Consider the following 112,711-nt stretch of genomic DNA (forward strand, 5'->3'; position numbering starts at 1 on the left):
TGAAGGCCCCGCGCCACCGCGAACAGCCAGCCCATCGCCGGGTTCAGTCCGTGGAACGCGCCGAGCGCGGCGAGCGTCACCAGGGTCCCGACGGTCACGGGAAGCAGTACGAGTCGGAGGACGCGTCCCCGCCCTGTAGGCGCGTCTGGTGCACGCGCAGCCCCCGGAACTCGTCGCCGTGCGGAAAGAACCGCTCGTCGGGGGTGAGCCCGCCGGCTTCGACGTCCACGTCGAGCTTGGCGAGCCACGCGCCCACCCCGTCGGGGTAGAACTGGTCGTCCCACGCGCCGTAGAGGGAGTTGCTGACGTAGACCCGCCGGCCGTCCCGGCTCACCTCCACCATCTGCGGGCCGCCCGCGAGGGCCTCGTCCGGGGCGGACGGGTGAGCGGTACGACGGACGATGCCGCCGAGGTGCACCGAGCCGGTCTGCACCGGGTGCAGCGGGTCGCTGACGTCGTACTGGCGTAGCTCGCCGGTGCCCCAGCACGACACGTAGAGGAACCGGTCGTCGACGGACAGGTCGATGTCGGTCACCAGTGGCGGCACCGCGCCGAACGGCTTGAGCAGGTCGGGCAGGTCCGCCGGGTCGGCCGGCTCGGCCGGGATGTCGATCACCTTGGTGACCGCCCAGGCGTCCCCGTCGCGGTGCCACAGCCACACCGAGGCGGACAGGTCCTCGACGCTGATCACCACCCCCACGAACCCGTACGACTTCGTCGGATCGTGCGCCGGGCGCAGCTCCAGCGGCATCTGGTACTGATCGCCCAGGTCGACCCGCTGCACGTGCCGGCGCTTGGCGAGATCCCAGAAGTGGATGGCGTGACCGTAGCGGCGGCCCAGCAGCAGCTCCCCGATGATGCCGTCCTCGATCATCGACGGGGTGCCCCACTCGCTGGTGACCAGCACGTCCTGGTTGAGGTGCCACCACACGTCGTACGCGAGGAACTGCGGCCCCCGGTCGGCCTCCCACGCCCCGCGTACCTCGAAGGTGGTGTGGTCGAGGATCGCGACGCCACCCGGACCCTCCTCGCCGTCCGCGCCGCCGAGCGCGGACAGGTAGATGCCGTCCGGGCCACAGTGCACCGTGTGCGGCCGGGAGTAGCCGGCCCGTTTCGCCAGCTCCTCCGGGCCGATCACCTTGACCACCTGCGGCTGGCGGGGATCGGGTTGGGTGTCGATCACGTGGATACGCGAGGAGCGCAGGCCCGGCACGATCAGGTAGCGCCGCTCCACGTGCGGGTGCGGGGCGGTCGGGCAGAGCGCGCTGCTGCACGCGTTCCAGCCGAAGTGGTGCAGCTCGTCGCCGAGGTGCGGCAGGTCGGTCCAGCCGACCACCCGGCCGTAGTCGGGGGAGTCCGGGTCCGTGTCGAGCACCACGATGGCGTCCGGGCGGCTCGCCGTACGGTCGAAGGCCGCCACGTAGGCGAGCTTCTCGGCCGGCGCGGTGGCCGCCTCGCGGGGTGACGGGTAGAAGGTGGGGTCGGGCGTCCAGCGGGTCATCGCATCTCCGCTTCGTCAGGTGGTGGGCCTCAGGTGGTGGGAACGCCGAGCCGGTCGAGCAGGAGACGGCGCAGCGCGCCGAAGCCCGGGTCGTCCGGCGTGCGGGTGGGGGCCAGGTCGACGGGCAGGTCCGCGGCGATGCGTCCCTCGTCGAGGAGTAGGATCCGATCGGCGAGCAGCAGCGCCTCCTCCACGTCGTGGGTGACCAGCAGGGCGGCGAAGCCGTGTTCGGCGCGCAGCCGGCGCAGCAGCACCTGCATCCGCAGCCGGGTGAGCGCGTCGAGAGCGCCGAACGGCTCGTCGAGCAGCAGCAGGTCCGGTTCGCGGACCAGCGCCCGGGCGACGGCGACCCGCTGTGCCTGCCCGCCGGACAGCTCGGCCGGCCAGGCCCGGTGCCGCTCGGCCAACCCGACCTCGGTCAACGCCCGCTCGATGCGGCCGGCGGTGTCCGGGCCGGTCAGGCCGAGCCCGACGTTGGCCGCCACCCGCTTCCAGGGCAGGAGCCGGTGCTCCTGGAAGACCACGGCGGCGGTGCCGTGCACGGCGGTCTCACCTGTCGCCTCACCGTCCAGGCCGGCGAGGATGCGCAGGAGAGTGCTCTTGCCCGAACCGCTGCCGCCGAGCAGGGCCACGACTTCGCCCCGGGCGATGCGCAGGTCGACCCCGGCCAGCACGACCGTCGGCCCGAAGGACCGGCGGATCGCAGTCGCGGTCAGCACCGGGGTCGCGCCGATCAGGTGGCTCGCAGTCCGCGTCGCCATGTCAACATCCTCCTCTCCGCCACGCGTAGGGCAAGGTCGGATATCAGCCCGAGCAGCGCGTAGACGAGCAGGCCGAGGAGCACCACGTCGGTCTGGCTGAACTCGCGGGCCTCCATCATCAGGAAGCCGATGCCGGTCTGGGCGTTGACCTGTTCGCCGACCACGAGGCTGAGCCAGGCCGCGCCGATCGCGAGGCGCAGGCCGAGAAAGAGCGACGGCAGCGCCCCGGGCAGCACCACGTGACGCAGCCGGGCGGCCGGCCCGAGCCCGCAGGCCCGGGCGGCCTCCACCAGCCGCTCGTCGATGTCCCGAATGCCGGCGTACGTGTTGAAGTAGACGGGGAAGAACGCGCCGAGCGCCACCAGGCTGATCTTCAGCGACTCGCCGATGCCGACCCAGATGATCAGCAGGGGCACCAGGCCCAGGTGCGGCAACATGCGGGCCATCTGCACCGGCGGGTCGACGAGATCGTCGCCGAGGCGCAACAACCCGGCCACCGTGCCCAGGAGGAGTGCCAGCACGCCGCCGATGAGCAGCCCCGCGCCGGCCCGGGTGAGGGAGTCCACCAGGTGCACGGCGAGCGTGCCGTCGCGGGACAGTCGCCAGCCGGTCGCGAGGATGTCGCTGGGAGCGGGCAGCTTCTCCGGCGCCAGCACGCCGGTCCGGGCCGCCAGCTCCCAGCCCAGCACCAGCGCGACCGGGCTGAGCAGCCGCCGCCACCGCCGGGTCCGCCGGGGGCGCGCTTCGGGCGTCGCCTCGGCCGCCACCTCCGGCGGCGTCTCCAGCAGAGGGGTACGACTCACTGGAACACCGCGCTGAACCGGTCGTCCACCCGGCTCCTGATGTCGACCGGTCCCGGGATGAGGTCCAGCGCGATGAAGCTGTCGGTGATCGCCTGGAGTTCGTCGCCGATGGCCGGGCTGACCGGGGCGAGCGGCCTGGCGCTGCGGGCCAGGGCGCGGCTGGTCACGTCCTCCGGAATCTTCAACTCCGGCGCGAGGGTGCGGGCCCGCTCCTGCGGGTTGGCGATGCCCCAGTCGGTCACCTCGCGGTACTTCTGCAGGAACGCCCGGACGTCGTCCGTGCGCCTGGTGACCGCGTCGGGGGCGGCCAGCACGTACTCGCGGTTGCTGGCCAGGCCGGTCGCGTCGGCGAGCACCCGTACGCCCGGCTGCTCGGCCAGGGCGAAGTACGGGTCCCAGATCACCCACGCGTCGACCTGCCCGCTGTCGAAGGCGGGCCGTCCCTCGGCCGGCTTGAGGTACTTCACGTTGATGTCGCGCAGCGTCATCCTGTTGGCCTCCAGCAGCCGGACCAGCAGCCAGTGCACGTTGGAGCCCTTGTTGAGGGCGACCGTCCGGCCCTTGAGGTCGGCGAAGCTGCGGTAGCCGCTGTCGGCCTTGACCAGCACGGCCTCACCCTGCGGGATCGGCGCGGAGGTGCCGATGATGGAGAACGGGATCTTGCCGGCGGCGGCGAAGACCGGCGGGGCCTCGCCCACCTGTCCGATGTCGATCGACCCGGCCTTGAGCGCCTCGGTGAGCGCCGGCCCGCTCTCGAACAGCGACCACTCGACGTCGGCGGCCGCGCCGCGCGCCTTGACCAGGCTGAGCCCGCCGAAGCGCTGGTAGCCGATCCGCAGCTTGCCCCCGTCGTCACCGGCGTCGGCGGACCCGCCGCAGGCGCTCACGCCGCCCGCAGCGAGCAGGACGAGGGCGGTGAACGCCGCTGTGAGCAGGGGACGAACAGGTGAGGGGGTACGCATGGCGGCTCCTTGACATGAGCGGATGAGCCGGGCCGCGTCGACCGGCGTGGGCGGTAGCCTACTAACCCGATAGGTTTTATGGGTAGGCTGTCGGCGGGTTCGTCCCACCCCTCAGGAGCGCCGCGCGCACACACGGAAAGAGTCCCGATGACCCTCACCTTCCACTGGTTCCTGCCCACCAACGGCGACAGCCGGGACGTCGTCGGCGGTGGACACGGCGTACCCACCGGCACGGCCGGGGGCGCCCGCCCGCCGAGCGTGGCCTACCTGGGTCAGATCGCCCGCACCGCCGAGCAACTCGGCTTCGTCGGCGCGCTCACCCCGACCGGCGCGTGGTGCGAGGACGCCTGGCTCAGCACCGCGATGCTCACCGAGGTCACCGAACGCCTCAAGTTCCTGGTGGCGTTCCGGCCCGGCCTGACCTCACCCACCCTGGCCGCGCAGATGGCCTCCACCTTCCAGCGGCTGTCCCGGGGCCGACTGCTGCTCAACGTGGTCACCGGCGGCGAGTCGACCGAGCAGCGGGCGTACGGCGACTTCCTGGACAAGGACGCCCGGTACGCGCGCACGGACGAGTTCCTGCACGTCGTCCGCGCGCTGTGGCGGGGGGAGACCGTCGACCACGCGGGCGACCACCTGCGTGTCGAGCAGGCGCGACTGCACCGGCTGCCCGACCCCACGCCGCCGGTCTACTTCGGTGGCTCGTCCGCCGCCGCCCTGCCCGTGGCCGTGCGGAACAGCGACGTCTACCTCACCTGGGGCGAGCCGCCGGCCCAGGTCGCCGACAAAATCGACCGGGTACGGGCCCTGGCCGCCCAGGCCGGTCGGGAGCTGCGCTTCGGCATCCGGCTGCACGTCATCGCCCGCGACACCGCCGACGAGGCGTGGGCACAGGCCCGCCGGCTGCTCAACGGCATCGCCGAGGCCGACATCAAGGCGGTGCAGGAAGGGCTGCGTCGCAGCGAGTCGGAGGGGCAGCGCCGGATGCTCGACCTGCACGGCGGCTCTCGCGACAGCCTCGAGGTCGCACCCAACCTGTGGGCCGGCGTCGGCCTGGTACGCGGTGGGGCCGGCACCGCCCTGGTGGGCAGCCACCGCGAGATCGCCGACCGGATCGCCGAGTACCACGCGCTCGGCATCGACGAGTTCATCCTCTCCGGCTACCCCCACCTCGAGGAGGCGTACTGGTTCGGCGAGGGGGTGCTACCGATCCTGCGCCAGCGCGGCCTGTGGCAACACCCCGACGCCCAGCCCTCGGCGGCGGACCTCCCGGACATCCCCTTCGCCGGCACGACGACACCCCGCCCGACGCCGGAGCCCGCGATCGTTGGTCGTTGAGTAGGCGGCGCGCCAGCGCCCAGCGACGCCCCGCCGCCTACCTCCCGTTCCGTCCGTGCCGGTAGTCTCGCCGCGTGAATCCGAAGGTGATCGAGGGCCGGTTGACCGAGACGCAGGCCGGCTCGGGTGTGGAACGGCGCGCTTTCGGTGAGTTCGTCGGGCCCCACGGCGAACTCGCCTCGTACGCGTTCGGCTGGACGACCAACTCCGAGCAGCACGTCGCCCGGCTCACGGTAGGGATCGGGGCCGGAAACCCCGGCGGCGCCAGCTTCCACGCGATCATCTTCGACAGCGAGAACAGCTACGCCTGCTCGCTCGTCGACGAGCCGTTCGAGCGAGTCCCCGAGGGCGGCCCGGACCTCACCGCGACCGAGGCCCGCGCACACGAGGATCTGCCGTTCATCTGGTGGGTGGTGGACCTCGTCATGGAGCGTGACCGACGCGCGCGGTGGATGAAGCACTGGCTGCTGGGGACCAACAGCATCCAGACCAGCGAGGTTTTCGACCAGAAAGAGCCGATCCTGTACGTCAGCCACGACGCCGACGACGGACTCTGGCAACTCATCGGCGCGAGCGACGCCGACCCCGCGACGGGCAAGCTCAGCCACCTTCACCACGCCGTGGAACACGACCTCACGCTGCTCGACGTCCTCGACCTCGGCCCCGGCGAGAGCGCCTACCGAACCGGGCCGGACGCGCCCTGGACCGCCGGGCCGTCCTGAGACGAGCGGGGGCTTGATTAGTGCCGAGGCATCCCGCCATGAGGACTGTTGACTATGAGCGGCACGCTGTCTGGTGCCAGAAAATAGTGGTCCTCGAAGTACTCGAGGTGAACGTGGCCGCCGTCGTCCATGCTGGCTACCTGGCGTAGCAGGTCGGCGAGGAGCGACCGGCTTTCCGCGCCACCGTGGATGCTGAGATAGTGGCGATCGTCGACACCAATGACGACGGGCCCCTGTGTCGCTTCGATGAGAACACCCCGTAGGTGCCGAGAGTGAGCCGACGGCGCAAGGCTCAACTCGCCTCCGCTTGCTACCAGTTCAGCGAGGTGACAAAGCTCAGCACGGGCACCCGCGATGTCGACACCTTCGGCCGCTGAGTAGTAGTCAAGGTTCACCCCGCAACCCTAGGCTCCCGCGTCTATCCAGCAACTTTCAGCTCTGATCGCCGAGGGTCTTGTCGTTCATCCGGCAGACCGCCAACCCGTGGCGCGATCGGCGATCCCGTCGGCTCACGGCTCAGCGCAAGTCGATCTCAACCTGGTGCTCGGTGAGCATGCCCAGCAGATACTCCAACGTCGTCGCCGGACGCAGCAAACGCCGGTCGTAGCCGGCGACGAGGTGTTCGCGGGCGATGGCAGAGTTGTGCCACACCAGCCGAAATGGTGTATGCGCGCCGAACCCTCCGGCGAGGCAGTCGTCGAGGGCGTCGAGATTCCAACCGAAGTATCCGCCCGGCCCGTTGATCGCCTCGCCGATCGCGCAGTAGAACCCTTCAACGTCGGTGACGAACCGGCCGTCGAGTTCGTACGTGCTGCCGGCCGGCCGGTCCGGCACGCCGGATTGGTGGGCGAGTGCTGCTCCTGCCCAGCGGTGGCGCAGCTCCCGGTCGTAGCCGGCCCACAGGTTCTTCTCGACGGGCCGTCCGGCCCACCAGTGCCTGAGGATGCCCAGGACGCCGGTCGGCATCGGTTCCTGCGGGTCGCTGTCGACGGTCACGTCGAGGAGTCCGGGACCGAGGCGCGATGGCTCGCCGGCCTGGACGGTTCCGGACACCACGGCGGCGATGACCGGGCTGATCGAACCGTCGGCGGCGACCAGGTAGACCTCGGAGCGGATCCGGCGGCGGCGCAGGCAGCCCTTGGTCGACTGCCCGACCGCGTCCAGCGCATCCAGCAACAGTGGTTCCGGTCGGCAGCCGAGCAGCCGGACCTGCGGCACCGGCGGTTCGGCTTGCTCGCGGAACACGCCGATGACGTCCCGACAGGTGCCGTAGGGTGCCTCGTCCGGGCTCAGGAGTACGAATTCGGTGACGTCGTCGCTAGGACGTTCGACAGCGTCCGTGCGGTCGTAGACGTGGACGAACCCGTCGAGGTCGATGTCCACGGTCTCCGGCATCGTCGCGTTTGGCCGTTGCGCGAGGACGACGACGTCGGCGAGGTCCTCGCCCCACCAGGACGGCGGCGTGCCTGGTAGTGGGGGAGGCGCCGTTACGGAGACGTTCCCCAGCCAGGCACTTTCGGTTCCGAGTGCCTCGGCGGGCAGCCGGTCGAGCAGGTCGGCGAGGGCGCCGGCCGGGGCGCAACCGACGAGCGTGAACCGCTCCCGTGGCCGTGGCGGCAGGTCGACGAACACTCCTTCGATCTCCGCGCACAGCGCCAGCGGGATGTCGATCTCGTAGGAGCACTCGAAGCCGACGTCGCCGAGGAGCAGCCAGCGCGGGCTGACCGGATGCTCCCACTTCCACCGCCGCAGCTCCGGCGGAACGCCAGCCTCAAGGCCCGCGCTCGTCGTCACGCCGCGACCCTACCAACTGGAAACGCCGCGGCGGAGAGCGCGTTCGCGGACGACGAAGCACGGCATCCGTAACCTCAATGCGTCCGCTCCTCGGCAGCAGCGGGCTCCGCGACGCGATGCGGCGCAGCGTCAGCCGCCCGTTGCGTCCCAGACCACGACGCGCACGACGAACGCCTTGTCCGCGCGGCTGTCGTTGGTGATGGTGGCGAACCCGAGGCGTCCCTCCGAGGTGCGGAAGCACCAGTCGGCGCCGGGCGTGAACAAGGCCCGCGCCGAGCCGGTGGCGGATGCGACGCACCCCGCGTACGCCTGGCCGGGGTTGCCGCCGGAGTACTGGTACACGCTCGGGGCGTTGGCGACCTGGATGTTGTCCGAACGCAGATCGCCCCAATCGTGGTAGAGGTCGAGCCCGTCCGTGGCCCCGTCGGAGTGGTGCGGCACGACCGGCTGATCCCGCTTGTCGACGTCGACGGCGGCCTCCCGGGGCAGCACCACGGTCTGCTCGACGAGGGTGCGGGGCGCGTCGGGGTCCGTCGTACCCCCGGGGGTCGGGGTGGTCTGGCCGGCGGGCGGCGCGGCCGTGCTGGCGCTCGGCGTCGCGGCCGCCGTCGGCCCTCCGGCGGCGGGCGGTGACGTCGACGAGGAGCCGGCGGTGGGTGGCGGCGTCGACGAATCGCGGAGCTGGCTCGCCAGGACACCGCCGAGCAGCAGGCAACCCAGTGCCAGCAACGCGATCGCGACGCGGGTCCGCCGCCGCCAGAGCCAGAACGCCCCGAGCACCAGGACCGCCGTCAGGGTGAGGGCGAACAACAGCACGTCCTGTTTGAGCCAGCTCTCCACCGCGGTCACCACGCCGAGGACGTTCGCCGCCACGCCGATCACGGCGAGGGTCCTGATCCGGCGGTCGTCGCTGTTGCCGCCGGCCGGTGCGGGGGGCGGGGACTCACCCAACGGTTACCTCCACTGTGGATAGCCGTGCCGGAGCGGACACTACCGCCCCCGTCATGATCCCATCAGCGCGCTCGTCGGCGGACCGCCTTGCGGCGCGGATCGAGTCAACTGTCCGACGTCCCAGCGTGATCTCTCATCCCGGGCACACTGTTGCCGCCGCCGGTGACGATCCTCTACGGTCTGCTGAAGCGGTGGGCGGTGCGGTCCGCATCCGACCGACACCGCCGGGTGCCCGTCGTGCGGGCCGGGATGGTGGAGTCCCGGGCCACCCCGTCGACGGTCGTCACGGCGGTCGTGTGATCCCAGCTCGTACCCCGGGTGGTGCTGTCCGGGCGTGGCTCAGCGCGGAGCCGACGGCGAGCCGACCACGCCGAACCCCACCGGAGAATCTCGTGTTCCTCAGCCCGCACGAGCAGGACCGCCTGCTCGTCCACGTCGCGGCCGATGTCGCCCGCCGCCGCCGCGAGCGCGGCCTGCGACTCAACTATCCCGAAGCCGTCGCGATCATCACCGCCTTCCTGCTCGAAGGGGCCCGGGACGGGCGTTCGGTGGTCGACCTCATGTCGGCCGGCCGGACCGTGCTCGGCCGCGACGACGTCCAGGACGGCATCCCCGAGCTGCTGAGGGAGGTGCAGGTGGAGGCCACGTTCCCGGACGGCACCAAGCTCGTGACGGTGCACCACCCGATCCCGTGATCCCCGGGGAGATCCTGCCGGCGGACGGCCCGGTGGAGATCAACGTGGGTCGGCCGGTCACCACGCTGGTCGTGGTCAACACCGCCGACCGTCCGGTGCAGGTCGGTTCGCACTACCACTTCGCCGAGGCCAACCCGGCCCTGGCGTTCGACCGGGACGTCGCCTGGGGGCAGCGTCTCGCCGTCCCGGCGGGTACCTCGGTCCGGTTCGAACCGGGCGTGAGCCGCAGCGTCGACCTGGTGCCGCTCGGCGGCGCGCGCGTCGTGCCGGGCCTGCGCGGCGAGTGCGCCGGGCCCCTGGACACCGCGTCACCAGCCAGACCGACGACCGACGGGCCGGCGCGGTGAGCGCCGTGCGGCGGGACCGCTACATCGATTTGTACGGGCCCACCACCGGCGACCGCATCCGGCTGGCCGACACGAGCCTGTTGATCGAGGTCGAGACCGACCACTGCGTGGGCGGCGACGAGGCGGTCTTCGGCGGTGGCAAGGTGATCCGCGAGTCGATGGGCCAGTCACGGGCCACCCGTGCCGAGGGCGCCCTCGACACCGTCATCACCGGCGCGGTGGTGCTCGACCACTGGGGGATCGTCAAGGCCGATGTGGGCCTGCGGGACGGGCGGATCGTCGCCCTCGGCCGGGCCGGCAACCCGGACACCATGCCCGGCGTCCACCCCGACCTGGTCATCGGCCCGGCCACCGAGGTGATCGCCGGCAACGGCCGGATCCTCACCGCCGGCGCCGTCGACACCCACGTGCACTTCATCTGCCCGGAGATCGTCACCGAGGCGCTCGCCAGCGGCGTCACCACGCTCGTCGGCGGCGGCACCGGCCCCGCCGAGGGCACCCGGGCCACCACCGTCACCCCGAACGCCTGGCACCTGGCCCGCATGCACGAGGCGCTGGACACGCTGCCGGTCAACGTCCTGCTGCTCGGCAAGGGCAACACCGTCTCGCCAGAGGCGCTGTGGGAGCAGTTGCGCGCCGGCGCGGGCGGGTTCAAGCTGCACGAGGACTGGGGCACCACCCCGGCGGCGATCGACGCCTGCCTGCGGGTGGCGGACGCCTCCGGCGTGCAGGTGTCGATCCACACCGACACCCTCAACGAGGCCGGGTTCGTGGCCGACACGCTGCGGGCGATCGGCGGCCGGGCCATCCACTCGTACCACACCGAGGGCGCGGGCGGCGGGCACGCGCCGGACATCATCACGGTGGCCAGCGAGCCCAACGTGCTGCCGTCGTCGACCAACCCGACCCGGCCGTACACCGCCAACACCCTCGCCGAGCACCTGGACATGCTGATGGTCTGCCACCATCTCAACCCGTCCGTGCCCGAGGACCTGGCCTTCGCCGAAAGCCGCATCCGACCGTCCACGATGGCCGCCGAGGACCTGCTGCACGACCTCGGCGCGATCTCCATCATCGGCTCCGACGCGCAGGCGATGGGCCGGGTGGGCGAGGTGATCCTGCGGACCTGGCAGAGCGCGCACGTCATGAAGGAGCGGGTGGGCGCGCTGCCCGGCGACGGGGCCGCCGACAACCACCGGGCCCGGCGGTACGTGGCGAAGTACACCATCTGCGCGGCGATGGCGAACGGGCTGGACGGCGAGGTCGGCTCGGTCGAGCCGGGCAAGCTGGCCGACCTGGTGCTGTGGGACCCGGCGTTCTTCGGCGTACGACCACACCTGGTGATCAAGGGCGGCATGATCGCGTACGCCCAGATGGGTGACGCCAACGCGTCCATCCCGACGCCGCAGCCGATGCTGCCGCGACCGATGTTCGGGGCGTACGGCGTCGCGGCGGCGGCCACCAGCCTGGCGTTCGTCGCGCCGGCCGCCCTCGACGCCGGGCTGCGCCTGGACGTGCGGCGACGGGTGGTGCCGGTCGCCGATGTGCGCTCGCGGGGCAAGGCCGACCTGCCGGAGAACAACGCGATGCCCCGAATCGAGGTGGACCCGGACACCTTCACCGTGCGGATCGACGGGGAGGTGGTGGAACCGGACCCGGTGCCCCGCCTGCCGATGACCCAGCGGTACTTCCTGTTCTGATGCCGACGTCGAGCCTGCTCCTGTTGCTCGCCGACGGTCGCTTCCCGGCCGGCGCGCACGCGCACTCCGGTGGTCTGGAGGCCGCCGTCGCCGCCGGCCGGGTCACCGACCTGGCCTCGTTGGAGGCGTTCCTCGTCGGCCGGCTGGCCACCGCCGGTCTGGTCGGCGCGGCGTTCGCGGCGGCGGCGCACCGGGCGGCGGTCACGCCGGCCAGCGTCGGCCCCGGCGCGCGCCCGGCCGGCCTCGGCCATCCCGCGCGGCGGGCGAACACGCCGACCGATCCCGGCGTCCGCCCGGCGGTGGCGGCTGATTCGGCCGTACGCGGGGAGGCGCCGGCCGACGCCAGCCCGTGCCGGAACGCGCTGGCGCGGCTCGACGCGGAGTTGGACGCCCGTACCGCGTCACCGGCGCTGCGGGGGGTGTCCCGCCGCCAGGGCCGGGCCCTGCTGCGTGCCGGACGGGCCATCTGGTCGGCTGGCCCGTTCGACGATCTGCCCGCGACACCGCAGGGAGCGCACCAGCCGTTGGTGCTCGGGCTGCTCTGCGCCGCCGCCGGCCTGAACCGCGCCGAGACCGCGACGGTCGCCGCCTACGGGACGGTGACCGGCGCGGCCAGTGCCGGCGTACGCCTGCTCGGTCTCGATCCGTACCAGGTGCAGGCCCTGCTGGTCGGTCTCACCGACCTCTGCGACGGCACCGCCGCCGACGCGGCGCGGGCCGCCGACGATCCACCCGAGCGGCTGCCCGCGGCGGCCGCGCCCCTTGCCGACATCTACGCCGAAGCTCATGCCACCTGGGAGGTGCGTCTCTTTGCGTCCTGACACCGTTTCGCCGATCGCTGCGCCCACTGCCGACCCGCACGACGAGACTGTTCCGCACACCCACCCCGAGCCGGGGGTGGACCCGCATCCGCCGCTCGCGCGGGCCGGCCGGGCGCTGCGCGTCGGCATCGGCGGGCCGGTCGGGTCCGGCAAGACCGCCCTGGTGGCGGCGCTGTGCCGGGCGTTCGCCGACGAGCTGCGCCTCGGTGTGGTCACCAACGACATCTACACGACCGAGGACGCGGACTTCCTCAAGCGGGCCGGCGTGCTGGACCCGAGCAGGATCCGCGCGGTGGAGACCGGGTGCTGCCCGCACACCGCCATCCGCGACGACATCGGGGCCAACCTCGACGCCGTGGACGAGCTGGCCGAGGCGGTTGGCCCGTTGGACCTGGTGCTGGTCGAGAGCGGCGGGGACAACCTGACCGCCACGTTCAGCCGGGGCCTGGTGGACCGGCAGATCTTCGTGGTCGACGTGGCCGGCGGGGACAAGGTGCCCCGCAAGGGCGGCCCCGGGGTCACCTCCGCCGACCTGCTCGTGATCAACAAGACCGACCTGGCGCCCATGGTCGGCGCGGACCTGGCCGTCATGGACCGGGACGCGCGGGCCCGGCGCGGCGACCTGCCGACCGTGTTCCTGTCGATCGTCGGGGACCCGACGGCCGGTCGGGTCGCCGACTGGATCCGCCACGAGCTGGCCCACCACGCGGCCCTGCACCCGATCGCCGCGCAGGCCGGCCCGGTCTGATGCGCGCGTTCGCCCGGGTGGTGGCCCGCGCCGACGGCCGGGGCGGCACGACCCTGACGGAGCTGCGCGGCGAGACGCCGCTGCTGCTGCGCCAGACGCCCGGGGACGGTCGCGTCGTGACCGTGTACGTGGTGGGCGGGGCGGCCGGCCCGCTCGCCGGCGACGACCTGCGGCTGGAGATCGACGTGGGGCCGGGCGCGGCGGTGCGGGTGCACAGCGTCGCCGCCTCGGTGGCCCTGCCCGGCCGGCCCGGCGCCGTGTCGCGGATGGCGGTACGCGCCGTGGTGCACGACGGCGGCGCACTGCACTGGCTGCCCGAGCAACTGGTCGCGGCGGCCGGCTGCGCGCACCTCGCCGAGTCCCGCATCGAGCTGGCCGCGGGCGCGCGGCTGACCTGGCGGGACGAGGTGATCTGCGGCCGGTACGGCGAAACGCCGGGCGCCGCCGTCGTGCACACCCGGGTCGACTACGACGGCCGGCCGCTGCTGCGCCAGTCCCTGGCGGTGGGGCCGGGTGCGCCCGGCTGGGCCGGCCCGGCGGTGCTCGGCGGCGCGTCGGCCACCGGGTCGCTGCTGGTGGTGGACCCGTCGCGCCCCGCCGAGCCCGCGATGGTCGAGGGCACGCTCGCGCGGCTGCCCCTGGCCGGTGGTCCGGCGACGCTGTGGAGCGCCACCGCGCCCGACGCACACACCCTGCGCGCCCACCTCGACGCGGGGGTGGGCGCGAGCGTCCAGGGCTGATCCCGTTAGGAAGGGCCCCTTCTTCTACACCAGGCGTTAGGAGGGGGCCCTTCCTTGAACCCTCTGGTCATGGCCTGAACCCCGACGCCGTTATGCGGCATCTCGGCCCCGCCGGATCGGAATGCTCCTAGTCTCCGAAGGTGCGATCGTCGGTCGCCGGAGGGCTCACAGGAGGCCGTGATGAGTGGAAATGCTCGACCCGAGGGCATCAGTCCGACAGCCGTGGAGGGCGCTCCCGGGCTGTGGCGCGTCGACCTTCAGCGGCACGATCTCAGCATCGAGGGCCGGGAGGTCGTGCAGAGCCGGGTGGAGTTCACGCCGGACTCGCCGCCGTTCAAGCACTTCCACCCCGGCGAGGAGATCATCTGTGTGCTCCAGGGGTCGCTGGAGTACACCCTCGACGGTCAGCCGCCGGTGGTGTGCAACGTCGGTGACGCCCTGACCGTGCCGTACGGGGTCCACCACCAGGCCCGCAACGTCGGCGACGGGGTGGCCGTCGAGTTGGCCACGTACGTCGTCGAGAAGGGCAAGCCGCTGCTCACCAAGGTGGAGTGAGCCCGACGTCAGCGGCGCGGCCCGGCCGCCTCGGCGTGGTCGCGGCGACCGGCCGGGTCGAGGCGGGCGATCAGCTCGGCGAGGTCGTCGAGCAGGGCGCTGTCGGCCGGTACGCCCACCTCGGCGAGGCTGGCCCGGACCCGCTCGTCGAGGCGGGCGTGCTCGCGGCGGCCGCGGGCAGTCAGGTAGGCCCGGATCCGTCGGCGGTCCAGCACGTCGATCCGCCGGAACACGAGGTTACGGTCGACGAGTTGGTCGACCAGCTTGGTGAGCGTGCCCGGCGGCAGCGAGGCTTCGGCGGACACCTCGCTCATCGGGTGGCCCTGACCGTCGGCGAGCAGGCAGAGCACCCGCCACGCCTCGGTGGTCAGCTCGTCGTCGGCCAGGACGGCGGCCAACCGGCGGGAGAGCAGCCGTTCGGCGCGGGTGAGCGAGCGCAGCAGGTCGGCTGGCGCCCCGGGCACGTCTGACATGGAACTCCCTGGGCCGGTGGGCCCTGTCATGGTAGCGAGTCGTCCCGGTCCGTGGTGAACTCTGGTCTTCCGACCTGGGCCGGGCAATCATGTGCTCATGTCCGCGCCGGCACCGCCGTGGCTCACCGTCGATCGGGCCGTGGTCAGCATCGCGCTGGTGTACCCGATGCGCGGGCCGGCGGGAATGTTCGGCCCGACCTGCGAACTCTGCGCCCAGCTCGCGGTCGAGGAGATCAACGCCTGCGGCGGGGTGCTGGGCCGGGAGGTACGGCTGGTGCCGGTCGACGGTGGCGCCCCGCCCGCCGAGGTGGCCGCCGAGGTCGAGGCGCTGGTGTCGGTGGGGGCCGTGCAGGGCGTGACCGGTTGGCACATCTCCTCGGTACGGCAGGCGCTCGCGCCCCGGGTCGCCCACCGCGTGCCGTACGTCTACACCGCGCTGTACGAGGGCGGTGAGCGTACCGAGGGGGTCTATCTGACCAGCGAGACGCCGGACGCCCAGTTGTGGCCCGCCATGCGGCTGCTCGCGGGCGAGCAGGGCGTGCGCCGTTGGTTCGTGGTCGGCAACGACTACGTGTGGCCGCGGCGTACCGCGCGGGCGGCCCAGCGGTACGCGTTGCGCGGCGGCGGTCGGGTGGTGGGGCAGGCGTTCCTGCCGTTGGAGACGCACGACTTCGACGAGGTGCTGCGCCAGATCGAGCGCAGCGAGGCCGACGCGGTGGTGATGCTGCTCGTCGGCGCGGACGCGGTGCGGTTCAACCGGGCGTTCGGGCGGGCCGGGATGGACCAGCGTTGCCTGCGCCTGAGCACGTTGATGGACGAGAACATGCTGCTGGCCAGTGGCGTGGGCGCGACGCGGCGGCTCTACAGCACGGCGGGCTTCTTCGCCGGTCTGGTGACGCAGGAGAACCTGGACTTCCATGGCGAGTTCGCCCGCCGGTTCGGGGTGGAGGCACCGCCGCTGGGCAGTCTGGGGGAGTCCTGCTACGAGGGTGTGATGCTGCTCGCCGCCCTGATCGCGCAGGCCCGCACCCTCGACGTACGGGCGATCGAGACGGCTGCCGACTCGGTGGCGTACCACGGGCCGCGCGGTCGGCTGCGGCTGCGTCGGCGGCACGTGCGCCAGCGGATCTACCTCGCCGAGGCCGACGGTCTCGACTTCACCGTGCTCGCCCAGCTCTGACCGACCGTCCGGACCCTTGACAGGTCCACCCGGCCCGACCCTAAGATACTTCCTGCGTGAAGGATCTGGCTCGGGGCCGGATACCGCGATTGTGTCCACCGTCGGCGGAAATCTGTCCGCCGACCATTGTGGTGGCCCTTTCCTCAGCCGAATTAATCAGTGCCGGCATCGTCTGTGAAGGCGATGTCGGCCATTGTGGCGTGCGCCCTCTCCAGGTGCCGGGGAAACAGTCAATTAAGGACTGGGAAACACTCACGCAATCATGCCGGTCGACGCTTTGCGTGCCCGTACCCGATGCGATGACCACCGGCGACGTCCACCCGTCGACCTCGGCATCGCCAAGTTCAGCTCCACCGGACCGCACCGACCGTCCTTTCGCTACTTGAGTGCACCGCAGGGAGATTAGATGTCACTTCTTTGGGGCCGCCGCATCCTGGCGGGTGCCATGACCCTCGTCGCCGCGGCCGCCATGACCGCGTGCGGCAGCAAGACCAATGACGAGGGCGGCACGGCCGGCGTCACCGCCGACGTCTCCGGCGACACCGTCAAGGTGGGCCTGCTCAACTCGCTCTCCGGCACCATGGCGATCAGCGAGGTCACCGTCCGCGACTCGATCATGCTCGCCGTCGAGGAGATCAACGCGGCCGGTGGGGTCCTCGGCAAGAAGATCCAGCCGGTCGGCGAGGACGGCGCGTCGGACTGGCCCACCTTCGCCGAGAAGGCCGAGAAGCTCATCTCCGAGGACCGGGTCGCCGCCGTCTTCGGCTGCTGGACGTCGGCCAGCCGCAAGGCGGTCAAGCCGGTGTTCGAGAAGAACAAGGCGCTGCTGTTCTATCCGGTGCAGTACGAGGGCCTGGAACAGTCGCCCTACATCTTCTACACGGGCGCGACGACCAACCAGCAGATCGTCCCCGGGCTCGACTACCTCAAGTCCCAGGGAACGAAGTCGGTCTACCTGGTCGGCAGCGACTACGTGTTCCCGCGAACGGCCAACAAAATCATCAAGGCGTACGCGGCGGCGAACGGGATGACCGTGGTCGGCGAGGATTACGCGCCGCTCGGGTCCACCGAATTCGGCACGATCGTCAACAAGGTCAAGTCGTCCGGCGCGAAGGCGGTCTTCAACACCCTCAACGGTGACAGCAACGTGGCCTTCTTCAAGGAGTACAAGTCGGCCGGGCTGACCGCCGCCGCCATGCCGGTGGTGTCGGTGTCCATCGCCGAGGAGGAGGTCAAGGGCATCGGCACCCAGTACCTGGAGGGTCAGCTGACCGCCTGGAACTACTACCAGACCACGCCCGGCGCGGCGAACAGCAAGTTCGTGGCCGCGTACAAGGCGAAGTACGGCGCGGACAAGCCGACGAGCGACCCGATGGAAGCCGCCTACGTCAGCGTCTACCTGTGGAAGGCGATGGTCGAGAAGGCCGGCGCGTTCGACGTCGAGAAGGTCCGCGGCGCGTCCGACGGGATCACCTTCGACGCGCCGGAGGGCCTGGTCACCGTCGACGGCAAGACCCAGCACATCGCCAAGACCGCCCGCATCGGCAAGATCGGCGCGGACGGCCTGATCACCGAGGTGTGGAACTCCGGCAAGCCGGTCGCGCCGGACCCGTACCTCAAGACCTACCCGTGGGCGAGCGGCCTGAGCTGACGACGCCGGCCCGGGCGGGTGGCGCGACGACGCGCCCCCGCCCGGGCCCCCCGACCAGCAGTACGGAGTACCCACCGTGACAGTCCTCTTCGGTCAACTCTTCACCGGCATCAGCATCGGCGCGGTGCTGCTGCTCATCGCGCTCGGGCTGGCGCTGACCTTCGGCCAGATGAACGTGATCAACATGGCCCACGGCGAGTTCATCATGGCCGGCGCCTACACCACGTACGTGTTGCAACAGAGCATCAGCGGGGCCGGTGTCTCCCTGCTGGTGGCGTTGCCGGTGGCGTTCGTGGTCGCCGGCACGATGGGTGTGCTGCTGGAGATCCTGCTGATCCGTCGGCTCTACGCCCGCCCGCTGGACACCCTGCTGGTCACCTGGGGCGTGTCCCTGATGCTGCAGCAACTCGCGCGGGACGTCTTCGGCAGCCCGAACGTGCAGACCCGCGCGCCGGACCTGCTCACCGGCAACGTGGCGTTGCCCGGCGGGCTGACCGTCGCCAACAACCGGCTGTTCATCCTGGCCCTGGCGCTGGCCGCCGTCGCCGCGCTCACCCTGGCGCTGCGGCTCACCCCGTTGGGGCGTCGGATCCGCGCGGTGGTGCAGAACCGCGACCTCGCCGCGGTGTCCGGTATCCCCACCGCCCGGGTCGACCGGACGACGTTCTTCGTCGGCTCCGGCCTGGCCGGGCTCGCCGGGGTGGCGCTCACCCTCCTCGGCCCGATCGGCCCGACCATGGGCACCAACCTGATCATCGACGCCTTCCTGGTCGTCGTGGTCGGCGGGATCGGCCAGCTCAAGGGCAGCGTGATCGTCGCCTTCGCCCTCGGCGTGCTCCAGGCCACCGGGGAGTACCTCACCACCCTCAGCGTCGCCAAGGTGATCGTCTTCGTGGCGATCGTCGCGTTCCTCCAGTGGCGGCCACAGGGCCTGTTCACCCTGCGGACCAGGAGCCTCGCATGACCGCCGTGACACCCGCGCCGCCGAGCACCGTCGGCACACCGGCCCCGGCCGACGCCGTGCCACCGAGACGGCCCGGTGGCCGCTCGCGGCTGCGCACGCTGGCCGGGTTCGCGTTCGGCGCGGCGCTGCTGTTCGCCGTCGCGCCGCTGGCGCTGTCGGACTTCCGGCTGGCCCTGCTCGCCAAGTACCTCTGCGTCGCCATGGTGGCCGTCGGCATCGGCATCGCCTGGGGTCGGGGCGGCATGCTCACCCTCGGCCAGGGCGTCTTCTTCGGCCTCGGCGGCTACGCGATGGCCATGCACCTCAAGCTCGCCGACGCGGGTCCCGGTGGGATGCCCGACTTCATGCAGCTGTACGGGCAGCTCGACGAACTGCCCGTGTGGTGGCGGCCGTTCGCCAGCCCGTGGTTCGCGTTGCCCGCCACGGTGCTGCTGCCGATGGCCGTCGCCTTCGGGCTCGGCTCGCTGGTGTTCCGTCGCCGCGTGCGGGGCGCGTACTTCGCCATCCTCAGCCAGGCCCTCGCCGCCGCCATGGTGATCCTGCTGATCGGTCAGCAGGGGACCACGGGCGGCACCAACGGGCTCACCGACATCCAGGGCTTCTTCGGTTACGACCTCGACGACCCGGTCAACCAGCGGATGGTCTACTTCATCATCGCCGGCATTCTGTTGGCGCTGCTCGCCCTGGCCCGCCAGCTCATGCACAGCCGCTACGGCGAACTGCTGGTGGCGGTGCGCGACGGCGAGGAGCGGGTCCGCTTCCTCGGCTACGACCCGGCGTCGGTCAAACTCGTCGCCTACGTGGTGGCGGCCGGCATGGCAGGCCTCGCCGGCGCGCTGTTCGTGCCGGCGGTGGGCATCATCTCGCCCGCCCTGATCGGCATCGTCCCGTCGATCGAGTTCGTCATCGGGGTCGCGGTGGGCGGTCGCGCCACGCTGCTCGGGCCGGTGCTCGGCGCGGTCGCGGTGGCCTGGGCGCGTACCGCCCTCTCCGAACGGTTCCCGGGCACCTGGACGTACCTTCAGGGTCTGCTCTTCGTGGTGGTGGTGGCGTTCCTTCCCGGCGGCCTGGCGTCGCTGTGGGCGCTGGCCCGTCGCCGCGACGCGGACCCCGCGTCGAGCCGGCGCGGGTGGTTCCCGCTGGCCCGGCGACGCGCCGACCGGGCGGAGGTGGAAGTGGCATGAGCGACGACCGACTGGACGGGTTGTCCGTCCGTGACGTGCGGGTCAGCTTCGACGGTTTCACCGCGGTCGACGGCGTCTCGCTGGAGGTGCCCGCCGGGGACATCCGGTTCCTGATCGGGCCGAACGGCGCGGGCAAGACCACCCTCGTGGACGCGATCACCGGCCTGGTGCGGGCCACCGGATCGGTGTGCTTCGGGGATCAGGAGCTGCTGGGTCGGCCCGTGCACCGGATCAGCCGCCTCGGTGTCGGACGGACGTTCCAGACGTCGACGATCTTCGAGGAGCTGTCGGTCGTGCAGAACCTCGACATCGCGGCCGGCGCGCGCCGGAGCTGGGCCACCCTGGCCCGGCGACGGCGGGGCATCCCCGACGAGGTGGCCGCCGCGCTGGACACCATCGGGCTGACCGGCCGGGCCGACCAGCTCGCCGGCACGCTCGCGCACGGCCAGAAGCAGTGGTTGGAGATCGGCATGCTGCTGGTGCAGGACGCCCGGCTGCTGCTGCTCGACGAGCCGGTCGCCGGGATGAGCCACGAGGAGCGCGACGCCACCGGCGCCCTGTTGGAGACGGTGAGCCGCGACCGCACGGTCGTGGTGATTGAGCACGACATGGACTTCCTGCGGCGCTTCGCGCGCAGCGTGACCGTGCTGCACGCGGGCAAGGTGCTCAGTGAGGGCACGGTGGCGCAGGTCCAGGCGGACCCGCGCGTGCAGGAGGTCTACCTTGGCCACTCGGTCGACGCCGGGTCGGTCCCCAGTCCTTCGGAGGCATGATGCTGACCCTGCGTGGGGTGCACGCCGGTTACGGACGTTCCCGGGTGCTGCACGGGGTGGACCTCGCCGTCCCGCCGGACGGGGTGGCCGCGGTGCTCGGGCACAACGGCGCCGGCAAGAGCACCCTGCTGCGGGTCGCGGCGGGCCTGCTGCGCCCGACCGCCGGGGTGGTCGAGCTGGACGGCGAGGACGTCACCCGGCTCGCGCCGCACGAGCGGGTGGCGCGCGGGATGGCGTACGTGCCGCAGGGCCAGCAGTGCTTCCCGCACCTCACGGCGGCGGAGAACCTGCGCCTGGTCGCCGACGGCCGGCGCGACGGCGCGGTGGCCACGGCGGAGGTGCTGGACCTCTTCCCGGCGCTGCGCCCGTTGCTGCGGCGGCGGGCGGGGCTGCTCTCCGGCGGACAGCGTCAGCAGCTCGCCATCGCCCGCGCGTTGATCACCCGGCCGCGGCTGCTCATGCTCGACGAGCCGACCGAGGGCATCCAGCCGTCGGTGGTCGCCGAGATCCAGGAGCGGATCGTCGAGCTGACCCGGCAGACCGGCTTCAGTGTGCTGCTCGTCGAGCAGCACCTCGGCTTCGCGCTGCGGGTGGCGAACCGCTACCACGTCCTCGAATCCGGCCGGGTCACCTCGCACGGCGATGGGGGAGTCACGGCGGAGCGGGAGGTACGCGCGGCCCTGGCGGTCTGAGCCGGCTCGGGCCGGAGCGTGCCCCGGCGGCACCCTCCGGTTCGTAGAATCCCTGCCATGGCGCAGATCGTCGAGTTACTGGCCTCGCCCGTGCACCGCTTCCTGGGCCGGCCCAGCGACGGTCCGGCACCCGCGCCCCCCGGCGAGCTGGTCGACGCCGTCCAGATCCGGGCCGGCCTCGGCATCGTCGGCGACCGCTACTTCGGCAAAGCGGCACACCGCGACGCCAGCGTCACGGTGATCGCCCAGGAGTCGCTGCCGGCCGGCATCGGGCTGGCGCAGGTCCGCCGCAACATCCTCACCGCCGGCCTCGCCGTGGACGAGCTGATCGGCCGGGTGCTGGTGCTCGACTCCGGCGACGGCCCAGTCGGCCTGCGGGTGAACCGGGCCGCGCGCCCCTGCGCCTGGATGGACGTCACGGTCGGCCCGGGGGCCTGGAAGGCGCTGCGCACCACGGGCGGCGTCCGCTGCACCCCCCTGCACGACGGCGTGCTGCGGATCGGCCCGGTCACCGCCACCGTTAGCTGACCGGCGCTCAGACCTGGCTGATGTGCGCGGCGAGCACCCGCCACCCGTGCGGGTCGTCGTGCACCCAGGTGCGGGTGTAGCGCAGGCGCGCGCTGAACGGCGCGCCGTCGAACATCCCGGCGACCCGGGCCAGGCAGAACGTCACCCCGGTCGACCCGACGACGAGCAGGTCCAACTCCTCCTCGGTCAGCTCCTCGACGACCGAGGTCCGGTCCCGGTACGCGGCGAGATCTTCCGCCTTGGTGTGCTTTCGGCCGTCGGGGCCGATCGCGATCAGTTGGTCGACCAGCAACTGGTCGAGGGCGGCGGCGTCACCGGCCCGCTGCGCGGCCTGCAGGGTGCGTTCAGCGTCGAGTAGCTCCGCCTCGCGTGCGCTGTCCGGCATGGCGCCGTCCTCCCGGTCTCCCACTCCCGGCGTCACCGTCCGGACTGACCGCATTGTGGCAGGCCGACCCGTCGGGACGTGGGGCATCGGCGCGGCGGCGCGCCCGCCCGTGTCGGGGAATCGCCGACAGCAGCCTGATTCATCCCGAATACTGGCTTTATGCCACGGAAGGTGATGCCGCATGAGTGCCTCTGACACGTCCGGTCAGCAGGCGGGGCTGCCCACCATCGTGCTCGTGCACGGGGCCTTCGCCGACTCGTCGAGCTGGAACGGGGTGATCGCCAACCTCAAGCGCCGGGGCTATCCGGCCATCGCCGTCGCCAACCCGCTGCGCGATGTGCAGGGGGACGCGGCGTACGCCCGCTCCGTCGTGGACAACGTCGACGGTCCGGTCGTGATGGTCGCGCACTCGTACGGCGGACTGGTGATCACCGAGGCCGCGGACGGCGCGGCCAACGTGAAAGCCCTGGTGTACGTCGCCAGCATCAGCCCGGACGTCGGCGAGAGCGTGGTCGACCTGGTCATGAAGTACCCCGGCAGTCAGCTCGTCACGTCCATCGAGATGGTGCCCTACCCCCTGCCCGACGGTGGGACGGCCATGGACCAGTACATCAAGCAGGACGTGTTCCCGGAGGTGTTCGCCGCCGACGTCGACCCCGAGCTCGCCGAGCTGATGGCGGTCACCCAGCGGCCGGCCTCCGCGATGGCCCAGACCGGGTCCGTGAAAAAGGCGGCCTGGAAGACCATCCCGTCGTGGACCCTGATCAGCACGCAGGACCAGGGCATCCCGCCGGACCTGCAACGCTTCCTGGCCCAGCGGGCCGGGTCCACCGTGGTCGAGGTCGACGGGTCGCACGCCGTGGCGGTCTCGCAACCAGGCCCGGTCGCCGACTTCATCGACACCGCCGCCCGCGCCACCATGGGCTAGCTCGGACGGCGGTGCGTACTAGGCTTCGTGCCATGGCGGACCAGGACCGTCCGGGCGCGCACGCCACCGGAGCGACGCGACCGGTCGAGACGGTCGTCCGGGAGATCCTCGCGGTGGTCCCGGCCGGGTGCACCTGGCTGGTGCCGGTGCCCGACGCCCACCGAGCCGTCGCCGACTGGCGGATCGCGGCCACCAGTGGGCAGAGCCAGGACATCTACGGTCGGGGCGTCGACCGCGTCGGCGCCTGCCTCAGCGAGTTGTACCCCACCATGGTCGGCGGGCCGCTCTGGCAGCTCTACGAACGGGTGTTCAGCACCGGGCCGTCGGGCCGCCTGGCCGACTTCCGGTACGTCCAGAGTCGTACCGGGGTCGTCGCCGACTCGCTGTTCGACGTCGAGGTGCACCGGGTCCTCGGCGGCCTGCTGGTGTCCTGGCAGCGGCTCGACGAGGACCGTCGTCGCCTGGACCGCACCGAGCTGCTGGGCAGCCTCGGCTGGGCCGAGTACGACCTGGCCAGCGGGATCAGTCAATGGTCACCCGGCATGTACCGCGTCTTCGACCGGGATCCCGCGCTCGGGCCGCTGTCGCGCGCCGAGCAGGCAGCCGCCCTGTTACCCGACGACTACCTGCTGCGCGAGGCGGCGTGGCAGACGTTGGACGGCGGGGAGTCCTCCGACGTGACGGTCCGGTTCCAGACGACCGGCGGGGTGCGGCACCTGCGGATCCTCTCCGACGTGTCCCGGGACGCGGACGGCGTACCGCTGAAGATCCACGCCGTGGTGCAGGACGTGACCGCCCGGGTGAACTCGCGTACCGCCATCGAACGGCTCAACGACCAGTTGCGGACGCGGGAGCTGACCGCGCTGGCCGAGCACCGGCTCGCCGGGCAGTTGCAGAACCTCATCCAGCCGGTGCCCCGCGAGACGTTCGCCCTGCCCGGCATCGAGGCGGTGGTCAACTACCTGCCGGCCGAGAGCACCGCGCAGGTCGGCGGTGACTGGTACCACGCGCAGGCCCAGCCGGACGGCACGGTCGTGCTCGCCGTCGGCGACGTCGCCGGTCACGGCCTGGACGCGGCGAGCGGAATGGCGCACCTGCGCTTCGCCCTGGTTTCCTGGCTGTCGATCGGCATCGGGGACCCGTCGGTGCTGCTCGGGCACCTCAACCGGCTCTGCGGTCAGCTCTCGATCACCGCCACCGCGGTGGTCGCCGTGTACGACCCGGCCACCCGGGCGCTCTGCTGGGGCCGGGCCGGGCACCTGGCGCCGCTGCTGTCCCGAGCCGGTCGGACCGACCCGCTCGAAAGCCCGCCGGGTCTGCTGCTGGGCGCCATGGTCGACTCGACGTACCCGGTGCTCACCGCGCGACTGCGCCCCGACGACCTCGTGCTGTTCTACACCGACGGCCTGGTCGAGCGCCGGGAGCCCGGGCAGGACCGGTTGCGGCAGGTGAGCGCCACCCTGTCCGCGCTCAGCGCGACGCCGGGGGAGCAGACCCTCGCCCGGCTGCGGAATCTGCTGCACCACCCCAGCCCGGACGACGACACGTGCACCCTGGCCGTCCGCGTGCTGCCCTGATCCGCGCCCGGCTCACCGCGACAGCCGGATCCGGACCACGGTGCCCGCACCGGCGGTGAACACCCGTACCTCGTCGCAGATCCGCTCGACGATGGCCAGCCCGCGACCGCGTACCGCGTTGGCGGCGGGCATCTCCCGGCCGAGCGTCCGCGCCGGGCCCTGGTCGACGACGTCGCAGAACACCTGGTCGCCCTCGGCCCAGAGCCGGACCCGGCCGCCACCGGTGGTGTGCTGCAACGTGTTGGTCGCCAGCTCGCTGACCGCGAGCGCCAGCAACTCCACCCGCTCGGCCGACAGGCCCCGCGCCGTGGCGCCCTGGCAGACGAACGTGCGCAGCGCCCGCAGGTCGGCCGCCACCTCGTACGCCATCGTGTCGGTGCGCGGGGCCGACGGCGGCTCCTCGGCCACCGCGTGCGCGTTGGGTCGGTCGGCCGCCATCAGCCCGCCAGCCGCGGGTCGTCGGCGGGCGGACGCAGCAGGTTGCCCACGCCGGTGATGTCGAGGACCGCCGCGACCGGACCGGAGGCGTTGACCGCGTACAGGTGCCGGCCGTCGGCGCGCGCCGCCTGGTGGGCGGTCACCAGGCCGTGCAGGCCGGTGGAGTCGAGGAACCGCAGCCCGCCGACGTCGACCACCACCACCGCGGCGGCGCGTACCGCCGCGGACAGCACGGTCGTCAGCTCGGGCTGGGCCGCCAGGTCGCACTCACCGGTCAGCGTGACCACGATTCGCCCGGCTGCCGTGGACGTGCGGGCCTCGAAGTGCGCCATCGGACAGCAGCACCCTTTCTCGTCGCGTCGGCCGTTGTCGGGACATCATGTCATCCGATGGCCGGTCGGCCGTGTCCTCCGTTCGGCGGTTGATCAAGAAGGTGCGGCCACTGTGCGACGGCGGACGGGTCAGGACCCCGAGTCGTCCGCGACGGACCCGCTCAGCTCGCGTCACCGCGCGTCCCGCTACGGGCGGATGTCCAGTGCGCCGATCAGGTCGTCGCGCAGGGTGAACCGGTACCGCAGCTCGACCGGGCTGCCCGGGAAGTCGCCCGACAGCCGTGTGAGAACCAGGTAGGAGTCGCCCGCCTGGGGCGTGACCCGCACCGGTTCGGCGGTGTACGAGTACTGCGCCATCGAGCGCTCCCGCCAGGAGCGGATGGACGGACGGCCGTCGTACAGCCGGTCCTCGTCGGCCACGCTCGCCGTGTCCGCGAAGCAGGCGACGAAGGCGTCCACGTCCCCGTCGCCGACGGCCCGGAAGTACCTGTCGATCACGTCGGGCAGGTCGACCGCCATCTGCTCCTCCTGCGGCCCGGGCCGCCCGTCGGGGCGGCCGCCGTGGTCCCGGTCCGACCTCACGGTACGAGACACGGCGGGTGGGGCGCGGCGCAACCGGCAGAACCGCCGGGCCAGCGCCTCCCGGGGTTTGTCGCCGTCCGGCCCGGGTAGCCACGCGTTCCGGCGACGGAAGGGGCGGGTCCATGGCCGAACTGGCGTTCGTCGACAAGGTGGCGGCACGGGCGGGTATTCCGCCGGCCGAGGCACGCCCGCTGACCGAGGCCGTGCTGCGCACGCTCACCGAGCGTCTCAGCGGGGGCGAGGCCACCGCGCTCGCCCCGCACGTGGCCGACGAGCTGAGTCCGCTGCTGGTCAAGGCCGCCGAACCGCCCGAGACATTCGGGTACGACGAGTTCCTGCGCCGCGTCGCCGATCGCGCCGGCACGGACCGGGCCGGGGCCGAGCGGGGCGTACGGGCGGTCTTCGAGACGATGCACCGGGTGGTCGGGCACCGGGAGTTCTCCGATGCCCTGTCCCAGCTCCCGGCGGAACTGCGGGCACTGGCGCAGCCGCTGCCGCACGGCCCCTGACCGACGCGCGCCTGATGCGTCGGTGACCGTTCGGTCCCTGGCGTGTCGCCACGACACCGGATCTACTGTGCGTAACCGATCGAACGCGCAGTGGCGGTTGTCCCCGCGCCCGTCCGCCGGGTCGTCGCCGCTCCGATCCGAGGAGCGTCCCCTTGGCGTCCATGGTGTCCCCGCGTCCCCTGCTGACCGCAGTGACGACAGTCGTCGCGCTGATCACCCTCGCTCCCGCTCCCGCCGTGGCGTCCCCGCACAGCTATCGGGTCGTCGACCTCGGCACCCTGAGCGGGGGTGACGGCGCTGCGACGGCGATGAACGATCGCGGCGACATCGTCGGCTGGAGCACCGTCGCCGGCGGCGCCCGGCACGCCGTGCTGTGGCGACACGGCGTCATCACCGACCTGGGCGTGCTGCCCGGTGACACCGATTCCAGCGCCGTGGACGTCAACGAGTTCGGTGACGTGGCGATCACCTCGTTCGGCTCGGACTACCTGACCCGCGCGGTGCTCTGGCGCGACGGCCACCTCCGTGACCTGGGCACCCTGGGCGGGGAGAACAGCGTGGCGATCGGCGTCAACGACCGGCGGCAGGTGCTCGGCACCAGCGAACCGGCCGGCGACATGCCGCACCGTTTCCTGTGGCGCGACGGCGTCTTCACCGACCTGGGTCGGGAGTACTTCTACGAGTTCACCGCCGACTTCAACAACGCGGGCGACGTGGTGGGCGGGTTCAACGTGCCGCCGCAGGACTACCCGTGCACCTGCGTCGGTGGCCGGCTGCGCGACGGCGTCTTCACCCAGATCGGCAGCGAGGCGCTCGGGGTCAACAACCGGGGTCAGGTGGTGGGGGCGGCGAACGGGCGGGCGTTCCGCTGGCAGAACGGGACACTCACCGACCTCGGCACGCTCGGCGGCGACTGGAGCCGCGCCACCGCGATAAACGACCGCGGTGAGGTGGTGGGCCAGAGCGCCACCACCACCGCCGCGTGGCACCCGTTCCTCTGGCGCAACGGGTTGATGACCGACCTGACCACCCGGGGCGTGGGGGAGACCGACTGGATCGAGGACATCAACATCCGGGGCCAGCTCGTCGGCGCCCGGGGGAACCGGCCGGTGCTGTTCCGCTGAGCGGAGATCTTCGCGCTGTGGACGTGTGGGCGTGGCCTGACTACCCGGGCGTCAGCGGCGGCCGCGACGAGCCGGCCGGCGGTTGGCTCCGCCGCGTTGCCGCGGGGCGCCGCCGCCGTGTGGACGTGCGGCGCCGCCGCGCGGGCGGGCCGCTCCGCCGGTCGGCCGTGCCGCCGGGCGACGGCGGGCCGCCACGACGATGAGCGTGCCCACCACGGCGACGATGACGACGGGGATCACCCAGGACGGGAGCCCGCGCTCCTTCGAGGACGACGGCGGCGCGGCGGCGGGCGTCACGGCCGGGTCGAGGGTCGCGGCCGGCACGGCGGACGCCGACGCGGTGCCCTCGGCCTGGGCCAACAGGGCGGGATCGGGGCCGTTCGTCGGCGCCGCCCAACCGGCCGGGGCCGCCGTGCTCGGCCCCTGGTAGTCGAAGGTGACGGTGCCCTTCACGGCCTCACCGTCGGACGCGACCGTGAGGTAACTGGCGGTGTAGCGGCCCTTCGCCGGCCAGTGCGCGACGGTCACCATCGCGGGAAAGCCGGTGTGGTACAGCCGGGGCTCGAAGGTGCCGTTGACCATGAAGTACTCCTGGACCGGCTTGTCCAACCGCTTCGGCTCGCCGTACGACCAGCCGCTGTCCACCCGTGACCCGTTCGGGCCGGTGAGGGTGAAGTGCGCGTTGGCGGCCGGCTTCTCCGTGAAGTACAGCCCGACCCTCTCGAGGGGCTGGCGCACCACGGTGCCGGTCAGCGGCGTGGAGGTCGCCAACTGGCCGTGCGCGGACGCCGGGGCGGCGGGCAGCGCCAGCGACGCGACCACGAGCACGGCCAGCACCGCCAGGGCGCGACGTACGACATTACCGACAGTGACCAGCCTCGATCGCATTCGTTCATCATGGTCATTTCCCCGCCGCCGAACAAGACGTAGAGTTCACCCTCCGACGATCACCTCGACACCCCGTCCCCCTCGCGTCGTTCGGAGTTCACCCGTGTCCGTCCCCGGTTCGCGCCCCACCGCCCGCCTCACCGCCCGCCCCGCCGCCCTGCTGGTCACCGGTCTGCTCACCGCCGTGCTCGCCGCGGGCTGTGGCCAGAACGGCGACCCGTCCGTGGCCGCCCCCTCGACGGCCCCGACAACCGCCGTCGCGCCGACCCCCTCCGTCGCGCCGACCATGGCGGGCAGCCCCACTCCCACCCCCGCGGCCAGTACCCCCGCCGCCGTCGACCGGGAGATCACCGTGACCATCGCCAAGCGACGGATCACCCCGCCGACGGGCCGGGTGACCGTGAACAAGGGCCAGTCGGTCCGGATCACGGTCACCTCGGACGTCGCCGACGAGCTGCACGTGCACGGCTACGACCTGGGCGCCCGCCTCCCGGCCGGCACACCGGGCTCGGTGGAGTTCCGGGCCGACAAGACCGGGTTGTTCGAGGTCGAGACGCACGAGACCGAGCTGGTGCTGTTCCAGCTCGTCGTCCGCTGATCTCCGATGTCCGCCGCACCCACGCTGCTGGCGCACGGCGTCGGCGGCCGTCAGGACCTCCCGATCACGCTGCCCGAGCTCGTCGTTGCCGCCGCTCTGACCCTGGTCGTCACGTTCGTCGCGCTGGGCGTGCTCTGGCGGGAGCCACGCCTGGACCGTGATGCCTCAGGTGGTCGGCCGGTGCCGGACCGGCTGGCCCGCCTCGTCGACGCCCCCACGTTCCGGTGGGCGCTGCGCGTACTGGGCCTGCTCGGCGCCGGCTGGTTCGGTGTCGGCCTGCTCGCCGGGCCGGACACCCCGGAGAACCCGACGGCCGGAGTGCTCTACGTGCTCCTCTGGGTCGGTCTGGTGCCCGTCTCGCTGCTGTTCGGTCCGGTGTGGCGGGCGGTTAACCCGCTGCGTACCGTGCATCTGCTCGGCGCGCTGGCGGCCCGGCGCGACCCGGCGCGCGGCGTCCGTGAACTGCCGGCCGGTCTGGGCCTCTGGCCCGCCGCGCTCACCCTCTTCGGGTTCGTCTGGCTCGAACTGGTCGCGCCGGACCGGGCCACGCTGCCGGTCATCACCGCGTGGCTGGCCGGGTACGCCGTGGTGATGCTGGCCGGCGCCGTGGTGTTCGGCGCGGCGTGGTTCGACCGGGCCGACCCGTTCGAGGTCTACAGCGCGCTCGTCGGCCAGCTCGCTCCGATCGGCCGGGCCGCCGACGGTGTGCTGGTGTGGCGCAACCCGCTCGACGGGATCGCCGGGCTGCGGCCCCGCCCCGGGCTGGTCGCCGTGGTGATCGTGCTGCTCGGCTCGACGATGTTCGACAGCCTCTCCAACGCGCCGGTCTGGCTGCGCTTCGCCCAGGAGAACGGGCTGCCTCCGGTGGTCACCGGCAGCGCGGGACTGGTCCTGGTGATCGGGGCGGTCGCCGTGGCGTACCTCGCCGCCACGGGCGTCGCGGCCCGCGTCGGCCGCACCGAGCCGGCGGACGCCGGCGCGGTCGGGGCGCGGCGCGTACCGGGCGAGATCGCGCACTCGATCGTCCCCATCGCGGTGGGTTACGTGGTGGCGCACTACTACTCGCTGTTGATCCTGGAGGGTCAGCGCACCCTCGCCCTGCTCTCCGACCCCCGCCACACCGGCGCGGACGTCTTCGGCACCGCCGGCTGGGAACCGCACACCGCGTTGGTGACCCCGTCCGGGGTGGCCAATCTTCAGATCACCGTCATCGTCGTCGGGCACCTGCTCGGCACGCTGCTCGCCCACGACCGCGCCCTGTACCTGTTCCCCCGGGCGCGGGCGGTCGCCGGTCAGCTTCCGCTGCTCGCGCTGATGGTCGCCTACACCGTCGCCGGCCTGCTGCTGCTCTACGCCGGTTAGGCCGAGGGTCAAAGCCCCTGGCCGGCCTGCCGAGGGTCCGGACGGCGACCGGCCGCTTCGGCCGCTGGTGGCGCGTCGCTCGCGGGCCCGTGGTCCGGCCGGATCGGAGCCACCCGCTCCAATGAGCGTGATGCCGGTGAGTCATCTTGATGACTCACCGGCATCACGCTCAATGTGGTGTCCGCCGTCGGCCGCGCCGTCGGCCGTCGGCCGCGCCGTCCGCGCCGTCCGCCGTCGACCCGCAGGGGCGCGGCCCACCGCCGGCCCACCGCCTGGACTCCGCCTCGGCTCGACCGAGGACCTTGACCACCCGGCCTGGGCGCGTCCGCGCCCGCAGACGAGGATGGGCGCGTGGACTCCGCTCTGACGCGCTACCTCGACGATCTCGTGGCCACCGCCCGGGAGGTCCTCGGCGACGATCTCGTCGGCGCGTACGCGGCCGGTTCGGTGGGGCTCGGCGCGTACGAGCCCGGCCGCAGCGACGTGGACGTGGCGCTGGTCTGCGCCGGCCCGCTCACCGACACCGTCAAGCGGACGCTGGTGGCGCGGCTTCGTCACGAGTCCCTGCCCTGTCCGGCGCGCGGGCTGGAACTGGTCGTGTACCGGCGGGCGGTGGCGGCGGCCGGCAGCCCCGAACCCGGCTTCGAGGTCGAGCTGAACACCGGACGCGCCATGCCGTTCCGCCGCACCCTCGACCCGGCCGACCGGCCGAGCGCCGACGGCCGCTTCTGGTACGGGCTGGACCGCAGCATCCTGCGCCAGAGCGGACTGGCGTTGCTCGGTCCGCCGGCGGCCGAGGTCTTCGCCGACCTCGCCCCGGCCGACCTGCGTCGCCTGTTGATCGAGGCGCTGACCTGGTGGCTGGCCCTGCCAACGCCGCCGGACGACCGGCCCGCGCCCGGCACCGAGGACGCCGTGCTCGGCGCCTGCCGCTCGCTGGTGCGGCACCGCGACGGCGTGTGGCTGTCCAAGGTGGACGCCGGTCGGCGGCTCGTCGACACCGGCTATCCCGCGGAGGTCATCCGTCGGGCGATCGCCGCCCGGCACGGCGGTCCACCGCCCACCGGCGCCGAGGCCCGCGCCTTCCAGCAACGGGTACGCGCCGAGATCGCCGGCTGACCTGTGCTCAGCGCACCGGTCGGCTCTGCAATGACGCGAAGAGCAGGTTGAGGCCCTCGGCCATGGTCGGATGCGTGATGATCGCGTCCCGCAGCGCGGTCCATGGCATCCGCGCGAGCATGGCCAACTGCACCGAGGTGATCACCTCACCCGACTCCGGGCCGAGCAGCGCCGAGCCCAGGATCAGGTCGGTGCGGGTGTCGATCACCGCCTTCCACATGCCCCGGGTCTCGCGCAGAGTGCGGGCGCGGGGGATCGCGGCGACCGGCAGGTGGGCCACCTCGACGTCGTATCCGGCAAGGCGCGCGTCGCTCTCGCTGAGACCGACCCGCGCCAGCTCCGGGGTGGTGAAGACGGTGTACGGAACGAGCCGCCCGGACGTACTGCGCCGCTCGCCGGCCAGGTTCGCCCGGATGATCCGGTAGTCGTCGAGCGACACGTGCGTGAACTGCGGGCTGCCCGCGACGTCCCCGGCCGCCCACGTCCGCTCGGCGCTGGTACGCAGATACTCGTCGACCAGCACGAAGCCACGCTCATCGAGCCGGACACCGGCCGCGTCCAGCCCCAGCCCGTCGGTGACCGGCGCCCGGCCGGCCGCCACCAGCACCTCGTCACCGGTCACCACGCTGCCGTCGTCGAGGGTGACCCGGAGCGTCCCGTCGGGGTCGCGGTCGACCCGGGCGACGGCCACGCCGACGCGGACGTCGATGTCGTCCGCGAGGAAGACCCGCATCAGCGCGTCGGCGACATCGGGGTCCTCGCGGCTGAGTAGTTGCGGGCCGCCCTCGATCACCGTCACCGCGCTGCCGAACGAGGCGAACATCTGCGCGAACTCGACCCCGACGGTCCCGCCGCCGAGCACCACCAGCCGTGCCGGCAGCCGATCCAGCCGGAGAAGGTCGTTGCTGGTCAGCACTCCGGCCTCGGCCATCCCGGGCACGGACGGCAGATGCGGGCGGGTGCCCGTGTTGATGACCACGTCGGCGCCCCGCAGCAGTCGTTCACCCCCGTCGGCCAGCTGCACCCGAACGGTCCGATCGGCGACGAACCGGGCCGCACCGATAACCAGGTGCAGACCCGAGTCGAGGAACTGCTGCCGGTTGGCGGCGACCATTCCCTCGACGACGTCCTGCTTGTGCGCCCGCAGCAGGTCGATGTTGACCCGGCCACCCTCGACGGCGAGGCCGAGCGCGGCGGCGTGCCGTAGCTGGTGGGCCGCCCGCGCGCTCGTCACCAGCGCCTTGGTGGGGATGCACGCGACGTTGATGCAGCTTCCGCCGATCATGCCGCGCTCCACCATCGCCACCCGGCGTCCGGAGCGGGCCACGTCCATGCTCAGCGTCTTGCCGGCCTTGCCGCCGCCCACGACGAGCAGGTCGAAGTCCTCCGGTTGGTCGGTCACGGGCGCTCCTTCGCGGCCACGGGGTGCTCGTCGTCGCCACCCGGGCCGGCGGTCGTCGGTGCGTGTCGGCCAGCCCAGCCTGCCAGCTCCGACGGGACGTCTGGGGCGGTTCCCGGCGAATGCAGGTGGCGTACCAGGGCGGCGAGGGGTGGCCGTTGGTCGTCAGGCCTCGGCCGTGACCAGGTAGAGGGTGAAGCTCGCCAGCAGCGGACCGGCGGCAAGACGGCGAAGCCACGGCCGGACCTCCCGGTCGACCATCTCGCCAGCCGCCACCGCACGGGCGGAGTTGCGCCGCAGCCCCAGGATCTGATCGGCCGTGCCGAAGTCCTCGAAGACGACGGCGATCGCCTCGACCGATCGCACCCGCAGGCCAACTCGCGCCGACAACCGGACCAGCTCTCGACCGACGGTCGGATTCCGCACCCGCCCCGCCACGAACCGGGCGAAGCGGCGGCTCGTGGCCACGTCCTCGTCGGCGACGGCCAGGGTGTCCCAGTCCGGCTCGGTCACCACGAGCACACCCGCCGGGCGCAGCACCCGGCGGACCTCGGCCAACGCCGCCGCGGGATCCTCCACGTGCATCAGGACGCGATCGATCCGGGCCCTGTCCATGCTGATGTCGTCCAACGGAAGCGCGTGGGCGTCGCCCACGCGCAGGTCGATCCGCGGCCGGTCGGCCAGCCGCCGACCCGCCTCCGCGAGCATCCTCGGGTCACGGTCGACGCCGACCACCAGGCCGTCGGCCCGGACCGCATCGGCCAACCTCCCCAGGTCGGTGCCTGGCCCGCAGCCGACGTCCACCACGCAGTGCCCCGGCCGCAGGTCGAGAGCGTCGACGGCACGCCTCTTGTAGTCGCGACCGATCGGGGTGGCCGCGGCCGTGTCCAGGTACGCGATCCGGTCCGCACTCGTGAGCTGGCTCATCCGCCCATCCCACCATCGACTCGTGGGCGTGCGGCGCAGCCGGTGTGTGGGTTCGGTGAAGATCGTCGAACCCTGGTCGTACCGGGCCCGGAGAGCGTACGCGCCCCGGGCCCGGACGACCGGTCAGTGCCGGGCGGTGCCGTTGTCGCTGACCGGTTGCCCGAAGGCCAGGAACGGTACGGGCGTCGGAGCGTCGGGCCGGGTGAAGATGGGCTCGTGGGTGGGCGTGCGGTCGGCCGGCCCCACCGGGTATCGCAGCGGCGTGCCTGCCGGACGCTCGCCATCGGCCCGGTCGTCGTCGGCCCGGTCGTCGTCGGCGTGCGCGGCATCGGCGTGGACCGCCTCGTCGCCGGTCTCGTCGGTACCGGCCCGGTCCGCCTCGACGCGCGCCTGCTCGGCCTCGTCGTCACCGGCGCCCTCGACGTCGGCCCGCCCGGTCTCGGCGCCGTCGCCCGCGCCCCGGTCGACCGGGATCGGGTCGGCGGCGGCGCGACTCGACCGTGGACCGACCATCGGATACTCGGCCGTCTCCGTACCACCGGCAGCGGCGGCCATCACGGCGGCGGCGGCCAGGTCGGCCACCCGCTTCGCCTCCCGCTGCACCCGGGCACGAACCTCCTTGGCGTGCCGCTCGGCGGAGTCGCCGGCCCGCCGGGCCTCGTCGAGCCGGGTCGCCTCGGCGGTCAGGTCGCGACGCACCTCGCTCAGCCGTTGCTGCATCCGGGACAGCTCGTTCTCCAGGGTCTCACCCTCCTGGCGGACCTCGGCGAGCTGCTGCTGGGCGGTCTCCAACTCGGCGTGCAGTTGGGCCGACTCCTCCCGGCGCTCCTCGATCTCCTGCTGGAGCGCGGTCAACTGCTCCTGGTGGCTGGCGGCCTGCTCGTCGGCCCGGTTCCGCAGCTCGGTCACGTGCTGCTGCGCCTCGGCGAGCAGCGCGGCGATCTGCTGCTCGGTGGAGCTGCGCTGCTCGGCCAGCTCCTCCTGCGAGGCCGCCTGCAACTCGGCGATCTCCTGCTCGGCGGCGCTGCGCCACTCGGCGACCTCGCGCTCCACGCCGGCCTGCCACTGCGCCATCTCCTGCTGGTTCTTGGCGCGGGCCGCCTGGACCTCCTGCTGGATCTGCGTACGCGCCGACTTCATCAGCGCGTCGGCAGCCACCCGGGTCTGGTTGAGCTGCTGCGCGCTCTGCTCGGTGATGCGCTTCGCCTCGTGCTGGGCGCGTTCGTGCGCGGCCTCACCGTCGGCGCGCAACTGCTCGGCGCGTTCCCGGATCGCCGTCAACTCGGCCTCGGCCACGGCGCGGCGCTCCTCGTACGCCTGCTCCTGCTCGCTGCGCCGCGCGGCCACCTCCTCGGACAGGTCCTGTCGTGCCTGCGCGGCCCGCTCACGGGTGTCGGCGAGGATTCGCTCCGCCTCGGTGCGCAGCTCGTTGGCGCGGTCGGCGGCCGACTCGGTGATGAGGGCGGCCTGCTTCTCGGCGAGGGTCAGTATCTCGCCCACCATCGGGCCCAGATCCTGGAACGAGGCGCGGTCCACCTGAACCGGCTGCTCGTGCATCTCGGCCAGCTCGGCCCGCAGCCGCTGCACCTCGGCGGTCAGCTCACGCACCCGTACCGCCGACCGCCCGTGCTCGCCGCTGAGCATGGCGATCTGCCCGTCGAGCTGCTCCAGGTGCCGGTCCACCTGGCGTTTGTCGTAGCCGCGCAGGGCGAGCTCGAAGCTCGGCCGCGAGGCCGCATCGTCGCGTGTTGCGAGCGGCTCAGCGCCGATGGACATGCACCATCCTCCGTACGGTCGGGCGCAAGGTCAACCGCCCTGCGGGCCGTGAGTGTGGCGCAACGCTACCGCCGAGCCCACCCCCGTGCGAAGGCACGCACCCCTCATTCGCCGATCATGGAGTCGTGGTGCCCGGAAGGCCCTGATTGGCGGCTCTTGTCATTCACCACGACTCCATGATCGACGGTGACGGGTTGGGGGGGGTGGGTTAGCGGCGGCGGGCCAGCAGGACCGCGTCGTGGTGGACCATGTCGTGCGGGCCGGGGCGGGAGCGGGTTGCGGTGGTTTGGACTTGCCAGTGGGTTGGGTCCAGGTCGGCGGCGACGTCCTCGGCGGTGTACATCATGTCCGGCATGTGCATCCGGTGGCTCGACGTCCACAGGTCCATCGGGTGGTGGCCCACGATCAGCAGTGCGCCGCCCGGGGCCACCGCGGCGGCCAGGTGGGCGAACAACTCCCGCCGCTGCGTCGGGGGCAGGTGCATGTACTGCGCGGTCACCAGGTCGTAGGCCTCCTCAGCGGGCGGCTTGTCGCGCAGGTCGGCGTGGAGGAACTCGATCCGGTGACCGACTCCGGCGGCCTCGGCGTGCTCGGCGGCCCGACCCAGGGCGGTGGTCGAGATGTCCACGGCCGTCACCTGCCAACCCCGCTCGGCCAGCCACACCGCGTCGGCGCCCTCACCGCTGCCCACGTCCAGTGCCCGCCCGGGGCTGAGATCGGCGGTCTCGGCGACCAGTTGCGGGTTCGGGCGGCCACTCCACACCGCCGGCTTCGACAGGTACCGCTCCTCCCAGGCCGGCTCCTCGAAGGTCGTGGCGACCAACTGCCGGTACGCGGTCACCGCGTCCCGGGTCTCCTCGGCGATGAGGTCGGCGTTGATCGCCGCCCCGGCCATGAGCCCGGCGGCGGCGGACGTGATGACCTGACCACGCAGGTCGGCCACGTTGCCGGCGACCCAGACGCCCGGCACGGTCGTCGCGCCGGTGGCGTCGGCGGGGATCTGGGTGCCCACCACGTGCCCGCCCATCGTCACCTCCTCCGGGGCGAGACCCAGCCCCACGAGCAGGTCGGCGCGGGGCGACGTGCGGGTGGCGACCACGACGGCGTCGAGCGCCACGACGCGGCCGTCGGCGAGCCGGACACCGCTGAGCGCGTCCCCGGTCACCTCGAGCGCGGCGATCGGACCGGGTACCACCGGGATGCTCCGGGCGGCGAGCCGTTCGGCCGTCTCCTCGTCCGGGGTTGGCGCGTCGTGCAGCAGGAGCAGCACGTCGGAGGACCACTGCCGCCACATCTCGGCCTGGTGCACGGCCATCGGCCCGGTCGCCAGGATGCCGATCCGCCGGTCCCGGACCTCCCAGCCGTGGCAGTACGGGCAGTGCAGCACGTCGCGACCCCACCGCTGCGCCACCCCGGGCACGTCGGGCAGCTCGTCGGTGAGCCCGGTGGCCACCAGGAGCCGGCGGGCCCGCACCGCGTCGCCGTCGTCGAGGGCGATCCGGAAGCCGTCGTCCTCCCTTGTCACGGTACGGACCCGGCCGTCGCGGAACTGCCCGCCGTACCCGGCCACCTCGTCGCGTCCGGCGGCGATCAGCTCGGCCGGCGGCGTCCCCTCCCGGCCCAGGTAGTTGTGCACGCGGTCGGCGGGCGCGTTGCGCGGCTCCCCCGAGTCGATCACCAGCACCGACCGCCGCGCGCGGCTCAGCGCCAGAGCGCCGCTGAGCCCGGCCGCGCCACCGCCCACCACCACCACGTCGTACGTCTCGTCCACCGGAATGTCTCCCTCTTCGTCGGTTGAGCCCACCATCCGTCGCCGCCACCAGGATGGCAAGTATCGTTGCCGTTATGGCAAACGACGACAACGCCGCGCTGGCCGCCGTCGGCCCCCGGTTGCGGGCTCTGCGCCACCAGCGCGGCACCACGCTGACCCAGCTCGCCGACCTGACCGGCATCTCGGTGAGCACCCTGTCCCGGCTCGAGTCCGGCAGCCGCCGGCCCACCCTGGAGCTGCTGCTTCCGCTGGCCCGCGCCTACCAGGTGGCCCTGGACGAGCTGGTGGATGCCCCGGCCACCGGCGACCCCCGCGTACGCCCCAAGCCGATCGTGATCCACGGCGTGACGCACCTGCCGCTGACCCGCCGTCCGGGCGGCCTGCAGGCGTTCAAGCAGATCTTCCCGCCGGATCCGACCGCCGGGGGACGAACCCCGCAGGTCCACGAGGGGTACGAGTGGCTGTACGTGCTCTCGGGTCGACTGCGCCTGGTGCTCGGTGACCGCGACCTGATCCTGACGCACGGGGAGGTCGCCGAGTTCGACACCCGCATCCCGCACCTGATCATGAACCCCGGGCCGGGCACCGCCGAGGCGCTCAGCCTCTTCGGGCCGCAGGGGGAGCGGCTGCACGTCCGCGCCCGCCCCGCCGCGTCCGACGAACGATGATCATCACGACATCGGCGATGTCGCGGTTTCCCTGCCAGCTGAACACCCCGACATCGGCGACCTCGGGTCGATCATGCGTAGGTCCGAATAGCTCAGCGGGGTGCGGCCAACGGCGGCGTCGACGACCCGAAGGCGGTCAGGAACCGGTCGCGGAAGGAGTCCATCGGCCACACCGGCGCCTGTGGACCCGGCCGCAGGCCGTCCTGCCAGCCCCACCCGGTGATCTGTTCGAGGACCTTCGGGTCCCGGGCGACGATCGTGATCGGCACGTCCCGGCTCGCGCCCTCGCCGGTCACCACCGGAGCGGGCTGGTGGTCGCCCAGGAAGACCAGCACCAGATCGTCGTCGCCGTAGGTCTGCACGTAGGAGATCAGCGACTGGAGCGAGTAGGCGATCGCCTGCCGGTAGCCGGCCCGTACCCGGCCGGTGTCCCGGTCGTCCTTACCGCCGTCCTTCGCCCCGGCGTCGCCGTGGTAGACCGAGCCGTCGCCGACCGCGTCCCAGCCGATCATGCGGGGCACCGCCGTCCACGGCGAGTGGCTGGAGATCAGCGGGATCTCCGCCATGATCGGACGGTCCGCGTCGGCGCGCACGTGCCGCTGGAAGAAGGACAGCGTGTACTGGTCGGGCATCGGCGCGTAGGCGAACTTCGGGCCCCGGTAGCCGAGCGCCTCGGTGTCGTAGTAGCGGTCGTACGAGAAGAAGTCCTTCTCCGGCCAGGGTTGGGTCGCCGCCGGCAGCACCCCGACGGTCTGCCAGCCGGCCCGGCGGAACGCGCCGTTGAGGGTGAGCCGGTCGCTGGCCAGCAGACTGCGGTGCCGCTGCTCGTTGTCCGTCCACAGACCCGACAGCAGGGTGTCGTGCGCCAACCAACTACCGCCGCCGAACGTGGGGGAGGTGAGAAAGCCGCTGCGTGAGCCGTACCCGGCAGCGCGCAGGCTCGCGGTCCCGGCGTCCAGCACCTCGTTGACCTGCGGCGCCAACTCCGGGTCCTCGACGGCGTCGCGCCCATAGCTCTCCACGAAGGCCAGGACGACGTCCTTGCCGCGCAGCCCGGTCAGCAACTGCTCGCCCGGGGCGTCCTGGAACGGGTCGGCGTCGATCTGGGCGGTGAACCGGCTCCCGTCGTGCAGCCGCGCGTCCACCTGCTCGGCGTGCGCGCCCACCAGCGCGGTGGTCCCGGCGTCGGCCACCGGCACACCCGGGACGATCCGCGCCCCGGCGACGGCGCAGACCACCCAGACGACCGTCAGCGCGGCCACCGCCCGCGTCGCCGTCCGCTCGTGGTCCACCAGCAGCGACGCCAGCCGCCGCAGTGCCACGGTCACCACGACCAGCAGCGCTCCGATCAGCAGCACGACGCCGACCAGCGCGCCGAGCGCGCCGACCCGCCCCGCCGAGTCCCGGACGAAGCCGAACGCGTCGTCCAGCAACAGCCAGTCCAGCACCAGGTCGAACGGGCGGTCGAGGGCCGTGCGGAACCCCAGGTCGGCGAGTTTCACGATGGCCAGCAGGCCGAGCAGCGGCCCGAGCACGGCCACCACCATCCGTCGTGGTCGCGCCGGCAGCGCCAGCAGCAGCGCGGCCACCAGCAGACCCTCCAACGGGATCCGCACGAGCGCGCCGGGGGTCAGCTCACCGAGGCGGTCCGGTCCGACCAGGACCACGTACACCAGCAGGACCGCCAGCACCGTGCCCGCCCCCCGCAGCGCCCGCCGCGCCGGGCCGCGCGACGCGGGCGACACCACGGGAGTACGACCAGCGGCGTCGCCGGTCGACGCGGAGCACCCGCGCAACCGGTCGGCGAGCCGGCGTCGCCGAGGTGCGAGGGTCATCGGGGCCTCCAGTCGGAGTGGACCGTACCGCCGGAGCGCGCCGCCAGCGCGGGCCGGGGCACCGGGAGCGTCGGCGTGGGCACCGGCAGCAGCGGGCGAGCCGGCCGGGGCGCCGGGCGGCGACGCCACAGCCAGGCCACGTCCCGGCCGAACGACTCGACCAGCAGCGCCAACGCCGCCACCAGGACCAGCGTGGTCCACGGCTCCGGCAGCGCCCGCGCGGCCGCCACCGTCAACAGCACTCCCTGGGCGGCGGCCACCACCTTGCGCCAGAAGCGCGGCGGCAACGTGCCCCGCAGCCAGGGCAGGACCGCGCTCGCCGCGACGAAGGCGTACCGCATCGCGCCGATGGCCAGCACCCAACTTCCGGCCGCCGGGGCGACGTAGACGCTGAGGACCAGGATGAGGAACGCGTCGACCTCCATGTCGAAGCGCGCCCCCAGGGCGCTGGCGGTGCCGGTGCGCCGGGCGACCTGGCCGTCCACGGCGTCCAGCAGCAGGGCCACCGCGCTCAACGCGACCAGCAGCCCCACCGGCGTCGGGCGGTCGAACGAGTCCACGACCAGCGCGGTGACCGCGCCGACCAGGACGCCCCGGGCCAACGTCACCCGGTCGGCGGGGCCGAGGCGGGACGCGCCGGACAGGTGCAGGCCCCGGCTCAACGCGAGACAGGTGACCGCCGCGTAGCCGACGCCGGCCAGCCAACCCGCCGTGTCCAGACCCACGGTGGCGGCCAGCGTCGCCAGCACGACCAGTTGTGCGGTGAGCCCGATCACCGGGCCGCTTCGAACTGTGGGCACCGTACCTCCGTGTTTATGATCGACGACCCCGACAGGGAACACGGAAATCAGGGCCGTTCGGTTCGACCGGGACAAAAGGTGAGGTGTACGAGGGTGAACCGCGAGGCGTACGCCTGCTGGGTGCGCGAGCCCGGCGCGGCGGAGATCCGGCCGGTGCCACTGCCCGCCCCGGGCCCCGACGACGTGCTGGTCCGCGCGCGCTACTCCGGGGTCAGCCGGGGCACCGAGACGCTGGTGTTCGGCGGTCGGGTGCCCGCCGACCAGTACGCGGCGATGCGCGCCCCGTTCCAGGAGGGCGACTTCCCCGGCCCGGTCAAGTACGGCTACCTCAGCGTCGGCGTGGTCGAACAGGGCCCGCCGGAACTGCTCGGGCGTACGGTGTTCTGCCTGCACCCGCACCAGAGCGCGTACGTCGTGCCGGCGACCGCCGTGGTGCCGGTGCCCGACGACGTGCCGCCCGCCCGCGCCGTGCTCGCCGGCACGGTGGAGACCGCCGTGAACGCCCTGTGGGACGCCGCGCCCCTGCTCGGCGACCGGGTCAGCGTGATCGGCGCGGGCATGGTGGGCTGCTGCGTCGCGGCGCTGGTGGCGCGGTTCCCCGGTGTGGACGTCGAGCTGGTCGACACCGACGCCCGCCGGGCCGGGGTGGCCGGGGCGCTCGGCGTCCGGTTCGCCCGACCCGCCGACGCGACCGGCGACCGGGACCTGGTGGTGCACGCCAGCGCCACGTCCGCCGGCCTGCAACAGGCGCTGGACCTGCTCGCGCCCGAGGGCACGGTGGTCGAGCTGAGCTGGTACGGCGACCGCCAGGTGCAGGTGTCCCTCGGTGGGGCGTTCCACTCCGGACGGCTCACCGTGCGCAGCAGCCAGGTCGGCATGGTCGCGCCCGCGCGGCGCGGTCGTCGCAGTTACACCGACCGGTTGGCGCTGGCCCTGGACCTGCTCGACGACCCGGCGTTCGACGCGCTGATCACCGGCGCGTCCCGGTTCACGGAGCTACCCGACGTACTCGCCCGACTGAGTTCGGGTGACCTGCCCGCGCTCTGCCACCTCATCACCTACGACGACGGGGAGTGACCATGTTCAGCGTGACCGTTCGGGATCACATGATGATCGCCCACAGTTTCCGGGGCGAGGTGTTCGGCCCGGCCCAGCGCCTGCACGGGGCGACGTTCGTGGTGGACGCGACGTTCCGCCGGCCCGACCTGGACGCCGACGGCATCGTCGTGGACATCGGCCTCGCCACCGAGCAGCTCCGGGCCGTGGTGGGGGAGCTGTCCTACCGCAACCTCGACGACGAGCCCGCGTTCGCCGGCACGAACACCACCACGGAGGTGCTCGCCCGTACCGTCGCCGACCGACTGGCCGAGCGGGTACACGCCGGCGACCTGGGGGCCGGTGCCCGGGAGCTGGCCGGTATCACCGTCACCCTGCACGAGTCACACGTCGCCTGGGCCAGCTACGAGCGGTCGCTGTGACCGACGCGGGCCGGCCGCCGCCGGCCCCCGCCCCCGCCGCCGCGCGCCGACGTGCGGTGCACGTCGTCCTGCCGGGGGACATCGACGACCCGGGCACGCCCAGCGGTGGCAACACGTACGACCGGCGGGTCTGCGCCGGGCTCGCCGAGCGTGGGTGGACGGTGCACGAGCACCCGGTACCCGGCGCGTGGCCGCACCCCGACCCGGCCGACCGGGCAGCGCTGGCCCGGCTGCTCGCCACCACGGCGGACGACGCCGTGGTGCTCGTCGACGGCCTGATCGCCTCGACGGTGCCGGAGCTGCTCGCCCCGCACGCGACCCGGCTGCGCCTCGTCCCGCTGGTGCACATGCCGCTCGACGACGAGGCCGAGGGTCGTGCGCTGGCCACCGCCCGAGCCGTCGTCACCACCAGCGGGTGGACCCGCCGCCGGCTGCTGGCCCGCCATGCGTTGCCCGCCGAGCGCGTCCACGTCGCGCCGCCCGGGGTGACGCCCGCTCCGGTGACGAATCCCGGCAGCGCAACCGGTGACCGGTTGCTCTGCGTCGCCGCGGTCACCCGTCACAAGGGTCACGACCTGCTGGTCGACGCCCTGTGCGTGCTGGCCGAGACGCCGTGGACGCTGGTCTGCGCCGGCACCCTGACCCGGGAACCCGAGCTGGTGTGCCAGCTGCGCGACCGGCTCGCCGGCGCCGGCCTGGCGGAACGGGTCCGACTGGCCGGCCCGCTGACCGGCCCGGCGCTCGACGCCGCGTACGCCGCCGCCGACCTGCTGGTCCTGCCCTCGCGGGGCGAGACGTACGGGATGGTCGTCACCGAGGCCCTCGCGCGTGGCGTGCCGGTGCTGGGCACCGACGTGGGGGGCCTGCCCGAGGCGCTGGGTCGCGCCCCCGACGGCGTCGTGCCCGGTCTGCTGGTCCCGCCGGACGATCCGGCTGCCCTGGCCGGCGCGCTGAGCCGGTGGCTGGGCGACGACGAACTGCGGTCCCGGCTGCGGCGCGCCGCGCTCGCCCGCCGCGACACCCTGTCCGACTGGCCGGTGACGACCGCGCGCCTGGCCACCGTGCTGGAGGAGGTGACGGGGTGACCGTCGAGGAGACCCTGCCGTTCGCCGACTGGCTGCGTCTGCGGGAGCCGGCCGACGCGGCGGCCCGCGCCGACGACCTGCTGGACGCCGTCCGACCCCGACTGGCCGGCCACGACCCGGTCGTGATCCACGACCTGGGCAGCGGCACCGGTTCGATGAGCCGCTGGCTCGCCGCCCGGCTCAGCGGACCGCAGCGGTGGGTGCTGCACGACCGGGACGCCGACCTGCTGGCCCGCGCCGCCGACAGCATGGCCGGGGTGACCGCCGCCGACGGAGCGCCGGTCACCGTCCACACCCGCTGCGGCGACCTGACCCGGCTCACCGCCGCCGAGCTGTCCGACGGCGCGCTGGTCACCGCGTCCGCGCTGCTGGACATGTTGACCGCCGAGGAGGTCGAGCGGGTGGTCACGGCCTGTGTGGACGCCGGCCGCCCCGCCCTGTTCGCGGTCTCGGTGACCGGACGGGTCCGGCTCACTCCCGAGGACCCGCTCGACGCCGCGGTCGAGGAGGCGTTCAACGCGCACCAGCGGCGTACCGTCGACGGCCGTCGGTTGCTCGGCCCGGACGCCGCCGCCGTCACCGCCGCCGCGTTCGCCCGGCGGGGCGTGCCCGTGGTCGAGCGGCCCAGCCCGTGGCGACTCGGCCCCCAGCAGGCCGACCTGGCCGCCGAGTGGTTCCGGGGCTGGCTGGGCGCGGCCTGCGAGCAGCGGCCCGACCTGGCCGGCCCGGCCGACGCGTACGCCCGACGTCGGCTGGCCGAGGCGGCGGCCGGCCGGCTGGGCGTGGTGGTCGAGCACCGGGACCTGCTGGCCGGTGGATGAACCATCCACACCCTGGGTACGTGCACTAAGAGAGTGGACGATCTTCAGGGAGGACCGGCGTCGATGGTGTGGGCCTGGGCACGAGTGGTCGGCGGGGTGGGCCTGCTCGCCGTCCTGCTGTGGCAGGTGGGCGGCGGCGCGTTCCTCGCCGGCGTACGGCTGATCGACGCCCCGGCGCTGGCCGCGGCCCTGCTCATCGGCGCGCTCACCACGGTCTGCGCCGCGTGGCGGTGGAGTCTCGTCGCCGGTGGCCTGGGCGTGCGGCTGCCGCTGGCGACCGCGGTGGCGCACTGCTACCGGGCCGTGTTCCTCAACGCCACCCTGCCCGGCGGGATGCTCGGGGACGTGCACCGGGCGGTGCGCCACGGCCGCGACGCCGGCGACGTCAGCCGGGGTATCCGCGCGGTGGTCTGGGAACGTGCCGCCGGTCAGGTGGTGCTGGTGGGCGTCGCCCTGGTCGTGCTCGCGGCGTTCCCGTCCCCGGTGCGTCCGTACCTGCCGGCCACCGCCGCGCTGCTCGTGGCGGTCGGACTGGCCGCCGTACTCCTGGCTCGGTTGTTGCCCGGTACCGGCCGGTCCCGGTGGGCGCGTGGCGTGCGAACCGCCGTCGCCGACGTGCGGACCGGACTGCTGGGCCGGCGGACCTGGCTCGGCGTGCTGGTCGCCTCCGCCGTGATGGTCGCCGGTCACCTGGCCACCTTCCTGGTGGCGGCCCGGACCGCCGGATCCGACGCGCCGCTGACGAGGTTGCTGCCCCTGACCCTGCTCGCCCTGCTGGCCATGGGCCTGCCCCTGAACGTCGCGGGCTTCGGCCCCCGCGAGGGGGTGGCCGCCTGGGTGTTCGGCGCGGCCGGTCTCAGCGCCTCCGAGGGTGTCGCCACCGCCACCGTCTACGGCGCGCTCGTGCTGGTGGCCAGCCTGCCCGGCGCGGCCGTGCTGCTCGCCCGGCGGGCCCGTGAACCCACCGCCGCTCGGGAAGCCGCCTCGCCCGGCGGCTGTTGATTCAGTGGTGAAACGGTACGCGTCGCCGCCGTCCCGCGGCGCCGGACGAAGGAGTCCCATGCCCGAAGCACTGCCCGTCGCCACGGTCCGTACGCAGGTCACGGTGCCGTTGGCGTTCCCCGACGGCTACACCACCACCGTCCGGGTGTTCACGTTCAAAGGTCTGGTCGACGGTCGCGAACACCTCGCCCTCGGCCTGGGCGACTGGGCCGGCGCGCTGGACCGGCTCACCGCCGGTGGGGAGCCGCCGCTGGTCCGCCCGCACAGCGAGTGCCTGACCGGGGACGTGTTCGGCAGCCAGCGCTGCGACTGCGGGCCGCAACTGCGGGAGGCGGTGCAGCGGATCGCCGAGACCGGCGGGTTCCTGCTCTACCTGCGTCAGGAGGGCCGGGGCATCGGCCTGTACGCGAAGCTCGACGCGTACGCCCTTCAGGATGCCGGCCTGGACACCTACCAGGCCAACGTGGCGCTGGGCCGAGGCGAGGACGAACGCGACTACACCGCCGCCGCGCAGATGCTGGCCACGCTCGACGTGCCGCGCGTACGCCTGCTCAGCAGCAACCCCGACAAGGCCGAACAGTTGACCCGGCTGGGTGTCGACGTCGTGGAACGCGTCCCCACCAGCGTCTTCCTCTCCCCGGCCAACGCCGACTACCTGGCGGCGAAGGCCGCCAAGGCGGCCGAGGCAGAGGCGGCCGAGGCAGCGGCCGAGGCCGCAGCGGCCGAGGAGCGGGCGGGCCGCACCCCTGACCGGCCCGTCTCCCGGTGAGCTGCCGGCCGGCGTCGCCACGGCCCTACGTGCTGCTGAGCTGCGCCACCTCCATCGACGGGTACATCGACGACGCCTCCGACCAGCGTCTGTTGCTGTCCAACGAGGACGACCTCGACCGCGTCGACGCGGTCCGGGCCGGCTGTGACGCGATCCTGGTCGGTGCCGCCACCGTCCGCCGTGACGACCCCCGCCTGCTGGTGCGATCGGCGGCGCGGCGGACCGAACGGGTGGCGTGCGGCCAGCCCGCCTCGCCGGTCAAGGTGACGCTGACGGCGCGCGGGGACCTCGACCCGACCGCGCGGTTCTTCACCGCGGGCGACTCCACCCGGCTGGTCTACTGCGCCAGCGGCGCCCTGGACAAGACCCGGGAGCGGGTCGGCGAGCTGGCCACCGTCATCGACGGGGGAGAGCCGGTCGACCTCGGCTGGGTCCTGGCCGACCTGGCGGCGCGGGGGGTGCGCCGCCTGATGGTCGAGGGTGGCGGGACGGTCCACGCCCAGTTCCTCACCGCCGGCCTCGCCGACGAGCTGCACCTGGTCGTCGCCCCGTTCTTCGTCGGCGACCGTCGGGCGCCACGCTTCGTCGACGAGGGCCGCTTCCCCTGGCATCCGGGCCGCCGGGCCCGACTGGCCGAGACGCGCCAGATCGGCGACGTGGTGTTGCTGCGCTACGCGCTCTCCGAGCGCTGCCCCGACAACTGACGGCGACGCCGCAGCGCGTACGCGAGCGCGCTGAGCAGGAAGAGCGCCCCGCTGAGCGCCAGCCAGCGCAGCAGGTACGGCCGCTGCGTCTGGCCGGTGGCCGCCTCGTGGGTCGTCTCGCCCCAGCGCAGGATGCCGGGTGCGTAGACCAGGAACAGCAGCGCCGTGCCGAGCGCCGGCACCCGCAGGTGGTTGAGCAGCACGACGCGACCGCGTGCCGCCGCGCGCAGCACGCGGTCGACGCTCGCGTACACCGGGAACAGCACCAGGTCGTGCGCGACGACCGCGCCGACGAACCAGAGCAGCATCCGACCGAACGTCGCCTCGTCGGCGAGGCGTAGCGCCACCCAGCCGGCGAGCACGATCACCGCCGTCACCAGGGCGAGATGCCAGGGCGCCGCGCCGTAGGCCGCCCGCGGCCGAGCGGTGCGCTCAGTCATCGGTCCGCTCCCGGAAGTCGATCTCGGCGACCCACTTGGTGCAGTGCACGCCGGGCAGGGCGGGCACGATGACCCGGGCCGGATAGCCGTGGTCGGGGGAGAGGTCGACGTCGTTGACCCGCAACGCCAGCAGCGAGTCGGGATCGAGGACCTGGTTGGCCGCGAGCACCGCCGTGCGGAACAGCCCGGCCTGCTCCAGCGACGACACCCGCGCCGAGACCGGGTCGGGAACGCCGGCGAGCGCGGCCAGGTCACGAAGACGTACGCCGGTCCACCTCTGCCGGGTCGACCAGCCCTCCACGCAGGCGATGGGCAGCGCGGCCGTGTGCTGGGTCAGGGCCAGCAGGCCGGGCCGGTCCAGGGTCACCGTTCGCCCACCGCCGCGCAGCGTCAGTCGCCAGCTCGCGTCGGTCTGCTCGGGACGTACGCCGGCGGCGGCGACGGTGCGGTTGACCGGGAAGCCGTTCGGCCCGGTGCCGGGCTGTCGTCCCCGAGGCAGCAGCAGCGCGGTACGCCGCAGTGGACCGTCCAGGCTCTCCCCGATGGTCAGTACGGCCAGCAGCAGCGCGCCGCCGCCCACCAGGGCCACCGCCCCACGCCGGCTGACCGTGGCCGGGCCCGGTTCGGTCGCGACCAGGCCGTCCGGGTCGGGTGGTTCGGGTCGCGTGTCGGCGCGCGTGGTCCGCAGCTCGGTGCCCGGCGGGCGGGACCGTAGCGCGGTCACCAACCGGGGAAACTTGATGATCACGTGCGCCACGAAGGCCGCCGTGAAGATCCACGCGCCGAAGTAGTGGGCGGTGTAGAAGTCGAAGCCGAACACGTACGAGTACTGGATGTTGAGCAGGCCGGTGGCGATCTGGAACAGGATCCCGCCGACCAGCAGCAGCAGGGTGAGCCGTTCCAGCACCTGCGCCACCGAGCGGGCCGGCGGCCAGGCGAACAGCTTCGGCAGCACCGACCACAGCTTGCCCAGCACCACCGGGACGAGCACGATCCCGAGCGTCACGTGCAGGCCCTGGGTGACCCGGAACAGCCAGGACGGCCGCGTGGGCCAGTCGAAGACCGGCAGCCGCAGCCAGCCGACGTCCTGCGGGAACGCCTGGTCGAAGCGGGGGCCGTAGGCGGCGTAGTCGAGCAGCCCCGTGATGATCACCAGTGGTAGCGCCACCAGCAGCGCCGAACCGTAGACGGCGGTGAGCCAGGGACCGCGCAACGGACTGCGCCAGGCGCGTTCGGCCGCGTCCACACCCGGCGGACGATGCCGGGCCAGTCCCCGCCAGAGCCCGCGCGGCGCGCCGTAGCCGTCCGCGTCCGACACCGGGGCCCCGCTGTCGCCCGGGCCGGGCCTTGCTCCTGGCACTCGCTGTTCCCTCCTGGTCCTCACATCCCGCCGTCGTCGGCCCGCCGGGCGCGAGCGCCGGTGGCGGGCACTGCCGGCAGGTTAGACCGCAGGGGTACGACGCAGCGGGGTTTACCGCATTACCGAACGCTTACCGGGCCATCGTGGCCGGCCGAGCTGTTGCGAACTCCTTACGGCTGCGCCGAACCGGCCCGTCGGACGCCCGACCGGCCCTACCGTGTCCGACATGCGCGTACTGGTCACCGGCGCGGCCGGGTTCATCGGGTCGCAGGTCGTCGACCTGCTCGTCGAGCAGGGCCACGAGGTGGTGGCGCTGGACGCGCTGCTGCCCCAGGCGCACGGCGGGGAGCTGCCTGCCTGGTCACGTGAGCACCAGGTGGTGCGCGGCGACGTCCGGGATGGCGCCCTGCTGGATCGCCTGCTGCCCGGTGTGGACGTGGTCTGTCACCAGGCGGCGATGGTCGGCCACGGCCTGGACCCGTCGGACGGCCCCGACTACGTCACGCACAACGACTACGGCACGGCCGTGCTGCTGGCCGCCCTGCACCGGGCGGGAATCGGCCGGCTGGTGCTGGCCAGCTCGATGGTGGTGTACGGCGAGGGGCGCTACGCCTGCCCCGAGCACGCCACGGTGCGCCCCGCGCCACGGCGACCCGAGGACGTGGCGGCCGGCCGGTACGACCCGACCTGCCCCCGCTGTGGTCGGGGCCTCGACCCGGTGCTCGTGCCCGAGGACGCGCCGCTGGAGCCGCGCAGCACGTACGCCGCCAGCAAGCTCGCGCAGGAACACCTGGCCGCCGCCTGGGCCCGACAGACCGGTGGGACGGTGTGGGCGCTGCGCTACCACAACGTCTACGGCCCTCGGATGCCCCGCGACACCCCGTACGCCGGAGTAGCGTCCATCTTCCGGTCGGCGCTGGCGGCCGGCATGGCCCCGCGCGTGCTGGAGGACGGCCGGCAACGGCGGGACTTCGTGCACGTCACCGACGTGGCGCGGGCCAACCTGCTGGCGCTCACCCGCGACCTGCCACCGGCCACCCTCGTACCGGTGAACGTGTGCTCGGGCGAGCCGCACACCGTTGGGGAGCTGGCGGTCGCCCTGGCCGAGGCGATGGGCGGACCGGCCCCGCAGGTCGTGGGCGGGGCACGCGCGGCCGACGTGCGGCACGTGGTCGCCGACCCGCGCCGTGCCGCGGAACTGCTCGGCTACACCGCCCGGGTCGGCTTCGCCGACGGCGTGGCCGGCTTCGCCACCGACCCGCTCCGCGAACCAGCCGCCATAGCAGGCTGACCCCGCCCCTAACCCCCACCCCCGCCCCGCCCGGCGTGCGCCGATCTTGCACTTTCTGCTGCGACAGATGTGGGCACATAGTCCATATCGACAACCGAAACCGCAAGATCGACGCGTCAAGGGGGCGGGGAGCGCGTTGTCACTCCTATGGGCGTGATGACTGTGGGGCATCTTGATGCCTCACAGTCATCACGCCCACCGGAGTGGCCGGTCCCGCGTTGGCCGTGGCCCGGCGCGCCGGATGACCGCCCGCCTACGGCTGGCGTGCGCATGCGCCGGGCAAGCCGCGGGCCCGGTGTGGCGTGCGGCGGGGGTGGTCAGGAGACCGTCCAGAGCAGGTGGTTGACGGCCAGCGCGGTGAGCGCCTGCGCGGCCAGCCACCAGCGTCGCGAGGTCGCCGGGAGATGGGCGGTGGCGACCAGCAGCCAGCCGACGAACGGCAGCCAGATCCGCTCTACCTCGGCCTTGCTCAGCCCGGACAGGTCCGCGCCGAGGACCGCCACCAGGGCCGCCAGCGGTAGCAGCACCGTGGGGCCGGCTGCGCGTACTCCTGCTGCCGTAGGCAGGGCCAACCGCCCGGCGGCCCGCCAGCCGGGCGCGGCCGCCAGCGCGCGGCGCAGGGCCGGCCCCAGGACCGGACCGGCGCTGAGCAGCAGCGCGGCCAGGTTGGCCCACACCCAGTAGGCGTACGGGCGGTCGGCGGCCCAGCCCTGGTAGTACCGCTGGACGACGAGGTGGTAGCCGTCCCACCAGTGAAACCCCGCCGCGACGAACACCGCCGTCACGGCGGCGACGCCGACGGCGGCGGCGAGCAGCGCGCCCAGTCGGTGGGTACGGCGCAGCGCGACCACGGCCAGCGCGAGCACACCCACCAGCAGGAACCCGTACGACAGGTGCAGCGCGAAGCCGAGCACCGCCCCACCGGCCAGGGCGGCCACGCGGCCCCGGACCGCCAGCAGCGCCAGACCGGCCGCGACCACGGCGGCGAAGATGCCGTCGGCCGAGGCGCCCACCCAGACGGCCCCGGGCAGCAGCACCAGGAAGGGCACGACCGCGCGGGCCGCGTCGGGCGCGCCGAGCGCGCGCAGCGTCACCGGCACCGACACCGCGATCGTGGCGCCGAGCAGGACGCAGGCCAGCGCGGCTGCGGTGCCTCCGCCGAGGCCGACGCGGTCCAGCCAGACGAAGATGAGCAGCGCGCCCGGCGGATGGCCGGCGGTGTGGGTGGACCAGGAGTCGGGTTGGAAGTCAACGATCCGGCTGGTGAATCCGGCCAGCATCGTCGGGATGTCGGTCACGCCGGGAACCTCGTGCAGGTACTCGGCCTGCGGGGTGAGCCGTCGGGTCAGCCCCGCCGACGCGCCGTCGACCAGGGCCAACGACATGGTCCAGGCCACCGCCGTCAGCCACGCGGCAGCCAACAGGCGGCCCCACCGGGCGGTGCGGGCCCACCGGGCGCCCCAGCCCACCACCGCGACCGCCACCACCAGCGCGGCCGGGCTGCCCCAGCCGACGTGTGGCCGCCACGTCGCGTACAGCGGAGCGGCGTCCGCGTGCAGGCCGCCGCCGCGCGCGTTGAGCAGGGCCCCGACCAGCACGGCGACGCCGAGCAGCGCCGCTTCCAGCCCCAGCACGAGGAGGTCTCCGCCGGGGCGGCGAGGCGGGGTCCGCCCGGGGGCGGTGGCGTAAGCGGTGGTCGAGGCCATGACCACCGGACGGTACGGCGACAGCCCACCCTCGCGCTCGCCAATCGGCGGCCCGTCACCGGACGGTAAGAAATGCCCGGGCGGTAAGGGTTCGGTAAGCACATTTCGGCCTCCGCCGCGCGCGCGTCGCCCTAGCGTCGGCGGTATGGCGACTGAGATCGACGTGGTGCTGCCCTGCCTGGACGAGGCAGCCGCCCTGCCGGGTGTGCTCACCGCGCTGCCGCCCGGCTACCGGGCCATCGTGGTGGACAACGGCTCCCGGGACGGCTCGCCCGAGGTGGCCGTCCGGCACGGCGCCCGGGTGGTGCACGAACCCCGACGCGGGTACGGCGCGGCGGTGCACGCCGGCCTGGAGGCCGCCGACGCCGAGCTGGTGTGCGTCCTCGACGCCGACGGGTCGTTCGACCCCGCCGAGCTGCCGGCCCTGGTGGCACCCGTGTCCGCCGGTACGGCCGACCTCAGCGTGGGTCGGCGTCGGCCGGTCGGGGCGGGAGTGTGGCCGTGGCACGCCCGTGCCGGCACGGCGCTGGTCGCCGCGTTGCTGCGCCGTCGGGGCGTACCGCTGCGGGACCTCAGCCCGATCCGGGTGGCCCGCCGCCAGGCGCTGCTCGACCTCGGTGTCACCGACCGGGCCTTCGGCTACCCCCTCGAACTGCTGATCCGGGCCGCCGCCGCCGGCTGGCGCATCCACGAGACGGACGTCACCTACGCGCCGCGGGCCGCCGGCACGCGGTCCAAGGTTTCCGGTTCGGTGCGGGGCACCCTGCGTGCCACCCGCGACTTCGCCGGTGTGCTGCGGACCGTGGACGGCCCTCGGTGACCGTCCTGCTGGTGGTCGCCAAGGCGCCGGTCGCCGGGGCGGTGAAGACGCGGCTCTGCCCACCGGTCACGCCGGCCCAGGCGGCCCGGATCGCCGCCGCCGCGCTGCGCGACACCCTCGACGCCGTCCGCGCCACCCCCGGTGTCACGCCCGTGCTGGCCTGGTCGGGTCGGCTGGCCGAGGCGGAGGACGCCGACGCGTTGACCGCCGCGCTGGACGGCTGGTCGGTGCTGGAGCAGCGCGGCACCGGGCTCGGCGAGCGGCTCGCCAACGCGTACGCCGAGGTCGGTGCCGCGTACCCCGGGCGGCCGGTGGTGCAGATCGGGATGGACACGCCGCAGGTGACGCCGGGCCGGCTGGCCGCGGCGGTGGCGGGGCTGCGCGCCTCCGACGCGGTGCTCGGTCGGGCGCACGACGGCGGCTGGTGGTCGTTGGGGCTGCGCGACCCCCGGCACGCCCGGGTGTTGCGGGACGTTCCCATGTCGACGCCCGACACCGGTCGCGACACGTGGGCGGCCCTGACCGGGCGTGGCCTGCGGACCGCGCCGCTGCCGGTCCTGCGGGACGTCGACAAGTGGTCCGACGCCCTCGCGGTGGCCGTCGAGGTTCCCGGCGGACGCTTCGCCCGCCAGGTCGCGGCGGTCCGCCTCACCCTGCTGCCGGAGGGCCGGCGGTGAACCCCGTCGACACCGCCCCGGTCGAGGCCGCGCCGCCGGTACGGTCGCCGTCCGGGCCGACGCCGCGCCGGGGGTACGACGGATCCGGCGACCCCTTCGCCGCCGCGCTCGCCGCCGACCGGGTGGCCCTGCGGCGGTGGCTGGTGCACGGCGACGGGGTCCGTAGCCGGCTCCCGGTGGACCGCTGGCACGGCACGGCCGAGTCGGCGGTCACCGGCCTCGTCGCCCGCTGTGGTGGCCCGACGCTCGACCTCGGGTGCGGGCCGGGCCGGCTCACCGTGGCGCTGACCCGGGCCGGCCGGACCGCGGTCGGCGTGGACGTCTCGCCGACGGCGGTGCGGCTCACCCGCGCCCGTGGCGCGGTCGCGGTGCACGGCGACCTGTTCGGGCCGCTACCCGCCGAGGGGCGGTGGGCGCACGCGGTGCTGATCGACGGGAACATCGGCATCGGCGGCGAGCCGGTGGCGCTGCTGCGCCGTTGCCGGGACCTGCTCGCGCCGGGTGGCACGGTCCTGGTCGAGCTGGAGCGGCCCGGCGCGGGGTCGTGGCAGGGCCAGGCCCGGGTGGCCGCCGAGCAGCGGACCGGACGGGTGCTGCTGGGCCCGGTGTTCCGCTGGGCCCGGGTTGACGCGCGTGCGGTGCCCGCGGTCGCCGACGCCGCCGGCCTGGCGGTCCAGGACGTGTTCCGGCAGGGGCGGCGCTGGTTCGGTGAGCTGCGGGCGAACCGCTGAGAGGGCGGGCGTCAGGCCGCCGGCAGGCGCACCACGAACCGGCACCCACCGCCGACGTTCTGCACGTCCACCCGACCGCCGTGCGCCTCGACCAGTCCGCGTACGATCGCCAGCCCCAGCCCGCCGGAACCCTCGCCACCGGGGCGGGGCGTACGGGCCGGCTCGCCCCGGAACGCGACGTCGAACAGTCGGGGCAGGTCGTCCTCGGGGATGCCGCCGCAGGTGTCGGCGATCGCCAGCCAGGCGGCGTCGCGTTCAGATCCGGCGTCCACCCGCACCGTGCCGTCGCTCGGCGTGTAGTGCACCGCGTTGAGCAGCAGGTTGCCCACCACCCGGGCCAGCTCGGGTTCACTGGCCAGCACGGTGGGCCAGCCCGACTCGGCGGCCTCCAGTCGGATGCGCCGGGCCTTCGCCAGGGGCGCGGTGCCGGCGAGGGCGTCGGAGACGACCTCACCCAGCGGCACCGCCGACAGGGTCAGTCGCAGCGCGCCGGCGTTGATCCGGGACAGCTCGAACAGGTCGTCGACGAGTCGGGTCATCCGATCGGTCTGCACACGGATCCGCCGGTGATACTCGGCGACCGTCGCCGGGTCGTCGACCACCCGGTCCTCCAGCGCCTCGGCCATCGCCCGCAGGCCGGCCAGCGGCGTCCGCAGGTCGTGCGACACCCAGGCGACCAGGTCCCGGCGGCCCTTCTCGACCCGCCGTTCCCGCTCCCGGGCCTGGGCCGCCCAGACCGCCGCCACGGCCAGTCGACGCCCGAAGTACCAGCCCACGCCGAGGCTCACCACCGCCGCCGCGGCGACCGTGAGCAGGACGACCTGGAGGTCGTGCGGGGACAGGAACATCGCCTGGGCGACCACCACCACTCCGGCCACCACGGCGACCACGGCGATGGTGAGCAGGACGCACACGTGCACGGTGATCGACCGGTGCCGCAGCAGCCGCAGGGTCAGCGCGCCCAGCAGACCCACGCCGAGCGCGGCCGCGAGCGCCGCCCCGAAGATCAGCGCCAGGTCACGCATCGGCCGGCTCGTACCGGTAGCCGACGCCCCAGACCGTGACGATGCGTCGTGGCTCGGCCGGGTCGTCCTCGATCTTCTCCCGCAACCGGCGGACGTGCACCGTCACCGTGGACTGGTCGCCGAAGTTCCACCCCCACACGCGTTCCAGCAGCTCGGTGCGCTTGAACGCCCGTGTCGGGTGTCGCATCAGGTGCGCCAGCAGATCGAACTCGCGCAGCGTCAGGGCCAGCTCGCGGCCGTGCAGGCGGGCGATCCGTGGCCCGGTGGCCACCTCCAGCCCCGCGTCGGCCAGCAGTTCGGCCGCCGGCGCGGCCGGCTCACCGGCCCGGCGCAGCACCGAACCGACCCGCAGCACCAGCTCCCGCGGCGAGAAGGGCTTACTCAGGTAGTCGTCGGCGCCGAGTTGCAGCCCGAGCACCCGGTCCGCCTCGTCGCCGCGCGCCGTCAGCATGATGATGGGTACGCCGTCCGGCCGCTCCCGCAGTCGCCGGCACACCTGCAACCCGTCCAGCCCGGGAAGCATCAGGTCCAGCACGACCAGGTGCGGCGGCCGGTCCTGGACGGCCTCCAGGGCGGCCAGCCCGTCCGCGACGTGACTCACCTCGTACCCGGCGTGTTCCAGGTAGCGGCAGACCACGTCGCTGACCGTCCGGTCGTCGTCGACCACGAGCACCCGCTGCGCCACCGGTCACCTCCCCGCGGCCAGCCTAGCCAGCACCGATGCGGCCGGCGATTTCGCAGACCTTGTGGTCTCCTTACGTTCCGTACCCCAGTCGTCCCGACGCACCGACTGGCCGGTCCGCCTGGTGACGGCGAGGCCTGTGGTGCGCAGTGGGCTGCGTACGATGCGGGGCTGAGTTCCCTCGTCGCGGCGGAGGTATCGGGCAGATGGCAGGCCAGCACGAGGGTTTCGCCCTCGGCGTCGACCTCGGTACGTCCAACACGGTGGCCGTGCTGCGCTGGCCGGACGGTCGGACCCGGCCGGTGCTGATGGACGGTCAGCCGGTCAGCCCGTCGGCCGTGTACGCCGACCCGGACGGCACGCTGCACGTCGGCTGGGACGCCCGGCGGCTGGCGCAGGCCGATCCGGCCCGGTTCGAGGCGAACCCGAAGCGTCGGGTGGACGAGCCGACCGTGCTGCTCGGTGACCGGTCGTACCCGCCGGCGGAGTTGCTCGCCGCGGTGCTGGCGGCGGTCGCGCGGGCCGCGGTGGGTGCGGTCGGCTTCCTGCCTCCGGCCGTGCTCACCTGTCCGGCGGCCTGGGACGAGTCACGGCGGCAGGTGCTCGCCGACGCGCTGTTGCGGGCCGGATGGCCGCAGGCCGCCGAGCACACGCTCGCCGGGCCGACGCCACCGGGCACACGTCTGCTGCGTGAGCCGGTGGCCGCTGCCCGCTACTACACCCAGGTCCTGCACCGGCCGGTGCCGGTCGGTGGCGCGATCGCGGTGTTCGACTTCGGTGGCGGGACGCTCGACGTCGCGGTGTTGCGCAACGAGGGCGCCGACCCGTGGGGTGACTCCGGGTTCCTGGTGGTCGCCGACGGCGGTCTGCCCGACCTGGGCGGCCTCGACCTGGACGCGGCGCTGGTGCAGCGGGTCGGCGAGCTGCTGGGCGAGCGGCACGCCCGACGGTGGGCGCGCCTGGTCCGCCCGTCAGACCCGGCGCAGCGCCGCGACCAGGTCCGACTGTGGGACGAGGTACGCGGCGCGAAGGAGACGCTGTCCCGTTCCGCTGTGGCGCCGGTCGCGGTGCCCGGGGTGGCCGAGGCGGTGCGGTTGACGCGCGACGACGTCGAGCGGGTGGCGGCGCCGCTGTTGCGTCGTGCCGTGGAGCGCGCCCGGGAGGTGATCGCCGCGGCCGGCCTGCGCCCCGACCAGCTCGCCGGGCTGTTCCTGGTGGGCGGCTCCTCGCGGATTCCGCTGGTGGCACGAATGCTGCACGCCGAGCTGGGCGTGGCCCCGACGGTGCTGGACCAGCCGGAGCTGCCGGTGGCCGAGGGCGCGCTGACGGACCTTCCGCTGCGCCGAGCGCTGCCGGCGTACGCGGGACCGCAGGCCGTCCCGCAGGCTTCACCGGCCGGCCCGCCCGCGCCGGTTGCGGCGTCGACCGTGCCGGCCCCGGCCGGTCCGCCGGGCGTTCCGGCTGCGGCGGAGAACGCGCCGACCGTGCCGTCGCAACCCGGGCCGGCGTCGGCCAGGCCGAGCGGATCGGCCGGGGCGGACGGCTCGGGTTGGCAGCCGGCGCCGCCGGGCGTCGCGGGCACCCTGGTCGGCGGGGCGGGAGCCACCCCGACGCCCACCCCGCCCATCCCGAGCGGCGGTACGACCTGGCGGCGGGCCCGGTGGGTGGTGCTCGGGGCCGTGCTCGCCCTGGCCGGGGTGGCCACCGCGGCGACGCTCTACCTGCTGCGGGACCGCTATCCGGACCTGGAGTTCGGGCCGCTGCGCGAGCTGTCGAGGCCATCGGCCGGCGCCGAGCGGCCCAGCGGCATGTGGACCGCGGTGCTCGGCGACCGGGCCTATCTCGGGTACCCGCTGCCGGACGACCGGCTGGAGGTGGTCGCCGTCGACACCGGCACCGGCGACGAGCTGTGGCGCAGGCAGACCGGCGTCACCGCCGACGACTGGACCGGCCTCGTCGCCGTGCCGGGGGCGGTTGCCGTCCTCGCGGACGCGCCGGGCGACAGCACTCCGCGCGAACTGGCCGTCCTGGACGCCCGGTCCGGCGCCCAGCGCTGGCACCGGACGGTCCGCGGCGACGACGACGTCTACTTCTCCGACGACACCGCCGTGCTGGTGGACCGGGCCGCCGGGCGGCTGGTCGGCCTGAAGCTGGGCGACGGCACCGACAAGTGGAGCAGGCCCAACCCGCGTGACCAGTACGGCGGGGCGCGTACCGTCGTCGAGCCGGTGGGCACCGACGCGGCGGCGGGCGGGCCGGCCTTCCTCGGCGGCGCTGCCCGCGACCCGTGGACGGGCAAGGGGCGACGACTCGTGCAGATCGGGGCGGACCGCTCGGCGCGGCTAGTCGACATGTCCTCCGGCTCGGTGCTGCGCGAGTGGGGCAACGTGGCCGACCTCGACGACCTGGTGGTGGCGCACGAGGACCGCCTCTTCGTGGCCCCCACCGACGGCGGGTACCAGGTGCTGGCGTACGACCTGGGTTCCGACGCGGCGCCGGTGGTCGTCTACCGGGCCGAGAACGCGGAGTACCGGCCGAAGGCGCTGGTGGCCTGCGGCGAGCGGCGGGCCTGTCTGGTGCAGGTACGCAACAGCGACGCCGAGCACACCGAGGTGGTGGCGGCGACCGAGGGGAAGTCGGCGATCTCCTGGTCGGCGCCGGGCGCGACCGGCCTGGTGCCGGTCGGCGAGCAGGTGCTCACCCAACGGGAGTACCCGAAGGCGACGGTCACCCTCTTCGACACGGCCGGCAAGGCGTTGCTGGCCGACCGCCCCGGCGTGGCGGCCCGACTGGACGCCGGCAACCTGCTCGTCTTCGCCGAGCCGACCAGCACGGTGGCGGACAACCGGAGCGTGGCCGGCGTGTGGGCCGAGTCGGGCGACGTCGACGAGTTGGGCCAGCTCGTCGACGTGCGCAGCGCGTCCTGCTCGTGGAACACGCGGGTGATCGCGTGCGGCGCAGACAAGGACTTCGTGCTGTACCGGTTCGCCGACGACTGACCGCCGGCCGGACAGATGCCGGTGGAGTGCGCGACGGATCCGTGGCGGGCGGCCCGTAGGATGCTCCGGTGAATCTTCGGGGTACGGTCCGCGCCGATCGTCCGCTGGTGGTGCTCGCCGTGGGGGAGGAGGCCCGCTACCTGCCGGCCGAGCTGCCGGTGCTGCTCACCGGCATGGGCAAGGTCAACGCCGCCAGCGCGGTCGCGGCGGTGCTGGCGGCCGGCCCGCGTCCCAGCCTGCTGCTCAACCTGGGTACGGCCGGCGCGCTGCGCCCCGGCTGGACGGGTATCCACGAGGTCGCCACCGTGCTCCAGCACGACCTGGACACGGCTCTGCTGCGTACCCTCACCGGTCAGACCTACGGCGCGCCGCTCGCGCTGGCCGCCGAGGGCGCGGTGCTGGCCACCGGTGACACCTTCGTGGCCGACGACGACGCGCGGGACCGGCTGGCGCAGCGCGCCGACCTGGTGGACATGGAGGGGTACGCGGTGGCCTGGGCCGCCGCGCAGGCCGGGGTGCCGTGTCGGCTGGTCAAGCAGGTCAGTGACGAGGCGGGGGAGGGCGCGGCCCGGACCTGGCGGGAGTCGGTGGACGCCTGCGCCCGCGATCTCGCCGAGTGGGTCGGGCGCCACCTCGGCTGACCGCGCTGGGTCACCCGGCGGGCCCGCGCGGTCGGAGTCCGCGCGTGGTCTCCCGGTCGCCGGAGCCGGGGATCAGGACGTGCCCGGCCAGTGCGAGCGCCACGATCGCGGTGACCAGCACCGGTGGCCAACCGCCGGCCCAGGGCAGCACCAGTAACGGGAGCAGTTGCGTCGCCACCCGCCGCCACGGCACGCGGGTGGACAGCAGGTAGGTGAACAGCGCCCGGCCGAGCACGAACACCAGCGGCCCGCCGATGATCAGCATCAGCCACCAGGCCGGGGTCGTGCCGCTCGGACGGTTGACGACCAGGTCGACGGAGGCCGCCGTGATGGTCACGCCGCCCAGCAGCACGAGGTGGGTGTACGGGGCGATCCGGGTGGACCGGCCGGGCGCGGAGGCCGCCGCGGTCTCGAGCAACTCGCCGGCGCGAAACACGTAGATCTGCCAGAGCAGCAGCATGATGGCGAACGCGCAGAGCAGGGCAGCGATCCGGAGGCGGTCGAATTCGCTGCGGCTGAGCTCCAGGGTGGGTATCAGGATGATGTCGCCGAGGGCCAGGATGACGAACTGCTGGTACCGCTCGCCCAGGTGCGCGGTGGTCCGGTCGTACTGGTCGAGAGGCACCCGGCCGAGCCACGGGGTGGGGTAGCGCGCCGCCGCGGCGAGCACGTCGATCGCGATCGCGGTGGTCCAGATCCACAACCGCCCCGAGTCGACCAGCACGCCGATGATCCAGAGGACACCGGAGACCAGAAACCAGAACAGGAACCGGGTGGCTCGCGCCATGGCCGCTCGGTGCCGCTGCCGGTACAACGTGCTGACCAGGACAATGCCGCGCACCACGTGGGTGCCGACGTAGGCGAGCGCGAAGACCGTGGCCTGCCCTCTGGTGATCATCGGCAGCGCCGCCGCCATCCCGACCGACCCGACCATGGCCACCATGAGGATGAGCTGGATCGGGCGCTGCTGCGGATCGTAGAACTCGGTGGTGGTCGTGGTGACCGACCACGTCCACCAGATCGCGGTCAGCATCAGCGCCACCGCCGTGCTGCGGCGCCAGGAATGCTCGTCGGCGAGCAGCGTCGAGGTCTGCGCGAGCGCGGCCACGAAGACCACGTCGAAGAGCAGTTCGAGCAGCGTCGCCCGGGTCGACCCGTCCGGCCGGCGTACCAGCGCCGCGGTGCCTCCGGTGGTCATGCCCGGCCTCCCGCCGTGTCTTCGAGGATTATCGGCGGCGGGGGCGCGGCACGTCCCCGGTTCGGCGATTCCCGCTGAGCGGGGAAGAGGGCGACCGGAGGTTGCCACGGCGGGCCCCCCGGGTGACGCTTGTCGGCATCCATCGATCTCGATCTCCGTCGGAGGTTCGGATGCGTCGTTCGCCGCTCGCCGCCCTCGTCCTGACCGCCCTGCTGCTCGTCGCGCCGGGCGCGGCACAGGCCGCCCTCCCCGCTCATGCCGCGCCCGACGCGGCCGGTGCCCTGTCCGGGGTACGCACGCCGGGCGTCGCCTGGGGCGCCGACCCGGCCACCGGCCGGATGACCGTCACCGTCGACGACACGGTGACGCCCGCCGACCTGGCGAGGCTGCGGGCGGTGGCCGATCGCGCCGGCGCGCTGCTGCGCCGGGAGCCCGGCACGCTGCGCACCCTGATCGCCGCCGGCCAGGGCATCTACGGCGGCGGTAGTCGTTGCTCGCTGGGCGCGAACGTGCGCAGTGGCAGTACCTACTACGTGGTCACCGCCGGGCACTGCACCGGGACCGTCAGCACCTGGTACGCCGACAGCGCGCAGACCACCGTCCTGGGCACCCGCACCGGCACCAGCTACCCGGGCAACGACTACGGGCTGATCCGCTACACGGGCCGGATCGCGCATCCGAGCGCCGTCTACACCTATCCCGGGCTGCTGACCATCAACGGACCCGGCACCGCGTACGTGGGTCAGGCGGTGTGCCGCAGCGGCGTCACCACCGGCGTGCGCTGCGGCACGGTCACCGGGCTCAACCAGACCGTCAACTACGCCACCGGCGTGGTCTACGGCCTGATCCGCACCAACATCTGCGCCGAGCCGGGGGACAGCGGCGGGCCGCTGTACGTGGCGTCCACCGGCACCATCATCGGCATCCTGTCCGGGGGCAGCGGCAACTGCACGTCCGGTGGAACGACCTACTACCAGCCCATCGCGGAGGTGCTGGCGGCGTACGGACTGACCCTGCCCTGATCGCTGTTGCGCTCAGCGCAACGGGTTGCTCACGTGGCACAACGCGCCTAGGCTCGGCGGGACCCCGGACCCCTCCACGAGGACGTGCGCCGCGATGCCGAGCGAGCCCCGACCCGACCGCACGGCCACCTCGACCGGCCCGCCGCCGGCCGAGGTGGTCACGGTGGGCGAGACCATGGTGATGCTGTGCCCGCCCGCGGGCGAGCCGCTGGAGCGCGCCGAACGCGTCACCGTCTCGGTCGGCGGCGCGGAGTCCAACGTGGCCGGCTACCTGGCCCGGCTCGGCCACCGGGCGACCTGGGTGGGCCGGGTCGGCGACGACCCCTTCGGCCGGCTCGTCGTGCGGCACGTCGCCGACACCGGCGTCGACGTCGACCTGGTGGCGGTGGACCCGGCCGCACCCACCGGCCTCTACGCCAAGGACCCCGGCCCCACGGCCACCGCCGTGCACTACTACCGAGCCGGCTCGGCCGCGTCCCGAATGGACGGCGACACGCTGGCCGACCCACGGCTGGCCGGCGCACGGGTGCTGCACCTGTCCGGGATCACCCCGGCGCTCTCGGCCTCCTGCCGGGCGCTGGTCGAGCGCGCGGTGACCGACCGGCCACTACCGGGCGCGCTGGTCAGCTTCGACGTCAACCACCGGGCCCGGCTCTGGCCCGCCGAACGGGCCGCGCCCGTGCTGCGCGACCTCGCCGACCGCAGCGACCTGGTCTTCGTCGGGCAGGACGAGGCGTACGCCCTCTGGGGCACGAGCGATCCGGCCGCCGTACGCCGACTGCTGCCCGGCCCCCAGGCGGTGGTCGTCAAGGACGGTGCGGTCTGTGCCACCGTCCTGTTCCGCGACGCCGAGCCGGTCGTCGTCCCGGCCCCCCGCGTGTCGGTGGTGGAACCGGTGGGCGCGGGTGACGCCTTCGCCGCCGGCTACCTGGCCGGACTGCTGCGCGACCTCGACCCGACGCGACGGCTGCGCCTCGGTCACCTCGTCGCCGCGCAGGCGCTGGGCAGCACCGGTGACGACGCGCCGCTGCCGCCCTGGTCGTGGTTCGAACGGCTGATCGACGGTCCCTGGTCGCCACCCGACCTGACCGCCGCCCGAGCAGAGGGCTGAGGGGTGTCCGAGGGCGTCGACCGGGCGATGCGCGCGCTCGAACTCCTGGCCCGCGAGCCGGCGCAGCTCGGCGGCGTGGCCACCCACCTGGGCGTGCACAAGTCCACCGCGCTGCGCCTGCTGCAGTCGCTCGAGGCGGGTGGCTTCGCGCGCCGCGCCGACGGCGGCTGGACGGTGGGTCTGCGGCTGATCGACCTCGCCCAGCAGGCCCTGGACTCGCTGGACGTCCGCGCGGTGGCCCGCCCCCACCTGGCGGCGCTGGGCCGCGACTGCGGGCACACCATCCACCTCGCGCAGGTGGTCGACGACGACCTCGTCTACGTCGACAAGATCGAGGCCCGGGGTCAGGTCCGCATGTACTCCCGGATCGGCCGCACCGCGCCGCTGCACGCCAGCGGGGTGGGCAAGGTGGTGCTCGCGTACGGTCCGACGTCCCGGGTGTCCCAGCTGGTCGACGGCGGCACGCTGCCGGCGTACACCCCGGGCACCATCTGCGACCCGGCGGAGCTGCGCACGGAGCTGGCGGCCGTCGCCGCGCAGGGCTGGGCCGCCGACGACGGCGAGTTCGAGCCGCTGATCAACTGTGTGGCGGCACCGGTCCGACAGGCCGACGGCGCGGTCACGGCCGCGGTGTCGGTGACCGCGCCGACGGTGGTGGCCACCCTCGCCGACCTGCGCGCCCTACTACCCCGACTGCTGGCCACCACCCAGCAGATCTCCCGCGACCTCGGATGGAGTGGACCATGACCACAACGGACTTCGCGCACCTCTTCGGCGGCGCCCGGGTGATGGCGATCCTGCGCGGCCTGCCGGTCGCCGAGACGGTCCGGCTCGCCGAGCGCGCCTGGGACCTCGGCATCGAGGTGGTGGAGGTGCCGGTCGCCACCGCCGACGCGGTGCCCGCCCTGCGCGCCGCCATCAAGGCGGGCGCGGCGCGGGGCCGGATCGTCGGGGCCGGCACGGTGCTCGACGACGAGACGGTCGCGGCCGCCGCCGACGCGGGCGCCGCGTTCACCGTCGCGCCCGGCCTGGACCTCGCGGTGGCCGACGCCGCCGCCGCGCGCGGTCTGCCGCACCTGCCCGGCGTGGCCACCCCCACCGAGGCGCAGGCGGCGCTGCGGCACGGCCTCACCTGGCTCAAGGCGTTCCCCGCCATCTCCCTCGGCCCAGCCTGGTTCAAGGCCATCGCCGGCCCCTTCCCGCAGCTCCGCTTCGTCGCGACAGGCGGCCTGGACGCCACAAACGCCGCCGCGTTCCTGGACGCCGGCGTACGCGTGGTAGCAGTCGGCTCAGCCCTAACCGACCCCACCCAGCTAGACCACCTAGCCAAACTAACCACCCAAGCCTGACCCGCCCCGCCCCCGCCCCGCCCGCCGGTCTGCGCCGTCGATCATGGACTTGTGGTGGGGGCGCGAAAGCCGCCTTTCACTCGACATCGGGCACCACAACTCCTTGATCGACGGGAGCGGGGGCGGGAGCGGGGCGGGAGCGGGGCGGGAGCGGGGGCGGGGGGCGGGTGGGGTGGGGGGGTGGCGGGTTTGTGCCATGGCGTGAACGCGCCGGGGGTCGGCGGGGTGGGACAGCGGGGCGTTGCCTTGATGCTGTGCTGCGTACCGCTCCTCGACACAAAGAGGTCATCGTGGCTCTGTCTCCCAGGCGTCGCCGATCCGGGCTGATCGCCCTCGGTACCGCCCTCGCTCTGACCGCCGGGTTCACCCCACCCGGCACGGGGGCGTCCGCCGCCCCGCCCGGCAATCCCACCCGCCCGACCGGCCAACCGCCCGCGGCCCCGGGTCGGGCGTCCACCGTCACCCTGATCACCGGGGACCTCGTCACGGTCACCACGGCGGCCGACGGCAGCACCGTCACGGCCGTTCGCCGGCCCGACGGCAGCACGCCGACCTTCCACCGCACCGTGCTGGACGGCGACACCTACGTCTACCCGGACGCCGCGCTGCCGTACGTCACGAGCGGCCTGGTCGACAAGCGGCTGTTCAACGTCACGGATCTGATCGCCGACGGGTACGACGACGCGCACACGAACGCGCTGCCGCTGATCGTCACCCTGACCGACGCCGCGGCCCGCGCCCGTACCCGCCCCACTGTGGACGGCTCCGGGCTGGTGCGGCCCCTGGACAGCGTGCGGGGCGCGGCACTGACCCGCCCGCGCGAGAGCGCCGAGAAGTTCTGGGGCGCGCTGACCGCCGACCCGGCCCGCCGGACCGGCGGAACCCCGACGCTCGCGAGCGGCATCGCCAAGGTCTGGCTGGACGGCCGGGTCCGGGGAGACCTCGCCGAGTCGACCGCGCAGATCGGCGCGCCGAAGCTGTGGGCCGAGGGCAACACCGCCGCCGGTGTGGACGTCGCCGTCCTCGACACGGGGGCGGACGCCGAGCACCCGGACCTCGCCGGCCAGATCGCCGCGTCCAGCAGTTTCGTGCCGGACGAGCCCGACATCCTCGACTACCAGGGACACGGCACGCACACCGCCTCGACGATCGCCGGCACCGGCGCCGCGTCCGGGGGCGTCGAGCGGGGTGTCGCCCCCGGCGCGCGGCTGCACGTCGGCAAGGTGCTCAACAGCGAGGGCGGCGGGCAGGACTCGTGGATCATCGCCGGCATGGAGTGGGCGGCCCGGGAGCAGAAGGCCCGGATCATCAGCATGAGCCTGGGTGGTGAGTCCACCGACGGCAGCGACCCGCTGAGCCAGGCCGTCGACCGGCTCAGCGCCGAGACCGGCGCGCTCTTCGTGGTCGCCGCCGGCAACAGCGGCCCGGCGAGCATCGGCAGCCCCGGCGCGGCGAACTCCGCGCTCACCGTGGGCGCCGTCGACTCGACCGACCACCTCGCCGACTTCTCCAGCCAGGGCCCGCGCGCCGGCGACGGTGGCCTCAAACCCGAGATCACCGCACCCGGCGTGGACATCCTGGCCGCGCGCTCGCACCTGGTGCGCGGCGGCTCCGGGGACTACACGCTGATGAGCGGCACCTCGATGGCGACTCCGCACGTGGCCGGCACGGCCGCGCTGGTCGCCGCCGCGCACCCCGACTGGACCGGGCAGCGCATCAAGGAGGCGCTGGTCAGCACCGTCAAGGCCACCCCGGACTACACCCCGTACCAGGCCGGTGCCGGGCGGGTGGACGCGGTCGCCGCCGTACACGCCACCGTCTTCGCCACCCCGAGCGCCTACTCCGGCTTCCAGGCCTGGCCGCAGCAGCCGGGTGCGACGGTCGACCGGACGGTCACCTACACCAACGTCGGCGCCGCGCCGGTCACCCTGAAGCTCGCCCTCGACGCGCCGAGCGCCCCGGCCGGTCTCTTCGCCCTCGCCGCCGACACGGTGACCGTGCCCGCGAACGGCACCGCCACCGTCACCCTCACCGCCGCGTACGACAAGCTTCCGGTCGAGAAGCAGGTCAGCGGCATGATCATCGCCACCGACGCCGCCGGTACGGTCCGCGGTCGCACCCTGATCGGGGCGAGCCGGGAGGGTCAGCGGCAGAACCTGACGCTGGTCGCGAAGGGCCGGGACGGCAAGCCGCTCGCCGGCAAGGTCCTGCTCACCACCGATGGCCTGTTCACCGCCGTCGACCTGCCCGAGAGCGGCACCGCGACGCTGCGGCTGCCGGTGGCGAGCTGGTCCGGTTGGATCACCGCCGACGTGCGCGGTGTGCACGGGCCGCGCTCCAAGGGCATGGCGATGCTCAGCTTCGTCGACGTCGACCTGAGCGCCGACCGCACCGTCGTCCTCGACGCGCGCAAGGCCCGGCAGGTGCGGGCCGAGGTGCCGCAGGAGGCCACCGCCACCTCGCTGCGGATGGACATCCACCGGTCCACCGGCAACAGCCTCACCGAGAGTCAGGTGCTGCCCGACGACTCGTACGACAGCATGTGGGCGTTGCCGACGGGCCGGGCGGTCACCGACGGCGAGTTCGAGTTCGGCGCGCGGTGGCGGCTGGAACAGCCGGCGCTGACCGTGGCGGCCGGCGGCCGGTCGTACGACGATCTGCTGGTGAAGCGCTCGACCCCGGCGTTGCCGGCGGGTCGGCGCCAGCTCGACGCGGTCTACGTCGCCGACGCGTCGGCGGCCGGGCTGGCGAAGCGGCCGGTCCGGGACCGGGCGGTGGTGGTCCGGCGCAGTGACACCGTGGACGTCGCCACCCAGGCGCAGGCCGCCGCGGCGGCCGGGGCGAAGTTGCTGCTGGTGGTCAACGACGGCGTCGGCCGGCTCCAGCCGTGGGACGAGTCGTTGTGGAGCCCGGAGATCCCGGCCCCGCTGACCGTGGCGACCCTCACCGCCGACGAGGGTGACCAACTCGTCGCGGCGTTGGAGCGCGGCCCGGTGCGGCTGACCGTCGAGTCGCACCCGGAGACGACCTACCTGTACGACGTGGTCCACCACTGGAGCGGCGCGGTGCCGGTCGACCCGACCTACCGGTTCACGAAGCGGCAACTGGCCCGGGTGGACGTGGAGTTCCGCAACTACCGGCAGGGCCGGGCGCTGGAGTTCCGCAACGACATCTGGAAGGGCTTCGCGTCCGGCAACCAGGAGATCGCACCGGCGCAGGGCCGACGCACCGACTGGGTGAGCGCCGACCAGCGCTGGCTCGACGACGCGTTCATCCCCGGGGAGACCGGGCAGCACCCGATGGCGGTGGCCACCTACGCGGCGAACAAGCCGAGCACGGTCACCTGGTTCGGGCCCATCCAGCGCCCCCGCATGGGTGGGAGCTACGTTCCCGTGCGCTACCTGGACACCGTCTACCTGCCCGCGCCCGGGTGGGGCGACGGCGGCGGGCACGTCGGTGAGGCGTACGCCAACTTCGACATGGTCAACCGGACCACCCTCTACCAGGGGGACAAGGAGCTGAACTGGGGTAACGCCGAGTACCTCCAGGTGGGCGGCCTGTCTGCGCAGCGGCTGCCGTACCGCCTGGTGGTGGAGAACGACCGGGCGGCCTGGACCAACCCGTACTCCCGGCAGACCCGCACCGAGTGGGGCTTCAGCTCGGCGGCCACCGGCGCGGAGTCGGCCGAGGTGCTGCCGATGATCCAGCTCGACTACCAGGTGGCCATCGACCGCGACGGCACGGCGTCCCGGCGGGCGCCGCTCACCGTGGTCGCTTCCCACCTGGCCGGCGTCTCGGCGACGGTGGGTCCGGTCACCGTCGAGGTGTCCTACGACGACGGCAGGACGTGGCAGAAGCCGCGTCTCACCCGGCACGGTGACGGCTGGAGCGCCGCGCTCGACGCGCCGGCGAAGGCCAGTTTCGTGAGCCTGCGGACGACCGCACGGGACACGGCCGGCAACACCGTGAGCCAGAGCATCACGCGGGCGTTCGGCCTGCGGTAGTGCCGGACCGGCCGCCGGTCGGGGTGCGCGCGCATCCCGACCGGCGGCCGTCGCCGTGGTGGGCTCAGCCGGCGTCGTCGTGGGCTCGGCCGTTGGCGAGGCCGACGCGCTCGGGCCGGTCGAGGAAGTGCAGCCGCGCCTGCTTCTCCGGCAGCTCGATCACCGGGCCGGCGCGGAACCCGCTGCGCCGCAGCCGCCGGAGCATCCGGTCGTTGCGCACGTCCGGCTCCATGACGACCCGCAGCCGCCCCGGGTCGGCGAAAACGAAGTTCAGGATCGTCCCGAACAGCGCGCCGGTGAAACCGGGCTCGGCGCTCACCGGGGGCCCGATGAGCAGGTGGACGCCCACGTCGCCGGGACGTACCTCGTAGCAGTCGCCGACCGGGTCGGCCCCGGGCTCGTACGTCTGCGCCAGCGCCGCCGGCACGCCGTCGCGGTGCACCAGGTACGCGTGGTGGGTGGTCAGCGAATCCAGGTACGCGTAGATCTCGCGCACCCGCTCGCGGCTGGCGTCGCGCATCCCCCAGAACCGGGCCCGGTCCATCGTGACCCAACCGTGCAGCAGGTCGGCGTCGTCGTCGGGGCGTACCGGCCGGATGGTGACCACACCGAATCCGGGGACGTCGCGTCGGTGGTGCTGTCGGTCAGTGCTCATCCGGCTCCTCGGTGAGGCGGTCCCAGTCGGTCGTCACCGGCAGCAGCTCACCGGCCAGCCACGCGGACCGCTGGTCGTGGTGGTGCTCGTCGCCCGGCACTCCGCTGACGCCGGACGGGACCACCCACCGGCTGTCCTGGCGCCGGGCCAGGTCCCAGACGTACCGCGCGGCCGGCCCCCGGAAGCATCCGTGGGTGACCCCGGGCACGCTCGACGTGGCCAGCACGCAGTCGTGGTCGCCGTCGAGGCGGGGGCCGGGCGCGGCGTCCGGGTCGGGCAGCGCCCGCCAGGCCGTCAGCCGGTGCAGGTCACCCCAGCGCACCGTGCCGTCCGTCGCGGCCGCGACCTCCTCGGCCGCCGCGCGCACCACCGCCGCGACGTCGAGGCCGGGCAGCGGGGCCGCGCCGAGCAGGTGCTCCAGCGCGTAACCGACCCGCGCCCTCAGCGCCAACCAGGGCGCGAACACCTCGGGGTACGCGGGCGGCTCGGCCAGCGCGGCCAGCGCCGGGTGGTCGGCGATCCGGCGTACGACGGCGGCGCGCAGGAGAGCGAAGTCGGCGGCGTCGACGCTGTCGGCGTGCATCCGCCGGTCCCAGCGCAGCAGCCGATCGCGCAGGGCGGCGGCGGCCGGACCGAGCCCGGTCAGAGCGTCGAGCACCCCCAGCAGCGCCCCGGCGGAACCGAGGTACGTGTCGGTGTGGATCGCCGTCATGTCTACGGCGGTAAAGTCGCGGCCGGCGTCGAGCAGGTCGGCGATCCGGCGCGCGCGGTGCGGTGCGGCGAACTCGACGCCGAGCGGCGCGGACAGCCCGCGTTCGTTGGCCATCACCGCCCGGTCGGCCACCTCGGCCCGAGGCATCGGCGCGTACCAGCCCTGCCAGGCGTACGCCGTCTCCCACGCCGGGACCGGCCGGCGGCCGTTGTCCGGGTGCCGCACGGGCACCGCACCGGCGACCCGGTGCAGCAGGCCACCGGCGGTGTCGGCCGCCTGCACCACGTTGACCGGCTCCACCCAGTGCCGCAGGGCGGTGTCCACGTCGGACACGCTACGGGCCCGCAGCAGCTCCGGTATCGCCGCGAAGCCCAGCTCGCCGCTGACCCGGGGCGGATAGCGCAGGCTCAGCGCCGTGTCGTCGTCCGGTCCGCCGGCGATCACCGGGCCCCGGTCGGTCTCCACCACCTCCACGTCGACCGGGTCCGCGCCGGCCACCTCGATCGTCTCGACGTGGACGGACGCCTCCCGCCAGCCGTCCGGGCCGAGCGCCCGTACACCCGTGTCGTGCCGGCGCAGCCGCTCGACGTAGACGTCCTGGTAGTCGGCCATCGCGTTGGTGATGGCCCAGGCCACCGGGCCGGCGTGGCCGAAGTGTGCGATGCCCGGCACACCGGGCACGGCCAGGCCGACCACGTCGTACTCCGGGCAGGCCAGCCGGATCTGCTGGTAGACGCCCGGGTCCTCGAGGATCCGGTGCGGGTCGCCGGCCAGCAGCGCCGCGCCGCTGGCCGTGCGGGAACCGGCGAGCAACCATCCGTTGCTGCCGGCGACGGCCGGCCCGTCGGTGGCGAACGCCTCGGCCGCCGCCGGGCCGAGACACCGCGCGACGTGCTCGCGCCAGAGCTTGCCCGGGAACCCGGCGAACAGGATGTGATGCCCCAGCCACACCGCGAGCGGCGTCCACGGCTCCCACCGGCCCGGGGCGAGCCCGACGGCGGCGAACTCCGGCGCGCGGGCCGCCCCGGCGGCGAGGCCGGCGTTCACCCCGGCCACGTACGCGCCCACCCACTCGGCGGTCGCCGCGTCCAGGTTGGCGTGACAACGGCGGGCGGTGTCGTCCAGCCGGACCTGCCGGGCGAACCGGTCCCAACCGAGCGCGTCGACGCCGAGGAAGGCGGCGCTGGTGCCCTGCGACCGGTGCCGCTCGACCTCGATCTGCCACGCCCGGTCGTACGCGGTCACCCGACCCTGCGCCGCCGCGAGAGCGAGCGGGTCGTCGGCGCGGACGTGCGGCACGCCCCACGGGTCGCGGAACCGTCGTGCCGTCATGCCGGTTCGGCCGTGCGTCGGCGGGCGGCCGGTACGACCAGCGGGGTGCCGGTCTCCGGGTCGTCGATCACCCGGCAGGGCAGCCCGAACACCTCGGCCACCAGGTCGGCGGTCACCACCTCGCGCGGGTCTCCGGCGGCCACCACCCGACCGTCGCGCATGGCGATGAGGTGGGTGGCGTACCGGGCGGCGTGGTTGAGGTCGTGTAGCACCGCGACCAGCGTACGGCCCTGCTCCTCGTGCAGCCGGGCGCACAGGTCCAGGATGTCGATCTGGTGGGCGATGTCGAGGTAGGTCGTCGGCTCGTCGAGCAGCAGCAGCGGCGTCTGCTGCGCCAGCGCCATCGCGATCCAGACGCGCTGCCGTTGGCCGCCGGACAGCTCGTCCACCGGCCGGTCGGCGAGGTCGGCGACCCCGGTCGCGGCCATCGACTCGTCGACGATCCGCTCGTCCTCACGCGACCACTGCCGCAGCAGCCCCTGGTGCGGGTAGCGCCCCCGGGCGACCAGTTCGGCGACGCCGATCCCGTCCGGCGCGATCGACGTCTGTGGCAGCAGGCCGAGGGTCCGGGCGACCTTGCGGGCGGGCTGGTCGTGGATGTCCCGACCGTCCAGCAGCACCGTGCCCGCGCTCGGGCGCAGCATCCGCGACAGCGCGCGCAGCAGCGTCGACTTGCCGCACGCGTTCGGCCCGATGATCACCGTGAACGACCCGTCGGGCACCGCCACGGTGAGGTTCTCGGAGATGGTGCGCCGGTCGTAGGCGAGGGTCAGCGCGCTGCCGCCAAGGCGGGACGTCATGGGGGCTCCTTCGGAAGGGGTGTTCACAGTCGACCCGCCCGGCGTTCGACGGCCAGCAGCCAGACCAGGTAGCCGCCGCCGAGCACGCCGGTCACCACGCCGACCGGAAGCTGATGCCCGGCGAACGCCCGCTGGGCCACCAGGTCGGCGCCGACCAGCAGGGCCGCGCCGACCGCCATCGAGGGCAGCAGGTTCGGCCCGGGCGCGCGGGTCAGCCGCTTGGCGACGTGTGGCGCGACGAGCGCCACGAACGACACCGGGCCGGCCGCCGCCGCCGCGAACGACACGAGCAGCACCGCCGCGGTGAGCAGCATCAGGCGCGTCCGGCGTACCGGCACGCCGAGCGCGCTGGCCGTGTCGTCGCCGAGTTCCATCATCCGCAGCGCCGGCGCGCAACCGACGAGCACCAGCGGCGTGAGCACGGCGGTGACGGCCAACAGCGGCCCGGCGTTGGCCCAACCCCGCCCGTCCAGGCTGCCGGTGAGCCACAGCACCGCGCGGGCGGCGTCCATCAGCGGGGCCCGGGTCAGCAGGTAGCCGTTGACGCCGGTGAGGATCGCCGCGACGCCGATGCCGACCAGGACGAGGCGGTAGCCGTGCACGCCCCGCCGCCACGCGAGCGCGTAGATCAGCAGGCCGGTGGCGAGCCCGCCGCCGGCCGCCGCCCCGGCCAGGGCCAGGCTGCCGCCGCCCAGGACGACCACCACCAGCGCGCCGGTCGACGCGCCCTGGGTGAAGCCCAGGATGTCCGGGCTGCCCAGCGGGTTGCGGACCAGCGACTGGAACAGCGTGCCGCCCAGCGCCAACGCGGCGCCGACCAGCACCGCGGTGACCAGTCGGGGCAGTCGCAGCTCGGTCACGATGAACTGCTCCGCCGCGCTGCCGCCACCGGTGAGGGTGCGCAGCACGTCGGTCGGGCCCATCGGGTAGTCGCCGCTGCCCATCGCGATCAGGCCGAGGCCGGCGGCGAGCACCGCCGCGCCGAGGCCGACGGCCAGGGCGCGGGGGCGAAAGCGCACCGACAACCCCCCGGGTGTACGGATGGTCGTGGTGCTGAGCCCGCTGCGCGCGCTCACGGGTGCGCCACCCGTGAGCGGGTGACCAGCCAGAGGAACAGCGGGCCGCCCAGCACGGCGGTGACCATGCCGACCTGGAGTTCACCGGGGCGGCCGAGCACCCGGCCCAGCACGTCGGCGCCGAGCAGCAGGACCGGCGCGAGCACCGCGCAGTACGGCAGCAGCCAGCGCAGGTCGGGCCCGGTCAGCGCGCGTACCAGGTGCGGCACGAGCAGGCCGACGAAGACGATGGGACCGCAGGCGGCGGTCGCCGCGCCGCAGAGCAGGGTGACCGCGACGATCACGGCGGCCCGGATCACGGCCGGTCGGGCGCCCAGCGCCCGGGCCGCGTCGTCGCCGAGCGCGAGGGCGTTCAGCGGACGGGCAGCCCCGAGGGCGACCAGCAGGCCGACCAGGATGAACGGCGTCACCCGGGCCACCGTCGCGGCATCGGCGCTGGCCAGCGAGCCGACCGTCCAGAACCGCAGCCGGTCCAGCGAGGCGGTGTCCAGCAGCATGACCGCGCTCACGAACGAGTAGAGGGTGGCGTTGAGCGCCGCGCCGGCCAGCGCGAGCCGGGCCGGGGTGGCGCCCCGTCCGCCGCCGACGGCGTAGACCAGCGCGGTGACCAGGGCCGCGCCGAGCAGCGCGAACCAGACGTACCCGCCGATCGCCGTGACGCCCAGGAAGGCGGCGGCGGTGGCCACGGCGGCGGACGCTCCGGCGTTGATGCCGAGCAGCCCTGGGTCGGCGAGGGGGTTGCGGGTGAGCGCCTGCATCACGGCGCCGGCCACGCCGAGCGCCGTGCCGGCGAGCAGTCCGAGCAGGGTGCGGGGCAGGCGCATCCGGTGCACCACGGCGTACTCGGTGGCGTCGCGGTGCAGCAGCCCGGACCAGACGTCGGCGAGCGGCAGCGACTTCGCGCCGACCGCGATGCTGAGCACCAGGATCACGCCGAGCAGTGCCACGGCGGCGAGCAGGCCGGCGGCGCGGGTCGCCCGGCGTCGCTTCGGTGCGGGGGCCGTCGACACGTCCGGCACTGATGGTGTCGGGCTGGTGACGGGGGGTGTGGCGTCCAGTGTGGGCTCCGGGGTGTGGCGACACGGCGAACCGCTGTTGACAACAAGCGAGGTTAGGCTAACCTAACCCCGCTGTCCCGGTCGACCCCGGCCATCCTTTGATCGAAAGACGACACCATGCCCGATGCACTGTCCGCCCGTCGCCTCTCCCGTCGTGGCCTGCTGGCCGCTGGCGGCGCCGCCACGCTGGCCGCGCTGCTCGCCGGCTGTGGCAAGGACGATTCCGCCAAGCCTGCGGGCAGCGACAACACCGCCGGCCCCTGGTCGTTCACCGACGACCGCACAAAGAAGGTCGAGGCGGCGGCCCGTCCGGCGCGCGTGGTGGCCTTCACCGGCGTGGCGGCAGCCCTGGTCGATTTCGGTCTCGACAAGCAGCTCGTCGGCGTGTTCGGCGAGACCAAGCGCGCCGACGGCACGAAGGACCCCCAGGCCGGTGACCTGAACGTCGAGGCCGTGGAGATCCTGGGCAACACCTGGGGCGAGTTCAGCCTGGAGAAGTACGCGGCCCTGCGCCCCGAGCTGCTGGTCACGCACATGTACGACCCCGACGCCCTCTGGTACGTGCCGGACGAGAGCAAGGACAAGATTCTCCCGCTCGCGCCGAGCGTGGCGATCACCACCGCGCGGGTGCCGATGACCAAGCCGATCGAGCGGTACGCCGCGTTGGCAGAGTCGCTCGGCGCCGACCTGTCCGCCAAGAAGGTCACCGACGCGAAGGCCCGCTTCGACGACGCCGCCGCCGCCGTCCGCCAGGCGGTCAAGGCCAACCCGGGCATCCGGGTGATGGCCTGCTCGGGCAGCCCCGACCTGTTCTACGTCTCCAACCCCAAGGTCAGCACCGACCTCATGTACTTCGCCGAGCTGGGCGTCGACATCGTGGTGCCGACCAAGCTCGAAGCCGGCGACTACTTCGAGGCGCTGAGCTGGGAGAACGCCGGCAAGTTCCCGGCCGACCTGATTCTGCTCGACAACCGCAGCACCGCGTTGCAGCCCAAGGACCTCGCCGCCAAGCCGACCTGGACACAGCTGCCCGCCGTGCGGGCCAACCAGGTGACGCCGTGGGACGCGGTCCCCCGCTTCTCGTACGCCGGCGCAGCGCCGCTGCTGGAGAACCTCGCCACCGCCATCCGGAACGCGAAGAAGGTCGGCTGACGCCATGAGCACGAGCACCGTCGCACCCGTCGCCCTGCAGTACCGCTTCTTCGCCGCGCACGTCGTGCGGGCCCGTCAGGTGGGGGCCTCGCTGATCCGGGTCACCTTCGGCGGCGCGGAGCTGGTCGACTTCGCCGGCGGCGGCCGGGACCAGAGCGTCTCGCTGTTCCTGCCGCACCCGGGTCAGGACGCCCCGGTCGTCCCGGTCGAGCGCGGCGAGGACTGGTTCGGCGCCTGGCGGGCCCTCCCGCCGGACGTCCGCGCGGTCATGCGTTCGTACACCATCCGGGAGCACCGCCCGGCGGTCGGCGAGGTGGACATCGACTTCGTCGGTCACGGCGGCACCGGTCCCGCCTCGCGGTGGGCCAGCCTGGCGGTGGCCGGTGACCGGGTGCTGCTGCTCGGCCCCGCGGTGTACGACAACCGCAGCGTCTGCTTCCGGCCACCGGACGACACCGACCTCGTGGTGCTGGCTGCCGACGAGACCGCGCTGCCGGCCACCGCCGGGATCCTGGCGTGGCTGCCCGCCGGCACCCGGGTCCGCGCCTGGATCGAGGTCCCGGACGCGGCGGACATCACCGAGCTGCCCACCGACGCCGACGCCGAGATCCGCTGGATCGTGCGCGGCAGCACCGCACCCGGGAGCGATCTGCTGGTCAGCGCGCTGCGCGTCACCCGACTTCCGGCCGTCGCGCCGTACGCCTGGATCGCCGGCGAGTCCGGCGTGGTACGGGCGCTGCGGCGGCACCTGGTCGGCGAGCGCGGTTTCGACCGTCGACGGGTGACCTTCGCCGGCTACTGGCGGCGCGGCCTCTCCGAGGAGGACCTGCGCGCCGAGGCGCTGGCCGGCGCCACCGCCTGACCGGCGATCCCACCAGAACGCAGCACGGCCCCCGGCGCGCGCACGCGCCGGGGGAGGGTTCCGGCTGCCCATCGTCAGAACGTGGAAGGACATCCCGTGACCGTGCCGACGTACCCCGGCGAGACCGACCCGCGCAGCGCACCGGCCGCTCTACCACCGGCCACAGCGCCCGCCGGGGCCCGCGCCCACCTGTTGCACGACGGGTCGGTCGAGCAGTACCGGCGCGCGATCGCCGACGGCGTCGACCGGGTCGCCCGGCGGGTCGCCACGGTGGACCGGCCCACCACCGGAATCGCTCCGGGCGAGCTGGCGCCCCTCGTCGACAGCGTCGACCTGGACCGGCCCCTGGGCGACGCCGGCGCGGCGCTGGACGAGCTGGAGGACGTCTACCTGCGCGACGCCGTCTGGTTCCACCACCCGCGCTACCTGGCCCACCTCAACTGCCCGGTGGTCATCCCGGCGCTGCTCGGCGAGGCGGTGCTCAGCGCCGTCAACTCCTCCCTGGACACCTGGGACCAGAGCGCCGGCGCGACGCTCATCGAGCGACGGTTGATCGACTGGACCGCCGCCCGGATCGGTCTCGGTCCGGACGCCGACGGAGTGTTCACCAGCGGAGGCAGCCAGTCCAACCTCCAGGCGCTGCTGCTGGCCCGGGAGGAGGCGTGCCTCGCCGCGACCACCCCGGCGGCACGCCTGGACCTGCTGCCCCGCCTGCGCGTGCTCACCTCGGTCGCCGGGCACTTCAGCGTCCAGAAGTCCGCCAAGCTCCTCGGCCTCGCCCCGGACGCGGTGATCGCGGTGCCCACCGACGCGCGGCGACGCGTCCGGCCCGCCGCCGTCCGCGAGGAGATCGCCCGGTGCCGGGCGGCCGGACTGGTCCCGATGGCCGTCGTCGGGACCGCCGGCACCACCGACTTCGGCTCCATCGACCCGCTCGCGGACCTGGCGGAGGTCTGCGCGGAGACCGGCGTCTGGCTGCACGTCGACGCCGCGTACGGCTGCGGTCTGCTCGTCTCGCCGACGCGCCGGCACCTGCTCGACGGCATCGAACGCGCCGACTCGGTGACCGTCGACTACCACAAGTCGTTCTTCCAGCCGGTCAGCTCCAGCGCGCTGCTGGTCCGGGACCGGCGGGCGCTGGGGCACGCCACCTACCACGCCGACTACCTCAACCCGGCGCGCATGGTGGAGCAGCGGATTCCGAACCAGGTCGACAAGAGCCTGCAGACCACCCGCCGCTTCGACGCGCTGAAGCTGTGGCTGACCCTGCGGGTGATGGGCCCGGACGCGCTCGGCGAACTCTTCGACGAGGTGGTCGACGCCGCGGCCGACGCCTGGCAGCTCGTCAGCGAGGACCCCCGCTTCGAGGTGGTGACCCGCTCGCAGTTGAGCACCGTGGTCTTCCGTTACCTGCCCACCGGTCCGGGCCGGGAGCTGGCCGACGCCGCCAACCTGTACGCCCGGGAGGCGCTGGCCGCCTCCGGCCTCGCCGTGGTCGCCGGCACCCGGGTGGACGGCCGGCACTTTCTCAAGTTCACGCTGCTGAACCCGGCCACGACCGTCGACGACGTCGGCCAGGTGCTCGAACTGATCGCCGGCCACGCCGGGCGGTACGTGCGCGACACCGTCGCCGCCGACCTGACCTGCCCCGTCGGCTGACCCCGAACCCCGCCTGGAGAAGAAGATGTCCACCCACGACTTCGTCGCCATCGGGCTGGGCCCGTACAACCTGGGCCTGGCCTGTCTCACCGCGCCGATCGACGAGCTGGACGGGGTGTTCCTGGAGGCTCGACCGAGCCTCGCCTGGCACCCCGGCATGCTGCTGGAGTCGGCCCGGTTGCAGACCCCGTTCATCGCCGACCTGGTCAGCCTCGCCGATCCGACCTCCCCGTACTCGTTCCTCAACTACCTCAAGGAGATCGGCCGGCTCTACCCGTTCTACATCCGGGAGAGCTTCTACCCGCTGCGCAGCGAGTACGACGCGTACTGCCGGTGGGCGGCCGCGAAACTGCCGAACCTGCGCTTCGGTCAGACGGTGACCACCGTGGAGTACGACAGCGCCGACGGGAGGTACGTGGTGCGGGCCACCACCGGCGGGTCCGAGAGCGTCGAGTACCGGGCGCGGCACCTGGTGCTCGGCACCGGCACGCCGCCGCACCTGCCGGCGGCCGTCGCCGGGCTGCCCGGGGACGCCGTGCACAACTCGCGCTACCTGGAGCATCGGGACGCGCTGCGGACCAGGCGCAGCATCACCGTGGTGGGCAGCGGGCAGAGCGCCGCCGAGATCTACCACGACCTCCTCGGCGACATCGGCCGGTACGGCTACCAGCTCAACTGGGTCACCCGCTCGCCGCGGTTCTTCCCCCTCGAATACACCAAGCTGACGTTGGAGATGACCTCACCGGACTACGTGGACTACTTCCACGCGCTGCCCGAGGAGACCCGCTACCGGCTGGAATCGGCGCAGAAGGGGCTGTTCAAGGGAATCAACGCCGACCTGATCAACGACATCTTCGACCTGCTCTACGCGCACAGCGTCGCCGGTCCGGTGAACACCCGGCTGATCACCAACACCGAGCTGGTCGACGCCACCCACCACGACGGGGAGTACACGCTCGGATTGCGGCACGTGGAGCAGGAGCGGGACTTCACCCTGCGGACCGAGGGTCTGGTCCTGGCCACCGGCTACCACTACCGGGTGCCGACGTTCCTCGAACCGGTGCGCGAGCGCATCCGCTGGGACGCGCACGGCCGCTTCGACGTGGCCCGCAACTACAGCATCGACCACGACGGGCGGGGCATCTTCCTGCAGAACGCGGGCACCCACACGCACAGCATCACCTCACCCGACCTGGGCATGGGCGCGTACCGCAACTCCTGGATCATCCGCGAGCTGCTCGGCCGCGAGCACTACCCGATCGAGAAGAGCATCACCTTCCAGGAGTTCGGGGTGGTGTCGTGAGCGTGGTCTTCAGCCGCGCCGACGAGCGGCTCGGGAACTTCGCCCTGCGTCGCCTCGACCCAGAGGGCGACGCCGGGGTCCTGCACGGCTGGGTGACCCACCCGAAGTCGGCGTTCTGGTTGATGCAGGACACCGACGAGGCCCAGGTCGTCGAGGAGTACCGGCGCATCGCCGCCCACCCGCACCACGACGCGTACCTGGGCCTGTGGCGAGGGAGTCCGGCGTTCCTGGCCGAACGCTACGACCCGGCGCACGTGGAGCTGGTCGGCCGGTACGACCACCAACCCGGCGACGTGGGCATGCACTTCCTGTGCGCGCCCGCCGGCACGCCGGTGCACGGCTTCACCCGCGCGGTGATCCGTACCGTCCTGGCCTGGCTCTTCGCCGACCCGGCGACCGTGCGCGTGGTGGTCGAGCCGGACGTGCGCAACACGGCCGTGCACGCGCTGAACGCCGCCGTCGGGTTCGAGGTCGTCGGCCCGATCACCAAGCCGGAGAAAGAGGCGCTGCTCAGCGTCTGCACCCGCGCCCAGTTCCAGGCCGCCACCGAGCGGGCTACCGCCACCCCAGCAGAAGGAGCCCCGGCGTGACCACCACCGCCGTCCCCACCTCGCCGACCGTCACCGGCCCGGCCACCCCGGGCGACCCGGTCGCGCACCTCACCCCGCAGCGCTGGGCGCGGGCCAATCGGATGCTGGTCCGCAAGGCGCTCGCCGAGTTCACCCACGAGCGGCTGCTCACCCCGACGCCCGTGCCGGGCCCCGACGACCGGCAGTGGTACGAGGTCCGCAGCGACGACGAGTCCGTCACCTACCGGTTCGCCGCCCGGGTGCTCGCCCTGGCCCACTGGCAGATCGACGCGGACAGCATCACCCGGCACCGCGACGGCACGTCGCTGCCACCCGACGCGGTGGACCTGATCGTCGAGCTGCGCGGCACTCTCGGGCTCTCCGCTCGGGTGCTGCCCGTCTACCTGGAAGAGATCACCTCCACCCTGGCCGGTACGGCGTACAAGCTGGCCCAGGGTGCGCCGGGCGCCGCCGAGCTGGCCGGCGCGGACTTCCAGACCATCGAGACGTCCATGACCGAGGGTCACCCCTGCTTCGTGGCCAACAACGGCCGGCTCGGCTTCGGCGTCGACGAGTACCACCGCTACGCCCCGGAAGCCGGCACGCCGGTACGCCTGGAGTGGCTGGCCGCGCACCGGGACCACTCGACGTTCAGCAGCGCCGCCGACCTCGACTACGACGCGCTCGTCGAGGGCGAGTTGGACGCTGCGACCCGGGCGCGGTTCGCCGCCACGATGGCTGACCTCGGGCTCGACCTCGCCGACTACCACCTCATTCCGGCGCACCCCTGGCAGTGGTGGAACAAGCTGGCGGTGACGTTCGCGGGGGAGTTGGCTGAACGCCGGCTCGTGCACCTCGGCCCCGGCCCCGACTCGTACCTCGCGCAGCAGTCCATCCGTACCTTCTTCAACGTCACCGATCCGGGCCGGCACTACGTCAAGACGGCGCTGTCGGTGCTGAACATGGGCTTCATGCGCGGGCTGTCGGCCGCGTACATGGCCGCCACGCCGGCCATCAACGACTGGCTGGCCGATCTGATCGCCGCCGACGAGGTGTTGGCCGGCACGGGCCTGACGGTCATCCGGGAGCGGGCGGCGGTCGGCTACCGCCACCGGCAGTACGAGGCGGCCACCGAACGGACCTCCCCGTACCGCAAGATGCTCGCCGCCCTGTGGCGGGAGAGCCCGGTGCCGGGTCTGGCCCCGGGGGAGCGACTGTCCACGATGGCCGCGCTGCTGCACGTCGACGACGGCGGCGGCTCGCTGGCGGCGGCGCTGATCGACCGGTCCGGCCTCGCGCCCGAGGTGTGGCTACGCCGCTACCTGGACGCCTACCTGACCCCGCTGCTGCACAGCTTCTACGCCCACGACCTGGCCTTCATGCCGCACGGCGAGAACGTCATCCTGGTCCTCGACGAGCGGCACACCGTCCAGCGGGTGATCTTCAAGGACATCGCCGAGGAGATCGCGGTGCTGAGCGCCGACGTCGAGCTGCCGGCCGAGGTGGAGCGCATCCGGGTCGAGGTGCCCGACGACACCAAGTTGCTGACCATCTTCACCGACGTGGTCGACTGCTTCCTGCGCCACCTCAACGCCGTCCTCGTCGAGGCCGGGGTGCTCACCGAGGACGCCTTCTGGGGCACGGTCGCGGCCTGCGCCGCCGACTACTTCGCGCGGGTGCCGCACCTGGCCGAGCGGGTCCGCCACTACGACCTGTTCGCTCCCGAGTTCGCGCTGTCCTGCCTCAACCGCCTTCAGCTCCGCGACAACCAGCAGATGATCGACCTGGCCGATCCGTCGGCCGCCCTGCAGTTCGTCGGCACCCTCACCAATCCACTGGCCGCCCACGCCCCGGCCCGCTGACGCCACTCCGTCTTCATCGCGATCACTTGATGCTGACCAGTTGTCCGGCCCCTCCTGGAACTGGTCAGCATCAAGTGATCATTCCCCGCCGGGCACGGCAACCACGCGTCGTACCCGTACGTGACGGTCTCCGGATCGGCTGACCCCTCGCCTACCGGTAGTCGGCGTAGATCCGGCGTTGCGCACCGTCGACGGTTACCGGGCCGCCGTGCGGGAGGATCCACTGCGGTCTGGTGTGGCCGAACGGCACGCCGACGCAGACCACCGCCTCGGGGTTGTAGCGGTGTATCTGGTCCACGACCGTGTCGCGCTGCTGCTCGCGTAGCCGTGCCCGCTCCTGCGCGTCGGGCCGGCGGTCCAGGTCGGAGACCGGGGGACGGGCGACCAGGACCGCGTCGGCGGCGGCCAGGAGACCGCGTTCCCCCAGCGAGCGGACGATCCAACCGACCTCGCGCGCGGGGAGCAGCTCCTCCGACGTCTCGATGATCAGCACGCCGCCGCGCAGCACCTCCGGTCCGAACGGGAAACGCCCCGCCGTGAGGAGCCACTGCAGGACCTCCAGGCAGCCACCCCAGGTGGGGCCGGTGACGGTGCGGCGCGGCCCGTGCCAGGTCCACGGCTCGGTCGGCTCGCGTTCCCCGAACGACTGCAACGCCCGCGAATCGTCCCAGGGAACCCCGACATCCTCGGACTCGCCCGGGTCGGTGATCTCCAACCGCTCGCCGGTGAGCAGCGCGGCGCGCAGCGAGCGGGCGTGGATGTCGTCCACGGCGGGACCGGGTCCGAGGTGCACCTGGGACGACCCGCCGTAGAAGCTCGCGATGCCGAGCCCCCAGAGCCACTGGTGCAGGTTGGTGTTGTCGCTGGTGCCCAGGAACGGCTTCGGGTCGGCGCGGGCCAGGTCGGCGTCCAGGTGGGGGACGACGGTGATCTGGTCGTCGCCGCCGACGACGGCCAGGATCGCGCGTACCCGAGGATCGGCGAAGGCGGCGTTGACGTCCGCCGCGCGGGCCTGTGCGCTCGCGCCGACCGTGCGGGTGGTGGGGTACTCGACCGGGACGAGGCCGGTCACGTCGGCGAGCCGGCGCATGGCCTGCTCGTGGATCTCGGGAAAGGCGCCCGCGGCGGCGAAGGACGGCGACAGGACCGCGATCCGGTCACCCGGGCGTGCCTTCGGTGGACGTACAAGATCGTGCTTCATTCCGAGATTCCACCAGCGGCACCGGTCGCCGCGCACCCCGTTTCGGTGCGCGCCGACGGTGGCCGCACCGTGCAGAGATCCACCGGTGTTATCGATAACACGAGGTGAAGACCCCTACCGCACCCGTGTCGCCGCTCCTGATCTGCCAGCTCAGGCGTGGTGCACAGGGAGCCGTAATAGTTAGAACCTTGAATTTGTGCGTAGTCCGGCCGTAACATGCCGAACACGGATGTGAACGCTAACGTTCGGACCCCTGCATCCCGCCGAGCCCGTCCCGCCCGGTTGCCGTCCCATCGCCGGTAGCGCTCATTTGGAGGTCCCATGTCGTCCCTGCCCCTCAGCCGACGCCGCGTTCTGCAGGCCGCCGGCGCCACCGCCGTGGTCTCCGCGACCGGCGCCGCGACGCTGGGCGCCGGCCCCGCCGCCGCCGCGGTGGTCCCGCCAGCGCGCGCGGACATCGGCGTCGCGGCCTACGCCTTCGACCCCGGTCAGGTACGACTGACCAGCGGCCGTTGGCTGGACAACCAGAACCGCACCCTGAACTATCTGCGCTTCGTCGACGTTGACCGGATGCTCTACAACTTCCGCGCCAACCACCGGCTGTCCACCAACGGCGCCGCCACCAACGGTGGGTGGGACGCGCCGAACTTCCCGTTCCGTACGCACATGCAGGGGCACTTCCTGACCGCGTGGTCCTATGCCTACGCGGTGCTGGGCGACACCACCTGCCGGGACAAGGCGAACTACATGGTCGCCGAGATGGCCAAGTGCCAGGCGAACAACGGCGCGGCCGGGTTCGGCGCGGGCTACCTCTCCGGCTTCCCGGAGTCGGACTTCTCCGCGCTCGAGGCGCGGACCCTGTCCAACGGAAACGTCCCGTACTACTGCATCCACAAGACGCTCGCCGGCCTGCTCGACGTCTGGCGCTACACCGGCAACACCCAGGCCCGTACGGTGCTGCTGGCCCTCGCCGGCTGGGTCGACACCCGCACGTCCCGGCTCAGCTCCAGCCAGATGCAGTCGATGCTCGGCACCGAGTTCGGTGGCATGAACGACGTGCTGACGGACATCTACCAGATGACCGGTGACAGCCGGTGGCTCACCACGGCCCAGCGGTTCGACCACGCCTCGGTGTTCAACCCCCTGGCCAGCAACCAGGACCAGCTCAACGGTCTGCACGCCAACACGCAGGTGCCCAAGTGGATCGGCGCGGCCCGCGAGTTCAAGGCCACCGGGACCACCCGCTACCGGGACATCGCCAGCAACGCGTGGAACATCACCGTGGGCGCGCACTCCTACGTCATCGGCGGCAACAGCCAGGCCGAGCACTTCCGCGCGCCGAACGCCATCGCCGGTTACCTGAGCAACGACACCTGCGAGCAGTGCAATACCTACAACATGCTCAAGCTGACGCGGGAGCTGTGGCTGCTCGATCCGAACCGGACCGACTACTTCGACTTCTACGAGCGCGCGATGATCAACCACCTGCTCGGCGCGCAGAACCCGGCCGACAGCCGTGGCCACATCACCTACTTCACCCCGCTCAAGCCCGGTGGGCGGCGGGGCGTCGGCCCGGCGTGGGGTGGCGGCACCTGGAGCACCGACTACAACTCGTTCTGGTGCTGCCAGGGCACCGGCCTGGAGATCAACACGAAGTTGATGGACTCCGTCTACTTCTACAGCGGCACGACGCTCACGGTGAACCTCTTCGTGCCGTCCGAGCTGAACTGGTCGCAGCGGGGGATCACGGTCACCCAGAGCACCACGTACCCGGTGAGCGACACCAGCACGCTCACGCTCTCCGGCACGATGAGTGGCTCGTGGAGCATCCGGGTGCGCATCCCGGCGTGGACGAGCGGCGCGACCATCAGCGTCAACGGGGTGGCCGAGTCGGTCACCACGACGCCGGGCAGCTACGCCACCGTCACCCGCACCTGGGCCGCCGGCGACACCATCACCGTACGACTGCCCATGCGGGTCGTCCTGCGGGCGGCCAACGACAATCCCAGCGTCGCCGCCGTCACGTACGGCCCGAGCGTGCTCTGCGGCAACTACGGCAACACCACGCTCAACTCGCTGCCGTCGCTCGTGGTCTCGTCGGTCGCCCGGACCAGCACCAGCTCGCTCGCGTTCACGGCCACCGCGAACGGGTCCACCGTCAACCTCGGGCCGTTCCAGGACGCCCACGGGTTCAACTACACGGTGTACTGGAACACCAGCGGCAGCAGCGGCGGAGGCAGTTACCGGCTGGTCAACGTGGGCAGCGGGATGGTCCTCGGCATCCAGAACATGTCCACCGCCGACGGCGGGCTGGCCCTGCAGTGGGACGACAGCGGCACGGCCGACCACAACTGGGTCATGATCACCGATGGCAACGCCGTCCGGTTCCGCAACGTCAACAGCGGCAAGGTCCTCGGTGTGGAGAACATGTCCACCGCCGACAACGCCCGCGTCCTGCAGTGGTCGGACAACGGCACCGCCGACCACCGGTGGACGCTCGTCGACAACGGCGACGGCACCTACAAGATCCGCAACGTCAACAGCGGCAAGCTGCTCGGCATCCTGAACAACTCCACCGCCCGGGGCGCGCAGGCGGTGCAGGATTCGGACAACGGCAGCGCGGACAACCGCTGGCGGCTGGTGGCCAACGCCTAGACCGTCGAGGCTCGGCCTGGCCGGGGCGTGTGTCGAAACCCTCGAATCGGGGGCTTCGGCACACGCCCCTCGTGCTGTCTCGGCCCGACCCGCGAGATCTTGCCGAACTCTCTTGCGCGGATAGGTCTGTAATGCAAAGCTAACTTCATGACACACGAATCCGCTCCGCAGGCGGACGGCCCTCGGGAGCTGTTGGCCGCTGTGCGCGACCTGACCCGCCAGGTCCAGGTCGCCCAGCGCGGCACCTGGTTTCCGCTGCTGGTCCTCGCGGTGGTCACCCTGGCCGCGATCCCCGTCTACCGGTACGCCCCCTACCTCGATGTGTTCGACACCTGCCGATCCCGCCCGGGGCACACGGTCTGCATGGCGCCCAATCCGGCGGAGCTCGGGTACTGGACCGTCGCGCTGGTGCTCGCGTACGTGGCGATCGCCGGCTTCTACGTACGGCAGTCCCGACGCCGTGGCGTGGGCACCCCGATCCGCCCCTACGTCGTCGTCGGCGTCGCGTTGGCCGTGCTGATGGCCGCCGTGTCGATCTGGCTGACGTTCCACCCGCTCCTCCCCGTCCCCGCCGACCCCTTCTCCACCGACCCGGTCAAGATCGAGGTCGGGCCGGCGACGTGGCTCGTCAACGGACTGGCCAGTCCCGTCGCGGTCATCGCGCTGGCGCTGATGGTGCTCGCGTGGGTCGAACGCAACTGGGCGCTGCTTGCGTACAGCCTCGTCTACCTGGTGATCGTGATGGTGCAGGGCGGCCAGGTCATCCACTCGACCTCGTCGTGGTTCTTCCTGCCGCACCTGCTCCTCGCTGCGGCGCTACTGCTGCTCGGCAGCGCGGCCTTCGCCCTGTTCCGGCCGAGCACCGAGGTTCCGAGGCGATGACCGACCATCCCACCAACGGCCTTGACGACGTGGTCCACCAGCGCGTCCGACTGGGCATCCTGGCCATCGCGCACCAGGCTCGCCAGGTCGAGTTCGGCTTCCTGCGCACCACCCTGCAGCTGACCGCGGGCAATCTCGGGCAGCACCTGACCGTCCTGGAGAAGGCCGAGCTGATCCAGATCGAGAAGGGCTACGAGGGCAAGCGCCCGCGTACCTGGGTGACTCTCACCGCTGCCGGTCAGGCCGCCCTGCGCGACGAGATCGCCCACCTCAAGCAACTCATCCAGCAGGTCGAGCAGACCGGGCCGCCGCCGACCGGTGACCCGGTGACCTGAACCTCAGTCGGCCGTTCCCGCGCGCCGGAACGCGCGGGCCAGCTCGGCCAGGTCGAGCCCTTCGAAGTGGCGCAGGAACCGCTGCCGTACGGCAGCGAGATGGCTGGGCCAGGACTCCTGGAGGCGGGCGAAGCCCGCGTCGGTGAGCACCGCGTTCCAGCCGCGGGCGTCCTCCTCGCACCGTTCCCGCTTGACCAGTCCCTGGCTCTCCAGTCGGATGATCGTCCGGGTCATGCCGCTCAACGAGAGGTAACAGGCCGTAGCGAGTTCGTGCATCCGCATTCGCCGCTCCGGCGCCTCGGAGAGGTTCATCAGGGCGGTGTACTCGGTCAGCGGTAGCTGCCGGTCGCCCACCATGTCGGCGTCGATCGCGCGTGGCACCACGTACATCACCTGGCCCAGGGCGCGAACCAGCGCCTCCTCGTCGGGTTCGAGGGGTCGCGGCGCCTCGGGGTGGGGATCGGCCATCCCGCAAGCATAGTTGCTTGATTGAGCAATTGCTTACTGTGGGTGTGAGGGTGCTCATACCACGGTCATTTGCTTGACGAAGCAAGGAGCGGCTAGCGTTCCGGCGGTCAGGTTCGGACTACTGAAAGGCGCAGCCATGACCAGGATCGGGATCATCCTCGGAAGCACCCGCCCGGGGCGCAACGGCGAAGCCGTCGCCCGCTGGGTCCACGAGATCGCCCAGCAGCGCACCGACGCGCAGTTCGAGCTGATCGACCTGCTCGACTACAAGCTGCCGCACCTCGACGAGGCGATGCCGCCGGCGATGGGCCAGTACAGCCAGCCCCACACGCTGCGCTGGGCCGAGACCATCGCGTCGTTCGACGGCTTCGTGATGGTGACGCCCGAGTACAACCACTCGACCTCCGGCGCGCTGAAGAACGCCATCGACTTCCTCTACAACGAGTGGAACAACAAGGCCGTCGGGTTCGTCAGCTACGGCTCCCTCGGTGGCGCCCGGGCCGTGGAGCACCTGCGCCTGATCGCCGGTGAGCTGCAGATGGCCGACGTGCGCTCGCAGGTCGCGCTCTCGCTCTACACCGACTTCGAGAACTTCAGCACCTTCAAGCCCGGCGACCAGCACCTGCCGGCGCTGACCACCACCCTCGACCAGGTCGTGGCCTGGAGCACCGCGCTCGCGCCGCTGCGCCAGGGCTGACCTTTATCGGTACGCCTCGAGACGGCCGCGGGAGTCCCTCCCACGGCCGTCTCGGTGCATGGGTGTCCCGGCGGGTTCGTGAACATCGGCCCGGTGTGACGGTCGGCGCGGCGCGAGGCGGGCCGCTACCCTCGGCGTGATGAGCCGAGCCGCCAGCCCCGCGCGGGCTCCGCTGTGGCGGGACCGTGCCTTCGGCACGTACTGGATCGCGCAGTCGCTCTCCGCGGCCGGCGACGCGTTCGCCTACCTCGCGGTACCGCTGCTGGTGTTGCAGGCGACCGGATCGGTGGCCCAGATGGGCCTGCTCACCGCCGTCGCGGGCGCGGCGTCCGTGGCCGCCGGCATCTTCGGCGGGGTGCTGGTCGACAGGTACGACAGGCGTCGGCTGATGATCGTCGCGGACCTGGTCCGGCTGGTCCTCTACGGTCTCGTGCCGCTGGTCTGGCTCGCTGGCCCGCGCGTCTGGCTGCTCTTCGTCGTGCTGCCGGTCTGCGAGGCGGCCGGCATGCTGTTCCAGGTCGCCGCGGTGACCGCCGTCCGCAACCTCGTCGACGCCGACCGGATCACCGAGGCCAACGGCCGGCTCCAGGCGACGTTCGCGGCGACCGCCGTCCTCGGGCCGCTGCTCGCCGGTGTGGTGTCGGCCCGCTTCGGCCCGGCGGTCGCCATCGCCGTCAACGCCGCCAGCTTCGCCCTCTCGGCCGTTGGCCTGCGGCTGATCCGGTTGCGCACCGCCCAGCCCGCCGACACCGCGCCGATGGCCCGGGAACGCCCGCTGGTCGAGTTCCTGGCCGGCGCGCGGTTCCTGTGGCGCCAGCCCGTGCTCCGCGCGCTGACCGTCCTGCTGTCGGTGTTCATCTTCCTCACCTACGGCTTCACCGACGTGCTGATCTACCACGTGACCCACGACCTCGGCGGCACCGAGGGGACGGTCGGCACCGTACTCGGCCTGGCGGCCCTGGGCACGGTCGCCGGGGCGCTGCTGGTGGCTCCGCTGCGCCGGCGACGCGGATTCGGCGCCACCTGGATCGGCGCGCACGCGATCTGCGGGTTCGCGGTGGCGGGCGTCGGCGTCGCGACGACCGTGCCGACGGTCACCGCCCTGACCGCCGTGTACCTGTGCTGTCTCAGCGTCGGCGGAATCTGCTCGATGTCACTGCGCCAGGAGATCACTCCCGACCATCTGCTCGGTCGGGTCACCTCGGCGTTCTGGAGCACGCACTACGCCCTCGGCCCGGCCGGCGCGGTGATTCTGACGTGGACGGCCAGCCGGTACGGCGTACCGGCGGTGGCGCTCGTCGCCGGAGCGGGTTGCCTGCTGGTGGCGGTCGGCGGGCTGTTCACCCCGGTCCGCCGCGCGGGCGCCGAACCGGCGTCCACCGCACCGGGACTCGGGCCGGCGCCGGCCGTCGGCACGACCGGCGGCTGAGGCACCGCACGGCGGGGGACTCAGAACTCCCGGTACATGACGTGCAGGCCGACCCGCCCGAGGGTTCGGTGGCGGAACGCGCCCGGCACCGTGCCGACCACCTCGAAGCCCTCCCGCCGGTACAGCTCGACCGCCGTCCGGTTCGTCTCCACCACGGCGTTGAACTGCATCCCGGCGTACCCCGCGAGGCGGGCCCAGGTCAGAGCGTCGCGGCACAGCGCGGTGCCGACGCCCCGGCCGCGGGCGTCGGCGGCCACCAGGAAGCTGGCGGTGCTGACGTGCGCGCCCGGTCCGGGACGGTTGGCCCCCATCTTCGCGCTGCCCAGCACCCGATCACCGTCGGTCGCGACGACGGTCCGTCCGGGCGCGGCCTCCACCCAGAGGGCGTACGCCTCCTGCGCGGTCATCCCCGGGTCGTAGGCGAAGGTCTCCGGTGCCCGGATCACGTCCTCGATGATCGGCCACACCTGCGACCAGTCCTGGTCGGTGAACGTACGGATCAACACGGGCGCAGGCTACGCAGGACGCGCCGGGGGGGACAACGGGTTTTGCGGGCCCGTCAGGAGGCGGCGTCGGCGCGCCGGGCGCGCGGCGTCGTCGTGGCGCGTGCTCGACCCGGCGCCGGCCCGGCGGTGTCCCGGCGGACCAGTTCGGCGGGCAGCACCTCGACCCGGGGGGTCGGCGCCGCCGCGCCGAGCACCAGCGACATGGCCCGGACCCCCATGTCGACGAGGGGGAGCCGCACCGTGGTCAACGCGGGTGTGACGTCGCGGGCGATCGGCATGTCGTCGAAGCCGACGACGGAGATCCGTCCCGGTACGGCGAGCGAGCGGGCCCGCAGGGTGGCGAGGGCGCCGATGGCCATCGAGTCGTTGAGCGCCACGATGGCGGTCAGCTCCGGATCGGAGTCGAGCAGCCGGGCGGTGGCCTCCGCGCCGCCGTCCCGGTCGAACTCGGCGTACCGGATGCGCCGCTCGGGCAGGTCGAGGCCGTGCTCGGCCAGGGCCTGCCGGAGCCCGGCCAGCCGGTCGGTGGTGGTGGTGAGGATGCGCGGGCCGGCGACCACGCCGATCGCCCGGTGGCCCAGCGCGCAGAGTTCGCGGCCGGCGAGGTGACCGCCGGCCTGGTTGTCCGGCATGACGGCGTCGCCGGAGTGCTCGTGGCGGCCGATGACCGCGACCCGCCCGCCGGTCGCCTCGTACGCGGCGAGCTTCTCGTTGAGCTGTCGGGTGAAGGCCTCGTCGTGGTAGCCGGACCCGGCCAGGATCAGCGCAGCCACCTGGTGGCCGCGCAGCAGCTCCACGTACTCCAGCTCGCGGTCCGGGTCGCGGTAGCTGTTGCAGATCATCAGCAGCCGGCCCTGGTCGGTGGCGACGCGTTGCAGGCCGCGGGTGATCTCGGCGAAGTACGGGTCGGAGACGTCGTGCACGATCACGCCGACCGCGCTGCGGTGCGAGCGGGCCAGCAGTTGGGCGTGCGCGTTCGGCACGTACTGCAACTCGGCGACGGCCGCGAGCACCCGTTCGCGCAGCTCGTCGGTGACCGGTTTGCTGCTGCCGTTGATGACGCGCGAGGCCGTGGCGGGTGAGACGCCCGCGCGCCGCGCCACGTCGGACAGGGTCGCCATGGCCCGCCCCCTCGGTCTGTTGACGGCGTTTCGCCGCGCCGGCTAGCGTCACCGTACCGCAGAGAAAGCCCTTTCCCGCAGGGAGGCCCGGCCATGTCGGAACGCTTCGCGGCACTGCCCGGCGGCGTCGGAGTGTCCCGGCTGCGCGTCTACGACACGGCGGCGCCGGACGGCGTGGTCGGCGGCACCCCGCACGTGCACCTGTGCTGCACCGAGGGGTACGTGGTGACCGGCGGCGAGGGCGCGGTGCAGACCCTCGGCGGCGAGGGCTTCCGGGAGACCCCGCTGCGGGCGGGCACGGTGGTGTGGTTCGAACCGGGCACCGTGCACCGCCTGGTGAACGGCGGCGATCTGTCCATCGTGGTGCTCATGCAGAACAGCGGCCTGCCCGAGGCCGGCGACGCGGTCCTGACCTTCCCGCCCGAGGTGCTGGCCGACCCCGAGGCGTACGCCGAGGCCGCGGCGCTGCCGGACGGGGGAGCGCCGGGGGCGGACGTGCGGGGCGCGTACCGTCGGCGGGATCTGGCGGTGGCCGGCTTCGCGGCGCTGCGGTCCGGTGGGCCGACGGCGCTGGCCGCCTTTTACGCGGCGGCGGCGGTGCTGCGCCGGCCGCTGCTGGCGGCCTGGCGGCAGCGGTGGGCGGACGGCGCGGGTGCGGCCGCCGCCGGCACCGGCGCCCAGTTGGACGCCCTGGAGCGGGGCGAGTGGCGTTATCTGGGCGGGGCCGGCGTGTACGCGGTGGACGCGCCCGTCGAGCGTGGCCGGTTGGGGATGTGCGGCCTGCTCGACACCTATCCGGCTGCCGGCTGACGCCGCCGGTGCCGCGCGGTCCAGTTCGGACCGCGAGGGCGATGATCCACTCGGTTTCAGGGCAGTCGCGGTGTCCGAGAGGGAGGGAAGGCCCGGTTTCCAGCAAGCCGAGTCGACCGTGGGCGACGCCTTCACCGGGCGGCCCGACGGGCGTCGAATAGATCGAGGAAAGGCCTTGCCTGCGGTCTGGACGCCGCCTACGCTCCCAGGAAAGCGTTTGCCTGACCCGCCGACCGACCCGGCCCCCGGGTGCCGCGCCGGGCCCCGAGGAGGTTCGCGTGACCGAGAACTCTTTGGACACGGCAGGCCGGCGCGCCGCCGCCGACCAGGCGACTGGTGGGCGGGAAACGGATTCAGCCGCCCCGGCGGACTCCTCGCCCGGATCGGCCGACGCTCGCGTCGGGAGCGGGCTCGGATCCGGAGCGGCCGGTCCGTCGCCGGACGATGATGACCGGTCACCCCGACGCACGCTCGGCCGTCGCGCGGCGGCGGTCGCCGACTCGCTCTGGCGGCCGGCGCTCGTGCTGGCGGCCTTTGTCCTCGCCTGGTGGTTCGTCGCCGCCCGGGAGTACGTGCCGAACTACCTCGTGCCCACCCCCGGTCAGGTCTGGACCACGACGACCGACCAGTGGTCCGAGCTGGCCCGGCACACCCTGGTCACCCTCTACGAGACCGTGCTCGGCTTCGTCCTGGCCGCCGCGCTGGGGCTGGCCACCGCGGTCGCCATCGCCTACTCGCGCACCCTGGACAAGGCGCTCTATCCGATCGTCCTGTTCGCACAGGTCATCCCGAAGATCGCCATCGCGCCGCTGCTGGTCGTCTGGTTCGGTCTCGGCCTCACTCCGAAGATCATCCTGGCGGTGCTCATCGCGTTCTTCCCGGTGGTCATCTCCGGCGTCGCCGGCCTGCGCTCGACCGACCCGGAACTGCTCGACCTCTCCGCCACGATGGGCGCCGGGCCCTGGCGGACCTTCCGCAAGATCCGCTTCCCGAACGCGTTGCCGCACCTCATGGCCGGCCTGAAGGTGGCGGTCACCCTCGCGGTGGTCGGCGCCGTGGTCGGCGAGTTCGTCGGCGCCAGCGAGGGGCTCGGCTACGTCCTGTTGCTGGCCAACGGCAACCTCGACGCCCCGCTGTTGTTCGCCGACCTGATCCTGATGTCCGCCATCGGCATCGTCCTGTTCGTTCTGGTCGAGATCGCCGAGGCGATGCTCATCCCGTGGCACGCCAGCCGTCGCGCCGGCGTGTCCCTCACCACCTCCTGACCGACCCCATCACGGAGGCACCGATGAAGCGCACCGCCACCACCATCCTGGCCACCGCCGCCCTGTTGCTCGCCGCCGCCGGCTGCGGCGGCTCGGACTCCGCCGGCAGGACCGGCGCCGACGGCAGGAAACAGGTCACCCTCACCCTCAACTGGGTGCCGTACGGCGAGCACGCGCCCTTCTACTACGGTCTGCAGCAGGGCTACTACTCCGCCGAGGGCATCGACCTGAAGATCCTGCCCGGCAACGGCTCCGGCAACACCGTCAAGCAGGTCGCCCAGAAACAGACCGACTTCGGCTGGGCCGACAGTCCCGTCCTGCTCAAGTCGGTGGCCAGCGGGATGCCGGTGCGCAGCCTCGGCGCGTACCTGGAGAAGGGCCCGTCCTCGGTGGAGTTCTTCACCGAGAAGAACATCAGGACACCGGCCGACCTCAAGGGCAAGACCGTCGGCGGCACACCCGGCGACGCCCTCTACGCGACCTTCCCGGCCTGGTTAGAGAAGAACGGCCTGAAGAAGGACGACGTCAAGGTCGTCAACGTGGACGCCGCCGGCAAGATCGCCGCCCTGGCCGAGGGCAGGGTCGACGCCATCATGGGCTTCTTCCACGACCAGGCGCCCACCATCGAGAGCAAGACCGGCAAGAAGGTCGACGTGCTGCTCTTCGCCGACTACGGGATGAACCTGCTCGGCACCGGACTGATCGCCAACACCCAGACCCTGCAGAAGGACCCGGAGCTGGCCCGCAGGTTCGTCCGGGCCACCCAGAAGTCCTGGGCCGACGCGGCGCGCGACCCGGCCGGCGCGGTGAGCGCCATGGTCGCGCTCGCCGAGAACGAGCCGGCCCCCGAGGTGCTCACCAAGCAGCTCACCCTCAACCTGCCGCTGCTCGGCGGCGACGGTCCGGCCGGGGTGAACACCGAAGCCCAGTGGTCCGAGACCATCGACCTGATGGCCCGCCACGCGGAGCTGAAGGATCCGGGCGCGCCGGACGCGTACTGGGACTCGTCGTACGCGGCCAAGGGCTGACGAGGTGAGCGCCGCGCCGGCGACCACCGGCACCGCCATCGGGATGTCCGGGGTGACCGTCCGGTTCACCACCCGACGTTCGCGGACCACCGCCCTCGACGACGTGTCCCTGCACATCGAGCCGGGCGAGTTCGTCACCATCGTCGGCCCGTCCGGCTGCGGCAAGTCCACCCTGCTGAAGATCGTCGCCGGACTGGTGAAGCCCACCAGCGGCGAGGTCTCGCTGCTGCGACAGCCGGTGCGCGGCCCGCAGCAGGAGATCGGCTTCGTCTTCCAGAAGGCCGCGCTGCTCCAGTGGCGTGGCGCGCGGGCCAACATCCTGCTGCAGGCCGAGATGCGCGGGATGGACCGGGCGCGGGCGGCCCGTCGGGCGGACGAGCTGATTGAGATGACCGGGCTGACCGGCTTCGAGAAGGCGCTGCCGCACGAGCTGTCCGGCGGTATGCAGCAGCGGGTGGCGCTCTGCCGCGCGCTGCTGCACGCCCCACCGGTGCTGCTCATGGACGAGCCGTTCGGCGCCCTGGACGCGCTGACCCGCGAGCAGATGAACGCCGAGCTGCACCGCATCTGGCGGGAGACCGGCACCACGGTGGTGCTGGTCACCCACTCCATCGCCGAGGCGGTCTTCCTCGGCACCCGGGTCGTGGTGATGAGCGCCCGGCCCGGCCGGATCATCCGCGCCTTCGACGTCGAGCTGCCCGCGCACCGCGACTACGCGCAGGTGATGTCGGACTCCCGCTTCGACCGGCTCGCCACCGAACTGCGCGGACTGCTCGGCAGCGCGGCCGCCAACCACTGAACGACCAGCACGACGAAGGGGACCACCATGACCCGCAGGTCGATCGGCATCATCGTCAACGGCGTGACCGGACGGATGGGCTACCGCCAGCACCTCGTCCGGTCCCTGCTGGCCATCCGCGAGTCCGGCGGCGTGACGTTGGCCGACGGCACGACCATCTGGCCAGAACCGGTCCTGGTGGGGCGCAACGAGACCAAGCTCCGCGAGCTCGCCGGGCGGCACGGCCTCACCGACTGGACCACCGACCTGACCGCCGCGCTGGCCCGCGACGACGTCGAGATCTACTTCGACGCCCTGGTCACCCAGCAGCGGGAGAAGGCGATCCGCCAGGCGATCGAGGCCGGCAAGCACATCTACACGGAGAAGCCGCTCGCCGAGGACACCGCCGCCGCGCTCGACCTGGCCCGCGCCGCCGACGCGGCCGGTGTCCGCACCGGCGTCGTGCAGGACAAGCTGTTCCTGCCCGGCCTGCGCAAACTCAAGCGGCTCGTCGACGGCGGCTTCTTCGGTCGGATCCTCTCGGTGCGCGGCGAGTTCGGCTACTGGGTCTTCGAGGGCGACTGGCAGCCGGCCCAGCGTCCCTCGTGGAACTACCGCGCCGAGGCCGGCGGCGGCATCACCTCGGACATGTTCCCGCACTGGCACTACGTGCTCCAGGAGCTGTTCGGCCGGGTCACCGCGGTCACCTGTGTGACCGCCACCCACGTGCCCGAGCGGTTCGACGAGGACGGCCGCGCCTACGCCGCCACCGCTGACGACGCCGCGTACGCCATCTTCGAACTCGACGGCGGCGTGATCGCGCAGATCAACTCGTCGTGGGGTGTGCGGGTGTACCGCGACGAGCTGGTGGAGTTCCAGGTCGACGGCACCGAGGGCAGCGCCGTCGCCGGGCTGCGCCGCTGCCGGGCACAGCACCGGGCGGTCACCCCGAAACCGGTGTGGAACCCGGACCTGCCGGTCACCGAGGACTTCCGCGCGCAGTGGACCGAGGTGCCCGACAACGAGGAGTTCGACAACGGCTTCAAGATGCAGTGGGAGGCATTCCTGCGGCACGTCGTGGCCGGCGAGCCGTTCCCGTGGGACTTCCTGGCCGGCGCGCGCGGCGTGCAGCTCGCCGAGCTGGGGCTCCGCGCGGCCCGCGAGGGCGTCCGCGTCGAGGTTCCGGAGCTGCACCCGTGAGCGCCGTCGAAGTGGCGCTGCCGGGCGGGCGGCGACACCGGCTCACCGGGGCCGACGGATTCACCCGCCCGGCCGCACCGGCGACCAGCCGGATCGCGTACGCCGCCGCGCACGTGGTCGCCGATCCGGGCGCGGAGAACGTACCGGGCGCCCCGGCGACGGTGGACTGGGACGCCACCCTCGTGTTCCGGCGGCACCTGTGGTCGTACGGGCTGGGTGTCGCCGAGGCGATGGACACCGCCCAGCGGGGAATGGGGCTGGACTATCCGGCGACCCGGGAGCTGGTCCGACGCAGTGCCGCCGAGGCCCGTGCCGTGGGCGGGCGGATCGTCGCCGGTGTCGGCACCGACCAGCTCCCGGCCGGCCCGGCCAGCCTGGCCGGGGTCACCGCCGCGTACCGCGAGCAGCTCGACGACGTCCGCGCCGCCGGCGCGCGGCCGGTGCTGATGTGCAGCCGGCACCTGGCCGCCACCGCCCGCGACGCCGAGGACTACCTACGGGTGTACGACGAGCTGCTGACCGCCGCCGGCGAGCCGGTCGTGCTGCACTGGCTGGGTCCGATGTTCGACCCGGCGCTGACCGGCTACTGGGGGTCCGCCGACCTGGACCTGGCCGCCGACACGGTGGTCGAGCTGGTCAAGGCCCACCAGTCGACGGTGGACGGCATCAAGGTGTCGCTGCTCGACGCCGACCGGGAGGTGGCGTTACGGCGTCGACTGCCGGCCGGGGTACGCCTCTACACCGGCGACGACTTCCACTACCCGGAGCTGATCCGGGGCGACGAGGTGGGCCACTCCGACGCGCTGCTCGGCGTGTTCGCGGCCATCGCGCCGGCCGCCGCCGCCGCGCTGGATGCTCTCGACCGGGGCGACCTGACGTCGTACGACGAGATCTTCGCTCCGACCGTGCCGCTGGCCCGGCACCTGTTCGCGGCGCCGACCTGGCACTACAAGACGGGCATCGTGTTCCTGGCGTGGCTGGCCGGGCACCAGGACCACTTCACGATGGTCGGCGGCGCGCAGTCCGGCCGGTCCCCGGCGCACCTGGCGACCCTGCTCACCCTCGCCGACGCCGCCGGGCTGCTGCCCGACGCGGAGCTGGCCGCCGCCCGCGCGCGGGCGTTCTTCACCGTCGCGGGGGTTGTCCAGTGAGTCTCGCGCGGTTCTCGTTCAACCAGGCCACCGCGCAGCGCTGGGCGCTGCCCGACGTGGTCGCCGGCTGTGTGGCGGCCGGTGTGCCGGGCATCGGACTGTGGCGGGAGCCGGTGGCCGAGTACGGGTTGGCCCGCGCGGCGAAGCTGGTCCGCGACGCGGGCCTCACCGTCACGTCGCTGTGCCGGGGCGGATTCTTCACCGCCGACGACTGGCGTGCGCAGAACCTGCGGGCCATCGAGGAGGCCGCCGCGCTGGGCGCACCCGAGCTGGTGCTCGTCTCCGGCGGACTGCCGGCGGGCAGTCGCGACGTCGACGGCGCCCGCCGCCGGGTCGCCGACGCGATCGGCGAGCTGGCGCCGCACGCGGCGGCGGCCGGCGTCCGGCTGGCGATCGAACCGCTGCACCCGATGTTCGCCGCCGACCGCTGCGTGATCGCCACCCTCGGTCAGGCGCTCGACATCGCCGAGCGGTTCGATCCGGAGGTGGTCGGGGTGGTGATCGACGCGTACCACGTGTGGTGGGACGACACCGTGTACGCGCAGATCGTCCGGGCCGGCGCGCGGATCGCCGCGTTCCAGGTCTGCGACTGGGTGACACCGCTGCCGGAGGGGGTGCTGCTCGGCCGGGCGTTGCCCGGCGACGGGTGCATCGAGCTGCGGCGGCTGCGCGAGGCGGTGGACGCGGCCGGCTACCGCGGTCCGATCGAGGTGGAGGTCTTCTCCGCCGAGGTCTGGGCGCGGCCGGGCGCGCAGGTGCTGGACGCGGCGATCGCCGGCTATCTGCGCCACGTCGTCTGACCGGCGCGGGGCGCAGGGGTACGCCGACCGGCGGTAGGGTCGTCGGCGTGGATCTGGAGAAGACCGCAGCCCTGCTCGGGGTGCCCGTCGAGGCTGTCGAGCGGGTGCACCGGCTGGCCGGCGACCGGCCCTCGGCCCCGCTGCCCGCCAAGGCCGACGCGCCGGCGATCCTCGACCGGCTCGCGGTGCCGCCGGACGACGCCGTCGAGATCATGGCGGGGTGGCCGGAACGCGACTTACCACTGTGGACGCCGGAGCTGCGCTGGCTGCTCGACCGTTCGATCGCGCTGGTCCGCGCGGATCTCGGCGGGTACGGCTGGCTGCCACCCGGGCCGGAGCTGCCGCTCGACCGTGGCCCCGCCTGGCGGCATCTCTACGTGTACGCGTACCTCGCGCTGGTCGAGATCGTGCGGGGCTACCACCGCGACCACGGCGTTCCCGACGCCGTCTCCTGGGCGACGCTCGCCGACCTGGGTCGTAACCTCGCCGTCGACCGGCGGATGCGCGGCGAGGGCTGGCCGGTCATGCAGAGCTGGTTGACGCTGCACGTGCGCGGCGCCGTCTACGAGTTGGGCCGGTTGCAGCACCATCGCGGCGACGGCGCCATCGGCCTGCACATCCCCGACGCGGGGCCGCTGACCCCGGAGGCGGTCTCGGCGTCGCTCGACGAGGCCCGGGTCTTCTTCCCGCGTCACTTCCCCGACGAGCACTACACGGCGTTCTCCTGCGGCTCGTGGCTGCTCGACCCCCAGTTGCGGGAGTACCTGCCCGACGACTCGAACATCATCCGGTTCCAGCGACGGTTCGAGCTGGAGTCCTACGAGGAGCCGGAGGGCTTGGACGCGGACGTCGAGGTGCTGCGATTCGTCTTCCGGACGCTGACCACACCGCTGGACGAGTTGCCGCGCCGCACCGCCCTGCAACGGGCGATCGTCGACCACCTGTCGGCTGGCCGGCACTGGCAGTGGCGTCAGGGCCGCTTCCCGATCGACGCGACGCATCGGCCGTACCTACCCTGATCCGGTGCTAGCCGCCGAAGCCCCGAAGATCACGGACTGGATGCAGGCGTGGGGGAGCCTGGCCGGGTTGGTCATGTCGACCTTCGCCGTCGTCTTCACCGGTCTGCTGTTCCGTCACGAGACCCGGGTCCGTCGGGACGAGCAGGAGAGCCGCGAGGCGGCGCAGGCGCGCCTGGTCATCCCGGTACTGACCCGCGATGACGATGAGAGCGACGGCGTCGTGGTCCGGCGCGACCCGACCGAGGCGACGGTGACCCTCGTCAACCACAGCGCCGCGCCCATCTTCGATGTCCATGTCGACGTCGCCTGGCAGGAGTCGTTCCGCTGGCCCGGACGTCGCCGAGAGATGCAGGGCACCGTGATCGCGAACGGGGGCAGACGCTTCGCCGTGGTGGAGAAGTCCGAGGCGGTGCGCTTCGAGTTGACCGGCACTGCCGCGTACCTGGGGCAGGCGAGGATCCGCTTCACCGACGCGGCCGGGCTGGTGTGGCAGCGAACGGGTCTGGGGTCGCCGGTCCGCTACACCCCGCCGGAGAGCACTCTGGGCAGGGCGTTCCGGTTGCTGCCCTGGGTGCTCCTGGTGATCTACGTGGTGCTTCCCGCGATCGTCATAGCCGCCGTCTTCGCCGTGGTGCGGCTCTGGCCGTAGCCGGTGATTGTCCCGCAGCCGCGCCGAAAAAACATGATCTAGGCACGGGTGAAACATCATGATCTTATCTGCATCATGATCCGTAACACCGCTCGAATCCTCGATTAACCGTCGAGGGCTTAGGTGGGGGAGCGCTCCCATGCGGGTCGCGGTCACTGAAGAAGCTCCACACAGGAGCAATCGAAGGGAGTCTCGTGTCCACACGCACGAGCGGGAAAAATCTGCGAAGACTGGCGATACCGACGCTGGTCGCAGCGATGCTCGCCGGCACAACCGGCGTCGCGGGATCAGCGTCGGCAGCGCCGGGCGACCGGTCGGCCAGCGGCGGCGCCGGCTACTTCACCAAGGGATCGGACCGGCGCACCACGCTGACCGACGGCGCCGATCGTCGCGCCGACGCCGACGGGACCAGCCCGAAGACCGCCGTGGACGCCAACGGCTCGGGCGTCTACGTCGTCGAGCTGGCCGAGGCGCCGCTGACCACGTACGTCGGTGGGACGTCCGGGCTCGCGCGGACCCGCCCCACGCCGGGCGCCCGACTGGACGTGACGTCGGCGCCGTCGCAGGCGTACCGCCGGCACCTCGACGCGCAGCGATCCGCCGTCGCGGGCGCGGCCGGCGTCCAGGTCAAGGCCGCCTACACCGCCGCCTTCAACGGGTTCTCGGCGACGCTGACCGCCAAGCAGGCGACCGCGCTGCGGGCCGACAAGCGCGTCCGCGCCGTCACCGCCGCGCGGGCGCTGGGCACCCGATCGGCGATGCCGCTCGCGGCCGCCCCGAGCGCCCCCGCCGCCGGTACGCCGACCTCCTCCGCGGCCGCCGCGTCCACGACGGACGCCGCCGCGAAGCCGGTCAAGCCGGCCAAGCCGGTCAAGCCCGGCCCGGCCACCGGAGCGGGCATGGTCGTCGGCGTCCTGGACACCGGCATCTGGCCGGAGAGCGCGTCGTTCGCCAAGAAGATGCCGGCGCCCAAGACCTGGCACGGCACCTGCCAGACCGGCGTGGCCTTCGTGGCCGAGCACTGCAACGGCAAGATCGTCGGTGCCCGGTACTTCGCCGACACCTGGCTCGCCGGCGGTGGCTCCGTACCCGAGGGTGAGTTCCTGTCGCCCCGCGACGCGGCCGGGCACGGCACCCACACCGCGTCCACGGCCGCCGGTCTGCCGGTGCGGGACGTCACCATCGACGGCCGCTCCTTCGGTGCCGTCTCCGGTGTCGCGCCGGACGCCCAGATCGCTGTCTACAAGGTGCTCTGGGGCGGGATGGGCTACGACGCCGACATCATCGCCGGCATCGACGCGGCCGTCTCCGACGGTGTGCAGGTCCTGAACTTCTCCATCGGCAGCGACCTCGGCGACTGGGAGGCCAACACCCCCATCGGTGTCGCCTTCCTCAACGCCACGCTGTCCGGCGTCTTCGTGGCGGCGTCGGCGGGCAACACCGGCATCGTGAGCGGGGCCATCAGCAACGCGGCGCCCTGGGTCACCACGGTGGGCGCGGCGGTGACCAACGCCAACGAGGCGACGGTCAAGCTGGGCGACGGCACCAAGCTGGTCGGCGGCTCACTGGACGCCCTGCCCGGCGATGCCTCGCGGCCGATGGTCTTCGGCGACCAGGCCGGCTCACTGGAGCAGGGTTCGGCGTACTGCGAACCCGGCAGCCTGGACGCGGCCAAGATCAAGGGCAAGGTGGTCGCCTGCGCGCTGTCGTCCCCCTTCTACTCCGCGCTGGAGGTGAAGGAGAAGGGCGGGGCCGGGATGGTCGTGTTCGTCCCGGAAGGCAACTACCGGGTCAACTCCGTCTACAACTTCCCGGTGGTCTACCTGAACACCGAGAAGCAGGCCGGCACGCTGTTCAACTACCTGATGCGCCACCCCACCGACGCCAGGGTGTCGCTGCGCAACGGTGGCGACGGCTCCAGCGTCCCGGGGATCCCGAGCGTGGCGGACTTCTCCTCCACCGGCCCGGACAAGGTGACCCTCGGCGTCTTCAAGCCGGACCTGGTCGCGCCGGGGACGGACATCATCGCCGCGGTCTCACCGGCGGGTAACTTCGGTCGGGACTACGACGCGTACTCCGGAACCTCGATGGCCTCGCCGTACGTGGCCGGCGCGGCGGCGATCCTGCGCGCCACGCACCCGACCTGGTCGCCGGGGACCGTCGCCTCGGCCCTGCGGACCACCGCCACCGACACCCGGGGCACCAGCAACCCGCTGGACCAGGGCAGCGGTTTCATCAACCTGACCGGAGCCAAGGACCCGGGCCTGGTCATCGAGCCGACCGCGGCCGACCTGGTCGAGTTCAGCGAGACGGCCCAGCCCGACGGCAAGGAACTCAACCTGCCGGCCATCTCGCTGCGCGAGTACGACGGCACCCACCCGGTGACCATCAAGCGCACCCTGACCAACGTGGGTACGACGCGGGAGACCTACCGGTCGTCGGTGTCCGGCCTGCCCAGCATGACGGTAACGGTGTCGCCCGCGTCGGTGACGCTCGCGCCCGGCAAGTCCGCGACGGTGTCCATCACGCTGCGCCGGGGCAGCGCCCCCTGGGACCGGTACGTCACCGGGTCGATCACCTGGCGCGGCAAGGTCCACAGTGCCCGCATCCCCGTCGCCGCCCGCCCGTGGGGCATCACCCCCCGGCCGTACGCTGACGACGGCGAGGAGTTCGGCCGGATGACCAGCGGCTCGTTCGGCTACGCCCAGCCGGGCTTCACCGGCCCGCTCACCGGTCGCAGCACCGGCTACACGCCGATGCGCCGGGACTCGTACTCGATGCCGGCCGGCGTGTACGGCGGCGTGTTCGACCCGAGCGCGTCCGGCGTGAAGAAGGTCGACTTCACGGTGCCGGCGAACACCGCCGGCATCATCGTCGAGGCCAACACCGAGGATCCGAACACGAACCTCGACCTGTACCTGTACAAGGGCGACAAGCTCGTCTACAGCAGTGACAGGTACTGGACCAGCGCGGAGCAGGCGTACAAGTTCCTGCCCGAGCCGGGGCGCTACACGGCCTACGTGTTCGCGCAGGTGCCCGGTGGCCCGGTCGTGGACTTCCAGTTGAGCCACGCCATCATCGGTCGCAACGCCACCTACGCGCCGGCCACGCTGACGTTGCCGTCGACGACCGAGCGCGGCATGAGCCTCAACTTCACGTTGAAGCCCAACCGGCCGCTGCCCGAGGGCGACTTCTGGGCGTACACCGAGTACCGCACCAACGGCACGGTCGTCCCCGGCAACCTCGTCTACACCCAGCAGAGCGCCTGGGAGGAGTAGCCGTACCGGAATCGTGGGGCGGCGCTGTCGTGCGCCGCCCCACTGTTCTCGCTAGCGCTGCCAGGCGTCGATCGTGCGCACGCCCTTGCGCATGGTCTGGTCCAGGATGGCGGGATTGCCGCTGCTGCCCTCCCAGCCCTGGTCGTCGAAGACCGTCACGACCCCGTCGACCCGGGCCACGGCGATCTGGCTGGACCCCTCGCCGCCGGTGCGCTCGCCGTTCAGGTTCGTGGCGGCCCAGGCGCGGGTCACGAGCAACGCCTCGTCCCCGACACCGGGCACTGCCCTGCTCTCGACCGTGACCGGGTCGTCGCCCTGGTCGAAGGATGGGCAGGCCTTCACCGCATCGCTCAGACGGCGCAGGTAGTCCGTGGCGCCGTCGCCCGCGAAGGTGAAGATGGTCTGGTGGATCATGCCCTGCGGCGTGTTGCTGTCGGGCTCGCCGGCCTTCTTGTACGTCACCGTCATGGCCGCGCTCGCGGTGACCTGCCGGCCCCCGGTGCCGAACTCGTTGCCGCACAGCTTGGGCAGCGCCTCGGCGACCGGCGTCGAACGTCGGGGTGACTTCCGCAGCTCAGACGGTAGCTCCACGAAGGCCGACGTCGGGATGGTCGTCGGCGCGCTGGCGCTCCCGGACGGCGGGTCGGTCGGACTCGCCGGGGCCGACGTCGTCGACGCGCTCGACGGTGTCGCGTCGGATCCCTCCTCGGCAGCCGTGCAGGCGGTGCTCAGCGCGACGGTGCCCACCAACGGCAGGATCAGCCCGAGCATCCGGGGCGCTCGGACGGTCGGCGGCAGTGCGGATCGGCTCATGGTTCCCCCCCTCACGTCGACCTGAGCAGTTCCCCGCCAGCGGCGACCGGAAACGATCAATGCCGCCGTGGCGACCGGGGTCGAGCGGCCGCGTCGCGGGACCGGATGCGTCTACGCGGCGGCCGGGATGACGGCCTCGATGAGGTGCGGTCCGTCGTGGGCCAGCGCTCGGGAAAGCTGTTCCGCGAGTTGCTCGGCGGTGGTGACACGACTGGCCGGCATGCCGAAGGCGTTCGCCAGACCCACGAAGTCGATCTGTGGGTTGGCCAGGTCGAACAGCGGATTTCCGTCCGGGTTGGTGTGACCCGGACGATTGCTGAAGTACTCCCACTCCTGGCGCAGAATCGCGTACGCGCGGTTGTTGAGGACGACGTTGGTGATGTTCAACCCCTCGCGTACCTGCGTCCACAGCGCGGTGACGGTGTACATGACGCAGCCGTCCGCCACCAGCGCCAGTACCGGCCGGTCGGGTGCCGCGACCGCGGCGCCGACGGCGAGGGGCAGGCCGTCACCCATCGCTCCGCCGGTCTGCATCAGCACGTCGTGGCGGGGAGCGCCAGCGGTGGCGGCAGCCAGGGCGGTGCCGGAGCTGACACTCTCGTCGATGACGATGGCGCGTTCCGGCAGCAACGCCGCGACGACGTCCGTCCAGTTCCGCAGGGTGAGGTTCCCGGTCGGCAGCGCCGGTCGACGCGGTTCGGTCACCGGGGTGGTTGCGTCCGGGGCCACCAGGTCGGCGAGTCGGTCGAGCGCGCCGACGGCGTCCTGGCCAACCTCGGCCAGGACGTGCGTCTGCGCTCCCTCGGGTACGAGCAGGCTCGGTTGATCGGAGTAGGCGAAGAAGGAGACGGGTGCCTTGGTGCCCGCGACGATGACGTGCCGTATCCCGTGCAGTTGGTCGAGCACCTGATCCGGATAGAAGCCGAGCCGGGGAAACATGGGCAGGCCGGCCCCACGCTCGACCCGGTTGGAGTACAACTCTTGGAACACCCGCGCGCCCGTCGACGCCGCGATACGGCCGGCGGCCAACAGACCCGACTCCCGCAGCACGGTCCCGCCGATGATCAGGGCGGTGGACTCCCCGGCGCGAAGGACCTCCGCGATCCGCGTGAGCACGTCCTGGCTGACGGCCGGCGTCGCGCGGGGCGGCATCGGCGGTGCGGCCGTGCCTCCGTCCGACCACGACACGTCCGCCGGCATGATGACGGTGGCGATCTGACCGGGTGGCTCCAGGACGGCGGCGAGCGTGGCCGCGCCGTCGGGGCCGGCCCCGGCCGCGTCCTCGGGTCGGCGAACCGGCCCTTGCAGCCATCCGCCCAGGGCGGCGATGTCCGAGTTCAACGGAGGATCGAAGGCGGTGTGGAACGTCGCGTGGTCGCCGACGATGTTGACCACCGGCGAGTTGGCGCGTCGGCTGTTGTGCAGATTCGTGAGCCCGTACGCGAGTCCGGGCCCGAGATGCAGCAGGGTCGCCGCCGGCTTGCCCGCGATACGGGCGTAGCCGTCCGCCGCGCCGGTGACGACGCCCTCGAAGAGTGCGAGCACTCCGCGCAGTTCGGGAACCGACTCCAGCGCCCCGACCAGGTGCAGCTCGGTGGTGCCGGGGTTCGTGAAGAGCACCTCCACCCCGGCGTCGGCCAGCGTCCGCAGCAGTGCTTCCGCGCCGTTCACACCCACCACCTCACCGACGGCTGAACCAACAATGATCCGATCCTAAGGGTGCATTTCGGACTAAAGTGGTGACGCTCGTGAAATAGCTCGACGGGGATCGGGGATCGGGGAACGCGGGATGAAGCCGGGCTACACCGAACGCACCTACCAGGCCCGACGCCTGGACGTCGGTGTCGATCGACCGTTCGAGGAGTTCCGGCGGCAGTACGAGCAGGCGGTCCCGCGCTACGACGACGCGGCGTTCGACGCCCTGGTTGCCCGCGACGCCCCCTGGGACGACGTGCTCGCCCTGATGCGCGAGCGTGCGCCCCACGACTTCCTCATCTACTGGAGCAGTGGCGAGCTGCGACCGATGATGGGCCTCGCGGGTGACGCCGGCAACGCTGTCGAGTACCTGATGGGCAACCACACCATCGCCGAGAAGATGTACCGGCACGACCCCACCGCCATGCTGTACGCGCCGTTGCGCACGATGATCGGCGATCTGCCCGACGGCGGGGTGCGGTTCGTGATCGAGCAGCCCAGTCGCACGTTCGGGTCGTTCGACGTGGAGGCGATCCACGAGGTCGGCCTGCAGCTCGACCGCGAGGTCGCCGCCCTCCTGGCACATCTCGAGCTACCCGTGCCAGCGTCCCTGTCGAACTAGCGCGCGGGTTCGTCAGGGCCGGATCGCTTCGATGACGATCACGGTGATGTTGTCGTGTCCACCCTCGTCGATCGCCAGGGCCACGAGTTGTTCGGCGATGTCCCCGGGGTCGGCGTCGGAGTCGAGCGCGGCCCGTATCCGTTCGTACGGCACGTACGAACTCAGTCCATCAGAGCACAACAGGACTCGGTCGCCGGGCTGAAGCTGGAGAGGCCTCAGGTCGGCCGACCGGCCGTCGGCCCGTCCGTCGAGGAAGCGGGCTAGCCTCCCGGGGAGGTTGGGCACCTCCTCGGCGTCGGCGACGAGGTGTTCGTAGGTGTGATCCTCGCTGATCTGCACCAGGGCGTTGTCGCGGGGGCGCTTGCGTCGGATCAGGTAGGCACGAGAGTCCCCAACGTTTGCCACGACCGCATCACTGCCGGCATGCAGCAGAGCGACGAACGTGGTGCCCATCCCGGCCAGATTCGGGTTCTCGCGGACCTTCCTTCGTAACTCGTCGCTCGCGTCGTTGATGGCCCGTCCCAAGGAGTGAGCAAGATCCTCAGGATCCACCAGGCGGTCGTACGCCTTCACGGCAGCGATGACTGTGCTACTCGCGATGTCACCGGCGACATGGCCGCCGAGGCCGTCTGCAACCACGTACAGCCACTGTCCTTGGCTGTGGGAGTCCTCGTTTCGTCTGCGGACGAGGCCCTGGTGCGTCCGGCTGGCCGCCGCGAGAGTGAGGGCCACGGTCATGACCCGCTCCTCGGCTCGCCGTCAGGCCACGGCTCCTTTGCGTTCGCGTCGCGGTGCAGGACGTGGACCGTCTCGACTCGGTCGCTCGCCACGACGTACTCGGTCACCTCGACCGGCTTCTGGTCGCCCCCGGAGGTGCCGACCCGCACGATCTCCAGTACGGGCAGGTTGGTGGGGATCTCCAGAAGAGCTGCCTCGTCTCTGCTGGGCATCCGGGCGCGGTGAATCTCCATCCAACTGATCGGCCAGTGGCCGGCCTTTTCGATGTGGTGCAGCCACTCGCCCGCCGCCGGGCTCGCGTCCAGGTTGGCCACGATGTCGGCGACGCGTGGGTGAATCCACGAGATGTTGATTTGGAACGGGGCCTCGGACGCTGGCCCGGTAACCCGGAACCGGCGCAGCACTTCGGTGCCGGGCTCCACTCCCAGAAGCTTGGCGACGCGGGGGTCGTCCAGTCGGGCCGGCAGGTTGACGGCCTTGCCGTGGCTGACCCACACCTCCTGGCTGCTTGCCGAAGGGAATGAGTATCCGGTTGCCTGCTCGTTGCGCTTGACCAGATCGCCGCGGGGTCGACGTGGACGTATCGTGCCGTATCGAACGGCGATGCCCCGCCCCTGGACGGCCCACACGTAGCCTTCGGTCTCCAGCAGGGCGATGGCCCTCCCGACTGTGTCGCGGTTGGCGTCGTACTCGGCCGCGAGATCGTTGAGGGTCGGAAGCCGGGCACCCGGTGCCCATTCTCCGGCTTCGATCCGTTCGCGGATCGTGGACGCGATGTTCAGGTAGCGCGAGTGCACCGGCACGTCAACGCCCTTCCCGGTTGTCCATAGACAAGCCTTGACTCTGGGTCAGATTGTCCCCAGACTATCCCCAGGGATTGTCCCAAGACAATTGGTCTCGATGAGGCCGAGGTCGGGTCGGCCGTCGCGACCGGCGCGCGGGGAGCCCTCAGGAGGAGGATGTCCATGACGAGAAATTGTGGCGATCCAGAAGCGTCGCCCGCGAGCAGTCCACCGATGCTGGAAAGCCCGACGGTTGTCGTGGCGGAAGTGCCGCAGGTCTTCGTTCTCATCAGGGATGAGAAGGTTGTCGGCTACCTCTTCGACCTTCCCTCGGGTGCGGTCGCCATCCTGGATGGTGCGCGGGAGATCTTCCGGTCGGACTCCCTGGACGACTTCGCCAGGTTCTTCGGCCCCTTGCTGGATCTCGACATCGCCAAGGTCAGGCAGGACCGCTAGACGTGCGGTCTCTGGCGGTCCGGGACGTGGCCGGTGGCGGGCGGGTTGACCCGCCCGCCACCGATTCCCATCAGGTGACCGTGACGGTCAGGTTGAGTGAGCGGGTCTCCCCGCCGGTGTAGGTGATCGTCACGCGGGCGGTGAAGGTGCCCTTTCGCGGATAGCTGTGACTTGTCGACCGCAGCGTCGCGCCGTGCGCCACCGCGCTGTTGTCGCCGAAGTCCCACGCGTAGTCGGTGATGCTCTGCCCGGACGGCGCGGTCGCGGTGGCGGTCAACGTGGTGGTCAACGGCGCGGCGCCGCCGGTCGGGTTGGCCGCGATCGTCAGGCTTCCGCCCGGCTCCTGCTTGACGCCGGCGCCGTTGAACCGCATCCAGTCCAGCGACATCAGGTCCGGCGTGCCGCCGACCTGCGCGGTGTTGACGAACTTCGTGTACAGGGTGGTGGTGCCGGCCGGTTTGTTGGTGAGCGTGACCGTGGGGGACACCAGGTTGTCCCATCCGCCGGTGGAGCCGATGGTGGCCGTACCGATCAGCGTGCCGGTGGGTGAACCGGTTCGCAGCTCGATGGTGCCGCCGAGTCCGCCATTGGTGACCCCGAGCGTGACCGAGCCGATGTTGCGCAGGTCCACCGGCCCGTACGCCGCCCAGTCGTTGTGGTCGACGTCGCCGAGCCGCTTGCCGGCGCGGGCGGTGGTCCGGTCGTTGACGATCAGGCCGGACTGGGCGCTGAAGTGCTCGGCCTCCCTGCTCTTGGGCTGCAGCTGGATCCGGGTCGAGCCGGTCAGCGCCGGCACGCCGGCCGCGCCACCGTCGGTGTACTGCGCGGTGATCAGGGTGTAGAGGTTCTGTCCCGGCCCGTGCCCGTCACCGGCGTCCGCCTCGGTGGCCAGCAGCCCGGAGCAGCCGGTGTAGACGTCCAGTGGGTGGGCGTGCGTGTCGTGCCCGAGCTGCGTCTGGACGGTCACCTTCGCGCAGTCGATGGTGGTGTCCTCCGGGTCGGTGACCGTCACCGTGTACGGGATCTTGTCGCCGAAGTCGAAGAAGCCGCCGTCGGGCACGGTGATGGTGACCGTCGGCCGGGTGTTGCCGACCACCACGTCGGTGACGGCGGTGGCGGTCAGACCGTTGCCGCTGTTGCGGACGGTCAGCCGGGCGGTGAATTTCCCGGCAGCCGAGTAGGTGAAGCTCGGGTTGGCGGCGGTGGAGTCGGTGGTGCCGTCGTTGGTGAAGTCCCAGGCGTAGCTGAGGGCGGTGCCGTCGCCGGCCGTCGCGCCGGCCGAGGAGAAGCTGACCGTGAGCGGCGTACGCCCGGTGTCCGGACTGGCGGTGATCTTCGCGGTCGGTGGTCGGCCGTTCGCCACGTAGTCGATCCGGTAGATGCCCGCGCCGGCGTTGCTGCCGCCGCGACCGCTGCCGGTGCCCTCGCCGAAGTCGATGACGTAGAGCGAGCCGTCCGGGCCGAACTCCGCCTCGAAGGGCTGGATCCAGCTCATGTTCTCGAAGATCCCGTTGATCGACTGGAGGTCACCGACGGCCGTGGGGGCGAAACGTGAGTTGCTGAAGGTCTGCGCCGTCCGGTGGATCGAGAGCGTCTTGAACCACCTGCGGGTGAACTCGTACGTGATCCACTTGCCGTCGAAGTACTCCGGGAACTTGGTGGTACGGGTGTTCGCCGGGTCGAAGTCGTAGACCGGCCCGCTCATCGGGCCGCCACCGCCGGTGCCCACCTCGGGGAACTGGGCGGAGGCGGAGTACGCGTACCAGACCAGCGCCGGCTTCGCCGCTGGCAGGGTGGTCAGGCCGGTGTTGTTGGGGGAGTTGTTCACCGGCGCGGCGCAGGTGAACTTCGCCCCGGAGGTGCTGGTGGCGAAGTTGTAGTCGTTGAACGGGATGTTGTTGCCCACGCAGTACGGCCAGCCGAAGTTGCCGGCGGCGGTGATGCGGTTGAACTCGACGGTCCCCTCCGGTCCACGGTTCGCGTCCGCGGCGCGGGCGTCCGGGCCGTAGTCACCGACGAGCACCGCGTTCGTTCCCGGCTCGATGGTGATCCGGAACGGGTTGCGCATGCCCATCGCGTAAATCTCCGGTCGGGTCCGCGCGGTGCCGGCGGGGAAAAGGTTGCCGCTGGGCACGGTGTACGTACCGTCGGCCTGCGGGGTGATCCGCAGGATCTTGCCGCGCAGGTCGTTGGTGTTGCCGGCGGTGCCCTGGGCGTCCCAGGCGGCCCGCCCGGACTGCTCGTCGATCGGGGTGTAACCGCTGGACGCGAAGGGGTCGGTGTTGTCGCCGATCGCGGCGTACAGGCGACCGGCCGCGTCCATGGCCAGCGATCCGCCCATGTGCGAGTTGGCCCGACCCACGCCCCGGTACGTCGGGACGGTCAGCAGCCGCTTCTCCGAGGAGAGCGCGACGCTGTTGTTCGCCACCGTGAACCGGGACAGGTTGAGCTGTTTGAGGGTCTTGTCCGACCAGAGCAGGTAGACCCAGCCGTTGCTGGCGAAGTCGCGGTCCAGGGTCATCCCGAGCAGGCCGTCGGACTGGTCGGTCATCGCCGAGGTGTACGCGAGGTCGAGCAGCGTGGTGACCTGGAGCGTGTCCGAGTCGACCACCTTGAGCGCGCCGGTGCGCTGGATGTAGTAGACCCTGCGGTCGGGAGCGACGGCCAGCTCGAACGGGTCGGCCAGGTTCTCGGTGACCAGCCCGACGCGTTCGAACGTGCCGGTCCTGCTGGCCGAGCAGTCGCCGGCGACCGCGCCCGCGGCCCACTCGATGCCGTAGCGCAGGTGCTCCAGGAACGTGGCGCTGCTGAACTGGGAGCTGGCGTGCCCACCGGCGGTGAACCAGGACCGGCCGCCGTCGTAGCGCTGACACCAGGAGTACGCGTGGTCGACGCCCTCGTCCAGGCCGCTGATCCCGTCACGCACCTTGATCTGCGCGAGGGTGTGCACGTTGCCGGTCGGGTTGGTCCGCCAGTTGTACCACTCCTCGCTCTGCTCCCACAGCTCCGGCAGGTTGCGGGTGGAGGGGTGGGCGCGGTCGAGGACCTTCACCCGCCCGGGGTACGTGCCGCCGGTGGCCGAGAAGTCCGGGTGGTAGTCGAAGATGGTGCCGACCAGGCCCTCGTACCAGGACCAGTCCCGTTCGCTGGCCGAGGCGGCGTGCAGGCCGGCCCAGCCGCCGCCGTTGCGGATGAACGTCTGCAACGCCGCGCGCTGGCTGCCGTTGAGCAGGTCGCCCGAGGCGGGGGTGGAGTTGGTGTTGTTGAAGACCAGGGCGTCGAAGGTGGCGAGGTTGGCGTCGGTGAAGGCGCCCGCGTCGGTGGTGGCGACGACCTCGAAGTTGTGGGTGGCGCCGAGCTGCTGGATCGCGGCCACGCCGGCCGGGATCGAGTCGTGGTAGAAGTTGGTGATCTTCGAGAAGACCAGCACCCGGAAGCGCGGGGCGGCCTCGGCGGGCAGGGCGGTGGTGGTGCTCAGGACGGTGGCGACGGTGAGCAGGGCGAGGCAGATCGCGCGCAGGTGTTTGGGCATGGGGGCGCTCCCTGTCGGACGGTGAGGGTCGGAAAGCGCTTTCTCGATGCCCGCATCACGGTACTGACAGCCACTTATGAGCGTCAATAGACACGAGGTAAGCGGTTTCCTGGCGGGCTGCCGCAGCGCGACGCGGGTACGGATAACCGCACCAGGATCGTTCGGGTCGCCCGGATGTCCGGATCGCCGTCGGCGTCGAGGGTGGAACACATGGACAACGTGGTGGAACTCGACGGCGTGACCCGCACCTACGGCTCGCGCAGACGGCCGCTCGCCGCCCTTCGCGGCATCTCGCTCGTGGTGCCGGCCGGCACGTTCGTGGCGGTGATGGGAGCCACCGGCTCGGGCAAGAGCACCCTGCTGCAGTGCGCGGCGGGGTTGGACCGGCCGACGTCGGGGCGGGTCCGGCTGGTCGGCCGGGACGTCACCCGAATGCGCGAAGGCGCGCTGACCCGGCTGCGCCGCGACCGGGTGGGTTTCGTCTTCCAGTCGTACAACCTGCTGTCGGAGCTGACGGTGCGGCAGAACGTGCTGCTGCCCCGGCGGCTGGGTGGACCGCGTCCGCGCCCACTCGACGAGGTGCTGGCCGAGGTGGGTCTGTCCGGGTTGGCCGGTCGGCCGGTCGGCGAGTTGTCCGGCGGCCAACGCCAACGGGTCGCCATCGCCCGCGCGCTGGCCAGTCGTCCCGCCGTCGTGTTCGCGGACGAGCCGACCGGAGCGCTGGATCCGGCGACCGGTGAGCAGATGCTGCGCTTGCTGCGTGGCGGGGTGGACCGGGCCGGGGTGACGGTGGTGATGGTCACCCACGATCCGATGGCCGCGGCCTGGAGCGACCGACTCGTCCTGCTGCGCGACGGCGAGGTGGTGGCGGACGGCCCGACACCCGATGCGGCACACATCGGGGAGCGGCTGCGTGCCACCACGGGTGACCCAGCGGTGGCCCGGTGAGCGCGGGACTGACCCGGCAGGCGCTGCGCAAGCAGCCGTGGGCCTTCGCCGGTCCGTTCGTCACGCAGTGCCTGGCCGCCGCGCTGGTGTCCGGAGCGCTGGGCGCCAGCTCCTCGATGTCCGGCGCGCGGTTGGACCCGGCCGCCCGGCAGGTGCTGACCGAGAGCTCGATCCCCGAGATTGCCACGCTGTTCGTGGTGGTGTCCGTGTACCTGACCGCGTTGATCGTCGGACTGACCATGACGTCGTCGATCGCCCGGCAGGCGCGGGACATCGCGCTGGTGCGAGCGGTGGGTGCCACTCCCGGCCGGGTGCGCCGCGCGGTGGCGGCCCAGGCCGCCGTGGTGGCGGTGCCGGCGACCGCGCTCGGCGTACCGCTCGGTGCCCTGCTCGCCCACGCCTGGCTGGCGGGGCTCACCGGACACCAGGCGATCCCGCCCGGCGTGACGTTCCACCCGTCGCCTGCGGCACTGCCCGCGGCGCTGGGCATCACCGTCGGGGCGTCGGTGGTTGGCGCGCTGACCGCCGCGATGCGACCAGCACGGGTACGCCCCGCCGCCGCGCTGACCGAGACGGCCGTCCCGCGGCGTCGGATCAGCCTGCTGCGTACCGCGATCGGGGTGGTCCTCCTGACCGGCGGCGTCGTGCTGTCGATCCTGATCGCGAAGGGTGACCCGGCCAAGGCCGGTGAGTCGAGTCTCTTCACCATGCTGGCGATGTGCGTGGGAGCCGGCTTCCTCGGCCCGGTCCTGCTGCGGTTGGCCGCTCCGCTGACGCGACTGTTCGGGGGTACCGGGGCGCTGGCGGCGGACAACCTCGCGGTGCGCGCCACGGCGCTGTCCGGCGCGCTGGTGCCACTGGTCCTGGCGATCGCGTTCGCCACGGTGAAGGTGGTCACGCACACCACGTCCGCGCACGTGCACGGCGCTCCCGACCCGGCGGCGCAGGTGTGGACGGAGTATTCCGGCACCGCCGTCTACGTCGCCTTCGCCGCCGT

At 72.8% G+C, this 112,711-nt stretch carries 107 protein-coding genes and 1 pseudogene (2 of these 108 only partly in view); 68 read left to right on the top strand and 40 right to left on the bottom strand.

Annotated elements, in window-relative coordinates; translation table 11 throughout:
* The 5 genes in view from AB0I89_RS00250 to AB0I89_RS00270 are tightly spaced (at most 29 nt apart) and all read right to left on the bottom strand, a layout consistent with a single transcriptional unit that may run on beyond the window.
* A protein-coding gene (locus AB0I89_RS00250; protein ID WP_357117643.1) for a hypothetical protein crosses the window boundary here: on the bottom strand, positions 1–98 show its start. The gene continues 532 nt to the left of window position 1, outside the view; only the first 98 of its 630 coding nucleotides appear in the window; it begins with the start codon at positions 96–98; its stop codon lies beyond the left edge, outside the window.
* Positions 95–1,501 (bottom strand): selenium-binding family protein, encoded by a 1,407-nt coding sequence (locus AB0I89_RS00255; RefSeq protein WP_357117646.1) that lies wholly within the window; start codon positions 1,499–1,501, stop codon positions 95–97. The genes AB0I89_RS00250 and AB0I89_RS00255 overlap by 4 nt, the downstream gene beginning before the upstream one ends.
* Before the next feature lie 29 nt (positions 1,502–1,530).
* Positions 1,531–2,262, bottom strand: a complete 732-nt coding sequence (locus AB0I89_RS00260; RefSeq protein ID WP_357117649.1) for an ABC transporter ATP-binding protein — start codon at positions 2,260–2,262, stop codon at positions 1,531–1,533.
* Positions 2,235–3,065, bottom strand: a complete 831-nt coding sequence (locus AB0I89_RS00265; protein ID WP_357117652.1) for an ABC transporter permease — start codon at positions 3,063–3,065, stop codon at positions 2,235–2,237. Before AB0I89_RS00265 ends, AB0I89_RS00260 begins: the two co-directional genes overlap by 28 nt.
* A complete protein-coding gene (locus AB0I89_RS00270) occupies positions 3,062–4,027 on the bottom strand; it encodes an aliphatic sulfonate ABC transporter substrate-binding protein (RefSeq protein ID WP_357117655.1) in 966 nt (321 codons plus the stop codon). The genes AB0I89_RS00265 and AB0I89_RS00270 overlap by 4 nt, the downstream gene beginning before the upstream one ends.
* A 147-nt stretch (positions 4,028–4,174) precedes the next feature.
* Between AB0I89_RS00270 and AB0I89_RS00275 the strand changes: the two genes are divergently transcribed.
* Complete coding sequence (locus AB0I89_RS00275) at positions 4,175–5,365, top strand: LLM class flavin-dependent oxidoreductase (RefSeq protein WP_357117658.1); 1,191 nt, start codon at positions 4,175–4,177, stop codon at positions 5,363–5,365.
* 74 nt (positions 5,366–5,439) lie between these two features.
* Complete coding sequence (locus AB0I89_RS00280) at positions 5,440–6,087, top strand: hypothetical protein (RefSeq protein WP_357117661.1); 648 nt, start codon at positions 5,440–5,442, stop codon at positions 6,085–6,087.
* Positions 6,088–6,104: 17 nt separating this feature from the next.
* On the opposite strand, the gene AB0I89_RS00285 is transcribed toward AB0I89_RS00280, so the two are convergent.
* The 3 genes from AB0I89_RS00285 to AB0I89_RS00295 form a co-directional block, all read right to left on the bottom strand.
* The gene (locus AB0I89_RS00285) at positions 6,105–6,482 is read right to left on the bottom strand and encodes a hypothetical protein (protein ID WP_357117664.1); all 378 of its coding nucleotides are present in this window, start codon (positions 6,480–6,482) and stop codon (positions 6,105–6,107) included.
* A 121-nt stretch (positions 6,483–6,603) separates the two neighbouring features.
* Positions 6,604–7,881, bottom strand: a complete 1,278-nt coding sequence (locus tag AB0I89_RS00290) for a barstar family protein (protein WP_357117666.1) — start codon at positions 7,879–7,881, stop codon at positions 6,604–6,606.
* 129 nt (positions 7,882–8,010) lie between these two features.
* Positions 8,011–8,832 (bottom strand): hypothetical protein, encoded by an 822-nt coding sequence (locus AB0I89_RS00295; RefSeq protein WP_357117669.1) that lies wholly within the window; start codon positions 8,830–8,832, stop codon positions 8,011–8,013.
* A gap of 162 nt (positions 8,833–8,994) precedes the next feature.
* Here AB0I89_RS00295 and AB0I89_RS00300 point away from each other — a divergent pair, with 162 nt between their 5' ends.
* The 8 genes from AB0I89_RS00300 (at position 8,995) to AB0I89_RS00335 (ending at position 14,438) form a co-directional block, all read left to right on the top strand.
* A complete protein-coding gene (locus tag AB0I89_RS00300) occupies positions 8,995–9,132 on the top strand; it encodes a hypothetical protein (RefSeq protein ID WP_357117672.1) in 138 nt (45 codons plus the stop codon).
* Between the two features lie 92 nt (positions 9,133–9,224).
* Positions 9,225–9,527, top strand: a complete 303-nt coding sequence (locus AB0I89_RS00305; protein WP_222957358.1) for an urease subunit gamma — start codon at positions 9,225–9,227, stop codon at positions 9,525–9,527.
* The gene (locus AB0I89_RS00310; RefSeq protein ID WP_357117677.1) at positions 9,524–9,874 is read left to right on the top strand and encodes an urease subunit beta; all 351 of its coding nucleotides are present in this window, start codon (positions 9,524–9,526) and stop codon (positions 9,872–9,874) included. Before AB0I89_RS00305 ends, AB0I89_RS00310 begins: the two co-directional genes overlap by 4 nt.
* Positions 9,871–11,574, top strand: a complete 1,704-nt coding sequence (locus AB0I89_RS00315; protein WP_357117686.1) for an urease subunit alpha — start codon at positions 9,871–9,873, stop codon at positions 11,572–11,574. The genes AB0I89_RS00310 and AB0I89_RS00315 overlap by 4 nt, the downstream gene beginning before the upstream one ends.
* Positions 11,574–12,395 (top strand): urease accessory UreF family protein, encoded by an 822-nt coding sequence (locus tag AB0I89_RS00320; protein WP_357117689.1) that lies wholly within the window; start codon positions 11,574–11,576, stop codon positions 12,393–12,395. The genes AB0I89_RS00315 and AB0I89_RS00320 overlap by 1 nt, the downstream gene beginning before the upstream one ends.
* Positions 12,385–13,143 carry an urease accessory protein UreG gene (ureG, locus tag AB0I89_RS00325; protein ID WP_357117692.1) on the top strand — a complete coding sequence of 253 codons (759 nt, stop codon included), beginning with the start codon at positions 12,385–12,387 and terminating at the stop codon, positions 13,141–13,143. Before AB0I89_RS00320 ends, ureG begins: the two co-directional genes overlap by 11 nt.
* Positions 13,143–13,883: an urease accessory protein UreD gene (locus AB0I89_RS00330; RefSeq protein WP_357117696.1), complete on the top strand. Its 741-nt coding sequence runs from the start codon at positions 13,143–13,145 to the stop codon at positions 13,881–13,883. Before ureG ends, AB0I89_RS00330 begins: the two co-directional genes overlap by 1 nt.
* Before the next feature lie 180 nt (positions 13,884–14,063).
* Positions 14,064–14,438 carry a cupin domain-containing protein gene (locus tag AB0I89_RS00335; protein WP_357117699.1) on the top strand — a complete coding sequence of 125 codons (375 nt, stop codon included), beginning with the start codon at positions 14,064–14,066 and terminating at the stop codon, positions 14,436–14,438.
* An 8-nt stretch (positions 14,439–14,446) separates the two neighbouring features.
* On the opposite strand, the gene AB0I89_RS00340 is transcribed toward AB0I89_RS00335, so the two are convergent.
* A complete protein-coding gene (locus AB0I89_RS00340) occupies positions 14,447–14,911 on the bottom strand; it encodes a MarR family transcriptional regulator (RefSeq protein WP_357117702.1) in 465 nt (154 codons plus the stop codon).
* A gap of 97 nt (positions 14,912–15,008) precedes the next feature.
* Here AB0I89_RS00340 and AB0I89_RS00345 point away from each other — a divergent pair, with 97 nt between their 5' ends.
* The 7 genes from AB0I89_RS00345 to AB0I89_RS00375 all read left to right on the top strand — a co-directional run bounded on the left by AB0I89_RS00345 (position 15,009) and on the right by AB0I89_RS00375 (position 21,883).
* A complete protein-coding gene (locus AB0I89_RS00345; protein WP_355049787.1) occupies positions 15,009–16,091 on the top strand; it encodes a substrate-binding domain-containing protein in 1,083 nt (360 codons plus the stop codon).
* Between the two features lie 406 nt (positions 16,092–16,497).
* A complete protein-coding gene (gene urtA, locus AB0I89_RS00350; protein WP_357117706.1) occupies positions 16,498–17,742 on the top strand; it encodes an urea ABC transporter substrate-binding protein in 1,245 nt (414 codons plus the stop codon).
* A 76-nt stretch (positions 17,743–17,818) separates the two neighbouring features.
* Positions 17,819–18,706, top strand: a complete 888-nt coding sequence (urtB, locus tag AB0I89_RS00355) for an urea ABC transporter permease subunit UrtB (RefSeq protein WP_357117709.1) — start codon at positions 17,819–17,821, stop codon at positions 18,704–18,706.
* Positions 18,703–19,890 (top strand): urea ABC transporter permease subunit UrtC, encoded by a 1,188-nt coding sequence (gene urtC, locus AB0I89_RS00360; RefSeq protein ID WP_357117712.1) that lies wholly within the window; start codon positions 18,703–18,705, stop codon positions 19,888–19,890. Before urtB ends, urtC begins: the two co-directional genes overlap by 4 nt.
* Positions 19,887–20,663: an urea ABC transporter ATP-binding protein UrtD gene (urtD, locus tag AB0I89_RS00365; RefSeq protein ID WP_357117715.1), complete on the top strand. Its 777-nt coding sequence runs from the start codon at positions 19,887–19,889 to the stop codon at positions 20,661–20,663. The genes urtC and urtD overlap by 4 nt, the downstream gene beginning before the upstream one ends.
* Complete coding sequence (urtE, locus tag AB0I89_RS00370; RefSeq protein ID WP_357117718.1) at positions 20,663–21,355, top strand: urea ABC transporter ATP-binding subunit UrtE; 693 nt, start codon at positions 20,663–20,665, stop codon at positions 21,353–21,355. Before urtD ends, urtE begins: the two co-directional genes overlap by 1 nt.
* A gap of 57 nt (positions 21,356–21,412) precedes the next feature.
* On the top strand, positions 21,413–21,883 hold the full coding sequence (locus tag AB0I89_RS00375; protein ID WP_357117721.1) for a molybdenum cofactor biosysynthesis protein: 471 nt from the start codon (positions 21,413–21,415) through the stop codon (positions 21,881–21,883).
* Positions 21,884–21,890: 7 nt separating this feature from the next.
* Here AB0I89_RS00375 and AB0I89_RS00380 read toward each other — a convergent pair whose 3' ends face one another.
* Positions 21,891–22,268: a nuclear transport factor 2 family protein gene (locus tag AB0I89_RS00380; RefSeq protein WP_357117724.1), complete on the bottom strand. Its 378-nt coding sequence runs from the start codon at positions 22,266–22,268 to the stop codon at positions 21,891–21,893.
* 181 nt (positions 22,269–22,449) lie between these two features.
* Between AB0I89_RS00380 and AB0I89_RS00385 the strand changes: the two genes are divergently transcribed.
* Positions 22,450–23,196, top strand: coding sequence for an alpha/beta hydrolase (locus tag AB0I89_RS00385; protein WP_357117727.1), 747 nt, complete (start codon positions 22,450–22,452; stop codon positions 23,194–23,196).
* Between the two features lie 32 nt (positions 23,197–23,228).
* The gene (locus AB0I89_RS00390; RefSeq protein WP_357117730.1) at positions 23,229–24,773 is read left to right on the top strand and encodes a SpoIIE family protein phosphatase; all 1,545 of its coding nucleotides are present in this window, start codon (positions 23,229–23,231) and stop codon (positions 24,771–24,773) included.
* A 12-nt stretch (positions 24,774–24,785) separates the two neighbouring features.
* Here AB0I89_RS00390 and AB0I89_RS00395 read toward each other — a convergent pair whose 3' ends face one another.
* The 3 genes from AB0I89_RS00395 to AB0I89_RS00405 all read right to left on the bottom strand — a co-directional run bounded on the left by AB0I89_RS00395 (position 24,786) and on the right by AB0I89_RS00405 (position 26,062).
* The gene (locus AB0I89_RS00395; RefSeq protein ID WP_357117733.1) at positions 24,786–25,211 is read right to left on the bottom strand and encodes an ATP-binding protein; all 426 of its coding nucleotides are present in this window, start codon (positions 25,209–25,211) and stop codon (positions 24,786–24,788) included.
* Complete coding sequence (locus AB0I89_RS00400) at positions 25,211–25,543, bottom strand: STAS domain-containing protein (protein WP_357117736.1); 333 nt, start codon at positions 25,541–25,543, stop codon at positions 25,211–25,213. The genes AB0I89_RS00395 and AB0I89_RS00400 overlap by 1 nt, the downstream gene beginning before the upstream one ends.
* A 186-nt stretch (positions 25,544–25,729) precedes the next feature.
* On the bottom strand, positions 25,730–26,062 hold the full coding sequence (locus AB0I89_RS00405) for a nuclear transport factor 2 family protein (protein WP_357117740.1): 333 nt from the start codon (positions 26,060–26,062) through the stop codon (positions 25,730–25,732).
* Between the two features lie 185 nt (positions 26,063–26,247).
* Here AB0I89_RS00405 and AB0I89_RS00410 point away from each other — a divergent pair, with 185 nt between their 5' ends.
* Together AB0I89_RS00410 and AB0I89_RS00415 are read left to right on the top strand one after the other, a co-directional pair.
* The gene (locus AB0I89_RS00410; protein WP_357117743.1) at positions 26,248–26,634 is read left to right on the top strand and encodes a DUF2267 domain-containing protein; all 387 of its coding nucleotides are present in this window, start codon (positions 26,248–26,250) and stop codon (positions 26,632–26,634) included.
* Between the two features lie 161 nt (positions 26,635–26,795).
* Positions 26,796–27,758 carry a hypothetical protein gene (locus tag AB0I89_RS00415; RefSeq protein WP_357119380.1) on the top strand — a complete coding sequence of 321 codons (963 nt, stop codon included), beginning with the start codon at positions 26,796–26,798 and terminating at the stop codon, positions 27,756–27,758.
* A gap of 51 nt (positions 27,759–27,809) precedes the next feature.
* Here AB0I89_RS00415 and AB0I89_RS00420 read toward each other — a convergent pair whose 3' ends face one another.
* Complete coding sequence (locus AB0I89_RS00420) at positions 27,810–28,646, bottom strand: copper resistance protein CopC (RefSeq protein ID WP_357117746.1); 837 nt, start codon at positions 28,644–28,646, stop codon at positions 27,810–27,812.
* A 103-nt stretch (positions 28,647–28,749) separates the two neighbouring features.
* Here AB0I89_RS00420 and AB0I89_RS00425 point away from each other — a divergent pair, with 103 nt between their 5' ends.
* The 3 genes from AB0I89_RS00425 to AB0I89_RS00435 all read left to right on the top strand — a co-directional run bounded on the left by AB0I89_RS00425 (position 28,750) and on the right by AB0I89_RS00435 (position 31,725).
* The gene (locus AB0I89_RS00425) at positions 28,750–29,244 is read left to right on the top strand and encodes a hypothetical protein (RefSeq protein ID WP_357117750.1); all 495 of its coding nucleotides are present in this window, start codon (positions 28,750–28,752) and stop codon (positions 29,242–29,244) included.
* Positions 29,245–29,250: 6 nt separating this feature from the next.
* Positions 29,251–30,606: a hypothetical protein gene (locus AB0I89_RS00430; RefSeq protein WP_357117753.1), complete on the top strand. Its 1,356-nt coding sequence runs from the start codon at positions 29,251–29,253 to the stop codon at positions 30,604–30,606.
* Positions 30,607–30,957: 351 nt separating this feature from the next.
* The gene (locus AB0I89_RS00435) at positions 30,958–31,725 is read left to right on the top strand and encodes a nucleotidyltransferase domain-containing protein (RefSeq protein WP_357117756.1); all 768 of its coding nucleotides are present in this window, start codon (positions 30,958–30,960) and stop codon (positions 31,723–31,725) included.
* 7 nt (positions 31,726–31,732) lie between these two features.
* Here AB0I89_RS00435 and AB0I89_RS00440 read toward each other — a convergent pair whose 3' ends face one another.
* From AB0I89_RS00440 to AB0I89_RS00455, 4 genes are all read right to left on the bottom strand, one after another.
* Entirely contained in the window at positions 31,733–33,127 is a 1,395-nt protein-coding gene (locus AB0I89_RS00440) for an FAD-dependent oxidoreductase (RefSeq protein ID WP_357117760.1), read from the bottom strand.
* Positions 33,128–33,289: 162 nt separating this feature from the next.
* Positions 33,290–34,051, bottom strand: a complete 762-nt coding sequence (locus tag AB0I89_RS00445) for a methyltransferase domain-containing protein (protein WP_357117764.1) — start codon at positions 34,049–34,051, stop codon at positions 33,290–33,292.
* Between the two features lie 123 nt (positions 34,052–34,174).
* A complete protein-coding gene (locus AB0I89_RS00450; RefSeq protein WP_357117767.1) occupies positions 34,175–35,827 on the bottom strand; it encodes a hypothetical protein in 1,653 nt (550 codons plus the stop codon).
* A 208-nt stretch (positions 35,828–36,035) separates the two neighbouring features.
* Positions 36,036–37,598 (bottom strand): bifunctional NAD(P)/FAD-dependent oxidoreductase/class I SAM-dependent methyltransferase, encoded by a 1,563-nt coding sequence (locus AB0I89_RS00455; RefSeq protein ID WP_357117770.1) that lies wholly within the window; start codon positions 37,596–37,598, stop codon positions 36,036–36,038.
* 74 nt (positions 37,599–37,672) lie between these two features.
* Here AB0I89_RS00455 and AB0I89_RS00460 point away from each other — a divergent pair, with 74 nt between their 5' ends.
* On the top strand, positions 37,673–38,266 hold the full coding sequence (locus AB0I89_RS00460; protein WP_357117773.1) for an XRE family transcriptional regulator: 594 nt from the start codon (positions 37,673–37,675) through the stop codon (positions 38,264–38,266).
* Between the two features lie 92 nt (positions 38,267–38,358).
* Here the strand turns inward: AB0I89_RS00460 and AB0I89_RS00465 are convergent, their stop codons facing one another.
* Positions 38,359–40,101, bottom strand: coding sequence for a sulfatase-like hydrolase/transferase (locus tag AB0I89_RS00465; protein ID WP_357117776.1), 1,743 nt, complete (start codon positions 40,099–40,101; stop codon positions 38,359–38,361).
* 89 nt (positions 40,102–40,190) lie between these two features.
* Positions 40,191–40,901: pseudogene (locus AB0I89_RS00470) on the bottom strand (CDP-alcohol phosphatidyltransferase family protein); the annotation flags it as partial.
* A gap of 93 nt (positions 40,902–40,994) precedes the next feature.
* Between AB0I89_RS00470 and AB0I89_RS00475 the strand changes: the two are divergent.
* The 7 genes from AB0I89_RS00475 to AB0I89_RS00505 all read left to right on the top strand — a co-directional run bounded on the left by AB0I89_RS00475 (position 40,995) and on the right by AB0I89_RS00505 (position 46,760).
* On the top strand, positions 40,995–41,978 hold the full coding sequence (locus AB0I89_RS00475; protein ID WP_357117780.1) for a dehydrogenase: 984 nt from the start codon (positions 40,995–40,997) through the stop codon (positions 41,976–41,978).
* 2 nt (positions 41,979–41,980) lie between these two features.
* Entirely contained in the window at positions 41,981–42,379 is a 399-nt protein-coding gene (locus AB0I89_RS00480) for a 6-carboxytetrahydropterin synthase (protein WP_357117784.1), read from the top strand.
* Positions 42,376–43,464, top strand: coding sequence for a glycosyltransferase family 4 protein (locus AB0I89_RS00485; RefSeq protein WP_357117787.1), 1,089 nt, complete (start codon positions 42,376–42,378; stop codon positions 43,462–43,464). Before AB0I89_RS00480 ends, AB0I89_RS00485 begins: the two co-directional genes overlap by 4 nt.
* On the top strand, positions 43,461–44,285 hold the full coding sequence (locus tag AB0I89_RS00490) for a class I SAM-dependent methyltransferase (protein ID WP_357117791.1): 825 nt from the start codon (positions 43,461–43,463) through the stop codon (positions 44,283–44,285). The genes AB0I89_RS00485 and AB0I89_RS00490 overlap by 4 nt, the downstream gene beginning before the upstream one ends.
* Positions 44,286–44,348: 63 nt before the next feature.
* Positions 44,349–45,287 (top strand): lysylphosphatidylglycerol synthase transmembrane domain-containing protein, encoded by a 939-nt coding sequence (locus AB0I89_RS00495; protein ID WP_357119382.1) that lies wholly within the window; start codon positions 44,349–44,351, stop codon positions 45,285–45,287.
* Positions 45,288–45,345: 58 nt separating this feature from the next.
* The gene (ribA, locus tag AB0I89_RS00500) at positions 45,346–46,056 is read left to right on the top strand and encodes a GTP cyclohydrolase II (protein ID WP_357117794.1); all 711 of its coding nucleotides are present in this window, start codon (positions 45,346–45,348) and stop codon (positions 46,054–46,056) included.
* Positions 46,053–46,760: a dihydrofolate reductase family protein gene (locus tag AB0I89_RS00505; protein WP_357117797.1), complete on the top strand. Its 708-nt coding sequence runs from the start codon at positions 46,053–46,055 to the stop codon at positions 46,758–46,760. Before ribA ends, AB0I89_RS00505 begins: the two co-directional genes overlap by 4 nt.
* Here AB0I89_RS00505 and AB0I89_RS00510 read toward each other — a convergent pair.
* Together AB0I89_RS00510 and AB0I89_RS00515 are read right to left on the bottom strand one after the other, a co-directional pair.
* On the bottom strand, positions 46,727–47,200 hold the full coding sequence (locus tag AB0I89_RS00510; protein WP_357117800.1) for a hypothetical protein: 474 nt from the start codon (positions 47,198–47,200) through the stop codon (positions 46,727–46,729). The genes AB0I89_RS00505 and AB0I89_RS00510 overlap by 34 nt on opposite strands.
* Complete coding sequence (locus AB0I89_RS00515) at positions 47,193–48,518, bottom strand: molybdopterin-dependent oxidoreductase (RefSeq protein ID WP_357117803.1); 1,326 nt, start codon at positions 48,516–48,518, stop codon at positions 47,193–47,195. Before AB0I89_RS00515 ends, AB0I89_RS00510 begins: the two co-directional genes overlap by 8 nt.
* 268 nt (positions 48,519–48,786) lie before the next feature.
* On the opposite strand from AB0I89_RS00515, the gene AB0I89_RS00520 reads away from it, so the two are divergent.
* Positions 48,787–49,851, top strand: a complete 1,065-nt coding sequence (locus AB0I89_RS00520; RefSeq protein WP_357117807.1) for an NAD-dependent epimerase/dehydratase family protein — start codon at positions 48,787–48,789, stop codon at positions 49,849–49,851.
* Between the two features lie 317 nt (positions 49,852–50,168).
* Here AB0I89_RS00520 and AB0I89_RS00525 read toward each other — a convergent pair whose 3' ends face one another.
* Positions 50,169–51,485: a hypothetical protein gene (locus AB0I89_RS00525; protein ID WP_357119384.1), complete on the bottom strand. Its 1,317-nt coding sequence runs from the start codon at positions 51,483–51,485 to the stop codon at positions 50,169–50,171.
* A 217-nt stretch (positions 51,486–51,702) separates the two neighbouring features.
* Between AB0I89_RS00525 and AB0I89_RS00530 the strand changes: the two genes are divergently transcribed.
* The 3 genes from AB0I89_RS00530 to AB0I89_RS00540 all read left to right on the top strand — a co-directional run bounded on the left by AB0I89_RS00530 (position 51,703) and on the right by AB0I89_RS00540 (position 53,785).
* Positions 51,703–52,377, top strand: a complete 675-nt coding sequence (locus AB0I89_RS00530; RefSeq protein ID WP_357117810.1) for a glycosyltransferase family 2 protein — start codon at positions 51,703–51,705, stop codon at positions 52,375–52,377.
* Positions 52,374–53,054 carry a DUF2064 domain-containing protein gene (locus AB0I89_RS00535; RefSeq protein ID WP_357117813.1) on the top strand — a complete coding sequence of 227 codons (681 nt, stop codon included), beginning with the start codon at positions 52,374–52,376 and terminating at the stop codon, positions 53,052–53,054. Before AB0I89_RS00530 ends, AB0I89_RS00535 begins: the two co-directional genes overlap by 4 nt.
* Before the next feature lie 122 nt (positions 53,055–53,176).
* Positions 53,177–53,785 (top strand): class I SAM-dependent methyltransferase, encoded by a 609-nt coding sequence (locus AB0I89_RS00540; RefSeq protein WP_357119387.1) that lies wholly within the window; start codon positions 53,177–53,179, stop codon positions 53,783–53,785.
* Between the two features lie 11 nt (positions 53,786–53,796).
* Here the strand turns inward: AB0I89_RS00540 and AB0I89_RS00545 are convergent, their stop codons facing one another.
* Positions 53,797–54,810: a HAMP domain-containing sensor histidine kinase gene (locus AB0I89_RS00545; protein ID WP_357117816.1), complete on the bottom strand. Its 1,014-nt coding sequence runs from the start codon at positions 54,808–54,810 to the stop codon at positions 53,797–53,799.
* On the bottom strand, positions 54,803–55,495 hold the full coding sequence (locus tag AB0I89_RS00550; protein WP_357117819.1) for a response regulator transcription factor: 693 nt from the start codon (positions 55,493–55,495) through the stop codon (positions 54,803–54,805). Before AB0I89_RS00550 ends, AB0I89_RS00545 begins: the two co-directional genes overlap by 8 nt.
* A gap of 203 nt (positions 55,496–55,698) precedes the next feature.
* Between AB0I89_RS00550 and AB0I89_RS00555 the strand changes: the two genes are divergently transcribed.
* Positions 55,699–58,491, top strand: a complete 2,793-nt coding sequence (locus AB0I89_RS00555; RefSeq protein WP_357117822.1) for an Hsp70 family protein — start codon at positions 55,699–55,701, stop codon at positions 58,489–58,491.
* A gap of 68 nt (positions 58,492–58,559) precedes the next feature.
* Positions 58,560–59,132 (top strand): nucleosidase, encoded by a 573-nt coding sequence (locus AB0I89_RS00560; protein WP_357117825.1) that lies wholly within the window; start codon positions 58,560–58,562, stop codon positions 59,130–59,132.
* Between the two features lie 10 nt (positions 59,133–59,142).
* Here AB0I89_RS00560 and AB0I89_RS00565 read toward each other — a convergent pair whose 3' ends face one another.
* A complete protein-coding gene (locus AB0I89_RS00565) occupies positions 59,143–60,330 on the bottom strand; it encodes a low temperature requirement protein A (RefSeq protein ID WP_357117828.1) in 1,188 nt (395 codons plus the stop codon).
* A gap of 170 nt (positions 60,331–60,500) precedes the next feature.
* Here AB0I89_RS00565 and AB0I89_RS00570 point away from each other — a divergent pair, with 170 nt between their 5' ends.
* The 5 genes from AB0I89_RS00570 (at position 60,501) to AB0I89_RS00590 (ending at position 67,816) form a co-directional block, all read left to right on the top strand.
* A complete protein-coding gene (locus AB0I89_RS00570) occupies positions 60,501–61,352 on the top strand; it encodes a S1 family peptidase (protein WP_357117831.1) in 852 nt (283 codons plus the stop codon).
* 94 nt (positions 61,353–61,446) lie between these two features.
* Complete coding sequence (locus tag AB0I89_RS00575) at positions 61,447–62,463, top strand: sugar kinase (RefSeq protein WP_357117834.1); 1,017 nt, start codon at positions 61,447–61,449, stop codon at positions 62,461–62,463.
* 3 nt (positions 62,464–62,466) lie between these two features.
* Complete coding sequence (locus AB0I89_RS00580) at positions 62,467–63,210, top strand: IclR family transcriptional regulator (RefSeq protein WP_357117838.1); 744 nt, start codon at positions 62,467–62,469, stop codon at positions 63,208–63,210.
* Complete coding sequence (locus tag AB0I89_RS00585; RefSeq protein WP_357117841.1) at positions 63,207–63,812, top strand: bifunctional 4-hydroxy-2-oxoglutarate aldolase/2-dehydro-3-deoxy-phosphogluconate aldolase; 606 nt, start codon at positions 63,207–63,209, stop codon at positions 63,810–63,812. The genes AB0I89_RS00580 and AB0I89_RS00585 overlap by 4 nt, the downstream gene beginning before the upstream one ends.
* Before the next feature lie 290 nt (positions 63,813–64,102).
* The gene (locus AB0I89_RS00590) at positions 64,103–67,816 is read left to right on the top strand and encodes a S8 family serine peptidase (protein ID WP_357117844.1); all 3,714 of its coding nucleotides are present in this window, start codon (positions 64,103–64,105) and stop codon (positions 67,814–67,816) included.
* 64 nt (positions 67,817–67,880) lie between these two features.
* Here the strand turns inward: AB0I89_RS00590 and AB0I89_RS00595 are convergent, their stop codons facing one another.
* The 5 genes from AB0I89_RS00595 to AB0I89_RS00615 are packed head-to-tail and all read right to left on the bottom strand — an operon-like array spanning position 67,881 to position 73,338.
* Complete coding sequence (locus AB0I89_RS00595) at positions 67,881–68,471, bottom strand: GNAT family N-acetyltransferase (RefSeq protein ID WP_357117848.1); 591 nt, start codon at positions 68,469–68,471, stop codon at positions 67,881–67,883.
* Complete coding sequence (locus tag AB0I89_RS00600) at positions 68,461–70,515, bottom strand: penicillin acylase family protein (RefSeq protein WP_357117851.1); 2,055 nt, start codon at positions 70,513–70,515, stop codon at positions 68,461–68,463. The genes AB0I89_RS00595 and AB0I89_RS00600 overlap by 11 nt, the downstream gene beginning before the upstream one ends.
* Positions 70,512–71,315 (bottom strand): ABC transporter ATP-binding protein, encoded by an 804-nt coding sequence (locus AB0I89_RS00605; RefSeq protein WP_357117854.1) that lies wholly within the window; start codon positions 71,313–71,315, stop codon positions 70,512–70,514. Before AB0I89_RS00605 ends, AB0I89_RS00600 begins: the two co-directional genes overlap by 4 nt.
* A gap of 23 nt (positions 71,316–71,338) precedes the next feature.
* Positions 71,339–72,391 (bottom strand): iron chelate uptake ABC transporter family permease subunit, encoded by a 1,053-nt coding sequence (locus AB0I89_RS00610; RefSeq protein WP_357117858.1) that lies wholly within the window; start codon positions 72,389–72,391, stop codon positions 71,339–71,341.
* Positions 72,388–73,338 (bottom strand): iron chelate uptake ABC transporter family permease subunit, encoded by a 951-nt coding sequence (locus AB0I89_RS00615; protein WP_357119390.1) that lies wholly within the window; start codon positions 73,336–73,338, stop codon positions 72,388–72,390. Before AB0I89_RS00615 ends, AB0I89_RS00610 begins: the two co-directional genes overlap by 4 nt.
* Before the next feature lie 228 nt (positions 73,339–73,566).
* On the opposite strand from AB0I89_RS00615, the gene AB0I89_RS00620 reads away from it, so the two are divergent.
* From AB0I89_RS00620 to AB0I89_RS00645, 6 genes are all read left to right on the top strand, one after another.
* Positions 73,567–74,601 carry an ABC transporter substrate-binding protein gene (locus AB0I89_RS00620; protein WP_357117861.1) on the top strand — a complete coding sequence of 345 codons (1,035 nt, stop codon included), beginning with the start codon at positions 73,567–73,569 and terminating at the stop codon, positions 74,599–74,601.
* Between the two features lie 4 nt (positions 74,602–74,605).
* Positions 74,606–75,463 carry a siderophore-interacting protein gene (locus tag AB0I89_RS00625; RefSeq protein WP_357117865.1) on the top strand — a complete coding sequence of 286 codons (858 nt, stop codon included), beginning with the start codon at positions 74,606–74,608 and terminating at the stop codon, positions 75,461–75,463.
* 189 nt (positions 75,464–75,652) lie between these two features.
* Positions 75,653–77,122, top strand: coding sequence for an aspartate aminotransferase family protein (locus AB0I89_RS00630; RefSeq protein WP_357119393.1), 1,470 nt, complete (start codon positions 75,653–75,655; stop codon positions 77,120–77,122).
* Positions 77,123–77,147: 25 nt separating this feature from the next.
* Entirely contained in the window at positions 77,148–78,425 is a 1,278-nt protein-coding gene (locus AB0I89_RS00635; RefSeq protein WP_357117868.1) for a SidA/IucD/PvdA family monooxygenase, read from the top strand.
* Positions 78,422–79,015, top strand: coding sequence for a GNAT family N-acetyltransferase (locus AB0I89_RS00640; protein ID WP_357117871.1), 594 nt, complete (start codon positions 78,422–78,424; stop codon positions 79,013–79,015). The genes AB0I89_RS00635 and AB0I89_RS00640 overlap by 4 nt, the downstream gene beginning before the upstream one ends.
* A gap of 101 nt (positions 79,016–79,116) precedes the next feature.
* On the top strand, positions 79,117–80,856 hold the full coding sequence (locus AB0I89_RS00645; RefSeq protein ID WP_357119396.1) for an IucA/IucC family siderophore biosynthesis protein: 1,740 nt from the start codon (positions 79,117–79,119) through the stop codon (positions 80,854–80,856).
* A 151-nt stretch (positions 80,857–81,007) separates the two neighbouring features.
* Here the strand turns inward: AB0I89_RS00645 and AB0I89_RS00650 are convergent, their stop codons facing one another.
* A complete protein-coding gene (locus AB0I89_RS00650) occupies positions 81,008–82,057 on the bottom strand; it encodes an LD-carboxypeptidase (RefSeq protein WP_357117873.1) in 1,050 nt (349 codons plus the stop codon).
* A 321-nt stretch (positions 82,058–82,378) separates the two neighbouring features.
* Between AB0I89_RS00650 and AB0I89_RS00655 the strand changes: the two genes are divergently transcribed.
* From AB0I89_RS00655 to AB0I89_RS00665, 3 genes are all read left to right on the top strand, one after another.
* Positions 82,379–84,712 (top strand): beta-L-arabinofuranosidase domain-containing protein, encoded by a 2,334-nt coding sequence (locus AB0I89_RS00655; RefSeq protein ID WP_357117876.1) that lies wholly within the window; start codon positions 82,379–82,381, stop codon positions 84,710–84,712.
* A gap of 147 nt (positions 84,713–84,859) precedes the next feature.
* Positions 84,860–85,594, top strand: coding sequence for a hypothetical protein (locus AB0I89_RS00660; protein WP_357117879.1), 735 nt, complete (start codon positions 84,860–84,862; stop codon positions 85,592–85,594).
* Positions 85,591–85,929, top strand: a complete 339-nt coding sequence (locus AB0I89_RS00665; RefSeq protein WP_357117882.1) for a transcriptional regulator — start codon at positions 85,591–85,593, stop codon at positions 85,927–85,929. The genes AB0I89_RS00660 and AB0I89_RS00665 overlap by 4 nt, the downstream gene beginning before the upstream one ends.
* A 3-nt stretch (positions 85,930–85,932) precedes the next feature.
* On the opposite strand, the gene AB0I89_RS00670 is transcribed toward AB0I89_RS00665, so the two are convergent.
* Positions 85,933–86,397: a MarR family transcriptional regulator gene (locus tag AB0I89_RS00670; protein ID WP_357117885.1), complete on the bottom strand. Its 465-nt coding sequence runs from the start codon at positions 86,395–86,397 to the stop codon at positions 85,933–85,935.
* 136 nt (positions 86,398–86,533) lie between these two features.
* On the opposite strand from AB0I89_RS00670, the gene AB0I89_RS00675 reads away from it, so the two are divergent.
* Positions 86,534–87,094 carry an NAD(P)H-dependent oxidoreductase gene (locus AB0I89_RS00675; protein ID WP_357117888.1) on the top strand — a complete coding sequence of 187 codons (561 nt, stop codon included), beginning with the start codon at positions 86,534–86,536 and terminating at the stop codon, positions 87,092–87,094.
* Between the two features lie 139 nt (positions 87,095–87,233).
* Positions 87,234–88,523: an MFS transporter gene (locus AB0I89_RS00680; protein WP_357117892.1), complete on the top strand. Its 1,290-nt coding sequence runs from the start codon at positions 87,234–87,236 to the stop codon at positions 88,521–88,523.
* Between the two features lie 20 nt (positions 88,524–88,543).
* Here AB0I89_RS00680 and AB0I89_RS00685 read toward each other — a convergent pair whose 3' ends face one another.
* On the bottom strand, positions 88,544–89,029 hold the full coding sequence (locus AB0I89_RS00685; RefSeq protein WP_357117895.1) for a GNAT family N-acetyltransferase: 486 nt from the start codon (positions 89,027–89,029) through the stop codon (positions 88,544–88,546).
* Between the two features lie 53 nt (positions 89,030–89,082).
* Positions 89,083–90,150: a LacI family DNA-binding transcriptional regulator gene (locus AB0I89_RS00690; protein WP_357117899.1), complete on the bottom strand. Its 1,068-nt coding sequence runs from the start codon at positions 90,148–90,150 to the stop codon at positions 89,083–89,085.
* Between the two features lie 93 nt (positions 90,151–90,243).
* Here AB0I89_RS00690 and AB0I89_RS00695 point away from each other — a divergent pair, with 93 nt between their 5' ends.
* The 10 genes from AB0I89_RS00695 (at position 90,244) to AB0I89_RS00740 (ending at position 102,128) form a co-directional block, all read left to right on the top strand.
* On the top strand, positions 90,244–90,960 hold the full coding sequence (locus AB0I89_RS00695; RefSeq protein ID WP_357117902.1) for a cupin domain-containing protein: 717 nt from the start codon (positions 90,244–90,246) through the stop codon (positions 90,958–90,960).
* A 278-nt stretch (positions 90,961–91,238) separates the two neighbouring features.
* The gene (locus AB0I89_RS00700; RefSeq protein WP_357117905.1) at positions 91,239–92,225 is read left to right on the top strand and encodes an ABC transporter permease; all 987 of its coding nucleotides are present in this window, start codon (positions 91,239–91,241) and stop codon (positions 92,223–92,225) included.
* Between the two features lie 23 nt (positions 92,226–92,248).
* Complete coding sequence (locus AB0I89_RS00705; protein ID WP_357117909.1) at positions 92,249–93,253, top strand: ABC transporter substrate-binding protein; 1,005 nt, start codon at positions 92,249–92,251, stop codon at positions 93,251–93,253.
* Between the two features lie 4 nt (positions 93,254–93,257).
* Positions 93,258–94,052, top strand: a complete 795-nt coding sequence (locus AB0I89_RS00710) for an ABC transporter ATP-binding protein (protein WP_357117913.1) — start codon at positions 93,258–93,260, stop codon at positions 94,050–94,052.
* Between the two features lie 27 nt (positions 94,053–94,079).
* A complete protein-coding gene (locus AB0I89_RS00715) occupies positions 94,080–95,231 on the top strand; it encodes a Gfo/Idh/MocA family oxidoreductase (protein WP_357117916.1) in 1,152 nt (383 codons plus the stop codon).
* Positions 95,228–96,382 carry a dihydrodipicolinate synthase family protein gene (locus AB0I89_RS00720; protein ID WP_357117919.1) on the top strand — a complete coding sequence of 385 codons (1,155 nt, stop codon included), beginning with the start codon at positions 95,228–95,230 and terminating at the stop codon, positions 96,380–96,382. Before AB0I89_RS00715 ends, AB0I89_RS00720 begins: the two co-directional genes overlap by 4 nt.
* Positions 96,379–97,182, top strand: a complete 804-nt coding sequence (locus AB0I89_RS00725; protein WP_357117922.1) for a sugar phosphate isomerase/epimerase family protein — start codon at positions 96,379–96,381, stop codon at positions 97,180–97,182. Before AB0I89_RS00720 ends, AB0I89_RS00725 begins: the two co-directional genes overlap by 4 nt.
* Positions 97,183–97,229: 47 nt before the next feature.
* Positions 97,230–98,201: an acyltransferase domain-containing protein gene (locus AB0I89_RS00730; RefSeq protein WP_357117925.1), complete on the top strand. Its 972-nt coding sequence runs from the start codon at positions 97,230–97,232 to the stop codon at positions 98,199–98,201.
* Positions 98,202–98,205: 4 nt separating this feature from the next.
* Positions 98,206–98,850: a hypothetical protein gene (locus AB0I89_RS00735; RefSeq protein WP_357117928.1), complete on the top strand. Its 645-nt coding sequence runs from the start codon at positions 98,206–98,208 to the stop codon at positions 98,848–98,850.
* 257 nt (positions 98,851–99,107) lie between these two features.
* Complete coding sequence (locus AB0I89_RS00740; protein ID WP_357117931.1) at positions 99,108–102,128, top strand: S8 family serine peptidase; 3,021 nt, start codon at positions 99,108–99,110, stop codon at positions 102,126–102,128.
* Between the two features lie 51 nt (positions 102,129–102,179).
* Here AB0I89_RS00740 and AB0I89_RS00745 read toward each other — a convergent pair whose 3' ends face one another.
* Together AB0I89_RS00745 and AB0I89_RS00750 are read right to left on the bottom strand one after the other, a co-directional pair.
* Positions 102,180–102,941, bottom strand: a complete 762-nt coding sequence (locus tag AB0I89_RS00745; protein ID WP_357117934.1) for a hypothetical protein — start codon at positions 102,939–102,941, stop codon at positions 102,180–102,182.
* A 111-nt stretch (positions 102,942–103,052) separates the two neighbouring features.
* Positions 103,053–104,612: an acetolactate synthase large subunit gene (locus AB0I89_RS00750; protein ID WP_357117937.1), complete on the bottom strand. Its 1,560-nt coding sequence runs from the start codon at positions 104,610–104,612 to the stop codon at positions 103,053–103,055.
* A 118-nt stretch (positions 104,613–104,730) separates the two neighbouring features.
* Between AB0I89_RS00750 and AB0I89_RS00755 the strand changes: the two genes are divergently transcribed.
* Entirely contained in the window at positions 104,731–105,258 is a 528-nt protein-coding gene (locus AB0I89_RS00755) for a hypothetical protein (RefSeq protein WP_357117940.1), read from the top strand.
* 12 nt (positions 105,259–105,270) lie between these two features.
* Here the strand turns inward: AB0I89_RS00755 and AB0I89_RS00760 are convergent, their stop codons facing one another.
* Positions 105,271–105,996 carry a protein phosphatase 2C domain-containing protein gene (locus AB0I89_RS00760; RefSeq protein WP_357117943.1) on the bottom strand — a complete coding sequence of 242 codons (726 nt, stop codon included), beginning with the start codon at positions 105,994–105,996 and terminating at the stop codon, positions 105,271–105,273.
* Positions 105,993–106,799, bottom strand: a complete 807-nt coding sequence (locus tag AB0I89_RS00765) for a GntR family transcriptional regulator (RefSeq protein ID WP_357117946.1) — start codon at positions 106,797–106,799, stop codon at positions 105,993–105,995. The genes AB0I89_RS00760 and AB0I89_RS00765 overlap by 4 nt, the downstream gene beginning before the upstream one ends.
* A 213-nt stretch (positions 106,800–107,012) precedes the next feature.
* On the opposite strand from AB0I89_RS00765, the gene AB0I89_RS00770 reads away from it, so the two are divergent.
* A complete protein-coding gene (locus AB0I89_RS00770) occupies positions 107,013–107,234 on the top strand; it encodes a hypothetical protein (protein ID WP_357117949.1) in 222 nt (73 codons plus the stop codon).
* Positions 107,235–107,304: 70 nt separating this feature from the next.
* On the opposite strand, the gene AB0I89_RS00775 is transcribed toward AB0I89_RS00770, so the two are convergent.
* Positions 107,305–110,766 (bottom strand): ThuA domain-containing protein, encoded by a 3,462-nt coding sequence (locus tag AB0I89_RS00775; RefSeq protein WP_357117952.1) that lies wholly within the window; start codon positions 110,764–110,766, stop codon positions 107,305–107,307.
* Positions 110,767–110,976: 210 nt separating this feature from the next.
* Between AB0I89_RS00775 and AB0I89_RS00780 the strand changes: the two genes are divergently transcribed.
* Both AB0I89_RS00780 and AB0I89_RS00785 read left to right on the top strand, forming a co-directional pair.
* The gene (locus AB0I89_RS00780; protein WP_357117956.1) at positions 110,977–111,714 is read left to right on the top strand and encodes an ABC transporter ATP-binding protein; all 738 of its coding nucleotides are present in this window, start codon (positions 110,977–110,979) and stop codon (positions 111,712–111,714) included.
* Positions 111,711–112,711, top strand: the 5' portion of a protein-coding gene (locus AB0I89_RS00785; protein ID WP_357117959.1) for an FtsX-like permease family protein. 340 nt of this gene lie beyond the right edge of the window; the window shows 1,001 of its 1,341 coding nt (coding positions 1–1,001); it begins with the start codon at positions 111,711–111,713; the stop codon falls past the right edge of the window. Before AB0I89_RS00780 ends, AB0I89_RS00785 begins: the two co-directional genes overlap by 4 nt.

The organism is Micromonospora sp. NPDC049801 (assembly GCF_040656575.1).
Taxonomy (GTDB): domain Bacteria; phylum Actinomycetota; class Actinomycetes; order Mycobacteriales; family Micromonosporaceae; genus Micromonospora.

Excerpts from the sequence above, each read along its gene's own strand:
- AB0I89_RS00780 (WP_357117956.1), top strand. The coding sequence starts at position 110,977 with ATGGACAACGTGGTGGAACTCGACGGCGTGACCCGCACCTACGGCTCG.
- urtE (WP_357117718.1), top strand. The coding sequence starts at position 20,663 with ATGCTGACCCTGCGTGGGGTGCACGCCGGTTACGGACGTTCCCGGGTG.
- AB0I89_RS00430 (WP_357117753.1), top strand. The coding sequence starts at position 29,251 with ATGTCCGCCGCACCCACGCTGCTGGCGCACGGCGTCGGCGGCCGTCAG.
- AB0I89_RS00635 (WP_357117868.1), top strand. The coding sequence starts at position 77,148 with ATGTCCACCCACGACTTCGTCGCCATCGGGCTGGGCCCGTACAACCTG.
- AB0I89_RS00480 (WP_357117784.1), top strand. The coding sequence starts at position 41,981 with ATGTTCAGCGTGACCGTTCGGGATCACATGATGATCGCCCACAGTTTC.
- AB0I89_RS00695 (WP_357117902.1), top strand. The coding sequence starts at position 90,244 with ATGTCGGAACGCTTCGCGGCACTGCCCGGCGGCGTCGGAGTGTCCCGG.
- AB0I89_RS00645 (WP_357119396.1), top strand. The coding sequence starts at position 79,117 with ATGCTGGTCCGCAAGGCGCTCGCCGAGTTCACCCACGAGCGGCTGCTC.
- AB0I89_RS00690 (WP_357117899.1), bottom strand. The coding sequence starts at position 90,150 with ATGGCGACCCTGTCCGACGTGGCGCGGCGCGCGGGCGTCTCACCCGCC.
- AB0I89_RS00715 (WP_357117916.1), top strand. The coding sequence starts at position 94,080 with ATGACCCGCAGGTCGATCGGCATCATCGTCAACGGCGTGACCGGACGG.
- AB0I89_RS00665 (WP_357117882.1), top strand. The coding sequence starts at position 85,591 with ATGACCGACCATCCCACCAACGGCCTTGACGACGTGGTCCACCAGCGC.
- AB0I89_RS00375 (WP_357117721.1), top strand. The coding sequence starts at position 21,413 with ATGGCGCAGATCGTCGAGTTACTGGCCTCGCCCGTGCACCGCTTCCTG.
- urtC (WP_357117712.1), top strand. The coding sequence starts at position 18,703 with ATGACCGCCGTGACACCCGCGCCGCCGAGCACCGTCGGCACACCGGCC.
- AB0I89_RS00755 (WP_357117940.1), top strand. The coding sequence starts at position 104,731 with ATGAAGCCGGGCTACACCGAACGCACCTACCAGGCCCGACGCCTGGAC.
- AB0I89_RS00565 (WP_357117828.1), bottom strand. The coding sequence starts at position 60,330 with ATGACCACCGGAGGCACCGCGGCGCTGGTACGCCGGCCGGACGGGTCG.
- AB0I89_RS00320 (WP_357117689.1), top strand. The coding sequence starts at position 11,574 with ATGCCGACGTCGAGCCTGCTCCTGTTGCTCGCCGACGGTCGCTTCCCG.
- AB0I89_RS00650 (WP_357117873.1), bottom strand. The coding sequence starts at position 82,057 with ATGAAGCACGATCTTGTACGTCCACCGAAGGCACGCCCGGGTGACCGG.
- AB0I89_RS00340 (WP_357117702.1), bottom strand. The coding sequence starts at position 14,911 with ATGTCAGACGTGCCCGGGGCGCCAGCCGACCTGCTGCGCTCGCTCACC.
- AB0I89_RS00335 (WP_357117699.1), top strand. The coding sequence starts at position 14,064 with ATGAGTGGAAATGCTCGACCCGAGGGCATCAGTCCGACAGCCGTGGAG.
- ribA (WP_357117794.1), top strand. The coding sequence starts at position 45,346 with ATGCCCGAAGCACTGCCCGTCGCCACGGTCCGTACGCAGGTCACGGTG.
- AB0I89_RS00270 (WP_357117655.1), bottom strand. The coding sequence starts at position 4,027 with ATGCGTACCCCCTCACCTGTTCGTCCCCTGCTCACAGCGGCGTTCACC.
- AB0I89_RS00760 (WP_357117943.1), bottom strand. The coding sequence starts at position 105,996 with ATGACCGTGGCCCTCACTCTCGCGGCGGCCAGCCGGACGCACCAGGGC.
- AB0I89_RS00745 (WP_357117934.1), bottom strand. The coding sequence starts at position 102,941 with ATGAGCCGATCCGCACTGCCGCCGACCGTCCGAGCGCCCCGGATGCTC.
- AB0I89_RS00680 (WP_357117892.1), top strand. The coding sequence starts at position 87,234 with ATGAGCCGAGCCGCCAGCCCCGCGCGGGCTCCGCTGTGGCGGGACCGT.
- AB0I89_RS00445 (WP_357117764.1), bottom strand. The coding sequence starts at position 34,051 with ATGAGCCAGCTCACGAGTGCGGACCGGATCGCGTACCTGGACACGGCC.
- AB0I89_RS00385 (WP_357117727.1), top strand. The coding sequence starts at position 22,450 with ATGAGTGCCTCTGACACGTCCGGTCAGCAGGCGGGGCTGCCCACCATC.
- urtD (WP_357117715.1), top strand. The coding sequence starts at position 19,887 with ATGAGCGACGACCGACTGGACGGGTTGTCCGTCCGTGACGTGCGGGTC.
- AB0I89_RS00600 (WP_357117851.1), bottom strand. The coding sequence starts at position 70,515 with ATGACGGCACGACGGTTCCGCGACCCGTGGGGCGTGCCGCACGTCCGC.
- AB0I89_RS00605 (WP_357117854.1), bottom strand. The coding sequence starts at position 71,315 with ATGACGTCCCGCCTTGGCGGCAGCGCGCTGACCCTCGCCTACGACCGG.
- AB0I89_RS00530 (WP_357117810.1), top strand. The coding sequence starts at position 51,703 with ATGGCGACTGAGATCGACGTGGTGCTGCCCTGCCTGGACGAGGCAGCC.
- AB0I89_RS00495 (WP_357119382.1), top strand. The coding sequence starts at position 44,349 with ATGGTGTGGGCCTGGGCACGAGTGGTCGGCGGGGTGGGCCTGCTCGCC.
- AB0I89_RS00460 (WP_357117773.1), top strand. The coding sequence starts at position 37,673 with ATGGCAAACGACGACAACGCCGCGCTGGCCGCCGTCGGCCCCCGGTTG.
- AB0I89_RS00570 (WP_357117831.1), top strand. The coding sequence starts at position 60,501 with ATGCGTCGTTCGCCGCTCGCCGCCCTCGTCCTGACCGCCCTGCTGCTC.
- AB0I89_RS00545 (WP_357117816.1), bottom strand. The coding sequence starts at position 54,810 with ATGCGTGACCTGGCGCTGATCTTCGGGGCGGCGCTCGCGGCCGCGCTC.
- AB0I89_RS00400 (WP_357117736.1), bottom strand. The coding sequence starts at position 25,543 with ATGGCGCACTTCGAGGCCCGCACGTCCACGGCAGCCGGGCGAATCGTG.
- AB0I89_RS00620 (WP_357117861.1), top strand. The coding sequence starts at position 73,567 with ATGCCCGATGCACTGTCCGCCCGTCGCCTCTCCCGTCGTGGCCTGCTG.
- AB0I89_RS00705 (WP_357117909.1), top strand. The coding sequence starts at position 92,249 with ATGAAGCGCACCGCCACCACCATCCTGGCCACCGCCGCCCTGTTGCTC.
- AB0I89_RS00260 (WP_357117649.1), bottom strand. The coding sequence starts at position 2,262 with ATGGCGACGCGGACTGCGAGCCACCTGATCGGCGCGACCCCGGTGCTG.
- AB0I89_RS00775 (WP_357117952.1), bottom strand. The coding sequence starts at position 110,766 with ATGCCCAAACACCTGCGCGCGATCTGCCTCGCCCTGCTCACCGTCGCC.
- AB0I89_RS00395 (WP_357117733.1), bottom strand. The coding sequence starts at position 25,211 with ATGGCGGCCGACCGACCCAACGCGCACGCGGTGGCCGAGGAGCCGCCG.
- AB0I89_RS00770 (WP_357117949.1), top strand. The coding sequence starts at position 107,013 with ATGCTGGAAAGCCCGACGGTTGTCGTGGCGGAAGTGCCGCAGGTCTTC.
- AB0I89_RS00575 (WP_357117834.1), top strand. The coding sequence starts at position 61,447 with ATGCCGAGCGAGCCCCGACCCGACCGCACGGCCACCTCGACCGGCCCG.
- AB0I89_RS00275 (WP_357117658.1), top strand. The coding sequence starts at position 4,175 with ATGACCCTCACCTTCCACTGGTTCCTGCCCACCAACGGCGACAGCCGG.
- AB0I89_RS00675 (WP_357117888.1), top strand. The coding sequence starts at position 86,534 with ATGACCAGGATCGGGATCATCCTCGGAAGCACCCGCCCGGGGCGCAAC.
- AB0I89_RS00585 (WP_357117841.1), top strand. The coding sequence starts at position 63,207 with ATGACCACAACGGACTTCGCGCACCTCTTCGGCGGCGCCCGGGTGATG.
- AB0I89_RS00450 (WP_357117767.1), bottom strand. The coding sequence starts at position 35,827 with ATGTCCATCGGCGCTGAGCCGCTCGCAACACGCGACGATGCGGCCTCG.
- AB0I89_RS00380 (WP_357117724.1), bottom strand. The coding sequence starts at position 22,268 with ATGCCGGACAGCGCACGCGAGGCGGAGCTACTCGACGCTGAACGCACC.
- AB0I89_RS00670 (WP_357117885.1), bottom strand. The coding sequence starts at position 86,397 with ATGGCCGATCCCCACCCCGAGGCGCCGCGACCCCTCGAACCCGACGAG.
- AB0I89_RS00740 (WP_357117931.1), top strand. The coding sequence starts at position 99,108 with ATGCTCGCCGGCACAACCGGCGTCGCGGGATCAGCGTCGGCAGCGCCG.
- AB0I89_RS00415 (WP_357119380.1), top strand. The coding sequence starts at position 26,796 with ATGGTGTCCCCGCGTCCCCTGCTGACCGCAGTGACGACAGTCGTCGCG.
- AB0I89_RS00390 (WP_357117730.1), top strand. The coding sequence starts at position 23,229 with ATGGCGGACCAGGACCGTCCGGGCGCGCACGCCACCGGAGCGACGCGA.
- AB0I89_RS00510 (WP_357117800.1), bottom strand. The coding sequence starts at position 47,200 with ATGACTGAGCGCACCGCTCGGCCGCGGGCGGCCTACGGCGCGGCGCCC.
- AB0I89_RS00420 (WP_357117746.1), bottom strand. The coding sequence starts at position 28,646 with ATGCGATCGAGGCTGGTCACTGTCGGTAATGTCGTACGTCGCGCCCTG.
- AB0I89_RS00625 (WP_357117865.1), top strand. The coding sequence starts at position 74,606 with ATGAGCACGAGCACCGTCGCACCCGTCGCCCTGCAGTACCGCTTCTTC.
- AB0I89_RS00655 (WP_357117876.1), top strand. The coding sequence starts at position 82,379 with ATGTCGTCCCTGCCCCTCAGCCGACGCCGCGTTCTGCAGGCCGCCGGC.
- AB0I89_RS00595 (WP_357117848.1), bottom strand. The coding sequence starts at position 68,471 with ATGAGCACTGACCGACAGCACCACCGACGCGACGTCCCCGGATTCGGT.
- AB0I89_RS00345 (WP_355049787.1), top strand. The coding sequence starts at position 15,009 with ATGTCCGCGCCGGCACCGCCGTGGCTCACCGTCGATCGGGCCGTGGTC.
- AB0I89_RS00520 (WP_357117807.1), top strand. The coding sequence starts at position 48,787 with ATGCGCGTACTGGTCACCGGCGCGGCCGGGTTCATCGGGTCGCAGGTC.
- AB0I89_RS00660 (WP_357117879.1), top strand. The coding sequence starts at position 84,860 with ATGACACACGAATCCGCTCCGCAGGCGGACGGCCCTCGGGAGCTGTTG.
- AB0I89_RS00405 (WP_357117740.1), bottom strand. The coding sequence starts at position 26,062 with ATGGCGGTCGACCTGCCCGACGTGATCGACAGGTACTTCCGGGCCGTC.
- urtA (WP_357117706.1), top strand. The coding sequence starts at position 16,498 with ATGTCACTTCTTTGGGGCCGCCGCATCCTGGCGGGTGCCATGACCCTC.
- AB0I89_RS00255 (WP_357117646.1), bottom strand. The coding sequence starts at position 1,501 with ATGACCCGCTGGACGCCCGACCCCACCTTCTACCCGTCACCCCGCGAG.
- AB0I89_RS00330 (WP_357117696.1), top strand. The coding sequence starts at position 13,143 with ATGCGCGCGTTCGCCCGGGTGGTGGCCCGCGCCGACGGCCGGGGCGGC.
- AB0I89_RS00465 (WP_357117776.1), bottom strand. The coding sequence starts at position 40,101 with ATGACCCTCGCACCTCGGCGACGCCGGCTCGCCGACCGGTTGCGCGGG.
- AB0I89_RS00410 (WP_357117743.1), top strand. The coding sequence starts at position 26,248 with ATGGCCGAACTGGCGTTCGTCGACAAGGTGGCGGCACGGGCGGGTATT.
- AB0I89_RS00555 (WP_357117822.1), top strand. The coding sequence starts at position 55,699 with ATGGCAGGCCAGCACGAGGGTTTCGCCCTCGGCGTCGACCTCGGTACG.